This window comes from Camelimonas lactis (genome assembly GCF_004342915.1).
GTDB lineage: Bacteria > Pseudomonadota > Alphaproteobacteria > Rhizobiales > Beijerinckiaceae > Camelimonas > Camelimonas lactis.
This window is the reverse complement of record NZ_SLWL01000006.1, coordinates 1-115,343: the sequence shown is the minus strand read 5'-3', so window position 1 is coordinate 115,343 and position 115,343 is coordinate 1. Positions and strand designations below refer to the sequence as shown.

Here is a 115,343-nt window from a genome sequence, read left to right as displayed (position 1 = left end):
GGGGCATTTCGATCTGGATCAGTTCGAACGCCATCAGGTGCGTCTGCGCGTCGGCGGCCACTTCTGATCCGCCCGCGATGTCCCTGATCAGCGCGGGGGCTGACCCAGGGCTGACGCATGACTGGCCAATCCCCATATAATGGCCTGGCGCATTCCGCAGCCTTGCCTGGCGGGGATTGCGGACAGATTTCTAGGAGGATGACGCCATGTTTTTTGGGCGAAAGAACACCAGCCTGCCGGGCCCGGGCGAGGCCCTGCCCGGTCGCCCCACGCCGCTTGCCACCAGCCAGCGCCATTTCGTCAGCGGCGCGGCGCTGCACGGCCCATGGCCGGGCCTGTCGCAAATCCAGCTTGGTCTTGGCTGTTTCTGGGGCGCCGAGCGGCTGTTCTGGAATTTGCCGGGCGTGGTTGTAACCGCCGTTGGCTATGCGGGCGGCGAGACGCCAAATCCCACTTACGAAGAGGTCTGCTCGGGCATGACAGGCCATACGGAGGTGGTGCTGGTTGTTTATGACGCGGAAAAATTGCCGACGCGCGAACTGCTGGCGACATTTTTCGAGAACCATGATCCAACCCAGGGCATGCGCCAGGGTAATGACATTGGGACCCAGTATCGCTCGGCGATCTACGCGACAACGCCGGAGCAGCTGGCCGCCGCCCGCGAGGTGCGCGACCAGTACCAGAATGCGCTCGCCGCCGCCGGCTTCGGGCCGGTCACCACGGAAATCCGTGAGGCGCCGCCGTTTTACTACGCCGAGGACTACCACCAGCAATATCTGGCGAAAAACCCCGGCGGCTATTGCGGCATTGGCGGCGTCGGCGTTGCCTGCCAGCGCGGCGTCGGCGTCGCCGCTGGCTGACACTGCCGCAACCGGCCAGCCGTCAGGGCGCCTGCAACACCGCCTGGCAGGCCGGCGGCAGGTCGGCCATGGTCAGGGCGCGCGGCGGCTTGCCTGGCGGGCGCGGCTTGGGATGCAGCACTTCCGGCCTGAACCACCAGTCCAGCTCCTTGCCGCAGCCATCGCCGGGCGGCGGCGGCGGCTGGTTGCGGCAGGATTCGCTGCCGGTGCAACTCAGGCGGACATGGAAGTGGTAGTTGTGGCCCCATGTGGGCCGGATCTTGCGCAGCCACGCCCGGTCAGCGCCAGCGTCGCGGCACAGTGCTTTCTTGATCGCCGGGTTGACGAAAACCCGCGCCACCTGCGAGTTGGAGGCGGCGAGTTTCAGCAACTGCACGTGGCTCGCCGTGTAGGTGCGCGGGTCGATGTCCAGCCTGTCCCTGCGCACCAGGTCAGTGGAGGAAATCTCCTCACGCTCGGCCGCGGAATAGACGCGATCGGTCATCGGCCGCAGCCAGATGTCCGCCTCGATGCCCAGCTGGTGTGAGGCGTGCCCCGTCAGCATCGGCCCGCCGCGCGGTTGCGCCATGTCGCCGATGAGGATGCCCTGCCAACCGGTGACGCGCGCGGCGTCGGCGGAGAATTTCTGGAGAAAGCGCACCAGGCGCGGCGTGCCCCAGCTGCGGTTGCGAGAGAGGCGCATCACCTGCCAGGTTTCACCGGTGTTGGTCATCTGCACGCCGCCGGAGTAACAGCCGCGCGAGTAGAAGCCGACGGCGTGACCGGCGCCCGGCGCTGCCGTTGTCACCTGCCCGAACAGCCGCCGCGCGGCGTCAGGCGGCAGGGTTTTCAGGGCCTGGGCGCGCCGTGCGGCTTCCTGGCGCGCGTTTTCCTGGGCCATGGCGGGGCTGGCGATCAGGGCGGCTCCGGCGACGGCGAGGCAAATCAGTTGCGTCCACATGCGGAAAAGGTCTCACGATGATGCGGCGCGGACAACCGCGGCCACGGGACGTTGTCAGGAAAAAGGAAAATCCGATTCGCCTTAAGAAAATGTGCCCCGGCGCCAGATGAAAACCAGATGGACAGGCGGCGCGGGTCCCCGGCCGGAAATCGTCGGCGAGAGCATTGCGCATCTCATGGCCGGTCGGTAACGGAGGTGGGCCGAATTCTGATTGAGGCTTGAGGCCCGCATGAGCCTGCTGTCGCCCGCCGTTCTGCCCATCCTGTTGCTGCTGGCCTCCAACGTCTTCATGACGACGGCGTGGTATGGCCATCTCAAGTTCCCTGGCGCGGCGTTGCCGACGGTGGTGCTGGTTTCCTGGGGCATCGCCCTGCTGGAGTATTGCCTCGCCGTGCCCGCCAACCGCATTGGCCACGCCGTTTACAGCGCCGCCGAGCTCAAGACCATTCAGGAGGTGATCTCCCTGGTGGTCTTCGCCGGCTTTTCGGTCACCGTGCTGGGCGAGCGCCTGACGCTCAATCATGCTGTCGGTTTCGTGCTGATTGCCCTCGGCGCCGTGTTTGTCTTCAAGGGGCCGCTGTAGGCTCAGGAAGGGTCCTGGAGCTGACAGGTCCTACAGCCAGCGCGCCCGCTTGAAGCGCAGGTAGAGCAGGCCGCACAGGCTGAGGATGATGGTGATCACGATGAAATAGCCATACTCGGTCTGCAACTCCGGCATGTTTTTGAAATTCATGCCGTAGATGCCGGCGATCGCCGTTGGCACGGCGAGGATGGCCGCCCAGGCGGCGAGCTGGCGGGTGATCTCGCTCTGGCGCTGCTGTTCCAGCAGGTTGCTCGCCTCGAACACTGACGTCAGGATTTCCCGCAGGCTGGCGACCCGGCTTTCCACCCGCGTCACGTGGTCATGTACGTCGCGAAAGTAGGGCCGCGATTGCGGATCGATCGACGGCAGGTCCAGATGGGCCAGCTTGCCGCACACCTCCGACATCGGTCCCAGGATGCGCTGGAAACGGATCAGCTCGCGGCGCAGGGTGAACAGGCGGCTGACCTCGCTGCGGCCGATGAACGAGTCGAGCATGCGCTGCTCCATTGCCAGCACTTCCTCCTCGATGCTTTCGACGATCGGCAGGTAGCCGTCGACGATAAAGTCGAGGATGGCGTGCAGCACATAATCCACGCCCTGTTGCAACAACGCCGGCGCCGCCTCGAGCTGGTGACGCAGGTCGGTGTGCGCCCGGGCCGAGCCATGGCGCACGCTGATCAGGTGGTCGCGGCTGACGAAAAAATCCGTCTCGCCATAGGAGATGCGGTCGCCATTCAGATGCGCCGTTCGCGCCACGACGAAAAGCTGGTCGCCGAACACCTCGACCTTGGGCAGCTGGTGCGCTTTCAGCGCGTCCTCGATGGCGAGGGGATGCAGATCGTAATTGTCCTGCAACAGGCGCAGTTCATCCTCGGCCGGCTCGTGCAGGCCGATCCAGACGAATTCGGAGCGATCGCTGGCGCACGTCGCCGGCTGGTCCAGCGACACGGGCGTGACCGGTTGGCCATGGCGGTAAAGGTAGGCGGCGACGACTGTCATGTGGCTGCATCCAGGCGGCCCTGGTCCGGCGCGCGCCTGCGCGGGACTTGTCCCGCGGAGCCGTCCTGGCCTTCTGAGGTCGCGCCATCCGTTCTTTCTTCCGCCCGAGTGTCCGGAAGACCGGTTGTCTAACGGTTAACGCGGCTCGGGACCCGCGATGCGCCCCTGGCCTGGACATCGCCCCGGCGTCATACGGTCTCCGGCGTGCGGTTGGCCTGCGCGCCGTTGCGCAACGCCCGGAGAACAGAAAACAGCACCTCGGGCCGGAATGGCTTTTCGACAACCGGCGTATCGGGGAAATCCTGGGGCAGGTGGGCGCGTCCGTAGCCGGAAACGAAACAGAACGGAATATTGCGCCGTGACAATGCGATGGCGACCGGATCGACCGGCTTGCCGCACAGGTTGCCGTCCAGGACCGCGAGGTCGATAGCCTCGAACTTCGCCACGGCGAGCGCATCGCTGACCGTGGCCGCGATGGCGACGATCTCCGCTCCGGCCTCTTCCAGTTCAGTGCTGAGATCAAAGGCGATGAGCGGCTCATCCTCGACGACGAGAATGCGGCAGCCGTCAAATCCGTCATCCTGGGCCTGTTGGGTAGTCGGCGCCCGCGCCGGCGTGGGCGCGGCGTCCACATGGGTGACGCCGTCTGACAGGCGGATGGTCCAGATGACCCCGGCGGGGCGCCAGTCCACCGAGATGGCGTCGGGATCGGCGCCCGCGCCCGAGCGGATCAGCGTGGAGCCGAAGCCAACGCGTCTGGGCGGCGTGACGGGCGGGCCGCCGCGCTCCTCCCACTGGAGCTCCAGCCCGTCGCCAAGACGGCGCCAGCTGATCAGAACCTCACCCGCCGGCGCGGAAAGCGCCCCATATTTGGCCGCGTTGGTGCCCAGCTCATGCAGGCTCAACGCCATGCGCAGGGTATTTTCTGGTGAAAGCTCCACCCGGGGGCCCCGCAAATGCACCCGCTCCGGGTCCAGCGTTCCGGCCTGGAACTGGTCGTGCACCAGCTGGTCAAGCTGGGTGCTGGACCAGGTCGCGTCCGACAGGATGGCGTGCGCGCGGGACAATGCCTGCAGGCGACCGCCAAAACTCTGTTCGAAGGCGGTCAGGCTGTCGCTTTGCCGCAGTGTCTGCCGGGCGATGGCCTGCACGTTGGCGAGGGTGTTCTTGATGCGGTGGTGGAGTTCGCCGATCAGCAGCGTGCGGACCTTCTCGGACCGGTGGCGTTCGCTGACGTCAAGGATCTGCAACGACAGCGACAGCTTGCCGGTGATGGGATCGCGCAGGACCGAGCCGTAGATCTCGCAATGAATGTTGGCGCCGTCCGGTCCCAGGGCGTTGACCTCGGCGGCGTAACGGGGCGGCACGTCAGCCTCTGGCCGCAACCATGCGCGGAGCACATCCAGCCCTTCCGGCGTCATCCAGGCGATGTCGCTGGCGTGGCGGCCGGCGACGGCCTCCGCGCTGCGCCCGAACATCCGCTCGGCGCCAGCCGACCACGCCAGGATGGTCAGGGCGCTGTCGATCTCCACATAGGCCAGGGGGGAATTGTCGGCGTGCGCCTTCAGCCTGGCGATCGCCAGATCCCGGTGGCTGGCGATGGCGCGCAGTTCGTCGCGTTGCCGCTCCAGATCGCGCGCCTGCTGGCCGATGCGGAAAAAAACCTCGGCTTTCGATTTGAGCACCAGCGGATCGATGGGCTTGAAAATGTAATCCACCGCGCCGGCTTCATAGCCGCGGAAGCGGCGGGTGTCGTCGCGCTCGGCCGCCGTGACGAAAATGATGGGAATGCGCCGGGTGCGTTCGGCGCCGCGCATCAGTTCCGCCAGTTCGTAGCCATTGGTCTCCGGCATGTGCACGTCCAGGAAGGCCAGGGCGTAATCGTGGACCAGCATCAGCTCCAGCGCCTCGGGGGCCGACGACGCGTGGTGGATTTCAAGCCCGTCCCGCCGCAGCAGGGCGTCCAGCGCCAGCAGATTTTCGGCGATGTCGTCGACAATCAGGAAGCGGATGGGATCACCGGACATGGGACGCGCCCTCGCTGGCCGTGCGCCGCCAGATGCGCTCCCGTTCGTGGAAGGGCGCCCAGGCGGCGGCGGAGGCTGAGAAACGTAGCGTTTCGTGGGCGCCAAGCCCAAGGAATCCGCCGCGCACAAGGGCGTCCGAAAACAGACCCAGCGCCCGGTCCTGGAGCGCAGCGTTGAAATAGATCAGGACGTTACGGCAGGACACCAGATGCACCTCGGAAAAAACCTGGTCTGTCGCGAGATTATGCTCGGAAAACACCGTCCGGCTTCTCAGGTTCCGGTCGAAAACCGCGTGACCATAGCCCGCTGTATAGTAGTCGGAAAGGGAGGCTTTCCCACCCGCCTGCTGATAGTTGGTGGAGAATCCTGACAACCGGTCGATGTCATAGATCCCGGCCGAGGCCCGGTTCAACGCGCGACGGTTGATCTCGGTTGCGTAAAACAGCGTGCGCCCGAACAGCTCCTCCTCCTGAAACAAGATGGCGAGCGAATAGAGCTCCTCGCCATTGGCGCAGCCGGCCACCCAGACTTTCAGCGACGGGAAGGTCCGCAGGTGCGGGATGACCTCCTCGCGCAGGGCCAGATAGTAGCCGGGGTCGCGGAACAGTTCGCTCACCTGCACGGTCATGGCGTCGAGGACTTCCGGCAGCACCGCCGGCTCATGCAGCACCCGTTTTTGCAGGTCGGAGATGGTGTCGCAGCCCAGCCGCTCCCGCGCCAGCTCCGCCCGCCGCAGCAGCGAGGCGCGTGAGTAGGAGCGGAAGTCATAGTGATAGCGTCGGTAAAGCGCCTCCAGAAACAGCTCCAGCTCCACCGGCTCCACCGGCGGCGCCGTCATCGGCCCCGTGCTCATCGCGACATCCACACGCGGGTGAGCGACAGCAGCTTGTCGACGTCGATGGGTTTGGGAATGTAGTCGTTGGCGCCGGCGGCGAGGCAGATGTTCTGGTCCTCGGTCATCGCCTTGGCCGTCAGCATGATGATCGGCAGGTTGGCCCAGCGCTCCATGGCGCGGATTTCCCGCGTCGCCGTCAGGCCGTCCATTTCCGGCATCATCACGTCCATTAGCACCAGATCGACCCCCGGCGCCGCCCCGTCCGCGACGCGCCCGAGCGCCTCCAGCGCTTCCCGGCCGTTGCGGGCGACCTGCACCTCCACCCCATGCGGCTCGAAGATGCCGGTCAGGGCGTAGACGTTGCGGATGTCGTCCTCGACCACCAGAATCCGCCGCCCTTCCAGGATGGCGTCGCGATTGAGGGCGACCTTCAGCATTTCCCGCTGCCGCTCCGGCAGCCCGGCCACCACCTGGTGGAGGAACAGCGTGACCTCATCGATCAGGCGCTCCGGCGATTTGGCGCCCTTGATGATGATGGAGCGCGAATAGCGCCGCAGCCGCAGCTCCTCCATTTCGCTGAGAATGCGGGCCGTATAGACGATCACCGGCGGGAAGGACGCGGCCTCGTCGGCGTCGAGCTGTTCGAGCACGTCGAAGCCGGATGCGTCCGGCAACGTCATGTCGAGCACGATGCAATCAAACGTGCCGGCGCGGCACGCGCTCATCGCTTCGGCCGCGGTCGCCGCGCCCACGGTCTCCACGTCGTCGCTGGCCAGCAGGGCCTTGAGGCCGGCGAGCTGCGCCGGATCGTCCTCGACGATCAGGACGCGGCGCGTCCGCTGCTCAAGCCGCCCGTCGAGGCGCTGGATGGTTTGCGCCAGCTCTTCCCTGTCGACGGGTTTGAGCAGGTAGCTCATGGCGCCCTGGGCCATCGCCTCGCGCATGTAGTCGCCCGCCGACACCACATGAATGGGAATGTGGCGGGTCTGGATATTGCGCTTCAGCCTGTCCAGAACGGAGAGGCCCGAATGGTCCGGCAGGCCGACGTCCAGAACGATGGCCTGCGGTAGGTAGCGTTGCGCGGCGTTCACCGCGTCCTCGGCGCGATCGACGACGATGCAACGGAACTCAAGCTCGCGCGCCAGGTCGAGCAGGATGCGCGCGAACGCGGGGTCATCCTCGACCACCAGCATGACGCGGTCGCTGTCCCGGATGAGGGCGCGATCGTCCTCCACGCCGGGCATGCCGCCGATCGCGCTGGTTGCGTCTGGCGTGGTTTCGGGGATGGTCGCCGGGGGCGGCGCTGGCGGCGCCGTCTCCGCGGCGATCAGGCGGCGACGCGCCGGGCTGTTCTCCGGAAAACGCAGCGGCAGGACCAGGGTGAAAACGCTGCCGGCCCCAGGCGTGCTTTCCAGGGTAATGCGTCCGCCCAGGAGATCGGCAAGCTCGCGTGAGATCGACAGTCCAAGCCCGGTGCCGCCATAGCGCCGGGATATGGCGCCGTCGGCCTGGCGGAAAGCCTCGAAGACGCCCGGCTGATCCACATCGCGGATGCCGATGCCCGTATCGTGCACGGCGAACGCCACGCCATCGTCTACGGCGGCGACGCGCAGCGACACGCTGCCCGCATGGGTGAACTTGATGGCGTTTGACAGGAAGTTGCGCAGGATTTGCTCCAGCCGGGCCGGATCGGTTTCAATGGCCGCGATGTCGCCGGCCACGTCGGCTTCCAGCACAAGGCCCTTGCTTTTCGCCTGCGCCTCGAAGCCGCGCAGCAATTTGTTGGCGACCGTCCGGGGTGAAACCTGCGTTGGAGAAACGTCGAGTTTCCCCGCCTCGATCTTGGAGAGGTCGAGAATATCATTGATCAGCGCCAGCAGGTCCTGACCGGCGCCCGTGATGGTTTCCGCCCATTTCACCTGTTCGCTGGACAGGTTGCCGGTACGGTTTTCTCCAAGCAGCCGGGCCATGATCAACAGCGCGTTGAGCGGCGTCCGCAATTCGTGCGACATGTTGGCGACAAACTCGGACTTGTAACGGCTTTCCTGGGTCAGCTGGTCCGCCTGGTCCGCCAGCAGGCGGCGGGAGCGCACGAGGGCGTCGCGCTGCTCTTCCAGTTGCTGCGCCTGGGTTTCGAGGCGGGCGTTGCGCTCCTCCAGTTCGGCCTGCTGGTGCTCAAGCTGATCGCGGTTCTGCTCCAGCAACTGGGTCTGCTCTTCGAGCTCCTCGTTGGAGGCGGCCAGCTCCTCCGAATGGCTGCGCAATTCCTCCGATTGCCGGCGGGTTTCCTCAAGCAGTTCCTGCAATTGCTTCCGGTAACGGGCGGAGCTCAGGGCCATGCCGATCCGTTCTGGCGTGTTTTCGAGCAACCGGCGAACGCGCCTGCCCGGTTGCGCGTCAAAGCCCAGTTCAAGGACGCCATTGACCTGCGCGCCATCGTGGGTGGGCGCGATGACGCTCCAGGGCGCGTCGCCGCGCATCAGGCCAGAACTCCACGCCAGCCTGGCGTCGCCATCGCCCTGAACGTCGATGAGCTCATTGCTTTCAATCGCGCGCCACAGATGGCCCACGCCCGGTTGCACCTCGGAAGGAAGCCGTGCGGTTTCGGCGCCCCAACTGGCGACCAGCTGCAATCCGGTCGCCGACCGGACATAGAGCACGCCGGCGCGGGCGCGCGTGTACTGGCAGAGCACGGCCAGAAATTTCTCTCCCGCCCGGGCCGCGGAAAGGTCGCCCTGCAGCGCCCGCGCAGTTTTGACCTGCCCTGTCTGCACCCAGGCCAGTTCCGCGGTGGCGCGCCGGCCACGGATCAGGAAAAAGCCGGTGACGCCCATGGTCACCATCATCAGCGCGCCCATCGTCCGGTTGACGATCGCTGTCTGCGCGTCAATTTCGCCGGCGCTGGAAAGGAAAAACCCGGCGACGATGGCGACAAGGATCAGGGCGGTGACGGCGGGGGCGATATAAGCGCGGGTCGCCAGGAAGGTGATCGCGAGAGGAATCGCATAGAGCGTCCAGACGGACATGCCGAGGGGAACCTCAAGGTCCACCAGAAACGTCGCCGCGACGGCCACAAGCGACGCGATCGTGATTGTCAGGTTTTTCCGGTAGGTCAAGGCGCTGTCTCACACACGATTCACGACGGGCAACCCTGCCTGACGCGGCTGCTGCGGTCACCCCGGGGCGCGCCGCCCATTTGACGCCGGCATGCGAAGCGGCCGTCGCCCGGTTGGCAAGGGCCGTGCACTGCACGTTTCGTCACGGCTTCCCCCCTCGACATGCCAGACCCTCACCCAAAATCATACCGCATGACAACAATCATCACGCACATAAGTTCCGTTCCTGGGGGAACAAATTGGAGAGAGCGGCGTTCATCATGCTGCAACATGACACAGGCGCCGGTCCCGGGACGTAAGAACCTGTATGCGGACACGGCGCCAGGCAGCAAATGGCGGAAGCACACAATGGTTTTGGAGAACAGATGCGCCTATGGGCGGCGCCATGAATAGCTGGTGGTTTGAGGACAGGAACCACGGCGGCGGGGAGAGCGCGACCGCATCCCGGCTGCCGTGCAGCGACCTGGAGGCGGGGGCTGTCGCCGCTGCGGGACAGGCAATTGGCCTGCAACTGCGCGCCGTCTACGGTGACGCGGTGCGCGAACCGGTTCCCGACCGGTTTCTGGAGCTGCTTGAAAAGCTGGACAACGCCTGAGAACGGCCCTGCGGTCCGGGACGCCGCATGGAGCGGCGCCAGCCAATGGCGATGGCCATTGATCGCCGGGACCGCGCGGCAAAAAAACGCTGGCGCGCGGGGATGGTGACCATGCCGGGGGAGTGCGGTTGCGACAGGTTATGACGCAACTGTGAGATGTGGTTGCGCCTTGACCGGCCCCTGGAACAGGCGCAGCCTCATGAAGGTTCTGCTGGTCGTCTTGCCGGCGGGTTTCCCTGACAGGAGCTTTACATGCAACGAATGCCTAAGCGTGTTGGTCAAACTCCCCCGAGCGGCCCGCTGGGGAGGGCGGGGTTTGTGCTTGCGGCCGTCGCCGGCGCCGCCCTGCTGTCCGGGTGTCAGACCACGACGCCGGCGCCGACGGGCAATTTGCTGACCGCCGCCGGGTTCACCATGAAGGTGGCCGACACGCCTGCCCGACAAGCCAAGCTGGCGACCATTCCGTCAGGCAGGCTGATCGCCAGGTCGGTGAAGGGCAAGAACATGTATGTCTTCGCTGATCCAAAGGGTTGCAACTGCGTTTATATTGGCGATGAGGCCGCCTACCAGAATTACCGGCAACTGGGACGTAATCGCTCTGTTCCATCCGACCAGATGCTTGTCGCCGAAATGAACGCCGAGAACAGCTGGAATTTCAATTCGATCGGCCCAGGCCCCAACTGGTAAAAAAACCAGGCTGGTAAACAACCAGCATTGCGGGCGCGCCAGGTTCCGGCGGCATATATTCTGCCCATGCGAACGGGCGCGTGAAACCGGCCCCGGCGGACCCTCGCCGGGCCAATTCTTTCCATCCCTGTTCCAGCTGGCAGGCCGCGCTTTCGGGCGTTGCGCCCGGATCGCGCCACGCATGCGTGAACAGTCGCCAGGGCGCCGGCAAGGCGTCTCCCCTACGATCGCCACGATCAGCCATTGCGGCCTCACGACGATGGGCTGGGTGGAGCGGCAATGCGATTGAGGAATTCAATCGAATACTTCTGCGCAGGTTCTGCATACAGGGCATCTGCGATGGACCGCAGGCAAAACGCGCGCGCCGTGTCCCGTAAATTTGGAAATTTCGTCCCGATATCCTGGCATATGTTCACTCGAAGAGATGTCGCATCTCCCTTGAGCCCGGCGACCGCGCCCGGCCAGCGGCCCTGATCCGCACATCTCGCCAAAGGCCGCGCGTTTCCAGGCCAGCCGGCATCCCAGGCGCTACCTGGATGTCGGGGAGCCGCTGGCGCGTGGCGTTGACGTTTACGCCACGCTGAACATCCAGCACGTGGAAAGCCTGAATGACGTGTTGGCGCAGATCACCTGTATCCGGGTGCGCGAGACCATGCGGAACATTGCACTTTGGTCGGGTTGACGGCGTCCACAACATTGATCCAGTTTTCTGGGGACAATAATTTTGACAGGGGACGGAAATGCGCAAGATGGCGATTGGCGTTGCGGTCGCGACGCTCCTGGCCCTCGGGCCCGCTATGGCCCAGGAAACCGTCAAGCTGGGCTATATTGATCCGCTCTCGGGTGGCGGCGCTTCGGTTGGCGAGGTTGGACTGAAGCACTTCCAGTGGCTGGCGGAACAGGTGAACGCCAGGGGCGGCCTGAACGGCAAGAAACTCGAAGTCCTGGCCTTCGACAGCAAGACCAACCCCCAGGAAGCGGTGATCCAGGCGCAGAAGGCGATTGATGCCGGCGCCCGCATTATCACCCAAGGCAACGCCTCGTCAGTCGCGGCGGCGCTGTCCGACTTCGTCACCAAGTACAATGAACGTAATCCCGGCAAGGAAGTCCTGTACTTCAACTATGCGGCGATTGACGATTCACTGACCAATGACAAGTGCTCTTACTGGCATTTCCGCTGGGATGCGTCGGCCAGCGTCAAGATGGCGGCAATCAGCAATTATCTGAAGAACCGGCCTGAGGTTAAGAAGGTATATCTGATCAACCAGGACTATTCGTTCGGCCAGAGCTTCCGCAAACTGGCGGCGGAGATGCTCAAGGCCAAGCGCCCGGACATCCAGATCGTTGGCGACGAACTGCATCCGCTGCTCAAGGTCACCGATTTCTCGCCCTATATCGCCAAGATCAAGGCGTCTGGCGCGGACACGGTCATCACCGGCAACTGGGGGCAGGATATCGCCCTGTTGCTGAAGGCCGGCGCCGACGCGGGGCTGCAATCGAACTGGTACACCATTTACGCCGGCGGCGTCGGCGGTCCCACGGCGATCAAACAGTCGGGTCTGGCGGACAAGGTCCACGATATTGTGGAGAATGATCCCAATACTGCGCCTGAAGCAGCCCAGGCTGCCGAGAGTGAGTTCCGCAAGAGGTTTGGCGCCTCCCTCTGGTATCCGCGCGCTGTCAATGAGATCCGCTTTCTGGAAAGCGCGGTGAAGGAAACGGGCTCGGTTGATCCCAAGGCGATCGCGCAGAAGCTCGAGGGTATGACCGGCGGCACCTTCACCGGCGGCAAAGGCGCGATGCGCAAGGACGATCACCAGTTCTTCCAGGACATGTACCTGCGTTCGTTCGGCCCGCTGAAACCGGGCCAGAAGTTCGACGAGGAGGGAACCGGCTGGGGCTGGACGTCGAAGGGCAAGATCGCGGCGAACGACACGATCGTCCCCACGACCTGCGAGATGGAGCGCCCCTGAGCCACGCTGGCGTTCCGGCGTGATCCTCGCGGTTTCCCCATAACGCCGTCGTGCGGGCGAGCGGGCAGGGCGCTTCCAGCCAGGCAAGCTCGTTGGTGAGGATGGCGCCGCCGCTGGCGGTGACTGCGGCGTTCCGCCGGCGTGGTCTGGCGCGGGCCAGGTTCACGCCCCACCAACATGCGGGCTCCTCGCGCCCGCCAGCTGTCGCCTGGCGGCGGCAGCCGATGGCGTGATGCGCCTGGAGCAGAATTCTTCGAGCCAGGGCGGGATTTTTCTCCATCCTTTTCGCATTGACCCGGTTTTCATGTGAAGCGACGTCCAGCTTCGCTGGAAACCGGCTGGGGCTCCGGATTGCCGATGCTTGAGCTTGTCACTTTCTCTACCCTCAACGGCGTGCTCTACGGCATGCTGCTGTTCATGATGGCGAGCGGCCTCACCCTCATCTTCTCCATGATGGGGGTCCTGAATTTCGCCCACGCCAGTTTCTACATGATCGGAGCCTATTTCGGTTTCGAGATTTCCCGCCACATTGGCTTCTGGCCAGGCTTCATCATCGCGCCGCTGCTGGTGGGCGTTGTGGGCGCCCTGATTGAACGCTATGGCCTGCGCCGCGTCCACCGCTACGGGCATGTGGCCGAGCTGCTGTTCACCTTTGGCCTCGCCTTCGTCATCGAGGAACTGGTGAGCATGATCTGGGGCAAGGCGCCGGTGGACTATCGGCCGCCGCCATCGCTCGATTTCGTCGCATTCAGCCTCTTTGGCACCACCTATCCCGCGTACCGGATCTTCATGCTGGCGACGGCGGTGGCGATGTTCGTGTTCCTGATCCTCGTGCTGCGCCGCACCCGGGTGGGCCTCATCATCCAGGCGGCCCTCACGCACCCGGACATGGTCGCGATGCTGGGCCACAACGTGCCCCGGGTGTTCATGATGGTGTTTGGCGTCGGCGCTGGGCTCGCCGGGCTCGCCGGCGTCATCGCCGGGCCGGCCCTGGTCACCCAGCCGTCCATGGCGGCGCTGCTCGGGCCGATCCTGTTCGTGGTGATCGTGGTCGGCGGCCTTGGTTCGCTTGGCGGCGCGTTTGTCGCCTCGCTGCTCATTGGCCTGATCCAGACATTCGCGGTCGCCATCAACGTCTCGCTCGCCGATGTCATTGGCCCCACGGCGGCGGGGATATTTGGCGAACTCGGCCGCGCGCCGCTCGCCCAGATCGCGCCTGTCCTGCCCTATCTCCTGCTTGTGCTTGTGCTCATCCTCAGGCCCACCGGACTGTTCGGGACGCGTGAATCATGACCGGCATGCGCTACCTTCTCTGCTTCGCCGCGGTTGCCGTCGCGTTGCTGATCGCGCCGGTGGTGTTTCCGTCGAGCGTGGCGATCACCACCATGAGCCTGATGGGCGTGATGATCATCTTCGCGCTCTCCTACAACATGTTGCTGGGTCAGACCGGGCTGCTGTCATTCGGGCACGCGGTCTATTACGGGCTTGCCGGCTTTTGCGCCGCCCACGCCATGAACATCATCGCCGCCGGCAAGCTGCCGGTTCCGCTGCCGGTTATTCCGCTGGTCGGCGCCGCCGCCGGCCTGTTCTTCGGCGTTATTTTTGGCGCGGTGTCGACCCGGCGCGCCGGCACGGTGTTCGCCATGATCTCGCTGGGTCTGGGTGAACTGGTGGCGGCGTTCGCCCTGGTGCTGCATACCTTCTTCGGCGGCGAGGACGGTATTTCCACCAACCGGACAAAATTGCTGGCGTTCTTCGGCTACAAGTTCGGACCGCAGATTCAGGTGTACTATCTCATCGCCTTCTGGTGCTTCGTCTGCATCGTGCTGATGTACGCCCTGACGCGCACGCCGTTCGGCCGCATGTGCAACGCCGTGCGGGACAATCCGGAGCGCGTCGAATTTATCGGCTACTCCACCCAGCGCGTGCGCTTCCAGGCGTTCGTGCTGTCGGCGATGTTCGCTGGCGTCGCCGGCGCGCTCGCCGCGATCAATTTCGAGCTGATGAACCTGCAATCCATCGGCGCGGCCGCATCCGGGCAGGTGCTGCTGATGAGCTTTGTGGGCGGCGCCGGTCATTTCGCCGGCCCGGTGATTGGCGCGATTTTCGTGACCTTCCTGCAGGTCTCGCTGTCGGACATCACCAAGGCGTGGATGCTGTATTTCGGCCTGATGTTCATTTTCATCGTCATGTACGCGCCTGGGGGAATGGCCGGATGGCTGGCCCTGCACTGGCCGCTGCTCAGGAACGGACGCATCGTCCGGCTCTTGCCGGCCTATGCGCTGGCAGCCGTTCCCATGCTTGGGCTGGCGCTCGGCGGCGTCATGCTGATCGAACTCGCCCATCACATGCTGGTCCAGGCGGCCAGCGATGGGCCGCAGCTGTCGATATTCGGGATCCCCATGAATGGCGCCAGCCCCTGGCCCTGGCTGGCGGCGCTTGTCCTGTTCGCGGGCGGCGCGTTTGGCGTGCGGGCGGCGTGGCCGCGCGTCGCCGACGCATGGGGTCGCGCGCTGGCGGCGCCTGGAACCACGAAGGTGAACTCATGAACCCGGCAATCGCGCTCAGGGACGTGCGCAAGAGTTTTGGCCCCACGGAGATTATCCGGGGCCTCAACCTGACGGTGAACAGGGGCGAGCGGCACGCGGTGATCGGCCCGAACGGCGCCGGCAAGTCCACGATGTTCCATCTCATTAGCGGACGCCTGCAGGCGTCCTCGGGGGTGATTGAATTGAAGGGGGAGGACATCACCGGCCTGCGCCCCTATGAGATCAACCGGCGCGGGCTGTCGCGCAGCTTCCAGATCACCAATATTTTTCCGAAACTCTCGGTTTACGAGAACCTGCGCTGCGCCGTGCTCTGGTCGCTGGGCTATCGCTACGCATTCTGGCGGTTTGTCGACCGTCTGAAAGACGCCAATGAGCGGGCGGAGGAAGTGCTGGAAATGATTGGCCTGACGGCGCGGCGCGATACGCCGGCGGGCGTGCTGGCCTATGCCGATCAGCGGGCGCTCGAAATCGGCGTCACCATCGCGGGCGGCGCCGATGTCATCATGCTCGACGAGCCGACCGCCGGCATGAGCCACGCCGAAACCGAGCAGGCAGTGGCGCTGATCCGCAAGGTTTCGGAGGGCCGCACCCTGATCATGGTCGAACACGACATGGGGGTGGTGTTCGGGCTGGCTGACCGGATCTCCGTTCTGGTCTATGGCCAGATCATCGCCTCTGACACGCCGCAGGCCATCCGCGCCAATCCGGCGGTGCGCGAAGCCTATCTTGGAGAGGAGGCGCCGGCATGAGCGCGCTGCTCGACGTGCAGGACCTCCACGCCTATTACGGCAAGAGCCACATTCTGCATGGCGTCAATTTCCACATCAACGCGGGAGAGATCGTTTCGCTGCTCGGCCGGAATGGCGTCGGACGCTCCACCACCATCAAGGCGATCATGGGCGACGTGCCGCCGGTTGGCGTAGTCCGTTTCGCGGGCCGCGATATTGCCGGAATGAAACCGCACCAGATCGCCCGGCTCGGCCTTGGCTACGTGCCGGAAAATCGCGACGTGTTTCCATCGCTGACCGTTCGCCAGAACCTGTTGCTGGGCCAGAAATCCGCCAGACAGGCCGGCCGCTGGTCGATGCAGGACATGTTCAGGATCTTTCCGCGGCTGGAAGAGCGGGCGGACACGCCGGCGGGCGTGATGTCTGGCGGCGAGCAACAGATGCTCACCATTTGCCGCACGCTGATGGGCGATCCTGATCTGGTGATGATTGACGAGCCCACCGAAGGGCTGGCGCCAATGATGGTCGAACTGGTGGGCAATTTGCTGGCCGAGATCGCCAGTCGCGGCGTCGCCATTCTGCTGGTGGAGCAGAAGCTGACCATCGCGTTGAAGATCAGTCACCGGCTCTATGTCATGGGCCATGGCCGCATCGTCTTTGAAGGCAGCGTCGCCGACTTCAACGCCAACGCCAGCGTCCGCCAGGAGTGGCTTGAGGTGTGACGGATGTCGGCGTCCAGGTTTGCTTTGCGCCGCCACGGAATAATGGCTCGAAAACACCACCGGAACCGCGACGGCCGCCCCGGCGAGGGGGCCACGAAATTCCCTTGGCGGAGGCCCGGCCGTGCGCCCCGCTGGGTCGGCCAGGCGCATCGTTCTCGGACAGGCGATACGCCGCTGCCTGCGAAATCACGCGTCAGGTAACGCCGCCAGACGATCCTGGGATGCCCGCGTCATGGCGCAGCTGCTGGCGAGCGCAGCGCCGCAGGCGCGGCGACGCCGTGGAACCGATGCCTTGTCCCGGGAGGCTTGGCGCCATCGCCAGACCGGTTCTACAGCGGCGATGATGCTGCAATGGCGCTGAACGCCCCGGCGCCCTGGTGTTTCTTCCGAGAATGAACAGGCGTTCTTGCGAAAACAGAGCCCCATAAAAAGCAGGCCCGTTTCCCGCTCATGCCCCGAAAGGGACAGCGCTTCCGCGACAATGGGGCCGACCAGACGGCAAAACGCTGACGCGGCCAGCGCACGGCGGCGAGGGAGGCCGGTCCGCCATTCGCCATCCATTTCGCTCCATGGAGTTCGTTCGATGCGATGGCGCGAAACGCCGCCACACCACTGGCCAGCCGGCGCACGGAACGAAACCTGCGTGGACAGGCTCCGCGCCCTGAGCGTCGCCCCTTGCGCTCGTCGCATCTTGCGGTATACATCGCGCCATAACCGGTCGCCGGCTCCTGCAGGGCAGGACGCGCAGCGCGCCGGTTATTTCCAGCTGGACCTGGTCCTGCTGCGGAGGGGTGGCCGAGTGGTTGAAGGCGCACGCCTGGAAAGTGTGTATACGGGCAACCGTATCGCGGGTTCGAATCCCGCTCCCTCCGCCACCTTGGCCGAAATTGCCATTTTGGAAAACGGTTTGGCGCCGAACGGCGCCTATTTCCCTCTGCATTCCTCCTTGGCCACTTCCGCCCGACCTCGCATGGCATCCGTCATCCGCGAAACCGCAGGGTCTCGACGAACAGGCTGAAAGCGGCGGATGGATGCCGACGGTGGGGATAATAGAGGTGATAGCCCGGCAGGGCGGGCGTGAACTTGTCGAGCACCCGCATTAGCCGGCCGGCCTTCAGATGCGGCCGAACCTGATCGAGCGGTAGATAAGAAAGGCCATGTCCATCGAGTGTCGCATCGAGAATAAGGTCGATGGTGTTGAGGACCAGAGGTCCGTCGATGCGAACGCGCGTTTCCCGGCCGCCGGGTGTGAGGCGCCAGCCGTTCAGCGTGCCGGAGGTCGGCAGACGCAGGTTGATCGCACGATGATCGACGAGTTGCGCCGGCGATGCGGGCGCCGGATGCTTTCGAAAGTAATCGGGTGAACCGACGATCGCCATCGGCGTGTCCGGTCCGATGCGCATCGCGATCATGCCCTTCGCAATGTCGCCGCCGAGCCTGACGCCTGCGTCGAAGCGGTCGGCAACGACATCGGCCAGACCGTAGTCGATGGTGATCTCCACCTTGATGTCAGGATTGTCCGGCAGCAGCCGCTTCATTGCCGGAACGATGATTGTCTTGGCCGCGTGCTCCACGGTGGTGATGCGGATCGTGCCCGACGGGCGATCCCGCAGATCGCCGAGCGACGCAACGGCCAAATCGAGATCGTGCAGCATGGGACCGAGCGTCGCGATCAGCCGCTCGCCCGCTTCGGTAGGCGCCACGCTCCGTGTCGTGCGCGACAGCAGCCGCACACCAAGCCGCTCCTCGATCCGCCGCACGATCTGGCTGAGAGCGGACTGCGCCATGCCGAGACGCGTCGCCGCCCTGGTGAAGCTGCGCTCCTCGGCGACGACGACGAACGCCGCCAGATCGGCGATCTCATCCCGCCTCATTCATCACTCCAGTGATAGGCCCAATATGAATTTCTTGTCTAATCGACATAATCTTTCTGGCGTAAATTACGTCCATCGGCAAGCGGATACCCGGAAAGAATTCCAAACGGCCGCTGGCTCAACAAAGGAGACAGGAAATGGGCAAGATCAGCTTCAACAATTCGAACAACCCGACCATCGTCATGTCGGCTGTGATCAATTTCCCCGACGGTTTCGATGAAGCGAAAACATGGCCGGCTGTCGTCGTTTCGCATCCCGGCGGCGGCGTGAAGGAACAGACCGCTGGGACCTATGCCAAGAAGCTCGCCGAGCAGGGTTTCGTCACTATCGCCTTCGACCGTTCCTATCAGGGCGAGAGCGGCGGCGATCCGCGCCAGCTCGAAAATCCCTATGTCAGCGCCGAGGACGTCAGTGCGGTCATCGACTATCTGACGACGCTGCCTTACGTTGACAACAACCGGATCGGCGCCATGGGCATATGCGCCGGCGCGGGCTACACCGCCAATGCCGCCATTCAGGACCGCCGCATCAAGGCGATCGGCACGGTGAGCGCGGTCAATATCGGTTCGATGTTCCGCAATGGCTGGGAGAACACCGTCAAGTCTGTCGATGCGCTGCCCTATGTCGAGGCGGGATCGAACGCCCGCACGACGGACGCCGCAGGCAAGGGTTACGCCACCATGCCGCTGGCGCCTTTGACCGAGAAGGACGCGCCGAACGAAGAACTGCGGCAGGCCTGGGAATATTACCACACGCCGCGGGCCGAGTGCGCGACCGCGCCGGGCTTCGCAACGCTGCGCAGCCTCAATCAGATCATCACCTACGATGCCTATCACATGGCCGACGTCTATCTGACGCAACCGATCCAGATCGTCGCCGGCAGCGTGGCGGGCAGCAAGTGGATGAGCGACGACCTCTTCGACCGTGCTGCGAGCACGGACAAGGCGTTTCACATCGTCGAGGGGGCCAATCACATGGACCTCTATGACGGACAGCCGTTCGTCGATGAGGCCGTTTCGGTCCTGGCGCCGTTCTTCACCGCGAAGCTCTCCGCCACCGCCACGGCTGCGCAGGCTGCCGAGTGACGAAGCTGGCGTGCATCGGGACGCCGCGTATGCCCGATGCCGCCCTCACCGAAAGGAAACGATCATGGAATCCGTGAAAATCCAGAACCGGGACATGGCATGGCATATTGCCGCCAACATCCAGTTCCCGCCGAACTTCGACGCGGCCATGACCTGGGCGACGATCATCGCCGTTCATCCATTCGGAAGCTGCAAGGAGCAGACTTCGGGCAATGTCTACGGCAAGGCGCTCGCGGAACAGGGCTTTGTCGTCATCGCTTATGACGCGAGCTTTCAGGGCGAATCCGGCGGCGAGCCGCGCTGGATCGAGGACCCGACCCAGCGGGTCGAGGACATCAGCCACGTTATCGACTATGCGGTTACACTCCCTTATGTCGACGCCGACCGGATCGGCGTGATCGGCATCTGCGGCGGTGGCGGCTATGTGCTGAACGCCACGCTGACCGAAAAGCGCATCAAGGCCGTCGTCGCAATCACCCCGGTTAATATCGGCCGCCTGTTCCGCGAGGGCTTCAGCAACTACGATCCGCTCGGCGCGCTTGCGGCCATGGCGGCGCAACGCACCAAAGAAGCGCGCGGCGGCGAATTGCAGGTCAACGAACTTCTGCCTGCCAGTCCTGGTGCTGCCAAGGTCGCCGGTCTGACGGAGCGTGACGTGTTCGAAGCGACCGATTACTACAAGACGCCGCGCGGCCAACAGCCCGGCGGCTGGACGCGGATGCTGTTCAGCCATGCGCAGAACACGCTCGGCTGGGACGCCTTTGCCTTTGCCGAGATCCTGATGACCCAGCCGATGATGGTGGTGATCGGCCAGAAGGTCGGTGCGTTTGGCGCCTATCGCGACGGGATGGAAATCTATGGTCGCTCGACTGCCTCGAAGGATCGCCAACTCGTCTCGCTTGAGGACTGGTCGCACTACGATCTCTACGACAAGCCCGAGCCCGTCGACCTCGCGCTCGAAAAGCTGGCGCCGTTCTTCAAAAAGCACCTGAACGAGGCGACTGGGCAATGACCAAAGTTCTCATTCCCGGGGCGAGCGGCCAGACAGCATCAGCATGACGCTGTTTGTCCGCGATGCCGACAAACTGTCGAGCGTTCCCACGAAAGCCTCTGTCTTTCAGGACGACGTTGACGTGCTTGATCGTTCGGCCTTCGACGAGGCAATAGCCGGGCAGGATGTGGTCTATGCTAATCTGACCGGCGAAAATCTCGACGACCAGGCGAGAAGCGTCGTCGCCTCGATGCACGCGGCGGGCGTCAAACGCCTGATCTTCGTGCTGGATAAACCGTTCAGAGGCACGGTCGTGCCGTCCGTGGCGGATCACATGGACAATGCCGCTGACGACGCGCCGGTCGTCGATCCGCGATGCGCCGTGTGACAACGGGAAAATGGCAAAATGCGAGCCATCTGCCGCTCGCTCAGCAGAAAGACATCACCCATCAATGCCTCCATCACGAAGGCGCTGAATCACCCATCAAATCAAATTAATAGGTCCTGAACCCAGAGGCGATGAGCACCCCGCCGAGCCGCTTCAGGGGTGGCTGGCGGAGTCAACGTCACGTTGGGTCAGCTAGCATCGTTTCATTTCCCCGTCCCCCGGTTCTGACGTTCGCGTGAACTTCTGGAACAAAGCTCCATTTCCGGCTGTTGGCACAAAGTCATTCCGCACCTCATTCCGGGAATGTTCCTTAGTTGAATGCGCCTGCGCAAGCGGCTTCCTGGAATATTTTCAGGAATGACTGCCAAACCATGGAGATCTATCAATGGGTAGGGGGATTTTGCTCTGGCTCCTTGGAGTGCCGATTCCGATTATCCTGCTGCTTTGGCTGATCGGGCGCTGACAACGGCTCTCATGTGATTTGACGTCCTGTGCAGCATGGCGTGGATTGCCCCGCCAGCCTCCAGGAAAAGAACGGTTTGATCGAAATCTGATTTAGCAGGGTTGTCGCGGCCATAGCGGCTCTGTCCGCCTTGCCGCAGCGCGCCCGGGGAGGCGGACATGTCCCGCACCGATGAAATCCTGATAGCAACAGGCGACGGAGCGCCGGAGCGGCCGATGAATTGGGCGGCTGCCTTCGCGGGAGCTGCCGTGGCTATCGCCGTCGCCATAATCCTGATGTTGCTCGCTTCGGGGATTGGCCTTGCGGTCGTCTCACCATGGAGTGGCGAGGGCGTTTCAGCCAAAAGCGCCCTGGTCACCGGTGGCATCGCCCTTATTGTCATCCAATGGATCGCATCTGCGGCTGGCGGTTACGTCGCCGGACGAATGCGCGCCGGCTGGGCGGGGTTACGCAGCGACGAGGCTTTCTTTCGCGATACGGTGCACGGGCTCGTCGCGTGGACGGTGGCGGCGCTGATAATGATGGGGGTAGCCGCATCATCCGCCTTTTCTGTCGCTGGAACCGGCGTCAAGGCCGCAGCTACGGTTGCGGGAGCAGCAGCAACCGCGGCTGGCGGGGTCGCCGATAACGGGCTGGACTATTATGTCGATGGCATGATGCGTCCTGGTCAGGCGCCTGCCGCCCAGCCGTTGCGTCCTGAAACCTTGAAGGAGGTGTCGCGCATTATCGCCCGGGCCGTCGCAACGGGGACTTTGCCGCAGAGCGACAAGACCTATGTGACCGGTGTGATCGCGAACGCCACGGGCGTATCGCAGGCCGACGCAGAACAACGGGTCGACAGCGCCATGCAGGGACTGGAAAATCTGAAGCAGGAGGCGAAACAAAAGGCGGACGATGCGCGAAAGGCGAGCGCCGCCACTGCCCTTGCGGCCGCTCTGGCCCTCTGCATTGGGGCATTTGTCGCCTGTGTCGCAGCAGTTCTGGGCGGGCGCGCCCGGGACGCGTTCGCCTATGAAACCTGACAGGCTGATTAATCCAGACGTGGCGGCGCTTCCAAACGGGTGCGCCACTCTTTCGCCAATGCGCCCTGCGCCATCATGGCCCTGAGTACTTCAGAAACAGGGCGTCCGGTCGTGCCTCCCGGCGCCGCATGATGGCTGACAACAAGACGGATCGGAATTGAGCCCCACCATCGCGCTGTCTTACGGCGCGGCGACCGCTGCTTCGTCGATAGCTGCCGGCTTGCGGCTTCCGGCATTGTGCAGGTGCAGGTAGGTTGGGTCAAAGCCGCTGAACTCCCGCAGTTTCCTGATATCGGGAATGCGCACCCTGCGGGAGCTTGTCTCAACAAGACCAAGCTCCCGCAACTCTTTGATGACACGGTTCACGTGAACCGGTGTTATTCCCATGGTGTCTGCCAGTTCCTGCTGGGTGAGCAGCATGGGAAACGAGTCCGGCCCGGCGCGGCCCACCACCTGAAGTCGCAGCAGCAACTCGCAAAAGATGTGACCCATCTGTGCGCTGGCCGGACGTTGGCCCATGTTCACCAGCCACTCCCTCAAAATCGCTTCATCAACCAGCGTAGCCCACCACAGGGCCCGGTTGAGGCGTGGATTGTCAATCAGTGCGTCGACCTGTTGCGGTTCTATTTCGACAATGAGGGAATCCACCAAGGTCCCTATATTGTGATCCATTTCGCCAAGGATGTGCACGTGCAGGTCGCACATGTCCCCGGGCACGAAAAACGCCACGATCTGGCGCTTGCCGTTTTCCAGAACCTTGTAGCGGCCGGCAAAGCCCTCGATCACGAGGCGCACGTTACGCGGCGGATCGCCTTCGCGAATGAGATCGGTGTACGCGGGGACCCGAATGGGTTGCTTGCAGATGCGGACCAACAGGGCCCGGTCCTCGTCCGTCAGGCGCGCGCCGTGCTCCAGTTTGCGAACGAGGGGATTGTCCATCTGCAACTCCGCTACTGGCTGCGCATCGCATTCGCAGACTCTTATGCATCTGCGCGCCAGCGTCAAAATTAACTTATGTTATATCGCAACAATTAATGAGACGGCAGATATTCCTATCTGTCGCCCGGTTTCCTCCAGGCGGCTCAACCGGATCAGCCCGACGCACAGCCTGTCCTGGCTGGGCGCCCGGAAGGAGCGCCTGACTGTGAAATCCTTCATCGAGCGCGTGGTGCTTTCCAATGCTCCGGGTAAATTGCTTCAAACCGGGTTGGTGGCGCTGCCGCCGCTTGTCGTAGTGGCAGTCGGTCTGCTCAGCCCGGCGCTTGCTCAATATCTGGGGCCGCTGATCTGCTTTCCGGCTGTTGCGTTGGCCGCGGCGCTGTTTGGCTGGCGACATGGGCTGGCTGCGGCGGCGCTGTTCGGGATGGCGGAGGTTCTGTTCCAGTTGCCGCGGGGCCCAGGTCAATTGGCGCCGGGAAACATGGCGGCCTGGGATATGGCGGCCATCCCGATGCGTCTGGCGGCCGCCGCCGCTGTTACCTTCATCGTCGACCGTTTGCGCGGCCTTGTGCTGGATTTTCACCACGCCGCGGAATGCGAGATGATCCGCGCCGCTGAACTGGATCACCGCGCGAAGAACAACCTGGCCATGGTCGAAGCGCTGGCGCGGCAGACGCAACGCTCCGGCAGGAGCGGTGAAGACTTCTTTGAAGCATTTACGCCGCGATTGCAGGCGTTCGCCCGCGCTCAGGATCTGCTGCGCAAGAGCCAGTGGCAGGGCGCGACATTGCCTTCGCTTGCGCGCGAGGCGTTGCGGCCGTTTGCAGACCATCCCGGGTTGCGGATCGATGGCCCGGAATGCCCGCTGCCTGGGCGGGCATGCATGCCGCTGGTGCTGGCGCTGCACGAACTTGCCACCAACGCGAGCAAATATGGCGCGCTGTCATGCCCGGGAGGAATGGTTGACCTGTTCTGGTCCGCGCATCCCACGGGTTCCTGGGTCGAAATCGACTGGCAGGAACGTAATGGCCCGATCGTCACGAAGCCGAAACGGCGTGGTCTTGGTTCGCGTCTCCTGGCGCGGGGCTATCCCGGGCTCGTCGTCGATCACCAGTTCAACCGCGAAGGCGTGCGCTGCATCATGCGGCTCAATTGCACCTCGCCAGGCGCTGTAGCCGCCTCACTTTCGACGGCCGGCGATCACGTTTCGCGGCAATCTCAACGGAGCAATAATTTTTCCTAAACATAAGTTAACATCAACATCCGTCGCGCCTGCTACGGTTCCGGTTCTGATGAGATGAAAAGCCATCTGAAGCTGGAGGCTGGCATGACGTTGCAGTGGGAAAATTTACTGCGCACCACCCGCTCTGGCCGCCCGGTCCGCATTATCTGGGCCGCCGATTTTCCTCACCTCTTTGAGATACACGTACCGTTACAGGGCAATTCCAACCTGTACGTAGACGGCAGGTTCATCGCAGCCGGCAATGACATTATAAGTCTTGCCGATCAGGCGCAGAAACAGTGTGAGGCGTTGAAGCTGGGGCTGGACGTTCCGCACAATTAGCCCATGCGCCGTCCCTGCTCGTGACAGCGCCTCAATCGCTGTCAGGGGGCGTTCACCGCGACATGGCTGTTGCCTTCAGCAAATGCGCCAGAAGGAGCAATTGAAGGACTTGCTGCGCCCACGGCAGGGCCCATCAAGTATTTGTCAACGAGCGCCTTTGATCAAAAAGCAGTTGCCGTGCGGGTTTCGCTCCGGGTCATCTGGCCCGGCGTCCAACCTGGGCATGCTCTGGCGCTCCCAAAGTTCCGCGAGCGCCTTGTATGTCGATCTGGAACCAGGCCGTGGTTCGGGGTGTTCTACCATCATTGGTAAATCATGCAGGGAGTGCGCGTTATGGCAAGTCGTGATGTTGAAGGACGCATGGAAACAGACGAAACGTCAAATCTTATCTCAGCATCCAAGGTTCAGGGAACGACCGTTTACAACGCAGACGGCGACGACATTGGTTCGATATATGATGTTATGCTCGAAAAAGTGGGAGGAAAAGTGTCATACGCGGTCATGTCCATAGGCGGTTTTCTCGGTATGGGGGCGGACTACCATCCGATCCCATGGAACAGGTTGAACTATGATACCAATTTGGGTGGCTATGTCCTCAAGGAGCCTGTCGAGCGTCTGAAAGCTGCCCCGACGATGTCCCGGAATTTTGCCACTGACCCCGACTGGGAACAACAAAACGCCGGGTGGACCCGCCGCGTGGACGAATACTATGGCATGCCAATTTAACCATGGCTGTTCATAAGCTCCGCTTTTGCGGGGCTTTTTTTGGCCCGCTGACGACGTCAAGCTACCCACGGCGGGCGGGCGCATCATTGCGCTTGTCGCCGGCCAGCATATGTTCCGGCGCATGATTGCTAATTATGTCAAAAATAAGCATATATGCGCTGAATAATGGGTTCGGAACGCAATAAAATCGGTGGAACACTGACGGAAGGCGAGGCGTTACCATCAGGAAAGCGGAGGAGCTTACGATGAAACGTTTTGTGTTGGTCAGTGTTATCGCTTTGCTGCCTGCAGTGGCGCTTGCGGAGAATCCGGAGGGGGCAAAAGGAGGAGCCGCCAGTGGGGCCGCTGCTGGCGCGGTGGGCGGCGCCATCGTTGGCGGACCGGTAGGCGCGGTAGTGGGAGGGGTTGGCGGCGCTGTCGTAGGGGGAATTGTTGGAGATAACACCCCGAAATTCAAGCGATACGTCGTGGAGCGGCGCGTGCCGTCGTACGCCTATGATGAAGACCTTGAGGCTGGCGTGGTGCTGCCGGAAGAAGGCATAACCTATTACGACGTCCCTGAAGAATATGGGGTTCAAAAAACGTATCGGTACACCGTTATCAACGGACATCCTGTATTGGTTGAACCCAGAACGAGGAAGGTGATTCAGGTTATCGAATGACACTCGCCGTTGGGACCTGAAGCGTGGCTGGCGCGCTGAATCATCGACCCGCCAATGGTCCCAACCCTGACCTGGCGCGTCATCTTCGCCGACGGCGTCGCCTTCTTTTTCCCCAAGGGGCGATCTTGCGCGAGATGCTTTGCGTCGACCGCAATCGCACGCCGACGCCCATTTCGTCTCTTGCAATGAAATGGGGGGCAGGTTCTTCCAGCGCCTCCTGTGGCGCCAGCAGGCCCGAACATCCGGAGGTGTTTCTCCCTGGATTGAAGCCGCTCGCAACGGATGAAGGTCAACACCCCCATGGTGAGTGGTGAAATGGACGCGTGCGTCCTGGCGACGGCTTGGGAGCGGTGGACAGGTTATATGGGCGCTGGACGCCCTCTGCAGTTCTTCCGATGACACCCGCGCCGCTGTTATGAGGCTCTGTCTGAAGCGCTTCAGGCAACAACTGGAAGCGGCTCCTGTTGAGGAAATACCGGTGCATTGGAGCAGGCAATGGCAAGATTTTTCCGCGACAACGGTCTGACGCTTGCTCTTGGAGCCATGTTTCTGGGTTCGCTGGTCGGGATGGTTCTGACCGGTCAGAGCGCTTACAATCAGGAACTTGTCGCGCACGGACAGGCGGGACTGGACCTTCCGGCATACCTGGTCAGCGGCAATTTTCTGTCGGCGCTGCTGGAGAACTGGGAGAGTGAGTTCCTCCAGATGGCGGTATCCGTTGTCCTGACGGCCATGCTGTTCCAGCGCGGTTCAGCCGAATCCCGCGATCCAGATCAGCCGGATCGGGACAACGACGTGGTCTGGTGGCGGCATCGCTACCCCGTGGCCGCCTGGCTCTACGAGCGCTCACTGGGTATTTCTCTCGCTATTCTCTTTCTTCTCTCGTTTGTCCTGCACTGGTGGTTCAGCCTTTTGGCGACCAACGAAGACGCCATTCGACATGGCCAGCCGGCAGGGCGCCTGATGGGATATTTGCTGGATCCGAAATTATGGTTCGAGTCGTTTCAGAACTGGCAGTCCGAGTTTCTGTCGACTGCATTGCTGGTCGTGCTGTCAATCTTTCTCCGCCATAAGGGTTCGCCGGAGTCCAAGCCGGTTGCAGCGCCGAATTCTCACACGGGAGATTAAAGAAGCGGGCAGCCAGTCATTTGCGCGCGCATTGGCGGAATCCCGCGTCATTTCCGGTCAGCCGCATCGGCGCCCCGGGTTCCGATGGGGAGAGGCGCGCCAGTCGTGGTGTCTACGAGGGTCTGCCGTTCGGACTCCGCGTTCAGTTCAGCGCCAATTGTCACGATGATTGCTGATATCCACATCCACATCATTAGGGCAATGGCGGCCCCCACGGTTCCATAGGTTTTGTCATAGTCCTCGAAATTCGCCATATACCAGGAGAGGCCAACGGAAGCCACGAGCCAGACGACGGCTGCAAAAATCGCTCCGGGACTGACCCATTGCCAGCGGGCATTTTCCCGGCTTGGACCAAACCGGTAAAGAACCGCGAGAACAGCAATCAGCGCCGCCATGAGAGCCGGCCAACGGCCAAATTTGAAGAGAGGTTCGGCGACGTTGCCGAGATAGACGTAATTCAGGACAGCCGGAAGCGCGACCACCAGGAGAATAGCAACGACCGCGAACAGGATTACGCCAACGGTAAAGATCATCGAAACCAGATTGAGACGGAAGAAGCCCCGCTTTTCGTCCTCGCCATAGGCCACGTTCAGGGCGTCGAACAACGCCTTCATACCGGCGTTTGCACTCCACAACGCAAGCGCGAGCCCGATGACCAGGGACAGGCCAAGGTCCTGGCTGCCCGCTGATGCGATGCGCTCCATCTGGTCACGGATAAAGCTGTAGGCCTGAGCCGGAAGAATGCTCCCCAACAGTCCGAGGTGCTCCATGACCGTATCAGGCGCGGCCACAAGCCCATACAGGCTAACGAACGCCGCCATAGCCGGAAACATGGCCAGGAGGCCGTAAAACGTCACGCCTGCCGAGACAGCCATGACCCTGTCGCGGGAAACCTCACGGTACGTTCGCATGACGATTTCGCGCCACCCGGCGGGGCCAATATCAGTGGGCGCCACAGCATTCTTGCCATGGGACGAATTCGGGCCCTTGTCTTGATGCTCCGCCATCTCGCGAGCAGACGCCTTGGGGGCTGGGCCAAGCAAAATCACGGCTGATGTGAAGCCAAGAACGAATGCCCCAGCATCCCGCAGCAAGGGTTTGAAATGAGTCATGCCCCCTCCCGTTTCCAGGACGCCTGCAACCCCGGCTTCACGCCGTAGTAATCGTAGATCCCGCGGCCTTGCTGTTGTGGCCAATCCCATACACATCAGCGCCAACCGCCTTATTGCAGGCGATCAGATCACGTGTTTTGTGAATACCCGGATTGGCCTGCATCACAGCGCCTTTTCGTAACTGCTGTTTGGGGTAAATCGAAAACCTGACCTCAAGTTCCGCAGAAATACGACGGGCGTCATCAGGGGTGAGCCCAAAAGCTGCGGCGACCGCAAGTCTACGAGGTATTCAGTCCCGCTATTTGATGGATTGGGCGGCGGGGCAGGGAGCCGGGGCAACGAGCGCCTTTGTCGGCAGAAGCAACTGCATCACTGACCACCCGGAGCCCGGCAGGGCAAAGCGCGCCATCGAAATCTCCGGTACGGAAGGCCAGTGTATCGGAGCGGGACTCCAGAGAAGCCCTTTGTAAGGGGCATGAGATCTGGGTCAGATTACAAGGGTCGCGCCTTCGCTCAAGGCATGGCGCGGCGCGACAATGCCTTCTCCACTTCCAGAATAACCATGGTGATGACGCCGATCAGGATAATTACCAGGCCGTCAATAAAAGCGATCGGCGCGGTTCCGAACAGATCTTGCATGAAGGGCGCATAGGTGAACAGGAGTTGCGCCGCGATTACAATCGCTATGGCGCTGAGCACCGCAGGCGTTCCCATGGCGCCGATGAGACTGAACGACGTGCGGTGCAAATAACGCACGTTGAACAGATAGAATATCTCCATCACGACCACGGTGTTCACGACCAGCGTGCGCGCGCCTTCGATATCATAGCCGCGAGAACGGCCATACTCGAAAATAATGAATACACCGATGACGAAGAGAAACGAGACGAAAATGATTCTCCAGACGAGAAAACGCGAGAGGATTGGCGCCTCGCGCGGGCGGGGAGGGCGCTGCATCACATCCGGCTCCGACGGCTCGAAAGCCAGGACCAGGCCGAGTGTGACGGTGAGGACCATGTTGATCCACAAAATTTGCACCGGCGTCATCGGCAGGTTGAGGCCGAGCAGGATCGCGATGATCACACAGAGCACTTCGCCGCCATTGCTGGGCAATGTCCAGCCGATAACCTTGCGGATGTTGTCATAGACCGTGCGTCCTTCATGCACGGCGGCGACGATCGAGGCAAAGTTGTCGTCGAGCAGCACCATCTGCGCCGCTTCCTTGGCGGCTTCGGTTCCCTTGCGACCCATGGCGACGCCGACATCCGCCTGCTTGACGGCGGGGGCGTCGTTGACGCCGTCGCCGGTCATGGCGACGATGTGGCCGTTGGCCTGAAGCGCGCGCACGATGCGCAGCTTGTGCTCGGGCGTGGCGCGGGCGAACACGGCGACTCTCTCGACTGTCCGGCGCAATTCGTCGTCGGGCATGCCGTCGAGGGCGCCGCCTTCCAGCACCTGTGGATCGTCGGCAATGGCCAGTTGCCGGGCGATGGCCACCGCCGTTCCGTAATGGTCGCCGGTGATCATCTTGACGGCGATGCCGGCGCGGCGGCATTCGGCGACAGCCGCGATCGCTTCGTCGCGCGGTGGATCGACGAAGCCCGCGACGCCGAGCAGGGTCAGCCCGCTTTCGACGGTCCCGAACTCCAGCCGTTCGACATCGGTCCCGACCGTTTTGGTCGCGAAGGCAAGCACCCGTTCGCCCTGCGCCGCCGCCGTGTCGACGCGTTCGCGCCACCAGTCGTGATCAATCGGGCCGGAGCACATGGACAGCACCCGTTCGGGCGCTCCCTTGACGAAGATACGGCGTTCGCCTCCCGGCTCATCATGCAGCGTCGCCATGAACCGGTGCTGGGCGTCAAAGGGAATTTCATCGCGCCGCGTCCATGCCTGGCGCTCGGCTTCGGGATGGAGTCCTCCCTTCGCTGCGACTGCAACCAGCGCGCCCTCCATCGGATCGCCGAGCACGCTCCACTGCCCCTCATTCTCGACAAGGCGCGCGTCGTTGCACAGGAGGCCGGCGCGGAGCAGCCCGTCGCGATCCACGTCCGCGGCCGAAGTTTCGCCGTCAAAGCGACCCTCTGGAGCATAGCCCGAGCCGGAAACCCCGGTTACGCCGAGCGCCGTCACCAGGCGGCGTACGGTCATTTCGTTGCGCGTCAGCGTGCCGGTCTTGTCCGAGCAGATCACAGACGTCGCGCCGAGCGTCTCGACAGCGGGGAGCCGGCGCACAACGGCGTTGCGCGCCGCCATGCGACGGACGCCGATCGCCAGCGTGATGGTGATGACGGCGGGCAGACCTTCGGGCACGACGCCGACCGCGAGCGCCACCACCACCATCAGCGCGTCCAGCCATTCATAGTTTCTGGCCAGCACGGCGAAGGCGAACAGTAACGCTGCGGCGCCGATGGCGAACCAGGTGAACCGCGTGCCGAAGGCGTTGATCTGGCGCAGGAGCGGCGTCGTCAGGGTTTGCACGTCGCCGATCATGCCGGCGATGCGACCGATCTCCGTGCGGTTGCCGGTCGCCACCGCGACGCCGAGGCCCTGACCGGTCGTGATCACCGTGCCGGAATGGATAATCGGCGCCCGGTCGCCGAGCGCCGCGTTGGCCGCAACGGGTTTTTCGTTCTTTTCGGCGGGTACGGATTCCCCCGTCAGGATGGCCTCGTCGGCTGAAAGACCGCGCGCGCGCAGCAGGCGGATGTCGGCGGGCGCCTTGTCGCCGGCCTCCAGGGCGACGATGTCGCCTGGAACAAGGAGCCGCGCGTCAACCGTGTGACGCTCGCCGTCGCGCACCACGGTTGTGTGCGGCGCGATCATGTCGCGAATTGCCTCGAGGGCGCGCTCCGCCTTGCCTTCCTGGATGAAGCCGACGATGGCGTTTATCAGCACGACGATGATGATGACTGCGCCATCAATGACGTGGCCGAGGGCCATGGCCGCGATGGCGGCGGCAAGCAGAAAATAGATCAGCGTATTGTTGAATTGGGCGAGGAAACGCAGAACAGGATGCGTCCGCCGCGCGGCAGGCAATGCGTTGGGACCAAAATCATCAAGACGTCGCGCGGCCTCGCCGGAATCCAGCCCGTCCATACCGGTTTCAAAAGCAGCGCAGACTTCCTCTGCAGTTCGGGCGTGCCATGCTTCCTGCTCGATCATCTTCATCCAGGTATCCTTCGGTGTCGCACGTCCCTTCAGACCATTGGCTGCCAACGCTGTCCGGCGCAGCCGCGCCGCCATGCCGGACATGGCCACAATGACCCACCCAACCGTACATCGGAATCGAAAATCCGCAGCCGCCCGCCAGAGCACCTCTTGCGGGCTGCGAAAACAGACCTGTCGGGAATGATCCGCCATCGGCGGCGTCGCCTGGTCCGGGGCGGTTGTCGGGACATGACCCCATAAATCTGTGGCCCCACAAATCTGGCGACCTGATTACGCCCTGACGCCAGCTTTCCCTCGCGGGAGGAACTGATGCGCCGACATGAACTGACAGATGATGAGCGGGCGATCATTCCGCTCTTTTTCCAGACAGGCAGTGCGGGGGCGCGGGTGGATGTCAGCCTGCCTTTCCCATGCGTCGCGGGCCCTAATTCTTTGGTAGTGGGGGAGTAGCGCCATTGATCAGGCCCGCAGATCAGACGAAGCGGCATTAACCTTCCGGTCAATTGCCGGGCGCGGCGCTCTCGTAATAAGATGATTGCGTTCGGCAATCTTGTCGCGAGGCTCACGATGACTACCAATCCATGGGCCGTCTTCCTGATCGCCGGGACGATGTTCGCTTTCGCACCTGCTGGTCAAACCTCCGCTCAGGTCACGCAGGAGCCGCTTGGCGGACAGCCTCCGCCCGGGAGCATGCGTTCGAACGTCGACTTCGACTATCAGATCAAATACCAGCGCGCCTTCGAGGCCATGCTGTGGTCGCTGCCGTCGGTGCAGGTCCATGGCGGCCGTGTCGCGACGATCGATGGCCTTGGCCTCAAGGACAATGACATCCTGGCGATGTCGGGCCCGGCAACGCCGAAGTTCGAGACGTGGACTGCGAACAGTTCGACGCCCTACATCATCGCCTATACCGATGTGAAGAAGGAGCCGGTGGTGCTGGAGGTTCCTCCGGCCGGGGCTGACGGCAGCCTCTACGGCCAGGTAGTCGATGCGTGGCAGATGACCATCGCCGATATCGGCCCGTCGGGCGTCGACGGCGGAAAAGGCGGCAAGATCCTGTTCACCGCGCCAGACTTCACGGGAACGGTCCCGCCGGGCTACATCCATGTGAAGTCGCCCAACTACCGGATCATGTTCGGATTGCGCTCGGTGCGCGCGCCGGGCAAGAGCGCGGAAGACGCTTACGCCTATTCCCGCCGCCTGAAAATGTATTATCTGTCGCAGGCGGCAAACCCGCCGAAGCAGAACTTCGTCGATGCCGTCGACAGGCGCTACACAACGCTCCAGCGCCATGACGAGAGATATTACGAATATCTGCACGCCACCTTTACCTATGAGCCGGTAAGGCCGCAGGACCGCCACATCATGGGCCTGCTTGCAACGCTCGGCATCGCGCGGGGCAAACCCTACAATCCCGACGATGTCGCCAAGCGGGCCATGCGGCAAGCCGCGGTGGATGTCTGGCATTACCTCCAGGAACGTTTCGACAACCTGCCGAGGACCATGTATTTCTGGCCTGATCGCCAGTACGTTCCCCTGCTTCTTCCTGATAAAAACCGCGGGTTCTCCTACGAATATCCTGACAGGATCGACGTTGACGGGCGCGCCATGGCGTTTTTCTGGTGCACGATGGCGCCAGGCCAGGTTTCTGACCGGCCAGCGACCTATTACCTGATGGCGATGGCGGACAATCAGGGCCGCCCCCTGGAAGCCGGGCGGACCTACAGGGTCACCGTGCCCACCAACGTCCCCATCAGGCAGTTCTGGGCGCTCACGATGTATGACCGGGCCACCATGGCGTTCATCTACACGCAGTCCATGCGCACGACGCTCGATTCCTATGGCGTTGACAAGATGAAGCAGAACGCCGACGGGAGCGTGACGCTCTATATCGGCCCCGTCGCGCCGGACGGCCTGGAGGCGAACTGGATCCCGACCGGCGGCAAGCGTCCGCTCCCGGCATTCCGCTTCTACGGGCCGGACGAGGCCTTCTACGCCAGGACCTTCAAGATGCCGGACTTCGAGCGCGTCGACTAGCCGAGGCTCCTTTTGCGTATGATGCCGGCCAACCCCGGAGGCGAACGTCATGAGCACCAATGGCGCGCGGAAGTCGGGATCAGACAGGGGGATGCCTGATCGGCGCAGCCTGCTGCTGGGCGGGAGCGCGCTTGCGTGCATGGCGCCCTTTGGGGCCCTGCGCGCTCAACCGGGCGGGACAACGCCGCGCAACCCGTTCGACCTTACGGTTCAGGCGGCGCCGCACCTTGAACCCGTAATTCCCCGCCCCGCGCAGGAGCAGGCCGCGGCGGACAAGCTGGCGGCGCTTCGCGCCCGCACGGGGCGGCCGCCAAATATTCTGATTTTCCTCGTGGACGACATGGGCTGGGGTGATGTCGGCGCGTTTGGCGGTGGACTTCTGATCGGCGCCCCGACGCCCCATATAGACGCGCTCGCCGCGGGCGGACTGAAACTGCTTTCCACCTATTCCCAGCCCACCTGCACGCCGACGCGGGCCGCCCTCATGACTGGCCGTATCCCGGTCCGCAGCGGGCTGAATCGCCCGCTGCTGTCTGGCGAGCGCTACAAGGTGAATCCCTGGGCAGACGAGGTGACGGCCGCCCGCCTGTTGTCCGACGCCGGTTACACGACGGCGCTGTCGGGCAAGTGGCATCTGGGCGAGGGCGAGGGGCTTTACCCGCATCAGGTCGGCTATGACGAATATTACGGCATCCTCACTGTCATCAGCGAGATGTCGCAGCAGGTGGACGGAAGGCTTTATCCTGATCTGGTGCTCAGGCCCGACCGGCTCAACGCGATCAGAAGCATCGCTCCGGCGCATATCACCAGGGGCATCAAGGGCGGCGAGATCGGGATCGACCGGGCAACCCGGACCATTGATGAATTGTCCCGCATCGATCAGCACTTCGCCGATTTCTCGGAGGGCTTCATCCGCAGGCAGGCTGAAGCAAAAAATCCATTTTACCTGATCCATTCCTTCGGCCGTTTGCACAATGATACGTATCCCGCCCCAGGCTATGCCGGAAAGAGCCCCGCCGGCTTTCCGCATCGCGATGCGATCATCGAGGTCGACGATATTGTCGGACGGCTGATGCGCGTGCTGCGCGAGACCGGCCAGGAGGAGAATACGCTCGTATTCTTCACCAGCGACAATGGCGGCAATGAAGACCTTTGGCCCGACAGCTCCTATCAGCCGTTCCGCGGCGGCAAGGGTACGACCTGGGAAGGCGGTGTGCGCGTCCCCGGCATCGCCTCCTGGCCAGGCATGATCAGGGCGGGGCGTATCTCCGACGGGCTGTTCGACCTGTGCGACCTGTTCAATACGGCTGTGGCGCTTGCGGGTCAGGAGGGGAAAATTTCGCCCGACCGCTATATCGACGGCGTCGACCAGTCATCGTTCCTGTTGGCCGATGACGGGGCATCGCGTCGCGACGCCGTATTCATGTATCGCGAGAACCAGGTCACGGCGCTTCGCTGGATGGAATACAAGGTCCATTTCATGGTTTTCCAGAACGAAACGGTTCGCCGCAATCTCGATGCGAGCACATTGACGCCGGTCGGCCAGTCGCCTTGGGTCTTCAATCTTTACATGGACCCGAAGGAGCAGGCCTCGCAGGGACATTCGCGCTTCGAATGGGGCTTGCCGCAGGTATCGGCGCGGCTGAACCGGCATCTCGCCACCTTCGAGCGCTTCCCGGCAAAGGATCTTGGGCTGGCGAAGCGTCCCGGAGGCGGGTGATCGGCAAAGCGCGCCAACGGTGGCCTTGTCGTGTCCGGGCCACCCGGCTGCGTCGTCGTATGAAAGAATTGTTTGCCGCCAGGCGGCCGGCGATGACCGTATTGCCTCCTGACGGCTACGGCCTGAGCCGCTCGCTCGGGGTCGCAGGCGTCAGGCCCTGCTGGAGAGAACGCCATGTGAAAGCGGCGCGATCACCGGCCATTCCCCGTTCACCAGTTCGTGTCGACGCATGGCCCTCGCGGATGGGAGGGCTTGAGCCACGCCCCCGTCATTGACGCAACTTTATGAGGCTCCGTCCTGGCTTGCCGACGCGGGCGGGGATGGGGAAGGCGCGGCGTCTGCCTGGGGAGGGGCTGGTGGCGACGGCGCCGGAGCGGGGGCAGGGGCAGGGGCAGGGGCAGGGATTTCCGCCGCGCCAGCGGATGGCGGGGCCGCCATGATGACCGGTTTGGGCACGGCCACGATGCCGTTGTCGCGGAAGGCCTGCTGCACGAGGGCGTAAACTTTCTTGCGAATGGTGAACTGCTTGCCGGCGCGCGCCTTGAATTTGCCGCGCACCAGCAGGGTGCCGTCCTCCACGCCAAAAATGCCCTGGCTCTTGAATGTTTCCAGCAGGTCGCCCTCAAACTCCGGATCGGCGGCCAGCTCGGCGCCAATCTGCTTGAACAGCTTGCGTACTTTCTCCACGTCGGTGTCGAACGACACGCGGAAGAGCAGTTTGACGATGACCCAGTCGCGGCTGAAGTTCTGGATCTTGCCGATCTGCCCATAGGGTATCGTGGCGACCGCGCCGCGGGGGTGCCGCAGGCTGACGGACCGGATCGAAATGCGCTCCACGGCGCCCTTGGCGCCGGATGTCTCGATGTATTCGCCCATGCGAAAGGCGTCGTCGATGAGAAAGAACAGCCCCGAGACAATGTCCTTGACCAGCGTCTGGGAGCCAAAGCTGATCGCCAGGCCAAAAACGCTCAGGCCGGTAATCACCGGCCACACATTCATGCCGAGCAGGAGCATGATGGTGAGCGATGCGATCAGCACGATCAGCGACCGCGCCGTGCCCGCGATGAGCGGAAACAGCGTTTCCAGGCGGGTGCGGGGCGCATGTGGTTCCTCGTTGGTCGCGGCGTTTTCATGCCCCCTGCGCGTCAGGCGCTCAAAACAGATGCTGATCGCGTTCCAGCCCCAGGCGGCGACCAGGGCGACGATCGCCAGCGAGATTGAGCGCCACTCCGCCTCGCCCGAATGCACCCCGAGCGCCGCCAGCGCCGGAAACGCCCACTGGTAGCCGATGGTGATCAGAACCAGAAGGATGAAGGCGAAGCGGCTGGTGCGGTAGAGGGAGGCGAGGGGAATGCGGTCCGAAGCGGTTTGTTCGCGCGTGCGCGCCCACTCCGCCAGGGTGACGTCGATGTGCGGCGTCAGCAGCAGCAGCAGCAGGGTCAGCAACAGCGGCAGACCAGGCAGCGGATGTTGCACGGTGATGGAGATCTGTAGCGCGGCGAATGTCGCCAGGGTCGCCACGGCGGCGACAATCGGCCAGATCGCCGCGAAGCGCAGCCGGGTGATCGTGCGCGGCGGCGGGCCCGCCACCGCCGACATCACCGGTTGACGATAGTAAATGTAGGCGAAAATGGTAAGAACCATGACCGGCAGGCTGACCAGCGCCGATGAGGTGATGTCCAGAAGGCCGGCATTGGCGCGCAAGCCGCGCAGCGTCGACGTGGTCGCCAGCCCCAGCACGCCCCAGATGAACGCCGCGCTGACCAGTTCGCCGAAACTGCGCAACCGCTGGCGCGCCGCGCGCGGGGCCCAGCCCGCCGCCATGATGCTGATGAAGACATGGCGGCCTGACAGGGCGACAAGTCCCGCGCCGCTCCACAGGATCATCAGGCGGCGCGTCGCCGGCTCATTCGACAGCAGGCGGCTGGCGACAAGGATCGCCGCCACGGCGAGAAGGAATGCGCAGATCGTCCGCAGCAGCCGGCCAAAGCGCGCGCCGCGCCGCGCCACGATCTCGCGCGCGGCCCACAGCGCCACAACGCCGCCCGCCAGCGAGAGCGCGGCGATCAACATCACCATGCCCGCGCTGCGCCCGTCGGCGTGCATGGCGCCGAGCAACGCGGCCCAATCGTCCTGAAACTGGAATACGTTATTGACGCGCCGGATGACGCCCTCATGAATGACCGTGGCTATCCGGTTCGCGCCCTCGGCGATCAGGTTGGCTTCATCGCCCAGGTTTTCCGCTGGATTGTTCTGCGCCACGCCTGCTGCTCCCCAATGGCCCTTGTGCGTTTGTTTTGAAGGGTGAGGCGATGTTTATCAAGCGGTCGCAGCTGGCCGGAGCGAAGCCGCCGCCAGCGGCAGGCGCGGGCTTTGTCGCCCAGGCCCTGCGAGCCGGCATGCGGGCCGGGCAGCGGCCAGCGTACGTCTGATCATGGCACGGTTGGGCAAGGTCGGCAAATCGTATCAATGCAAACAGCGTGCTCTGGCTGGAGCATTGGCGTGATCCGGGCGCGTCGCCATGGCCGTGTTCGCAATATAATGTACGTGCGCCGCGCGCTTGCTCCGGCGGGTGATTTGCCGTTATCTCGGGGTCGTCGAAAACAGACGGACTGGCGTGTTGAATTTTCTGAACATCAGAACCGATTGGCCGTGGCTGGATACGGTTATATTTTTCATCCTTCTCATATTGCTGGCGGTGATCTCCCGCTTCGTCGTCAAGGGGCTGCTGCTGCGCGGCTATGACCGACTGGTGGCCCGCACGGCCTGGGGGCGTGATCCGGAGTTGCGGCGGCATCGGGTGATGGAAAGCCTGACGCTGGCCGCGCCCGCGCTGGTCGTCTCGGCGGGCGTTGGCCTCGCCCCGCATGCGCCGGAGGCGTTCATCGCCATCACGCGCAATGTCGCCAATGCGGTGGTGGTGCTGGCCCTGGCCCTGGCGGCCGCGGCGGCGCTTGACCTGGCGAATGTGCTGTATCACCGGCGCCCCGGGGCGCAGAAACGGCCGGTGAAAGGCTACTTCCAGATCCTGAAAATCGCGCTTTACGTGCTTGCGGCGCTGCTGATGATCGCCACGATCATCGACCGTTCGCCGGTCATCCTGCTGTCGGGCCTTGGCGCCATGGCTGCGGTGCTGATTCTGGTGTTTCAGGACACCCCTGCTGTCGCTGGTGGCGGGCATCCAGATATCGTCCACCGACATGGTGCGGGTCGGCGACTGGATCGAGGTTCCGGGGGAGGGCGCGGATGGCGATGTGATCGAAATCGCCCTGCACACGGTCAAGGTGCAGAACTGGGACAAGACCATCACCACGGTGCCGATCCGCAAGCTGGTGACCGGAGCATTCAAAAACTGGCGCGGCATGCGCGAGGCGGGCGGGCGTCGCATCAAGCGCGCCCTGAGCCTCGACCAGACCAGCATCCGTTTTCTCGATGCGGCTGACGTGGAGCGTCTCGGCGCCCTGCGCCTGCTGCGCGATCACCTGGCCCGCAAGCAGGAGGACATCCTGCAATGGAACGGACAGCTCGGCCCCGGGGAGGCGATTCCGGCCAACTGCCGGCGCCTCACCAATATCGGCGCGTTCCGCGCCTATGTGGAGGCCTATCTGCGCACCCATCCGCGATTGCGCCAGGATCTGACGATCATGGCGCGGCAGCTGCCGCCCGGGCCGGAGGGGTTGCCCATGGAGGTGTACTGCTTCACCGATACGGTGGTGTGGACGGAATACGAAGGCATCCAGGCGGACATCTTCGATCACCTTTTCGCCATTCTGCCGGAGTTCGGCCTGCGGGTCTTCCAGGGACCGGCGGGCGCTGATCTGCGCGCCATGGCCGCGTTCGCAGGGGGCGGGCGTCCAGGCGCGGCTGAACGCAGGCGCGACATGACCACCGGCGTGGCCGTCGCCGGCCCGGGCGCGCGGTAAGCCGCGCACATCCGCGGCGCATCGGGCCGGAGGCGCTTAAAACCGGGACGCTCCGTCCTGGTCGCGGCTGCGGAACAGGAACATCACAATGAAGCCGCCGGCCAGGCCAGTAATGGAGGCTGGCGCCGTGAGGGCTGTCGCCACTGCCGCGCCCGCCGGCGCCCCGGCGATTCCCGAGATGCTGGCGGCGAGACGCGCGCCGCCGTCGGTCACGATGGCGTCGAGCGCGCCCCGTAGCGTCGCCGGGGCCCACGCGTTATTGGCCAGATAGCGCGTCACGTCGATCACCAGCGCGACAAAGCCGCCGACAACCGCGAGAAAGCCCAGGAATCTCAGGATCGCGCGCATGTTCCTCTCTACGGTTGCCGACCGGCATGCTCCCCGCGAAACGCCGGCGCCGGCAAGACTGTCGACGCCGCGGGGCGTGAAAAACCGCCGGTCGATCCACCGGCATTTTCAGACAGGCGCCCGCATCGACATACGCCGGATCAGGGAGGCGGGGCAAATGTCCGGCTACAGGCGCGGCTTCCTCACGGCCTTCCTTTTTACTGCTTTCCTTTTCATCACTTTCCTGGCGACAGCGTCGCCGCGACAAGGATGGCCTTATCGCGCCCGGAGCGCTACATCCTCTGGCGCACAGGGTAAACGGGCGGGCGGAAGCCGCGTCAAGCAGGGGTTAGGGTAAGGATGGCCTGGTCGCCGCAGCAGGAAGACGCGCTCAACGCCGTGGCGCGCTGGCTGAAAAAGGGCTCGCCGCAGGTGTTCCGGCTGTTCGGCTACGCCGGCACGGGCAAAACGACGCTTGCCCGCCATATCGCGGAAGGCGTTGACGGCGAGGTGGCGTTTGGCGCGTTCACCGGCAAGGCGGCCCTGGTCATGCGCTCGAAGGGCTGCACGGACGCCGCCACCATCCACTCCATGATCTACCGTTCGCGCGGGGTGGAGGAGGAGGCGCCCACCTTCGTCATCAATCACAGCGGCAACGCTTCCAAGGCCAGCCTCATCATCATCGACGAATGCTCGATGGTTGATGAGGAGCTGGGCCGCGATCTCGAATCGTTCAACACGCCGATCCTGGTGCTGGGCGATCCGGCCCAGTTGCCGCCGGTGAAGGGCGGCGGCTATTTCACCGCCGACGCGCCCGACGTGATGCTCACCGAGGTGCACCGCCAGGCCAAGGACGACCCGATCGTCCGCCTGTCGATGATCGCCCGCGAAGGCGGCGACATCGCGCTGGGAGACTATGGCGAAACCCGCGTCATTTCCCGGCGCGACATCGACGCGGAGGCCATTCTGGCGGCCGACCAGGTGCTGGTGGGCATGAACCGCACCCGCCGGCTTTACAACGGCCGCATCCGCGAACTGCTGGGCTATCGCGATCCGATGCCCGGCGTCGGCGAAAAGCTGGTCTGCCTGCGGAACGACCGGGCGAAGGGCCTGCTCAATGGCGGCGTTTTCCGGGTGCGCAGCAATCGCGGCGAATCGAAGGGCCTGGTGCAGCTCACCGTGCAGCCGGATGAGGACATTGGCGGCCGCTCGGCCAAGGTGAAGGTGTTGCGCGCGTTTTTCGAGGGGAGTGAGGAAACGCTGCCCTGGGAAATCCGCCGCCGTTCGGATGAGTTCGACTACGGCTATGCCCTCACGGTGCATAAATCCCAGGGCTCGCAATGGGATAATGTGGTGCTGTTTGATGAAAGCTACGCCTTCCGCGAACACCGCCACCGCTGGCTCTACACCGCCATCACCCGCGCCGCCCGCAAGCTGACGATGGTGGTGTAATATACTGGCGTAGCGTTCCCCGCAACGAACCCCCTTCAGCCGCAGCAAAAGCTTGCGGGCCCGGCGCCCCAGAATGCGCCGCCTGTCCGCCTTGTCGCATCCCCTAATTGCACCAGGGACGGAGGTGTGGCGTTGCCCGTTCATTGCGTGCAGGTCTTGCCGGCAATGCCGGTTGCGCTCCTGTTTCGCGGCTCCGCGGCGGGTTTGGAAACCGCCGGTCGTCAGGATGTGACATAGCTGTGGAGCCGGAAGTCGATCTCGTAAACGTCCGAACGGTTCTGTGATATGAAATTCACCGCCGTGACATTGTTGCAGGTGTTCGCCAGGGTGTTCTTGATTGTCAGCAGTCCGATGTGGGGTGACGGTTTGGTGATATCTTGGCCACCAGCGTACCACGGGTATCTCGTGGATGTTGCCCCTTGGGCTACATAGATGGTGCTCACCCCGGCCGCAATGCCCGGTATGGACATTTTCACTGTGAGGCCAGTGTAAAAATCAATCCAGGTGTCGTCATTTGCACCGTCATAGGGTGCAAAGACATGCTCTGAGCCGCCACAGGCGGTAACAAACGCTTGTCCAAGGGTACGATTGTGTTGCTGCTTCACATCAACAGTGAGCGTCCACCGCCACGACTGTGACTCCGGGTGAGAGTACGGGGCGCCCAGCCATGGTGTTCCGTTGTTCGTCGGATATAAGCCTTCATTCATGATGGTTGGCGTCAAGTATTGAGATAGATCCATATACAGTTCTTGAGTTGACATGTATTGTATCCACTTCAAAAAATACGTACTCTGAACTAATTTATCAATTATACTTTTGAGTTGAGCTGTATTATGGAACGATTGTTGCCATGGATTGTTTCAGCGGTTGAAAATACGGCGCCCTGGCGGGTGCGGGCGACTGTCTGAGGTTTTATGCCGACATCTTGGCTCCATGGAACACGTTATACTTAAGAATGGCATGCAAATTTGAGTGTTTTATTTAACTATACCTTGAACGTGTGAGATAAATTTCTTGTCGATGAATGAGAGTGGTTGCCGGAGCGTCATGCATCTTCTCCTGTTTCTGTGGGGGGCATTATGCGCGAATACAGGAAATATTTTAGTTTTTCCGTGGGGCGGCTGACTTATGCAGGATACGCTGGTCGTGCCGCTGCCTCCGGGCGCCATCCGGCAATCGTCTGGGAGTCTGCAGGCAGCGGGCTGCCGGGGGCGGCTCGTTGCGCCTTTTCGAGAAGGCGTGGGCGACGGCTTTTGTTGAGAATGCCCTGACGCCTGGGCTGCGAGGCCGCACACGGGCGATGACGCCGCGCAAATCGGTTGCCGGCGACTTGGCGTCCCGTCTGGCTTACTCTGCACCAGGGCGCCGGTCGCCAGCCTCGTTGCCGCCGCCGATAGTTTGTCCGGTAGCGCGGAGCACGTTTCCGCTCGTGGTAGGGGGGGCGGCGAGCCGGCCGTATGACGTCGTATTGGCGTCCCGGTGCGTTGGTGGTTTAGGAGGTGATGTATTTATTGATGTAAAAGTCGATTTCCCCGACGTTTCCGCCGGTTGTGCACTCTATGGTTTTGGCGTTTGTGCAGAAAAAGTTGCCGGAGAACGTAAAAGTTGCGCTTTTGTGGTCGTCAGATACGGTAAAGCCGCCGTTGCCCGCCCACCACGGATTTTGACTTCCGGACTTGCCTCGTCCGATATATATGTTGGTGTTGGTCGCGCCGCCATCTGCCGACCAAAAGTATAACCAAATAGCAAAGAAAAAATACATTCCATCTGGCTTGTCTCCCTTATAGGGAGAAAAAATATGGTCCCAACCTATGCCATAGCGAAAGAAGTTGTTTTGTACTTCGCTGCTTGCTTCTCCGTCGAAGTCTAGCTCTAGAGTCCATTTATAATAATTTCCAGAATCCACAGGATCTGATACTTTTGCAAACACCATGCCTTTTAGTGGCGGCGCCATAAAGTCGCCGGGTGTAAATGGAACTGGTTGTAGTCTTTTGTCTGTGTACATAATAAGTTGTTGGGTAGACATGTATGATTCTCCATTAATTGAAAGATATTATGCACGCCATGGGTAAAAATTAAGATTTTCTATGGGTCGGTTGGCTTGCGTAGGCCCACGCTGATCGCGCGGCTGCCTCGGGGCGTCATAGCAGATTGCCATGAGTCGTCCCGATGCGCCTTTTTGAGAGAGGGATCTGGTTTTCGTTGAGAATGCCCCGGCGCCAGGCTGCCGGCGCCACGTCGGCGGTAATGACGCCGCCAATCGAAAACGGGCGCCCTGCCTGGCTCATCCCAGCTCCGAACCGCCCGCCAGGGCCAGCGCCTGGGCGCGCGCCACTGTCAGCAGCTCATCGGACAGGGTCGGGTTGACGGCCGCGACGCTGCGCGCCAGCGACAGGCCGCCGGCCAGCGTGGCCAGCAGCACGATGGCGCGGGAGCGGGCTCCCGGGTCCGCCGCCGGTTGCCCGTCGCCCTCTGCTTCACCGGCGGCGCGGCTGGCGAAGGCCAGGGCAAGATCGGAGAGGTAGCGCTCCAGCCCCTCCGCATAGGCGCGCCGCACCTCGGCGCCCTCGCGCGAGACGTCGGCGCCAAAGGCCACCATGGGACAGGAGGCGCCGCTGGCGTCGCGCGCCTTTGGGGACAGGTAGTGCGTGATGTAGTCGGCCAGCGCCGCGCGTCGCCTCTCCGCGTCAGCGCCTTCGCCGATGTGCGCCAGCCGCGCGACCGCCAGGTCAAAATTATGGGTAAGGGCGGAAGCCTGGAGCTCCGTCTTGGAAGCAAAATGATTGTAAAAGCCGCCATGGGTCATGCCGGCGGCGCGCATCAGCTCCGCGACGCTGGGGCCATCGAGGCCCCGCTCGCGGAACAGTCGCGAAGCCTGGGCCACCACTTCCGCCCTGTTCGCCTCCGCTTTCTTCCTGCTGATCCGCATGATGAAAGCCTGCCTCCACAATATGCCGGCGGCGCGCCGGAATGGCCGCCGCGGACGGATCAGATCCAACCATCGCCATACGCCATGCACGATATATCGCGCACGGCTTGCCAAGGGGCGCCAGTACTTCTCAGACGCCGCCAGCGCTTTTGACGCGCCCGCATGGCCACATTCTGTCAAGCCCGCAGCCGCCCGTCCGGGCGCGCGCCGGTCAGGGCGACATGGGCAGGACTGCGCCAGCGGCGTCCCCGCTGGCGATGGAAAAACCGCGACGAGCCCCCTTGACGTTTGATGATGTCTGTCATCATTAATTGATGACGATCATCATCATAATGTCTGCTGTTCCGCGTGTCGAGCGGACCGCAGCTCCGGCCCCGGGCCGCAGGCGGGAGTGAACATCATGCTGGCGCAGACCATGGCCGACGCTCTGGCGCGGCGCGGGCTTCACTACGGCTGGATCGTGGTGGCGGTCACCTTCCTTACCAGTCTCAGCATCGCCGGCACGGTTGGTCTTGGCGGCGTGTTCATTACGCCGGTGGCGCAGGAGTTCGGCTGGAACGCCGCCGACATGTCCAGCGTCTTCGCCATACGCCTGCTGCTGTTTGGTCTGATGGCCCCGTTCGCCGCCGCCTTCATGGAGCGCTATGGCGTGCGCAATGTGATTGTGCTGGCGCTGGTTCTAGTGACCGGCGGCATGGCGGCCGGCGTCATGGCGGCCAGCCTGTGGCAGTTCGTGCTGCTATGGGGTGTGGTCGTTGGCCTCGGCACGGGGCTTACCGCGATGGTGCTGGGCGCCACGGTGGCGAGCCGCTGGTTCGATGAGCGCCGGGGTCTGGTGCTCGGCCTGCTGACGGCGGCGGTGGCCACCGGCCAGCTCGCCTTCCTGCCCCTGGCCGCATGGCTGACGGAGCACTTTGGCTGGCGCGTGGCGCTGGTCCCCACCATGGCGTCCCTCGGGCTGGCCGCTGTCCTCGTGCTGCTGTTCATGCAGGACAGGCCCGCCGATGTGGGCCAGCGCGCTTTTGGCGCCGCGCCGCCCCGTCCGGGCGAAGCGCCGGCCCCACCACCGGCCCGCGCCGGCAATGTCGGCGCCGCTGTGCTGCGGGCGTTCGGCATTCTGGCTGAGAGCGCCCGCAGCCTGCCGTTCTGGGTCTTGTTCGGCACCTTTTTCATTTGCGGTCTCAGCACTGCCGGCCTGGTGCAGACCCATTTCATTTCGCTGTGCGGCGATTTCGGCATGCCCCAGGTGGACGCCGCCGCCACCCTGGCGATGATGGGGGCCTTCGATTTCGTCGGCACTATTCTCTCCGGCTGGCTGTCCGACCGTTACAACAACCGCAACCTGCTGTTCTGGTATTACGGCCTGCGCGGCCTGTCGCTGCTGTGGCTGCCGCAGAGCGCCTTCACCTTCTATGGCCTGTCGCTGTTCGCCATGTTCTATGGCCTCGACTGGGTGGCGACGGTTCCGCCGACCGTCAAGCTGGCCGGCCGCTATTTCGGCGCTGAAAAGGCCCCGCTGGTGTTCGGCTGGATCTTCGCCGGCCACCAGATAGGCTCGGCCGTGGCCGCCTGGGGCGGCGGCCTGTCGCGCGCGCTGCTCGCCAGCTATCTGCCGGCCTTCTATATCGCCGGCGCCCTGTGCCTGGTGGCCGCCGCTTCGGTGTTCCTGCTCCGGGACAGGCGGGCGCCGGCAAGGGAGCCCGCGCCGGCCTGAGGATCACGGCCCGCCCGCTCCGGTGGCCGGTCGGGGCGGGCCCGTGATGCCTGTCCGGCGCCGTTCAGCGCCCTGCGGGATCAGGCGCCGTCCGCGTCCGGTCCCATGGCCAGGCCGGCGCGCAGTCGCTCCATGTCAAGCGCGCCTTCCCATTTCGCCACGACAAGGTTGGCGACGGCATTGCCGGCGAAGCTGGTGAGCGCGCGGCATTCGCTCATGAAGCGGTCGATGCCGACGATAATGGCCAACGCCGAGACGGGAATGTCCGGTATGACGGAGAGGGTCGCGGCAAGGGTGACAAAGCCTGAGCCGGTCACGCCTGTCGCCCCCTTTGACGTCAGCATCGCCACGCCAATGATCATCAGCTGTTGGCCGAGGCCAAGGTGGATATTGGTCGCCTGGGAGAGAAAAATGACGGCGAGGGTAATGTAGATGCAGGTGCCATCCATGTTGAAGCTGTAGCCCGTCGGCGTCACCAGGGCGACGACGCGCTGTTCTGCTCCAAGCTTCTGCATCTTGCGCATCAGATGTGGCAGCACCGGCTCAACCGAGGAGGCGCCGAGCACAATCAGAAACTCGGTGCGCAGATAGGCGACGAGACGGAAAATGGAAAAGCCGCACAGCCGGCAAACCACGCCGAGGATCACGAACACAAACACGGCTGCGGTCAGGTAAAATGCGCCGATCAGCCAGGCCAGACTTCCAAGCGCGCCGATGCCGTATTTGCCGATGGTGAAGGCCATGCCGCCGAAGGCGCCCAGCGGCGCAAGGCAGGTGATCATGCCGACAAGCCTGAAGAACAGCGCGCTGGCGACCTCGGCCGCCTTCTGGATGCGAACGCCGGTTTCGCCAAGCGACAGGCACGCCACGCCCGCGAGTGAGGCGATCAACAGGGTCTGTAACGGATCGCCGCCGCTGAGCGCGCCCACGAAGCTGTGGGGGATGGCGCGAAGGATAAAGGCGATGAAGCCGCTGTCGCCCTTTGTCGCAGGCAGCGTTTGCACCAGCGCCGGATCAAGCGCGGCTATATCGATATTCAGCCCGGCGCCGGGTTGCAGCAAATGGCCAGCCAGCAGGCCGACCAGCAGGGCGCCGGTGGTGGCGACTTCAAACCACACCAGCGCCTTGCCGCCGACACGGCCAACCTGGCCAAGGCTGCCGGCGGACGCGATTCCGTTGATCACGCTGCAGAAAATCACCGGCGCGATCAGCATCTTCAGCAGGTGTACGAAAATGTCCGATACTGGCTTCAGCGTGGCGCCGGTCGCCGGGAAGAAGTGACCCACGGCGATGCCTGCGGCCATGCCAATGAGCACCTGCACATAAAGCGGTGGCCACCAGCGCCAGTGGCGACGGTGTGTGGGAGGCCCCCGCCGCGCTTCCGCGCTGTCGCTGGCGAGCGCCGGGATTGCGCCGGAATTGACCATGTGCGCGCTCCTGCCGGTTGGCCCGGCGCGCAAGCCAGGCCCGCATTGAAGCAGCAAGGTTAGGCGCAGCGGTGGTCAGGCAATGCCCCCGGATGGGGATGCGGCGCTCAAACTTTGGTTGAATATGCGCGCCTTCCGCGCGGCGCGTCCGGACCTGCGGGCGGGCGTTTTTACAGTATGGCCAGATCGAGCCAGTCGCATGATGCGAACGTGTAGGAGCCGGAGGCGGGGCTGTCACCGACCCGGCGCTTCTTGAGGGGGCCGCGGATGTGAATCTCATCCATCGGCATATGGACTTCGTGTATTCGTTTTCTCAGTCTCGCCTGATTTCCCGGGTTGCCATTGAACGTTCCAAGAATTTTCTTGTTCTCAGCTTCGGCTTCCGCCATTTCCGCTTTTGTTCTCGGGAACTTTTGCCGACCGCCGCGATATATATAATATTCAGCATGTATGCCAAATTGTTCATTCAAGTCCAGATATGAAAGAGAATTGTGGGTGTCTGTTTTTATTTTATACAGATAGCCTATTGCAGGTTTTTCGGCATTAATTGCATAAATTGACTCGTTTTCCGCCGAGGTTTGGTATTTATTAAAATAATTTTTAAAATCCGTGCGGGAATAGTGGCTGAAGATGCTGGTGTTTCCGGCGATGTAGTGTTGCACGCCGGCCGGGCTGGCGGAGGCGAACACGGTCTCTTCGTCTGGAAACAACCTGAAGTTGGTGGTGGACCCGGACGCGGCAAGACGTCCGCTGATATTCCTCCCGATCTGGGTGGCCGTGACCGGCGAGGCTGTGTCAAATCGCCAGGCAGTGAGGGGCCATGCTTCGGCCTCGAAGTTTCGCCATCGGCGCGACGGGGGGATCGAGTCGGTGAGGGGGGTGGGAATATCTGACACAGGTTTCTCTCCCCTGGCCGTCCGCCCCGTTGGCGACCGATGCGCCTGCCCGATGGACGTTTGGTCGGCTCTGGCCAGATTGCAAAAATGGCGCCCCATCAATGATCGGCAAAAGTTCAGGCGCAGCCCGATTTCGCAACAGGCAGGCTGGGCAGCGCCGGCATTCATGAAACGTGGTTTGAGGGAGGAGCGCCAGCGACTGCGTAAGGCGCCGGGCCTGGCGTTGCCGGGCGCCCCGTCGTTCGCGGGCCAGTCCATGAACATGCCTGCGAAAGTACGGGTCATCAGCAATGTTCAGGAAAAGCAAAACGGCCCGGGCATGTGCGCCGGGCCGCTTTCATTCAGTTCTGACGCCAGGCGGCCGGATCAGCCGCCGACGTTCAGCGCCGCCAGCGCCGCCATGTTGACGATCTCGCTGTCACGGGCGCCGAGCGGGGCGATCTGCACCGCGCGATCAAGGCCGACGATCAGCGGGCCAATGACCGTGGCGCCGCCGAGCTGTTCCAGCAGCTTGGTGGAGATGGCGGCCGAATGGATCGCCGGCATCACCAGCACATTGGCCGGACCCTTCAGGCGCGAGAACGGGAACTGCTTCATCAGGTCCGGATCGAGCGCCACGTCGGCGGCCATCTCGCCTTCATACTCGAAGTCGACATGACGCTGGTCGAGAATGCGCACGGCTTCGCGCATCTGGGCCGAACGCTCGCCCTCGGGCTGGCCGAAGGTGGAGAACGACAGCATGGCGACGCGCGGCTCGTGGCCGAGGCGGCGGGCGGCGTTGGCCGCCTGCACGGCGATGTCCGCCAGCTCCGTCGACGTGGGCATCTCGGCGATGGCGGTGTCGGCCACCAGCGTCATGTGTCCGCGCGAGAGCACCATGGAAAGACCCATCACCCGGTGGCCGGGCCTGGTGTCGATCACCTTGCGCACGTCGCTGAGCGCCTGGGCGTAGTTGCGGGTGACGCCGGTGACGATGGCGTCGGCGTCGCCCATGGCGACCATGGTGGCGCCGAAGTAGTTGCGGTCGTTGTTGATCAGCCGCTGGCAGTCGCGCAGCAGATAACCCTTGCGCTGCAACTTGTTGTAGAGGAACTGCGCGTAGGCGGGATTACGCTCCGACAGGCGCGAGTTGTGGATTTCGATGCCCTCGCGGCCATCCAGCTCGATGCCGGCGTTGGCGGCGGCGGCGCGCACCAGCTCCTCGCGGCCCACCAGCACCGCCGTGCCCAGGCCCTGGTTGACGAAGGAGACGGCGGCGCGGATCACCTGCTCCTCCTCGCCCTCGGCGAAGACGACCCGCTTCGGCTGGCGCCGCACGCGCTCGAACACACCCTGCAGCACGCCGGCGACCGGATCGCGGCGGGCAGAGAGCTCGTTGCGGTAGCGCTGCATGTCGACGATGGGACGGCGCGCCACGCCGGTGTCCATGGCGGCCTTGGCCACCGCCGGCGGCACCGTGTGGATCAGGCGCGGGTCGAACGGCACGGGGATGATGTATTCCCGGCCAAAGCGCGGGCGCGTGCCCTGGTAGGCGGCGGCCACCGCGTCCGGCACGTCCTCGCGGGCGAGGGCGGCCAGCGCCTCCACGGCGGCGATCTTCATCTCCATGTTGATGCGGGTGGCGCGCGCGTCGAGCGCCCCGCGGAAGATGTAGGGGAAGCCGAGCACGTTGTTCACCTGGTTCGGATAGTCCGAACGGCCGGTGGCGACGATGGCGTCGTCACGGATGGCGTGCACCTCTTCCGGCGTCACTTCCGGGTCGGGGTTGGCCATGGCGAAAATGATCGGGTTGGGCGCCATCGACCGGATCATCTCGGCCGTGAACGCGCCCTTCACCGACAGGCCCATCACCGCGTCGGCGCCCACGAAGGCTTCTTCCAGCGTGCGCGCGTCGGTCTTCGCCGCATGCGCCGACTTCCACTGGTTCATGCCTTCCTGGCGGCCCTGGTAGATCACCCCCTTGGTGTCGCAGAGGATGACGTTCTCGGGAGCAAAGCCCATGGCCTTGATCAGCTCGACGCAGGCGATGCCCGCCGCGCCGGCGCCGTTCACCACCAGTTTCGTGGTCTTCGGATCGCGGCCGGTCAGATGCATGGCGTTGAGCATGCCGGCTGCGGCGATGATCGCCGTGCCGTGCTGGTCGTCATGGAACACCGGAATGTCCATGAGTTCGCTGAGGCGCTCCTCGATGACGAAGCACTCAGGCGCCTTGATGTCTTCCAGATTGATGCCGCCGAACGAGGGGCCGAGATAACGCACCGCGTTGATGAAGGCGTCCGGGTCCTTGGTGTCGACTTCCAGGTCGATGGAGTCCACGTCGGCGAAGCGCTTGAACAGCACCGACTTGCCTTCCATCACCGGCTTGGAGGCCAGCGCGCCGAGATCGCCAAGCCCGAGGATCGCCGTGCCGTTCGAAATCACCGCCACGATGTTGCCGCGCGCGGTGTAGTCGAAGGCGCGCGACGGATCGTCCGCGATCGCCAGCACCGGCACAGCCACGCCTGGCGAATAGGCCAGCGACAGGTCGCGCTGGGTCGCCATCGGCTTGGTCGGCACAATTTCCAGCTTGCCGGGGCGGCCGTTGGAGTGGAAATCGAGCGCTTCCTGTTCGGTGAAGGTCGGGCGCGCCTGGCGGCGCGTGGGCTGGTCGGTCATGGCGGAATTCTGTGCTCTTTATTCTGATCGGCGCGGGTGAGGTGGTGAAACCTTGCCCGGCTCCGCGCCCCGCTCAGGGTGGGGCGCCGGAGAGTACGCAGGCGGTGACGTTTCCTCAAGCGCGTGGGACGACAATTTCGCGCGTTCTGGATGTCTATTGGCCCATAAGACTGAAAAGGGCAAAAATTCTTTTGTCCAATGCCGGTCAAACTTCGCGGCGGTCCCGTCAGGAGCGAGTTACGGATGGCGCGCCCCGGTTTCGGGGCGATCCGCGCCATGGCCGGGCGCTTGTGCACAGTCCACGGCGTCGCGGCGGCGCCATTCTCTCCTGAAGTGCAGTAGCTTGCCGCGGTCAAAGTGGATTCTTTTCCGGGAACCGCCGCCATCGCGCGGCGCGGAGCCCGGCCCGAGCAGGAAGGCAGGCCGCAGACCCATGGCTGACGCCCAGACATCCGCCCGCCAGGAACCCGATGCGCCCGCGACCCGCGTGACGCCGATGATGGCCCAGTATCTGGAGATCAAGGCCGCGCATCCCGAAGCGCTGCTGTTCTACCGCATGGGCGATTTCTACGAACTGTTCTTTTCCGACGCCGAGGAAGCCTCACGCACCCTCGGCATCGTGCTGACCAAACGCGGCAAGCACCAGGGCGAGGACATCCCCATGTGCGGCGTGCCGGTGGAGCGCTCCGACGAATATCTGGAGCGCCTGATCGCCGCCGGCCACCGCGTCGCCGTCTGCGAACAGACCGAAGACCCGGCGGAAGCCCGCAAGCGCGGCGGAAAATCTGTGGTGAAGCGCGATGTGGTGCGCCTCGTCACCCCCGGCACCGTCACCGAGGAGCGGCTGCTCGACCCGGCCCGCTCCAGCCTGTTCGCCGCCGTGGCCCGCCAGCGCGCCGACGACGGCTGGATCTACGCCGTCGCCGCCACCGACATCACCACCGGCCGCTTCACCGTGGCCGAAACCGAGGCCGGCGGTCTCGCCGCTGAACTCGCCCGGCTCGATCCGCGCGAGATCGTCGTGCCGGACGCCATTTATGACGACCCGGACCTGGCGCCGTTCTGGCGTGAAAGCCGCGTGCTGGTGACGCCGATCCCGCGCGATGGCCTCGACCCGGCCTCGGCGACGCGCCGGTTGCAGGAGTACTATGGAGTCGCCTCGCTGGACGCCTTTGGCAGTTTCTCCCGCGCCGAAACCGCCGCCGCAGCGGCCGCGCTCGCCTACGTGGAGCGCACGCAATATGGCGCGCGCCCGGCGTTGTCGCCGCCGTCGCGCGGCGCCTCGGGCGGCGTCCTCTCTGTCGACGCCGCCACCCGCGCCAACCTGGAGCTGGTCCGCACCCTTGGCGGCGAGCGCGCCGGCAGCCTGCTGGCCACCATCGACATGACCCTGACGCCTGGCGGCGGCCGCCTGCTGGCCGAGCGCCTGGCCGGGCCATTGACCGATCTCGCCCGCATCCGCGCCCGTCACGACGCGGTGGAGGCGCTGGCCGGCGACAGCCTGCTGCGCGGCGCCATTCGCGAGCGCCTGAAGGCGGCGCCGGACATGGCCCGCGCCCTGTCGCGTCTCACCCTGGATCGCGGCGGCCCGCGCGATCTGGCGGCCATGTGCGCTGGCCTCCAGGCCGCCCACGGGCTCGGGTTGCTGCTCAGCCAGAACGACGGGGCGCCAGAGGAGATCGCCAGCGCCGGCGCAGCCCTGCGGGCGCTGGACGTGGGCGTCGCCGAAGCCCTGTCCGCCGCCCTGGCCGACGAACTGCCGCTGCTGAAACGCGACGGCGGCTTCGTGCGCGAAGGTTATGACGCGGCGCTCGATGAGGCGCGGCTGTTGCAGGCCGACAGCCGTCGCTACATCGCCGCCCTCCAGTCCCGCTACGCCGCGGAGACCGGCGTGCGGACGCTGAAGATCAAGCACAACAACATGATCGGCTATTACGTCGAGACGCCCCAGGCGGCGGGCGAGACGTTTTTGCAGCCGCCGCTGAACAGCCTGTTCGTCCATCGCCAGACCATGGCCGGCGCCATGCGCTTCTCCACCGTGGAGCTGGGTGAACTGGAGGCGAAGATCGCCTCCGCCGCCGACCGGGCGCGCGGCGTCGAACTGGCGGTGTTCGACCGCCTGCGCGCCCTGCTCATCGATCACGCCGGGCCGATCGTCGCCGCAGCCGCCGCTCTCGACGCGCTCGACGTCACCGCCGCCCTGGCGGAGCTGGCCGTCGAGCGCCGCTGGGTGCGCCCGGTGGTGGACGGCAGCCTCGCGTTCTGCCTGGAGGACGCGCGCCATCCGGTGGTGGAGGCGGCGCTGAAGCGCCAGGGCCAGCCCTTTGTCGGCAATGACAGCGATCTGGGCGCGCCTGGCGGCGAGAGCGGGCGCATCATGATCGTCACCGGTCCCAACATGGCCGGTAAATCGACTTACCTGCGCCAGAACGCCCTTGCGGTGGTGCTGGCGCAGATGGGGGCCTTCGTGCCGGCCCGCAGCGCCCATATCGGCGTCGTCGACCGCCTGTTCAGCCGCGTCGGCGCCGCCGACGACCTGGCGCGCGGCCGCTCCACCTTCATGGTCGAGATGATCGAGACGGCGGCCATCCTCAACCAGGCCGGCCCGCGCGCGTTGGTGATTCTCGATGAGATTGGCCGCGGCACCGCCACTTTCGACGGCCTGTCCATCGCCTGGGCGGCGATCGAGCATCTGCATGCGGTCAACCGCTGCCGCTCGCTGTTCGCCACCCATTATCATGAGTTGACGGCGCTGTCGGAGCGGCTCGACCGCGTCGCCAACGCCACCATGCGCGTCACCGAATTTCAGGGCGAGGTGGTGTTCCTGCACGAAGTGACGTCCGGCGCCGCCGACCGCAGCTATGGCATCCAGGTGGCGCGCCTCGCCGGCCTGCCGACGTCGGTGGTGGAGCGGGCGAAGCAGATCCTCGCCGAACTGGAAAAAGGCGACCGGGAAAAGCCGGTGTCGGCGTTGATCGACGACCTGCCGCTGTTCGCCGCCGCCCCGCGCATCGCGGCGCGTCCAGCCGTCGCCGTGGAGCCGGCGGGGCCCGATCCCCTGCGCGAGGCCCTGGCGGCCATCGACATCGACGACCTGTCGCCCCGCGCCGCGCTGGATGCGCTCTACAACCTCAAGGCCATGCTGCGCGACTGAGGCGGTTTCCGCAGGCCGGACGCTCAGGTCGCGCGGTTTTGCCGCGCAGCGAGGGCGCTGGTGGTCAGCTCCACCGCCAGCGCCAGCACGATAATGCCCGCGCCAATGCCAAACAGCAGCGGATAGTCATGGGTGCGGGCGAACACCCACGAGAAAATGTAGCCGGCGGCGGCCTGGCCGACGGCAAAGCCAACCGTGGCGATGCGCCAGCCGTCAGGGATCCGGTCCGCTGGCGCGACCTCGCGCAGCCGGCCCATGGTCAGCACCGCGACCCCGGGCACAAAGGCGCCGATCAGGATGCTGGAGCCCGCCAGCAGGATCGGGTTCGCCGAGACGGCGAGCACGCCGACGCCCAGCATTTGCAGCACCAGGCCAACGCGCAGCGTGGCGCGGAAGCCGAAACGATCGCCGCACGCGCCGGTGATCACCGGGCCGAGCATGGCGCCCACGCCAAACAGTCCCCAGTACATGGCGCCGCTGGTCAGGCCCCAGTTGAGTCCGCGCGCCACATAGTCCGCGAGGAAAATCATGTGCGGCACCAGGCCAAAGGCCGAGAGCGCGTAAACGGCGTAGACGCCAGCCAGCAGCATCGCCACGGCGGCGGCGGAGCGCCCATGGGGGACCGGAGCCGGGTTCGCCGCGGCCCCGGCGGGCTGTCTGGCCGGCGCCGGCGGCCAGCCGCTCCAGCCAAGGGCCGTGACGATCACACAGACAACCCCAAGCGCGATCCAGGTGAAGGTGAGTCCCTGGGTCACCAGCCACGGCACAAGCACCGCCCCAAGCGTCACGCCGAGCGCCGGCCCGACGAAGATCATGCCGGAGGCGAAGCCGCGCCGTTTCTCCGGCACGAACGGCAGCACGAACGGCGCCGCCGTGACCAGCGCCACCGCCCCCGCGAAGCCGGAGAGAAACCGCCAGAACGAGAACCAGAGAAAGGAGGACGGCCAGGCGCAGGCGAAGAAACTGACGGCGCAGGCGACCATCGAAACCTGCAACGCCAGACGGGGATGGCCGGAGGCGAGCTTGCGCGACAGCAGGGCGCCGATGAAATAGCCGGCGAGATTGGCCGCGCCGATATACGCGGCCTGCGACTGGTCGAACCAGTTCTGCCCGACCAGCGCCGGCATCAGCGGCGTGTAGGCGAAGCGCGCCAGGCCGATGCCGATGAACATGGCGCACATGGCCGAGGCTGTCAGCCGCCAGGGCGGCGGAACAGCGGGTGCGGCGAGGGGAAGGACATGTTCAGTCTGGGGCGGTGTCGGGCGCATGCCGCAACCATACACGGCCCGGCCCCGGTGGCGAGCGGGCCGCCTGGCCTGGGAGGCGTTCCTCCCAGGCGAAAAATGCATGCCGGCGGCCACGCGGTTCACGGCCCGCGCCGGCGCGCGGTCCTCAGTCTCTGGCGCTGTCCTGGAAATACGGTTCAACCGCGCCTTTCAGCTTCACGGCCATCGGCCGGCCCCGGCGGTCGACCGTGTTGCCGACGCTGAGCCGCACCCAGCCCTCGCTGACGCAATATTCTTCCACATTGGTCTTCTCGACCCCCTTGAAGCGCACGCCGACGCCGCGCGCCAGCACGGCTTCGTCGTGGAACGGGCTGTCGGGATCGACGCTGAGGCGGTCGGGCGGCGTGGCGGTCTGTTCGGTCATCTTCTCTTCCAGGGGGTTGTTTTCCAGGGGCGGTTGCGCAACGTCGATCCCCGACGCAGTGGACGCAGCTTGCGCCGGGACATCCGTGAAACCGCAGGGCAGGGCAGTTCCGGTCAGGATGAACCGGCCTTGCCCCATGTCATGCGGGGCCGGCTCATACCCCGATCCGGGCGGCCGGCGCAATGCGCGTCAGTTCAGGAACGGGTTGAACTGCCGCTCCTGGCCAAAGGTGCTCATCGGGCCGTGGCCGCAGATGAAGGCGATGTCATCGCCCAGCGGCAGCAGTTTTTCCTTGATGGAGCGGATCAGCGCGTTGTGGTCGCCGCCGGGCAGGTCGGTGCGGCCGACGGAGCCCTGGAACACCACGTCGCCCACCAGGGCGATGCGCTGGTCGCCGTTCACCAGCGCCACCGAGCCGGGCGAGTGGCCAGGGCAGTGGTAGACGTCGAACGTCGCGCCGCCGATCGTCACCTGGTCGCCTTCCTCCAGCCAGCGGTCGCTGGTGAGGTTGCGCACGCCGCCGATGCCCCACTTCTGCGCCTGCACTTCGACATTCTGCATCATCTCGGCGTCGGCCTTGTGCGGGCCCTCGATCTGGACGCCCAGTTCCTCGGCCAGTTCGGCGGCGGCGCCCACGTGGTCGATGTGGCCGTGGGTGATGATGATCTTCTCCACCTTGACGCCGGTCTGCCCCAGCGCCTTGCGGATCAGGTGCGGGTCGCCGCCGGGGTCGACCACGGCGCCGGCCATGGTGTCCTCATTCCAGATGATGGTGCAGTTCTGCTGGAACGGCGTCACCGGCACGATGGCGGCGCGCAGGGGAAATTCCGGCCGGTTGTTCTCGTCGCTCATGAGCGCTTCCTGAAATACGGCGGGGTCAGCCCGCCCGGTGATCCTTGCTGACGTTATGGGTAGCGGCATTCGGCGCCCCTGACCAGCGCGGCCGGTTTCCGCAGGAAATCGCGGCCCATCGGCGCGGCGGCGGGTTTCGCCGTGCAGACCGTTTCCATCCGGCGGGAACTTGTTCTATGGATGCGCAAAATCCGGCAAATCCGGAAATGGTTCGGGGGGTTGCGGTGCGCCGCGCGCCCCTTTTTGCTTTGGCGCATTTTCCCCGGGTGGGCATCGTCGCCAGGCCAGAAAATGTGCGGTGGAGTGGTCATGGGCTTCAAATGCGGAATCGTTGGTTTGCCGAATGTCGGCAAGTCGACCCTGTTCAATGCGCTGACGCAGACGGCGGCGGCCCAGGCGGCCAATTATCCGTTCTGCACCATCGAGCCGAATGTCGGCGACGTGGCCGTGCCCGATCCACGTCTTGACGCCCTGTCGGCCATCGCCGGCTCGCAGCAGATCATCCCGACCCGCCTGACCTTCGTCGACATCGCCGGCCTGGTGCGCGGCGCCTCGAAGGGCGAGGGCCTCGGCAACCAGTTTCTCGGCAATATTCGCGAATGCGACGCCATTGCCCACGTGGTGCGTTGCTTCGAGGACGGCGACGTCACCCACGTCGACGGAAAGGTCGATCCGCTGGCCGATATCGAAACCATCGAGACCGAACTGATGCTCGCCGATCTGGAGAGTCTGGAGAAGCGCATTCCGGGTCTGGAGAAGCGCGCTCGCGGCGGCGACAAGGAAGCGAAGGAGCAGATCGAGCTGGTCACCCGCGCCCTGGCCCTGCTCCGCGACGGCAAGCCCGCCCGCCTGCTGGAGTTGAAGCCGGAAGAGGAATTCGCCTTCCGCCAGCTCGGCCTGCTCACCTCCAAGCCCGTGCTGTACGTCTGCAACGTCGATGAGGCTTCGGCCGAAAACGGCAACGACCATTCCGCGAAGGTGTTCGCCCGGGCGCAGGAAGAGGGCGCCCGCGCCGTTGTCGTCTCCGCCGCCATCGAGAGCGAGATCGCCGTGTTGCCGGAGGAGGAGCAGAAGGACTACCTTGAGGCGATCGGCCTGACCGAACCGGGCCTCAACCGCGTCATCCGCACCGGTTACGATCTGCTCGGCCTCATCACCTATTTCACCGTCGGCCCCAAGGAAGCCCGCGCCTGGACGATCACCGTCGGCGCCAAGGCGCCGAAGGCCGCCGGCGTCATTCACAGTGATTTCGAGAAGGGCTTCATCCGCGCCGAAACCATCGCCTACAACGATTATGTCACGCTGAAGGGCGAAGCCGGAGCCCGCGACGCCGGCAAGCTGCGGCTTGAAGGCAAGGAATACGTCGTCGCCGACGGCGACGTGCTGCACTTCCGCTTCAACAACTGACGCGCCGGACTGCGGCGCGGGCTGCAATTTGCCCGTCGCCGCCGTTTCTCCATGCGCGATCATTCACATGCGCCGTCTCCCCATGCGTGAGGTCTGCTGACGCCTGGCGAAAGACCGGCGCCGGAAGGCGCCTGCCTGGCTACAGCAGGCCAGCCCGTCATTGCCGGGCATGTCCCGGCCATCCCACGCAGCGCGCATGCACAGCGAAACAGCGCCTGTCCATCCGGCTTCCGTGTTGCCCGCAGCAGGTGCGGCATGACGCGGAAGCAATGCCAACATGTTGCCCGCCAGGCGGCTGGCCGTAAAATCCGCGCGTCCGCCAGCAATCCGCCGCCCACCGGCCGCCACTGCCCGCTATCGTCGCAGTATCTGGAAAAGCCCGGCGCCCTGGCGCATATGTGCATCATGCACATTCCCCACCTTCACGACTGGACGGTCACCCCGCGCGAGGCCATCGCCCTGCAAAAGCAGCTGGCCGGACAGCTGGTGCTGGACAGGCCGCTGGACCTGTCCGCCATTCGCCACGTCGCCGGCGTCGACGTCAGTGTGCGCGAGGGACTGTCGCGCGCCGCCGTCGTCGTGCTGTCATTCCCTGATCTGCAGGTGGTGGAAACCGTGCTGGCCGATGCGCCGACGCCGTTTCCCTATGTGCCTGGCCTGCTGACGTTTCGTGAAGGGCCGGTGCTGGAGGAAGCCTTCGCCCGACTGGAAACCGAACCGGACGCCTTCATTTTCGACGGCGCCGGCTGCGCCCATCCGCGCGGCATTGGCATCGCCAGCCATATGGGGCTGTGGCTGGGGCGGCCCAGCGTCGGTTGCGCCAAGACCCGGCTCACCGGCTGGAGCGCCGGTCCGGGACCGTCGCAGGGGGAGGTGGCGGCGTTGCTGGCGCGACCGCCAACGTCAGCGGAGCCGGCGCCGCCGTGCATCGGCGCCGTGCTGCGCACCCGCGCCAATGTGGCGCCGGTCTATGTCTCGCCGGGCCATCTGATCGATCAGGCCAGCGCCGTGGCGCTGGTCAGCGCCTGCCTCAGCCGTTTCCGTTTGCCCGAGCCGGTGCGCGCAGCCCACCGCGCCGCCGCCCTGACAGCGGCGAGCCAGCCGGCGTTTCCTGGATTATAGGCGTCAGACGGCCCCGGTCGCCCGGCGCCGCCAGCGTACGTTGCGCCCGCAAAGGGGCGCGACGACCGCCATGCAGGGCGCAGCCGGCCGCTGGTTGCGCTTACTCTGCCCGCGGCAGGCGACGCATGGTGAACTGCACCAGATTGTCGCCGACGATACGCCAGTTCTCGATTTCCGAGCGCCAGCGCGCCCGTGGATAGCGGGCGAGCCAGTCCCGCGCCGCCGCGCGCGCTTCCGCCGGCGGCAACGTGAAGCATTCGCGCCGCCACGCGCTCAGGTTGAGCACGGGCGCTGTCTCAGGGGCAACGGGTGGGGAGGTCGCCGACACGGCCGCCTGGTCGCCAGCGGTTCGCTGGCTGGCCTGGTCGCGGCGCGCCGCGATTCGCCGTGCAATGCTTGCGGGGTTGAAACTGCTGTCCGCCATGGCTGCCTCCTGCAAGAGACCAAGAAACCAAGAGACATGAGTCCGCTGTTCACGACATGGCAGACTAGCGTGACTGGCCGATGAAAGCGACAGCCCCGACGCCGCGGCTGCGCATTCAGGCGGCGCCATCCGGCGCTTTTGCAGGCTGGAAGGCTGCCTGCCAGGCGGGCGCGGCCAGCGGCCCCGGAATGGCCGGTCGCGGGCCGCGCTGCTTCCGCCGTCATGGCCGGGTTGTGTCCCCGTCATCAACGACAGCAACGCCCTCTGGTGGTCCCGCACCCCCATGGCGGACGAAGGCCCGGGCGCCCGCAACCAGATGTGGGCATGACGGCTGATGGTGGTGACGAGGGGCGACGATGCCTTCAGGCGCTGTCGTCAGGCGGCCGGCAGACAGGATCGGCGCTTTGCCAACGCGCGGGATCGCCATTTTATATATTTTACTGCATTCACCAGTACGGGCAAAAACTGTCGCCTGGCTTGGCAATCTATAATTCTTGACGGCGCATCCAGCTCGCCGGAGTTGTGTCTTTGCCAGTTATGTGGCTGATCCGCATGGCATATATTCAAACTCACCATCCTGACATTTTCCACGCCGGCAAGCCTTCGCCAGACCCTCTTGCGCTCCTCCGGCGCATCGGGACACTAAAGCCAGCAGATCGTCATTTTAATAGATAAAAGGAGACGCGGATGGCGCGCCTGGACCAGACCCCAGCCAATCAGGCCGAAGGCCTTGCAACGCCGCCGTCCGCCGCCGCGCCCGTGGCCTTGCCGGTCGCCGGTTTCATCAACGCCGGCGTGCGCCATGACTGGACCCGGGAGGAGGCGCAGGCGATCTACGACGCGCCGTTCAACGACCTCCTGTTCGCCGCCCAGAGCGTCCACCGCCGTCACTTCGATCCCAACCAGGTTGAGCTGGCCCGCCTGCTCAGCATCAAGACCGGCGGCTGCCCGGAGGATTGCGGCTATTGCAGCCAGTCCGCCCACCATGAGTCAGGCCTGAAGGCCTCGAAGCTGATGGAGGTGGAGCGGGTGCTGGCCGAGGCGCGCAAGGCCCGCGACGCCGGCGCCACCCGCTATTGCATGGGCGCCGCCTGGCGCAATCCCAAGACCCGCGACATGGACGCGGTGGTCGCCATGGTCCAGGGCGTGCGCGCCATGGGGATGGAAACCTGCATGACCCTGGGCATGCTGACGCCGGACGACGCCGCGCGTCTCGCCGACGCCGGGCTGGACTATTACAACCACAACATCGACACCTCGCCAGCCTATTACAGCAAGGTCATCACCACCCGCGCCTTTTCCGATCGCCTGCAGACGCTGGAGAACGTGCGTAACGCCGGCATCAAGGTGTGCTGCGGCGGCATCGTCGGCATGGGCGAGGAGGCGGAAGACCGCGTCGGCATGCTGCTGACCCTGGCCAATCTGCCGGCCCACCCCGAAAGCGTGCCGGTGAACATGCTGATCCCGATTCCCGGAACCCCGCTGGAAAACGCCCCGCCGCTCGATCCCATCGCCTTCGTCCGCACCGTCGCCACCGCTCGCATCATGATGCCGGAATCGGTGGTGCGCCTGTCAGCGGGGCGCACCGCCATGAGCGACGAAATGCAGGCGCTGTGCTTCTTCGCCGGCGCCAATTCCATCTTCGCCGGCGACACCCTGCTCACCGCCGACAACCCGGAGCAGGATTCGGACATGGCCCTGTTCCGCCGCCTCGGCGTTCGCGCCGCCCGGTTGACGCTGGAAGAGTCGGCCCAGGACTGCGACCATCATCACGCTCCAGCGCGGCGCGACGTGCTGGACCTCGGCTCGGCGCCGTTGCCTGCGGAAAGCGGCGGTTGCGGCTGCGGAAGTTGCGGCTGCGGCGCGGCCGCCTGAAGCGGGAAGCGTTTCAGCCCGCCGCCATGTCCGTGGCGCGCGCCAGCAGGCCGGCGCGCGCCGCTTTGCCCTCGGGGCAGCCGGCCTCCAGCCAGTGCGTCCTGAGCGCCGCCATCATGGCCCCGACGGCAGGTCCGGGTTTCACGCCCAGCGCCAGCAGATCGGCCCCGCGCAGGGGAAACGCCGGCGCCGGCGCCGCGCCGGCGGCCAGCGCCGCCACATAGGCCATGGCGTCCGCATCGGCCCCGAGCCAGGGTTCGTCCGCGACAAGCGCGCTGGCGTCGGCCAGCGCCGCCCCGCCCAGCTCCGCCGCCATGGCGCGCGCTGAAACCAGCGTCAGCCGCCGGATGTCATGCAGCCGCTCCTGCGCCCGGGCCAGATTGCCGAGGCGCATGGCTTCGGCGCCAGAAAGCCGCAGCCGCTCCTGCAAGCTCCGCGCGTCTTCCACCACCCGCACCGCGCACGCCGCCAGCCGCAGCAGCGCATCCGCCGCCGCGCCGCGCTGGTTCTCGCGGGCGATCAGTCGCGCCAGCCGCCCAGGCTCCGCGACGATGCCGGAGACGCGATGCAGCAATCCGGCGCCGGACATCAGCGTGATCGCCCCGGCGGCGCCCGGCGCCGCCAGCAGCTTCAGCAGTTCGGCCCGCACCCGCTCGCGTGACAGCTGGTCGAGCCCGTCGCGGCAGGCAATGGCGGCGGCGAAGCCATCCGCATCCGGCGTCCCCTGTCCGAAGCGGGCGTGAAAGCGGAAAAATCGCAGGGTCCGCAGATAATCCTCGCGAATGCGCATCGCCGCGTCGCCAATAAACCGCACCCTGGGGCCGCGCCCGCCGTCTTCCAGGTCCGCCAGGCCCCCGGCCGCATCGTGCAGCCGCCCATGGCCGTCCAGCGACATGGCGTTAATGGTGAAGTCGCGGCGCAGGGCGTCGGCGTTGAAATCCCGGCCAAAGCGCACCTGGGCCCGGCGGCCATCGGTAGCCACGTCCTCGCGCAGGCTGGTGATCTCGAACGGCTCGTGATCGACAATGACGGTGACGGTGCCGTGCGCGACGCCGGTGGGTACGCATTTCAGCCCCGCGCGCCGCGCCCGCGCCATCGTCTCGTCCGGCGTGGAGGTGGCGGCCAGATCGATTTCCGTCACCGGCAGGCCGAGCAGGGCGTCGCGCACGGCGCCGCCGACCATGCGCAGTTCCTCGCCGTTTCCGTTCAGCGCCGCGAACAGCCGCGCGATCCGGGGGCGTTGCAACAGGGCGTGCAAGGCGTCGTGCTGTTGCGTCGTCAGCGTGACTGGGGTCACTGGAAACCGCCTGGTTTGAGCTGTCCGTTTTCGATGCGCGGCGGCATGTAGCCGCCGGGCGCGCGTTTCTGGGTCAGGCCCGTGAACACCATCACCGCGACGACGAGGCCAAGGCCGGCGACGGCGAGCCACAATGTCCTGCCATCCCATGGCGCCCGCGTCAGCGGATTGCGCTGGCGCAACAGCAGGTAAATGGCGAATATCGCGAAAGGGGTGAGGAACAGCGCCAGCTGTTCGAAAACGACGCGGCTCACCCGTAAAACTTCCGGTACATATTGTGGATGATGCCGGCGGTGGCGCCCCAGATGAAGCGTTCGCCATAGGGCATGGCGTAGTAACGGCGCAGCTGGCCCTGCCATTCGGCCGAGCGCAGTTCGTGATTGGCCGGGTTCATCAGGAAGGCGAGGGGCACCTCGAACGCCGCCTCCACCTCGTCCGGGTTGAGCGTCAGGCGGAAGCCAGGCTCGACCACGCTGACCACCGGAATGATCCGGAAGCCAGAGCCGGTGAGATAGGGATCGAGATAGCCCAGCGGCGTCACGAAGCGCCGGCCAAGGCCCACCTCCTCCTCCGCCTCGCGCAGGGCCGCGTTGAGCGGCGTGCCGTCCTCCGGGTCGACCTTGCCGCCGGGAAACGCCACCTGGCCTGCGTGGCTGCGCATAGCTGAGGGGCGCTGGGTCAGCAGCACTGTCGGATCGGGCCGGCGCACCACCGGAATCAGCACGGCGGCGGGCCGGGCGGCTTTCTCGTCGAACGGCGGGACGAAATCGCTGTTGAGCGCATGGTCGCCGCCGGGGTTGGACAGCGGCCCGCCGATAACCGGGGGGGAGGCGTAAAGGTGGGCGCGGCTGCGCGCCACAAAGCTTTCCAGACTGTAGGGCGCCGCGCTGTCCCGCTCCCTGTCGCCCGCCGCCTTCTGCTCCGCCAGCATCCCGATCACCATTGTTGTTATCGTTGCGTTGTTGTTGTCACGTCCCGTCGCCGTCAGACGGCCAGCTCGCTGATCCGCGCCATGGGGAAAAAGTCGCCGTCGCTCAGCACGCCAAACTGCGCCTCGCCGCCATCCGCCGCTGGCTGCTCCACGCCAAGCCCGGCCAGATCGTACATCAGCGCCCGCTTCACCAGCGCCCACAGGTCGCCGCGCACCCGCACATAAGGTTTCAGCCCGCCGTCCGCATCGCGCTCGAAGCGCAACGGATGGTCCGGCCCCACGCGCACCACATCGTCCACATTGGTGCGGAAGCTGATGCTCTGGCGCCCGCCCGCCCCCTGCACCGCCATTTCCACGGCGATGAACGGCGCGTCCTCCACCTTGATGCCGACGCGCTCCACCGGCGTCACCAGCACGTAACGCTCCGGGTCCTTGCGCAGGATCGAGGCGAACAGCTTGACCAGCGCGTGGCGGCCAATGGGCGTGCCCATGTAGAACCAGGTTCCGTCGGCGGCGATGCGCATGTCGATGTCGCCGCAAAAGTCCGGGTTCCACCTGTCGACCGGTCGCGGCGGGGCCGGTCCGTCCGCATCGCCCACCGGGCCGAGCGCCGCGAACAGGCTGTCGAGCCCCACTTGCGGGCTGCCTTGCCGGCTGCCTTGCAGGCCGTCTGGCCGGCCTGGCTGTGGCGCGCCCGCCGCGCGCCCGGCTGAAGGATGGCTGGCGTTTCCCGGTTTTCCGGCGGCTTGGGTCACATGCTTCTCCCGGCCCGCTTGTTCAGATGATCGGCGGCTATCATAGACCACGACGCGCCGTATGGAAAAACCGGCTTGCCCTATTGCTGGCTCTTTGGCGTGAATTGATGTGTTCTGCGGCTGGTGGGCGAAATTCGCCGCCCGGGTTTCGCAAAAGCCGGCGGCAGGGCAGGATGCGCGCGCCGGCAAAGCATCGTATGCAGGTGGGGGCGGACCCGCGAGGCGCCGGCCCGCGGCGAACGACTTAAGTCAGGTTCAGGCAGGGTTTCCAGGAGAGCAGCGCGCATGACGATCCAGCCCACCGGGCGCACGGGATATGGCGCCGGCGACACGCAGACGTTCGCCGGGACGCGGGTGGTCGCGGCGCCGACGGCGCCTGGCGAAGCCGTGGCCGAGGCGGCGGTTGACCAGACGCTGGCGGCGCTGGCGCGGGCGCGCCAGGCCATCGGCGGCGTCATTTTCGGCCAGCAGGCGGTGATCGACCAGGCGCTGGTGACGATCCTTGCCGGCGGCCACGGCCTGTTCGTCGGCCTGCCGGGCCTGGCGAAAACCCGCCTTGTCGATGCGCTGGGCGTGGTGCTCGGCCTTGAGACGCGGCGCGTGCAGTTCACGCCTGATCTGATGCCTTCCGACATTCTCGGCAGCGAGATCCTCGACGAGGATGAGCACGGCCGTCGCTCGTTCCGCTTCGTGCGCGGCCCGGTGTTCGCCCAGTTGCTGATGGCCGACGAAATCAACCGCGCCAGCCCCCGCACCCAGTCGGCCCTGCTCCAGGCCATGCAGGAGCGCCACGTCACCGTGGCCGGCGAGCGCCACGACCTGCCGGCGCCGTTCCACGTGCTGGCGACCCAGAACCCCATCGAGCAGGAAGGCGCCTATCCGCTGCCGGAAGCCCAGCTTGACCGTTTTCTGCTCCAGATCGACGTGCCCTATCCGGACCGCGAGGCGGAGCGCCGCATCCTGCTGGAAACCACCGGCAATGATGAGGCGCGCCCGCAACAGGCGCTGACCGCCGCCGAGCTGATGCAGGCGCAACGCCTGGTGCGGCAATTGCCCGTGGGCGAGCGGGTGGTGGAAGCGATTCTCGACATGGTGCGCGCCGCCCGTCCCGAGGGCGGCGACGCCGGGATCGCCAGTCATCTGTCCTGGGGCCCCGGTCCCCGCGCCAGCCAGGCGCTGATGCTGGCCGCCCGCGCCCGCGCGCTGCTCGACGGTCGCCTCGCGCCCTCCCTGGATGATCTGGCCGCCCTCGCCGGGCCGGTGCTGCGCCACCGCATGGCGCTGACCTTCTCCGCGCGGGCCGATGGCGTTTCTGTCGCCAGCCTGATCGACCGCCTCGTGGCGCGGCTGGGCTGAGCCGATGGCGCGCGTTCGGGCGCAGGCCGTTTCTGTCGCCGGCGTGCTGGCGCCAGGGGCCCGGGGCGACGTCGCCGCGCCAGGCGCGGTGGAGCGAGCGCGCGACCTGGCCGGGCGCCTGCCGCGCATCGTTCTGGAAGCCAGGCGCGTCGCCGCTTCGGTTGCCGGCGTCCACGGCCGTCGCCGCGCCGGCGTTGGCGAGAATTTCTGGCAGTTCCGGCCCTATGTGCCGGGCGAATCCGCAGCGCGGATCGACTGGCGCCGTTCCGGCCGCGACGGCCGGCTGCACGTGCGCCAGCGTGAATGGGAAGCAGCCCAGACCGTGTGGCTGTGGGTCAACCTGTCGTCCTCCATGGGCTTTCGCTCCAGCCTCGCCATGGACAGCAAGGCCGGCCGCGCCCTGACGCTGGGCCTTGGCCTGGCGGGCGCCCTGGCGGAAGCCGGCGAGCGCGTCGGGCTGCTGGGCGCCGGCCAGACATCCGGCGGCTCCACGGCGCTGGAGCGGCTGGCCGGGGCCTGCGCCCTGCAATTGCGTGAAACCGGGGCCGATCAGCCGGACCTTCCGCCGGAGGTCGCTGTCGCCCGCGCCGCCGCCATCGTGCTGGTCAGCGACTTTCTCAATCCGCCGCAAATGCTCGCCGCGCGCATCCGCGCCCTGGCGCATCAGGGCGCGCGCGGTCACCTGGCGCTGATCGCCGATCCCGTTGAGGAAACCTTTCCCTTCTCCGGCCAGGTCATGCTCGAAACCATGGACGGCGCCGCGCGGTTGCGCATTGGCGACGCCAGCGGCTGGGGCGAGGGCTACCGCGCCGCTTTGGCCCGCCACCGGGCGGAGCTGGCGGAAATCGCCGCGCGCTGGGGCTGGTCGCTGACCCTGCACCGCACCGACAGGCCAGCCAGCGAGGCGGCCCTGCGTTTGCTGTCGCTGATGGGCGCGCCAGTTACAAGTCGCGCGGACGATTTGCGCGCGCGCGGGAGCGGCGCATGATCGGGTGGTTCGCCGGCCTGTCCTTCGCCGCGCCGCTGACGTTGCTGGCGCTGGCCGCGCTGCCGGCCATCTGGCTGCTGTTGCGCGTCACGCCGCCGGCGCCGCGCCATCTGGTGTTTCCGCCGCTCAAGCTGTTCGCCCATCTCCAGCCGCGGCGCGAAACGCCGGCCCGCACGCCGTGGTGGCTGACGGCGCTGCGCCTGCTGCTCGCCGCCTGCGTGATTCTGGCGGTGGCCGGCCCCGTCTGGAACCCGCGCGCCGGCGATGACGCCGCCGGCCAGGCCAGCGCGCCGCTGGCGCTGGTGATCGACAGCGGCGCCGCCAGCGCCCACGACTGGGCCCGGCGGATTGACCTCGCCAGCCGGCTCGCGCAGGCCGCAGGCCGCGCCGGCGCCCCCATCGCCCTGTTCGCTACCGCTGAAGCGCCGACCCCGCAGGCGCCGGAGACCGCCGCGGCGATCTCACGCCGCCTCGGCGCGCTCGCCCCCCAGGCCTTCGCGCCCGACCGTCTGGCCTGGCGCGACCACATCCGCGCATGGTTGCAGGCCCATCCAGGCGCCCGCGTTGCCTGGATCAGCGATGGCGTTGAGCTGGCCGGCAAGCCGGCATCGCGCCAGTTCGCCAGCGATCTCACCGATGCGTCCGGCGGCCGGCTCATCATCTATGGCGACGCGCCCGCCGCCGCCTTGGCGCTCGCTGGCGTGGTCAACGGCGCCGATGGCCTGGAGGCGCGAATTATCCGCCCCGCCGGCGCGGCGTTGGGGCCGGCGCAAGGCGTGGCGCGGGCCCTGGACATGCGCGGTCTGCCGCTGGGCGAGGGCGCTTTTTCCCTGGCTTCCGGCGAGGTTGAAACCCAGGCGCGCATCAACCTGCCCATCGAAATGCGCAATCGCGCCGCCCGCATCGATATCGTTGGCCAGCAGACAGCCCAGGCCGTGACCCTGCTTGACCGGCGCAACCAGCGTCGCCGCGTCGGTCTCGTCACCGGCGTCACCGCCGATCTGGCGCAGCCCCTGCTGTCGCCCACCTGGTACGTGGACCGGGCGCTGGCCCCCACGGCGGAAATCCGCGAGCCCCGCATGGGCGCCTCGGCCGCCATCGGCGCGCTGATCGACGAGCAGGCCTCGGTCATCATCCTGGCCGACGTGGGGGGGCTGGAGCCGGCCATGCGCCAGCGGCTGGAGGCGTGGGTGCGCGCCGGCGGCGTGCTGGTGCGCTTCGCCGGCCCCCGGCTTGCCGCCGCCGCTGGCCCGGATGGCGGTTCGGCTGCCGGCGACGGCGCCCATGACCCCCGCGACCGCCTGTTGCCGGTGCGTCTGCGCGGCGATGGCCGTAGTCTCGGCGGCGCCCTGTCGTGGGAAACGCCGAAAACCCTGGCGCCGTTCAACCGCGAAGGGCCGTTCGCCGGCATTGACGCGCCGGCGGAAATCACCGTGCGCCGCCAGTTGCTGGCCGAGCCGGACGGCGATCTGCCTGGCCGCACCTGGGCCTCACTGGCCGATGGCACCCCGGTGGTGACCGCCCGCCGCGACGGGGAGGGGTTGCTGGTGCTGTTCCACGTCACCGCCGACCCGTCCTGGTCCAGCCTGCCCATGTCCGGCGCCTTCGTGCAGATGCTGCAACGCATCGTCGCCATGGCCCCCGACACCACCACCCTGGAGCGGCCTGCTGGCGAGAATGCTGGCCAGAACGCCGGCCAGAACGCTGAAGAAGCCGGGGAGGACGCTCCGGCGCTGGCCCGGCCGGCGGCGCTGCCGCCCCGCCGTATTCTCGACGGTTTTGGCCTGTGGCGCGATCCGCCGGCGACGGCGCGCGGGGTGGCGGCGGATTTCGCCGGCCGCGCCAGCCTCGCCCATCCGGCCGGTTTCTATGGCCCGGTCGCCGCCGGGCGCGCCGTCAATGTGCTGGAGACCGGCGATGCGCTGGCGGCCATTGATTTCAGCGGTTTCGAGGCCCGCTCCCTGTCCGCGCGCACCGCCCGGGAGCTGCGCGACCCGCTGCTGCTGCTGGCGCTGGGGCTTTTTCTGGCCGACTGCCTCGCCACCCTGCTGCTCGGCGGCGGCCTGTGGCGCCGGCGCCTGGGCAAAACCGCCGCGCTGACCGCGCTGGCCCTCGCCGCCGGGCTCTGGACAGCCGCCAGCCCCGGGCCGGCGCGCGCCCAGGGCATGCTCAACACGCCGCAATACCAGTTACCCGACAGCTGGCGGCCGCCCGGACAGCCGCCGGCCCCGACGCCCCGCGCCCGGCCGCCCGCGCCTAAACCGCCGTCGCCGCCGCGCACGGCCGTCAACGGCTTCACCGCGCGCGATCTCGACGCCGCCATGGAAACCCGGCTGGCCTACGTCATCACCGGCGACGCGCAGGTTGACGCCGTCAGCCGCGCCGGGCTCATCGGCCTTGGCGAGGCGCTGGCGCAGCGCACCTCGTTCGAGCCGGCCGAACCGGCTGGCGTCAATCCATCCACCGACGAGCTGGCCTTCTACCCGGTGCTGTACTGGCCGGTGGTGGCCGGCAGGCCAGCGCCGGACGCCGCCGCCCTGCGCAAGCTCGATTCATACATGAAGGGCGGCGGCCTCGTCATTTTCGACACCCGCGACGCCATGACCGCCCGGCCGGGCGTCACCACGCCGGAAGGCGCGCAGCTGCAACGCATGCTCCGCACCCTCGACCTGCCGGCGCTGGAGCCGGCGCCGCAGGATCACGTGCTTGGCAAGGCGTTTTATCTTCTTGATAATTTTCCAGGACGCTACAGCCGTGGACAGACGTGGGTGGAGGCGTTGCCCAGACGGGCGAATGGCGAACGGGTTCCGGCGCGCGGCGGCGACGGCGTCACGCCGGTGATCATCACCTCCAACGACTGGGCCGCGGCCTGGGCGGTGGACGCCAGCGGCCTGCCCATGCTGCCCCTGACCACTGACGGCCACGACAGCGAGGAGCGCCAGCGCGAACTGGCCCTGCGCGTGGGCGTCAATGTGGTCATCCACGCGCTCACCGGCAATTACAAGGCGGACCAGGTGCACCTTCCCGCGCTGTTACGGAGGCTGGGCCAGTGAATATGGTCGCCGCCTCCGGCATCGATTTTTCACCGTTTCTGCCCTGGCAGGCGCTTGTTGTGTCCGGCGTCCTTGGCCTGGCGTTGTGCCTCGCCGGCTGGCGCGCGCGCGGCCCCGTCGTGCTGCTGCGCGTCCTTACCCTTGGCCTGCTGCTGCTCGGCCTCGCCAATCCGTCGCTGGTGACCGAGAACCGGGAGAAGCTGAAGGACATTGTCGCCGTCGTGGTGGATCGCTCCAGTTCGCAGGCCCTGGCCGACCGCAGGGCGCAGACCGACGCGGCCAGCGCCGCCGTGATGCGGCGGCTGGAAGCGCTGCCCAACGTCGAAACCCGTGTCGTTGAGGTGAAGGACGGCGCCGGCGACGACGGCACCCGACTTGTGGGCGCCCTGGGCGGCCTGCTCGCCGATGCGCCTGCCGGCCGCGTCGCCGGCGTCATCGCCATTACCGACGGCGTCGCCCACGACGCGCCGGCCAACGCCGCCGCAGCCAGTGAGATCGCCGCCAGTTTCGCTGGCGCGCCGTTTCATGCGCTGGTGATGGGCCGCAGCCAGGAAACCGATCGCCGCGTCGCCCTGACCCAGGCGCCGCGTTTCGGCATCGTTGGCAAGGACATGATGATCCGCGCCGAGATCGTCGAGCGTGGCGGCCCGGGCGCCGCGCGCGTCACGTTGCGTCGTGACGGCCTCGCCCTTGGCGCCGCCACGCTGGCCACCAACCGCCCCGTCGATATTCCCGTGCGGGTCGATCACGCCGGCCCGAATGTGATCGAGATTGAGGTTGAGCCGCTGCCGGGCGAGCTGACCCTCGCCAATAACCGCGCCGTGCTGACGGTGGAGGGCGTGCGCGAGAAGCTGCGCGTGCTGCTGGTTTCCGGCGAGCCGCACCCGGGCGAGCGCACCTGGCGCAATCTGCTGAAATCCGACGCCAGCGTCGATCTGGTGCACTTCACCATCCTGCGCCCGCCGGAGAAGCAGGACGGCGCGCCGATCAACGAGCTGTCGCTGATCCCGTTCCCGACCCGCGAACTGTTCCAGCAGAAAATCCGCGATTTCGACCTGATCATCTTCGACCGTTACGCCAACCAGAGCGTGCTGCCGTCGGCCTATTACCAGAACATCGTCAACTATGTCCGCAACGGCGGCGCGCTGCTGGTGTCGGCGGGCCCCGAGTACGCCGGGTCAACCAGCCTTGCCCGCACGCCGCTGGCCGAGGTGTTGCCGGCCATGCCCGATGGAAGGGTGAGCGAGACGCCCTACCGGCCGGCGCTCAGCGGGCCAGGCAAGCGTCACCCGGTCACGCGCGACCTGCCCGGGGCTGACGCAGCGACGCCGGACTGGGGCTCCTGGGCCCGTCTGGTGGGCGCCGAGGTCGATCGCGGCTCCGTCGTGCTGGACGGCCCCGGGAAAAAGCCGCTGCTGGTGCTGCAACGTGAGCAGCGCGGCCGGGTGGCGCTGCTGCTGTCCGACCACGCCTGGCTGTGGGCGCGCAATTTCCAGGGCGGCGGTCCCTATCTCGATCTGCTGCGCCGCGTCAGCCACTGGCTGATGCGCGAGCCGCAGCTGGAAGAAGAAGCGCTGCGGGCGGAGGCGCGCGGCGGAGAAATCCGCATCACCCGCCAGACCATGGGCGATGCGCCGGGCCCGGTGCTGGTGACGTCGCCAGACGGCGTTGAAAGCCGCGTCACCCTGACGTTGCGCAAGCCTGGCGAATATGCCGGCGTCATGCCGGTGCGCGGCCAGGGCCTCTACCGGCTCCGTTCCGGCGATCTCATGGCCTTCGTCGCCACCGGACCGCAGAACCCGCGTGAGCTCTCCGACGTGTTCAGTGATGAAACCCGGCTCCGTCCGCTGGCGCAGGCCAGTGGCGGCGACGTGCGGCGCCTCCAGCCCGGCGACCAGCCCCTGGTTACCCCGCGAATCCTCATGGTCCAGAGCGGCCCACTGTCTGGCCCTGACTGGATCGGCCTGCGCCCACGCGACGGCTATGTGGTGCGCGGCGTGTCCAGCACCCCGCTCGGCATTGGTTTCGCCGCCCTCGGCCTCGCCCTTGGCGCGCTGTTACTGGTGTGGGTCGGCGAAGGCCGCCGCAGCCGCGCCCGCGCCTGAGCGTTGGCCGACAGGACCGTCTGGCAGCTTTGTTCGCGCCCGCGTCCCGCGTCGCCGGTCGGCCGCCGGCGGATGCGGGCGAGCAACATTTTCGCGGCGATATTCCCACGGGCCGGCGCTTGGGCATCGCAAAAGCCCCGCCGGTCTGGCGCGTTGCGCTGGCGGGGCTGGACCAGGCCGGCCGCCAAAGCTGTTCCCACACCTTCCGAAAGTCGCGCCGCCGGTTCAGGGCCCAGCCGGCGTGCGAACGGCGGACGGCCGTTTGCCCAGGCGCCGTCGCGGCACATGGAGGTAATCGCGCTGCCGGACGACATAGACGTCAGCATTTCCGTTAGTTGTTGTTTAAATATGAGAATTAATGTTCATTAAATAATATTGAATAGTTTTGACATTTAAGTGATGGCATGTGATGCGTATTGATTTATTGTGATGTAATTAAAGTAAATTTTATTTAAAAAATACCCAAATTTATTCAAAAATATCTTGAATTTCAGCGTCGTGTCCGCAATGAATTCAGCAGGGTGAAGCTGCGTGACGGTGGCGTGATGGGGGGAGGCGTTTGGCGATATGGCGTGGCGGCGCTGACGGTCCCGGCGTTGCTGGCGGCCGGATCGCCGGCCTGGGCCGGCGCGCCAACGCTGTTGCCCGGCGCGGCGCAGATCATTGCCACCGGTACGTTTACGAAAGGCAGGCGCAAGGGTGGACAGGGCAGCGGGGCGTTTCGCAAGGACGAGATCGAGGGGCTGGCGGAATACGGTCTGCTGGACGGGCTGACCATCCTGTTTTCGCCCCGTCTCACCGCCCAGTCCGTCAACCGGTTCATGACTGTGACAGCCGGCGATGACGTCACCCTCGCGGCGATGGGGCGGCGGGTTGACGCCGGCGTCTCGGCCCGCCTGGGCGCGCGCGCCCGCCTGCTGAAGGGACCGCGGGACGTGGTCTCACTGGAAATCTCGGGGCGCGGCGGCGCCCTGGTCAATGACGTGGCCAGCCCGGTCATGCGGCGGGCGGCGGAGATTGAAGCGCGCCTGCTGTGGCAGCGGCAGTTTCGTATGCTGGGCAAGCCATGGTTTGTCGATATCCAGGCTGGCTACCGTCACTTCTTCCAGGCCGGGACGCGGTGGGAGGCGGCGCGCAGCCAGGGCGAGGCGGTGCTCGACGCAACCCTTGGCGTTCACCTGAATCCGCGTTTCATGCTGCTGCTACAGAATTTCAGCACCTTTCCCGTCGGCGATCAGGGGCCGCCGGGCAATCGCGCCGGATCGACGCACAAGGCCCAGGCGTCGCTCGCCTGGAAGCTGTCGCCAGCCTGGACCCTGCAGGCCGGCGTGGTGGGGACCTGGGCCGGCGGCGCCCCGTGGCGGGAGCGGGGAATCATTGTCGGCGTCTGGCGGCGTTTCGGCGGCTGAGCGTCCGGCGTGAACGTGGTCGCAGGTCTTTTCTGACCGGGAGGCGCGCCGCCGTTGACGGGGCGGCAGGTGGGTTTACGCCCATGGGCCGCAGACGCCGGCCCATGGGCGATGATCCCCGGGCGTGGTGAACGGGGCGGCGCCGTTCAGGATCAGCCGGGCGAGGCCATGGCGGTTTCGCGGTTCGCCCCGGCGGGGGCACGGCGGCGCGGGCGAGAGCGCCGCCGGAAACGGCCGTTGCTTTGCGGCTTTCCTGATGCAAGCTCCGGCCCGTCCCCCAGCCTGAGGGATGCGTCCGCGCTCCAAACGCAAAAAAGGCGCGACCGCAAGTCGCGCCTTTCCGCAAATCCGGAGTGTCTGCGTCCCTCCTGCCGGAAAGACGGAGCCAGATATTGTCAGCCGAGCTGGATCGAGCCAGCCTCGGGACCCTTCGGGCCTTCGACGAGCTTGACGATGACCTGCTGGCCTTCCTGCAGCTCATCGATGCCAGAGCGGGAGAGGGCGGACTGGTGGACGAACACGTCCTTGCCGCCGCGCTCCAGGGCGATGAAGCCGAAGCCGCGCTCCGGGTTGAACCACTTGACGATGCCAGCTTCCTCCGGCACGCCGTCCAGCACGGACGGGTCGAAGAAGCGACCGCCCGGACGACGCGGGCCGCGATCGCCGAAGCCGCCGCGGTCACCGCCGAAGCCGCCGCTGCGCGGACCGCGGTCGCCATAACCGCCGCCGCCGCCGAAGCCGCCGCTGCGCGGACGGGGCGCTTCAGCCGTGCTGGTGTCCACGTCCAGAACCTGCGTGACCTGGGCGCCCTTCTGGCCCTGGCCGACGCGCACGGTCAGCGTGGTGCCCGGCTCCAGGGTGGAGTGGCCAGCGGCTTCCACCGGGCGGATGTGGAGGAACGCCTCGCCCGAGCCGTCAGTCAGCTGGACAAAGCCAAAGCCCTTCTGGGCGTTGAACCATTTCACCGTGGCGCCAACCTCGGGGCCGCCAAAATCATTCTGGCGGGAGTAGGATGGCCGGGAAGGCATGGAAGGCGCCATCTCGTGCGCCCACGGATCGGGGGCATGGTCACGGGAACGGCGGCGGTCGCGGAAATCGTTGTCTCGGCTCATCCGGATACTCAGCTTGTAAAAGTTCAAAGGCGCGGTCGGTACTTGAGCGGCCAACGTATTAGTAACCCTACTCAAGGCCGGTTGAAAGGGGGCAAATGCCCTCAGGCGCATAAACTTTTGGCTCTTGCCGGAAAGTGATCGCGTCGCCGCCGGTGAAGCAGAATGCTTTGGCGCCGTGGCAGTGGTGCGTATAATTGCGTTAATCAGGCTCACGGGCGCAGAAAAGGCGTGCGTTTGTCTGTCTGGCCAGCGGTTGCGGCGAGGCTTTCGGGCCGTTCACAGGGGTTTGATCGCAACTGGCTGTTCTTGCCGCGCATGAACGTCCTGCGCCCCCCTCTACCTGCGCCGCACGGCGGCTGCGTCTTGCCTGCTGACAGTTTCATTCTGTCAGCCTGCGTCATCTCGACTTCTGCGACGCCGTTGCCTAAAGCGGTTGTGTCCGCTCTGATCGCGCGCATCCAACCAACGGGCTCCGGCCTCCGCGACATCTGTTCGCGGCAAACCGAACCGGGGCCGCAAGGGAGACAATGGCGATGGCAGCCATCAACAAAGTTACCGATCTGACCCTGGATGGCGACGTCGCCGTCATTACCCTGAATTCCCCGCCGGTGAACGCCCTGTCCGCCCCGGTGCGCAACGGCCTGTTCGACGCCTTCACCGCCGCCGTCAACGATCCGGCGGCCAGGGCCATCGTGCTGATCTGCGACGGCCGCACCTTCATCGCCGGCGCCGACATCAGCGAATTCGGCAAGGGTCCGAGCGGCAAGCCGCTGCAGGACGTCCAGGCGCTGATGGAAAATTCGCCCAAGCCGGTTGTCGCCGCCATCCATGGCACCGCCCTGGGCGGCGGTTTCGAGGTTGCGCTCACCGCGCACTACCGCGTCGCCGTTCCTTCCGCCAAGGTGGGCCTGCCGGAGGTCAAGCTGGGCCTGCTGCCCGGCGCCGGCGGCACCCAGCGCCTGCCGCGCCTCGTCGGCCCGGAAGTGGCGCTGCAGTATCTGACCAGCGGCGATTTCATCAGTTCGGACGTGGCCCTGAAAAGCGGCCTGGTCGATGAGCTGGTCGAGGAAGGCAAGCTGCGCGACGGCGCCGTCGCTTTCGCCCGCAAGCTGGTTGCCCAGAACCGCCCGCTGAAGAAGGTGCGCGATCTGCAGGACAAGGTGGAGGCCGCGCGCGGCAAGCCGGAGATCTTCGCCGATTTCCGCAAGGCCAATGCCCGCCGCTTCCGTGGCTTCGATGCGCCAGAAGCCAATATCAAGTGCGTTGAGGCGGCCGTGAACCTGCCGTTCGACGAGGGCATGAGGGAAGAGCGTCGCCTGTTCGAGGGCCTGATGAGCGGCTCCCAGTCCGCCGCCCAGCGCTACATCTTCTTCGCCGAGCGCCAGGCCGCGAAGATCCCCGACGTGCCGGAAGACACCCCGGTGCTGCCAATCCGCAAGGTTGGCGTCATTGGCGCCGGCACCATGGGCGGCGGCATTTCGATGAACTTCCTCAGCGCCGGCATCCCGGTGACCATCGTCGAGATGCAGAAGGAAGCGCTTGATCGCGGCGTCGGCATCATGCGCAAGAACTACGAGAACACCGCGAAAAAGGGTCGCCTGACCCAGGCGGACGTGGAAAAGCGCATGGGGTTGCTCACCCCCAGCCTCGATCTCAATGACCTCGCCGATTGCGACATGGTCATCGAGGCTGTCTACGAGAACATGGACATCAAGAAAGAGGTGTTCGCGAAGCTCGACGCCATCGTCAGGCAGGGCGCCATCCTCGCCTCCAACACCTCCTATCTCGACGTCAACGAGATCGCGTCGGCGACGAAGCGTCCGGAATGGGTCATCGGCACCCACTTCTTCTCGCCGGCCAACGTCATGAAGCTGCTGGAGATCGTCCGCGGCGACAGGACGGCCAAGGACGTCATCGCCACCGTGATGAAGCTGTCCAAGAAGATCGGCAAGGCGCCGGTGCTGGTGGGCGTCTGCCATGGCTTCGTCGGCAACCGCATGCTGGCCCAGCGCCAGCGCGAAGCCAACAAGCTGGTGCTGGAAGGCGCCATGCCGTGGGACATCGACCGCGTGCTGTACGATTTCGGCTTCCCCATGGGCCCCTTCGCCATGTCTGACCTTGCCGGTCTCGACATCGGCTGGTCGAAGGACACGTCGTCCTCGTCCACCCTGCGCGAGGTGCTGTGCGAGATGGACCGTCGCGGCCAGAAGAACGGCCGGGGCTTCTACGACTACGACGAGAAGCGTAACGCGACGCCGTCGGCCGAGGTTGAGAAGGTCATTCTCGACTTCGCGAAGAAGCAGGGCATCGAGCGCCGCAAGATCTCCGACGAGGAGATTCTGGAGCGCTGCATCTACCCGATGATCAACGAAGGCGCGAAGATTCTCGAGGAAGGCAAGGCCATCCGTGGTTCGGACGTCGATATCGTCTGGATCAACGGTTACGGCTGGCCGGTCTACCGCGGCGGCCCGATGTTCTACGGCGATCTGATCGGCGCCGACAAGGTGCTGGCCAAGATGAAGGAATTCCAGCAGAAGCACGGCGATGACTTCAAGCCCTCCGCCCTGCTGGAGAAGGTCGCGGCCGAAGGCAAGAAGCTGCACCAGCTCTGAGCCATCCTGCTTGAGCCCGTCCCTGCGTTGAAAAGGGGCGGGCGTTCGCCTGGCGCAAATATTGAAAGAGGTTCGGTGGGCTTCGCGGCGCGGCGCCCACCCGATCCCGGTCCGGCGTCGTCCGGGCCTTTTTTGTTGGCGTTTGTGACGCAGGACCGGGCGCCCTCTTGACCGCGGCGGCGGACCTGGCCTGAATTGAACGCCGGAGCTGGTTTTTCGAGAGGGGCGCCGCCGGCGCCGCCATGCGATCCGTCGTATGGCGGCCTGTGACGGCGCGGTTGGCGGTGAGGCTTGCGTGCGTGTCCTGATTGTTGAGGACGAGGCGCTGCTGGCGCTGGAATATGAGCTGCTCCTGGAGGAGCTGGACTGTGATCCGGTCGGCGTGGCGGGGGATTCCGTTGCGGCGCTCGCCATGGCGCGCGCCCTGGCGCCCGATCTGGCCATCGTCGACGTGAACCTGCAGGACGGCATGACCGGCGCCGATCTTGGCGTCGCCATCGGCAGGGACCCTGGCGTTCCCGTGCTGTTCGTGACCAGCGAAGCCAGTCATGTGGATCTGGAGGCGGCTGGCGTTCTGGGCGCCCTGCCCAAGCCGTTCACCAGTTCCGGCTTCGCCGCCGCGATCGGCTGGGCCCGGGCCCATGTGACGGGCGGCGCGACGGGTCCGAAGCCGGTCGGCGTTCTGTCGCATCTGGTGGGGTAGCGTCAGTTTCCGGCGATGGCCGGGGTTGGCCCGCAAGGGACAGCGCCCGGTGGCCCGGCTGAGGATTTTGTCCCGGTATGGTTTATGACGCCGCCGCACCGCGGCCGGAACGCCTTCCATGTCAGGCAAATCCGCAACGTCAGTGTGGATTTATCAACGGATTTGCCGAACGAGCGCTTGTTCAAGGGTTGCCATTGCCCTCCGCCGTGTAGAAGATCGGCGGCAAGAGCGGAACGTTTGTCGCGCCTGAAGGTTGCAAACGTCTGCGGTTATGGTGAGAATAGCCGGCCGAAATAATAAGACTATGCTCGGCTCAGGGAGGGGATTGTGCGTCAGATAACGCAAATGGCGGCCGCGCTGCGCCGTTTTTCATCAGGCCCGGAATGTTCCGGCCATCATTTCCACATTTCATAGCGCCGGGTAGTCCAGCATGTCAGGACCCATACTGTCCGTGCGTGATGTCGCCGTCCGTTTTGGCGGCATCGTCGCGCTGAGCGGCGTCTCGTTCGATCTTCCGTCCCAGCAGATCAATGCGCTGATCGGGCCGAACGGCGCCGGCAAGACCACGCTCTTCAACTGTCTCAGCAGGTTGTACACGCCCACCAGCGGCGACATCCTGTTCGAGGGGCAATCCATTCTCTCGCGTCCGGCGCACCGCATCGCCGAGATCGGCATTGGCCGCACCTTCCAGAATCTGGCGCTGTTCCAGAACCTGTCGGTGCTGGATAACGTCCGCATCGGCAGCCACTGCAGGACGCGCGGCGACTACATCAGCGATTCGCTGGCGCTGCCGTGGAGCCGGTCCACCGAGAAAGAGATCGATCACAAGGCCCGGCAGATCATCCGCTATCTGGACCTGCAGTCGGTCATGCACCGGCGCGTCGGCGATCTGCCGTTCGGCACCCAGAAGCGCGTCGAAATGGCCCGCGCCCTCGCCGCTGATCCGAAGCTGCTCCTGCTCGATGAGCCGGCCGCCGGCCTGAACCACGGCGAAGTGGACGAGCTGGGCGATCTCATCAAGCACGTGCGCGATGATCGCAAGCTGACGGTGTTGCTCGTTGAGCACCACATGAGCCTGGTCATGTCGATCTCCGACACGGTGGTGGCGCTCAACTTCGGTCGCAAGATCGCCGAGGGCACGCCGGCGGAAGTGCAGAACAACCCTGACGTCATCGCTGCTTATCTCGGGACGGACCAATGACGAAACTGCTTGAAGTCAAGGGTCTGCACGCCGGTTATGGGCAGACCAAGGTGCTGCACGGCATCGATTTCTCCATCGAGCAGGGCAGCGTCACCACGCTGCTGGGCGCGAACGGCGCCGGCAAGACGACGACCCTGCGCGCCCTGTGCGGCATGATCCGGCGCTCCGGCGACGTTCTGCTCAACGGTGAGCAGATCAATCGCAAGCAGACCGAGGACATCGTCCGCGTCGGCGTCGCCCATGTGCCCGATGGCCGCGGCACCTTCACCCGCCAGACGGTTGAAGAGAACCTGCAGCTGGGCGCCATGACGCGCGGCGACAAGGCCGCCATCGCCCAGGACATGGAGCTGGTGTTCAGCTACTTCCCGATCCTGAAGGAGCGTCGCACCCAGCAGGCGGGCCTGCTGTCGGGCGGCGAACAGCAGATGCTGGCCGTTGGCCGGGCGCTGATGCTGCGCCCGAAGCTGATGCTGCTGGATGAGCCGTCCTTTGGCCTTGCGCCGATGATCACGCGTGAAATCTTCGAGATTTTCCGCGAACTGAACCGCAAGGAAAAGGTCAGCATGCTCGTGGTCGAGCAGAACGCCCAGATCGCTCTGGATCTCGCCGACCAGGCCTATCTGCTTGAAACCGGCCGCATCGTGTTCTCGGGCCGCGCGGATGACATCCGCGACGACGAGAATCTGCGCAAAGCCTATCTGGGCTACTGAGGAGCCGACTGATGGAACTCTTTGTTCAGCAAGTCATTGCGGGCATATCGACCGGCTCTATCTACGCCTGCGTCGCGCTCGCTGTCGTCATGATCTACGTCGCCATTGGCCACCTGAACTTCGCCCAGGGCGAAATGGCGATGTTCTCCACCTTCATCGCCTGGCAGCTCATCACCTGGGGCGTGCCCTACTGGGTGGCGTTCTTCCTCACCATCGCGATTTCCTTCGTTGGCGGCGTCATCATTGAACGGGTGATCTTCAAACCGCTCGACAACGCGCCGATCCTCAGCCACGTGGTGATGTTCATCGCGCTGCTGACCATCATCACCAGCGCCGCCGGCTTCATCTGGGACTTCTCGATCAAGACGTTCCCGTCGCCGTTCGGTTCGGCCCCGCTGTTTGGCTCCAGCCTCATCAGCGCCCACCAGGCCGGCATGATGGCGGTCACGCTGCTCCTGCTGCTGGCCCTGTTCTTCTTCTTCCGCTACACGCGCGTCGGCCTGGCGCTGCGCGCTTCGGCTGACAACCCGGTGTCGGCGCGACTGGTCGGCATCCGCGTGTCGTGGATGATCGCCCTTGGCTGGGGCCTCGCCACCGCCATCGGCGCCGTCGCCGGCATGCTGGTGGCTCCGGTGGTGTTCCTTGAGCCGAACATGATGCTTGGCATTCTGGTCTATGGCTTCGCCGGCGCCGTTCTCGGCGGTCTCAGCAGCCCGGGCGGCGCTGTTCTTGGCGGCTTCCTGGTGGGCGTCATCGAGAACCTGGCCGGCACCTTCATCCCCGTCATTGGCGGCGAGCTGAAGCTGACCATCGCCCTGTGCATCATCGTTCTGGTGCTTGTCCTGAAGCCTGGTGGTCTGTTTGGCCGCGCAACCATCCAGCGGGTGTAATCATGTCTGTCAATCTTGAGGAAGCGGCCGAGCATCCCGCCGTCGCCGCCGATATCGAAACCCGCCCGCTGGGCCGGGACCGGATGTTGAAGATCGTCTTTGGCCTTCTCATCCTTGTTGCGGCTCTGGTCCTGCCGTTCGTCACCAAGAGCTTCTTCGTCTTCCAGGTGACGATGGTGATGATCTACGCCATCGCCATTCTCGGGCTGAACCTGCTCACGGGCTTTAACGGCCAGTTCTCGCTTGGCCACGCCGCCTTCTACGCCATCGGCGCCTACACGGCGGCGATCCTGATGGACAAGGCGGAGGTGTCCTACGTCTGGACGCTGCCCGTCGCCGGCATTGTCTGCTTCGTGTTCGGTTTCCTGTTCGGCCTGCCGGCGCTGCGTCTCGAAGGCATTTACCTTGCCCTCGCCACGTTCGCCCTGTCGGTCGCGACGCCCCAGATCCTCAAGCTGTCGCCGCTTGAGCACTGGACCGGCGGCGTGCAGGGCATCGTCATCATGAAGCCGGACGCGCCGTTTGGCCTGCCGCTCAACCAGGACCAGTGGCTGTACTTCTTCACGCTGATCGTGACGGCCCTCATGTTCTGGATGGCGCATAACCTGCTCCGCAGCCGCACCGGCCGCGCCATGATGGCCATTCGCGACAACCCGATCGCCTCGCGGTCCATGGGCGTCAACAACTCGCTCTACAAGGCGACCACCTTCGGCATCAGCGCCACCTACACCGGCATCGCCGGCGCTCTCGGCGCCATCGTGGTGCAGTTCGTGGCGCCGGACAGCTTCACGGTCGTCCTGTCGATCGCGCTGCTGGTCGGTCTGGTGGTTGGCGGCGTGGGCTGGATTCCTGGCGCCTTCTTCGGCGGCCTGTTCGTCCTGTTCGTGCCGAACATCGCCGAGAGCATCTCCAAGGGTCTGTCTGGCGCCTTCTACGGCCTGATCCTGATGTTCCTCGTGTTCATCATGCCAACGGGCGTCGCCGGGTTCATCGCCCTGATCCGCCACAAAATTTTGCGGCGCGGAGCCTGAGGCCATGACAGTGCTCCTGACGCCGGATGGTCAGTCAGGAGCCTGCGGCTCGCGCTCCGGCGCATGGAAACAAACGCGGCGGTCCCCATGGGGCCGCCGCGTTTTTGTTTGTGACCCAGGGAGGAAGCGCCGGCGGCGGGAGCCCCGCCAGAAGAACGCCACCAGGAGACGCCCGGGCCATGATTTCCCGGGCCGGACGGCGGTGTGATGCTTCCGCGTTGCCTCTCTGAACCCGGGCGCAGGTCCGGGCAGCGATCGGCCCTGGGGGCGGGTCAGGATAACGGCGCCCTCGTCACGGGGCGCCCGAAAAAGGGGAAGGAACACCATGCAGGCTTTGGCAAGACACCTTGCGCGCGCAACGCGAACGGCAGCCGGATACGCCGTGGCGGCGACAGCCGCCGCCGCCATGCTCGCCCTGTCCGCATCAGGGGCCGCCGCTGACAAGAAATATGGCCCCGGCGCCTCCGACACGGAAATCCTGTTCGGGCAGACGATGCCCTACAGTGGACCTGCCTCGGCCTACGGGGTGATCGGCAAGGCGCAGGAGGCCTATTTCCGCATGCTGAACGAGCACGGCGGCGTCAATGGCCGCAAGCTGCGCATGCTCAGCTACGATGACGGCTACAGCCCGCCCAAGACGGTGGAGCAGATCCGCAAGCTGGTGGAGCAGGACAATGTGCTGTTCACTTTCCAGACCCTCGGCACGCCGTCCAACGCCGCGATCCAGAAATACATGAACCAGAAGAAGGTTCCGCAACTGTTCGTCTCCACCGGCGCCAGCCGTTTCTCGGAGCCGAAGGAGTTCCCGTGGACCATGGGTTTCAATCCGACCTACCTGACGGAAGGCCGGATCTACGGGCGTTACATCCGCGCCCACAAGCCCGACGGCAAGATTGCGATTCTCTACCAGAACGACGACTTCGGGCGTGAGGTGATCACCGGCCTGCGCCAGGGCCTCGGCGCCGGGGCGGACAAGATGATCATCGCCGAGGTTTCCTACGAGGTGACGGACCCCACGGTCGATTCCCAGATGGTCCGGCTCAAAAACTCCGGCGCTGACGTCTTCGTCAATCTGACCACACCCAAGTTCGCGGCCCAGGCGATTCGCAAGGCGGCGGAGCTGCAATGGAAACCGATGCACCTGCTGACCGTCAATTCGGTCTCCATCACCCAGGTGCTCAAGCCGGCTGGCGTCGATAACGCAAAGGGTATCCTGAGCATCGGCTACCTGAAGGACTGGACCGATCCGGCCTGGAAGGATGACGCCGGCATGAAGAAATGGTCCGCCTTCATGGACAAATACATGCCCGGCTCCGACAAGGATAACGCTGTCTATCTCTACGCCTACACGGCAGCCCAACTGCTGGAGCAAGTGCTGAAGGCCGCTGGCGATGACCTGACGCGGGAGAACATCATGAAGCAGGCGGCGTCCATGAAGGATGTCACCCTCGACCTGTTCCTGCCTGGCATGTCAGTCAACACCAGCCCAACCGATTACCTGGTGGTCGAACAGATGCGCATGGCGCGCTTCGATGGCGAACGTTGGGTTCCGTTCGGCGAGCTGATCGACGCATCGGACAGTCACTGATTTGTCGCCTGACGGCCTGGTCATTCGCACCAGGCCGTCAGGCGCTGGCATATCTCCGGCGAGGCCGGCAGCCTGATCAGCCTCCCGGAAACGTCGGCGACCAGATCGGCCCGGCCACGGTTTTCGGGCGCAGGGGCGCGATGGGCGGCATAAGCGTTGCGCCCGGATGTTGCGCCCCCAAGCTTTTATGAAGTGTTTATCTATTGTTCTTGGGGTGCGCATATCGATAGCCGCAACCACGCGGGCTCGCACAACAGCGTTTCCGCGCGCGCGCATCATTGAAATGACATTTAATTATCTGAAATATATCATAAAATTTCAATATCCGAATCCCGCTTGGCAAGGTCCGGCCCGCGTTCTACCAAGAAGGGGCGCATATGCCCGTTTGGTAGATAATTTGGGGTTCGGAATGACATGGACACGGCGTGGTCTGCTGGCCGCTGCTGGCGTGGGCGCGGCGGGCGGCGTCCTGGGCTCCCGGCGGGCCTTCGCGGGCAAGGGACGTTATGACGTTGGCGCTTCTGACACGGAAATCCGCATCGGCTCCATCTTCCCCTATAGCGGCCCCGCCTCAGCCTATGGGGTGATTGGCAAGGTCGAGGCGGCCTGGTTCCGCAAGCTCAATGACGCCGGCGGCGTCAACGGGCGTAAGGTCACCCTGATCTCCTACGACGACGCCTACAACCCGGCCAAGGCGGTTGAGCAGGTGCGGCGCCTGGTCGAGAGCGACGGCGTGCTGGCCATCTTCAATCCGCTTGGCAATCCGTCCAACACCGCTATCCAGAAATATCTCAACGACCGGCGCATTCCGCAGCTCTTTGTCGCCACCGGGACGACCAAATGGGGCGACTACCGGCATTTCCCGTGGACCATCAGCGGTCAGCCGCCATACCAGGCCGAAGCCATGGTTTACGCCCGCATGATTCTGGAGCGGACGCCGGGGGCGCGGATCGGCGTGCTTTTCCAGAACGATGACTTCGGCAAGGACTATCTGGCCGGCCTGCGCGCCGGTCTTGGCGCCCGCGCCGACGCCATGATCGTCGCCACGGCGCCCTACGAGCTGTCCGACACGACCGTTGACGCCCAGCTGGTGAAACTGCGCGGCGCCGGCGTCACGGTTTTCGTCAATGTCGCCACCTCGAAGTTCGCCGCCCAGGCCATCCGTCGCATCGCTGAAATGGGCTGGAAGCCGGAGCAGTATCTGGTCAGCGTCTCGCAGACCGTGGCCGGGACCATGCGCCCCGCCGGGCTGGAAAACGGCAGGGGCGTCATCAGCAGCTACTACCTGAAGGACCCGGCCGATCCCGCCTGGAGCGACGACGCGGGGATGAAGGCGATGAACGCCTTTCTGGACCAGTATCTGCCGGACGTGGACCGCAACAACATCCTCAACGTCTACGGCTATGTGCTGGCCCGGTTGCTGACCCATGTGCTTGAGCGCTGCGGCGATGAGCTGACGCGCGACAACCTGCTGCGTCAGGCCACCAGCATCAGCGATCTGCGGCTGGACATGCTGTTGCCGGGCGTCGCCATCAATACGGCGCCGGACAATTACTTCCCCTTCCGGCAATTGCAGCCGCTGCAATTCGACGGCGCCCGCTGGCGGCCGCTCGGTCCGGTCATCACCGGCGAGGTGCGCCTCTGACGCTTCTCACCGGGGCCGCCGCGGCGGGAAATTCAACGAAAGTCTTATCGCCATTGTGATAACGGCTGCGCCCTGGGCGGTATATTGCAATTAGTCACATCTGCAACAGAATGAAGTCAGGCGCGCCGGAGCCAATGAGAGCGCGCATCTTTCATTCCGGATGTGGAGCATGTGATGATCAGAGCGACCTTGAGGGGCGCTGGCGTAGCCGTCGTTGCGGCTGTGGCGGCGCTGTCGGGATTGGCCGTGCAGGCGTCGCCGGCCACGGCGCAGAAAAAATACGGCCCCGGCGTGACCGATACTGAAATCAGGATCGGTAACATCATGCCCTATAGCGGCCCGGCGTCGGCTTACGGCAGCATTGGAACCACCGAGGCGGCGTATTTCCGCAAGATCAACGACGAGGGCGGCATTAACGGCCGCAAGATCACCTTCATCTCGTATGACGACGCCTACAGCCCGCCGAAGGCGGTGGAGCAGGTGCGCAAGCTGGTGGAGCAGGACAATGTGCTGCTGGTGTTCAACCCGCTCGGCACCCCGTCCAATACGGCGATCCAGAAATACCTGAACCAGAAGGGCGTGCCGCACCTGTTTCTCGCCACCGGCGCCACCAAATGGGGCGACTATCAGAACAATCCCTGGACCATGGGCTGGCAGCCCACCTACCAGGGGGAGGGCCGCATTTACGCCCGCTACATCCTCGACAACTATCCCAACGCCAAGATCGGCATTCTGTACCAGCACGATGACTTTGGCCGCGATTATCTCCAGGGCCTGAAGGACGGTCTTGGCGACAAGGCGAAGTCGATGATCGTTTCGGAGGTGTCCTACGAACTGGCGTCGCCCACGGTGGATGCGGAGATCCTGAAGCTGCGCTCCAGCGGCGCTGACCTGTTCGTCAACATCACCACGCCGAAATTCGCCGCCCAGGCGATCCGCAAGGTCGCTGAAATCGGCTGGAAGCCGAAGCATCTGCTGGTGAACGTTTCCAGCTCTGTTGGCGCCGTCATCAAGCCCGCCGGTTTCCAGAACGCCCAGGGCATCATGAGCGTGAACTACGTCAAGGACCCGACGGATCCTGGCCTGAAAGACGATCCCGGCGTGAAGGAATGGAACGTCTTCATCGACAAATATCTGCCGGGTGTCGACAAGACCCAGTCGAACTATGTCTATGGCTACAATGTCGCCCGCACCATGGTTCAGGTGCTGAAACAGGCTGGCGACGACCTGACGCGTGAGAACATCATGAAGCAGGCGGCCAATCTGAAGAATTTCGACCCCGGCATGCTGCAGGAGGGCATCACCATCAACACCAGCCCGACGGACTTCTACCCCATCGAGCAGGAGCGGATGATGAAATTTTCCGGCGACCGCTGGGAAAACTTTGGCCCGGTGCTGAGCGGCGCCATGAAGTAGACGGCGCCGCGCGCCGGACAGGAGGCGCAGGCCAGGAGGCGCGCTGAAAAAGGCGCGCCGGCAGGGGGCCTGTCAGGCGGACGTCTGGCAGGCCAAGTGCACCTTGCTGGCGAATGTCGCGTCCTCACCACTGGTCAGCAGGGGCGCGGCGTCGGCCACGGCGTCGCACAGTTGCGCCACCCATTCGTGCTCGGATTTGGCGAAATCGTTGAGCACGAAGGCGTGCACCGCGTCCTTGTGGCCCGGGTGGCCAATGCCGAGGCGCACCCGGCGATAGTCGTTGCCAACCAGCGCGGTGATCGAGCGCAGGCCGTTGTGCCCGGCGTTGCCGCCGCCCGTTTTCACCCGCAACTTGCCGGGGGCCAGATCCAGCTCATCGTGAAACACCACGATATCGCCAATGGCGATCTTGTAGAACCGCGCCGCCTCGGCCACCGCGCGACCGGATTCGTTCATGTAGGTCTGCGGCTTCAGCAGCACGACCCGCTCACCGCCGATGGTTGCCTCGGACGCCTGGGCCTGGAACTTGCTGCGCCACGGCGCGGCGCGATGCCGGCGGGCGATCGTCTCCACGGCCATGAAGCCGATGTTGTGGCGGTTGCCGGCGTATTTGGGGCCGGGGTTGCCAAGACCGACGAACAGCAGCATGCGCGGCGCCTTTCAGTGTCCGGACAGGCCCGGAGCCGGCGCGGCGGCCGCCTTGCGGTCGGGCGCGACGGGCTCCGGTCATGAAAAAGGCGGGGGCGTCGCCGCTCCCGCCAGATTTTCCGTGGCGCCCGCCGTTGCGGGCGCGTCGCCTTTATCAGGCTTCCGGCGCAGCTTCTTCGGCCGCCGGCTCCTGGCTCACGGTCGGCGCCACGATGCTGGCGATGGTGAAGTCGCGGTCATGGATGCTCGGCTCGGCGCCGGCCGGCAGCTTGACGGCCGAGATGTGGATCGTGTCGCCGACATTCAGGCCAGCGACGTCGATCTCGATCGCGTCCGGAATGGCGTCAGCGCGCACGGTCAGGCTGACGTGGTGCCGCACGATGTTCAGCGTGCCGCCGGCCTTCAGGCCAGGCGAAGCTTCCTGGTTGATGAAGTGGACCGGAACGTCCACGTCGATGGTGGCGTCGCGGGTCACGCGCAGGAAGTCGACGTGCAGCGGGGTGTCGCGCACCGGGTCGAGCTGGTAGTCACGCGGAATCACGCGCTCCTTCTTCGAGCCAACGGTGATCTCGAAGATGGTGGTCATGAAGCCGCCGGCGAAAATCGCCATGCGCAGCGGCGCGTATTCGATGGAGATCGGCAGCGGGTCCTGGCCAGCGCCATAGATGACGGCGGGCGAACGGCCCTGACGACGCAGTTCACGAGCGGCCCCCTTGCCGACCCGGGTCCGCGCCTCGGCATTGATCTGCTTGACGGCGGTCATTGAGGTATCCTTACAGTAATGCAAATAGCCGCCTCGCGGCGGCTTGCGCTTGCCCGCGCCTCCAAGGGTGTCTGACGGGCAGGGGCCTTATAACGGCGGACCAGCGTTCTGGCAAGAATTGGCGCTGCATGCGCCGCCGTGGCGGGCACGCGGCGGGGTCCCCCGGGGCCGGGCCAGCGCTTGCCTCCATCGCGCCGGAAAGGTCCCGCCGCTCTCTGGCCCTGCCCGCGCCGGGCTCGGTCGCTGGCCCCCCTGTTCTCAGGATGACTCGCCGGGCGCCTTTGCATCCGCCCGCGCGCGATAGTCGCCGAAAGCGCTGTCGCGCTCGCTCAGCAGCCGTGACACGCTGGCGCCGTCGCGGTGGAAGCGGCTGAAATAAGCGCGACTGGCTTCCGTGGTCATGGCCAGCGCCTGCAACTCCGTGCCGCCGCGAATGCCGGCGCGCAGGCCCATATGCTCCATGGCGCGATGCACGGCCCTTTTGTTGATCTGCTGCAGTTCCGGCGGCGTCAGGGCGACCCGCTGCGCCATCTCCAGCACGCGCGCCTCCAGTTCCGCGGCTGGCCAGGCCCGGTTGGCGAAGCCCTCGCGCGCCGCCTCGGCCCCGGAGATGGAATCGCCGGTCAGATACATTTCCATGGCGCGGCGCATGCCGACCAGCCAGGGGTGGAACTGGTTGTCGGGCGGGCTCATCAGCCGCGTCGGCGGGTAGCCGATCTGGGCGTCCTCCGCCACGTAGACCAGGTCGCAGCAGGCCGCGAGTTCGCTGCCGCCGGCCAGGCAATAGCCGTGAACCTGCGCGATCACCGGCTTTTGCAGGTCCCAGATGCGCGTCCAGCCGTCAACCACATGGCGCGGCCACTGGCCGGCGCCGCCGGCGGTGTGAAACGGCTGGCCGTGCGTGTTGTCCGCCGACAGATCGTAACCGGAGCTGAAGCAGGAGCCGGCGCCGCGCAGAATGGTGACGTGCACCTCCGGGTCACGGTCGGCGGCTTCGAGGGCTTCAAGGATGGCGGCGCGCAGCGGATTGCTGAGGGCGTTGCGTTTGTGCGGGCGGTTCAGGGTGAGGCGCCGCACCTTTGGCGCTGGCGTGTCGACGAGCAAAATGACGTCCGGGCGCGCGGCGTCGGTCATGGGCTTCCTCCTGCGTGTTGTCTGTTTGCGACCAGTATCAGCCCCATTTCAGGACGCGGCAAGAAAGCAGGAGCAGGAAGGAAGCAGGCGACGACGACAGGGAGCCCGGTGGCGCTGGCGGGGCTCCCGCAACGCAATCCAGGCATCAGGGCGGCGCGATCAGGCGCCGCCATGTTTCGCGCCGGCCGGCGCGTCCTGTCAGTGGTGACCGCCCTTGCCGCCGGCTCCCGCCCGCACCACCGGGGCGCAGGCGAGCCTGTCGCCGGCGTCGCCGGCCGGCTGGCTGACATAATCGTCCGGTTTGGCGTGGATCATCAGGGTGCGGCCGCTTACGTCGGAAGAGGCCCGCCCAGCGCCGCCCAGCGAGAGCATGGGCGCGAACACCTCCGCCCGCAGCACGCCGTCGGAGCCGACGCGCTGGTTCGGCATGTCGCCGGCGTGGGGACCGCCCTCGGCGAAATAGCCATGTTTGGCGCCGGTTGGGTTGAAGTGTCCGCCGGCGGCCTTGTGGCCATCGCCCGGGCTGCAGGCGCCGTGCTCATGGGCGTGGAACGCCACCCATTTGCCAGCCGGCAGGCCCTTCACCTCCACATGGATCAGCACGCCAGACGGCGTTTCGAACAGTTGCGCCTCGCCGGTTTTGGCGCCCTTGCCATTGACGAAAATGGCCGTTGCTTCCGGTTGGCGGTCGGTCGTGCCCGCCGCCAGCGCCACGGTCGGCAAGGCGGCGGCTGCAAGGGTCGCGCCGATGGCGGCGGCAAATGATGTCAGGCCGTGCATGCGTCATCTCCCATGATTGGTCGGGCCCGGCGCGAAAGCGCGCCGGTCAGCGGAATGAATTCCAGCATGATCCGGCCGCGGCCCTGCGTCCATGGCGCCGTCAGTGAAAACCGGAGCCACGCGCCTGGCTGGCGGCGCGGTCTGGTCCGCTCCATGGGAAACAACGTCGGTGGCGGCGATAAGGCCCGGCCGCGCGCGTCCATCGCGGGTCACAACATCGGGAGCGGGGGAGGGCGGCCGACGTCAGGCGTCGCGGGCGCTCATGAACCGGCGCCAGCCATCGGCCCGCAACTGGCAGGCGGGACATTCGCCGCAGCCGTAACCCCAAGGGTGACGCTGGCTGCGGTCGCCCACATAGCATGTGTGACTGTGCTCGACGATCAGGTCGAGCAGCGGCGCCCCGCCCAGATCTTCCGCCAGGGCGAACGTGGCGGCCTTGTCGCGCCACATCAGTGGCGTGTGCAGGACGAAGCGCGTCTCCATGCCAATGTTCAGCGCCACCTGCATCGCCTTGATGGCGTCGTCGCGGCAGTCGGGATAGCCGGAATAATCGGTTTCGCAGACGCCCAGCACAATGTGCCGGCAGCCGCGCCGGTAGGCGAGGGCGGCGGCGAAGGTGACGAACAGCAGGTTGCGCCCGGGCACGAAGGTGTTGGGCAGGCCGTTCTCGCTGGCGACGATGGCGATGTCGCGGGTCATCGCGGTGTCTGAAATCGCGCCCAGCGCCTCCAGCTTCAGCATGTGGTCATCGCCGAGGCGGCCTGTCAGCGCGCCCGAAGGCGTCGCCATGCCGGCGCGGATGGCGTCGCGGCAGGTGAGCTCCACCGCATGGCGCTGGCCATAGTCGAAACCGATGGTCTCCACCTCGGCGAAACGCGCCAGCGCCCAGGCGAGGCATGTGGACGAATCCTGTCCGCCGGACAGCAGCACCAGCGCGCGGTCATTGTTCAGCATGCTGTTTCTCCCGGGAAGCCAGATCGCGAACCATGGAACGGAAGCCGCTCCAGTTTCTTTGCCCTGAGCGAATTCAGATCGACCAGACGATTCCGGCCGGAAAGCGCTCTGTAACGCCAAAGGCCTGGAGCTGGCGCGCCAGTTCCAGGCCTTTGACCATGCAACACGGATGTTCAGTCGAACAGGCTGGAGACGCTCGACTCGGAGGCGGTGCGGCCGATGGCTTCGCCGATCAGCGGCGCGATCGACAGCACGCGGAAGTTCTGCGCCACGCGCACGGCTTCCGTCGGCTGGATGGAATCGGTGATGACCATTTCCTTCAGGCGCGACGAGGCGATGCGGGCCACGGCGCCGCCGGAGAGCACGCCGTGGGTGCAATAGGCGGTGACTTCCTTGGCGCCCTGCTTCAGCAGCGCCTCGGCGGCGTTGCACAGGGTGCCGCCGGAATCGACGATATCGTCGATGAGGATGCAGCAGCGGCCCTTGACGTCGCCGATGATGTTCATCACCTCGCTCTCGCCGGGGCGCTCACGGCGCTTGTCGACGATGGCGAGCTGGGCGTCGATGCGCTTGGCCAGGGCGCGGGCGCGCACCACGCCGCCCACGTCCGGCGACACCACCATCACTTCCTCGCCGGCGAACCGCTCCTTGATGTCGCGCACCATCACCGGGGCGGCGTAGAGGTTGTCGGTGGGAATGTCGAAGAAGCCCTGGATCTGGCCGGCGTGCAGGTCCAGCGTCAGCACGCGGTCGGCGCCGGCGCGGGTGATCAGGTTGGCCACCAGCTTGGAGGAGATCGGCGTGCGCGGACCTGGCTTGCGGTCCTGGCGGGCGTAACCGAAATAGGGCAGCACCGCCGTGACGCGGCGCGCCGAGGAGCGGCGCAGGGCGTCGATGATGATCAGCAGCTCCATCAGGTGGTCGTTGGCCGGGTAGGAGGTGGACTGGATGACGAACACGTCCTCGCCGCGCACGTTCTCCTGAATTTCCACGAACACTTCCATGTCGGCGAAGCGCTTGACCTGGCAGACCGCCAGCGGCGTCTCCAGATAGTCAGCGATGGCTTCGGCGAGTTGCCGGTTGGAGTTGCCGGCGACGAGCTTGATGGAGGGTTTCATCCTGACGGCCATTCTCTTTGTGTGTCCGGGCCTGCGCTGGCGACGGCGGTGTCCGGAAGGCCCATGGCAGGCCGGATATGAACGGCGCCGGTCCCGCGCGGCAGGGCGCGGATGCGACGGAACGGACGCTGCTCTTGATGGCGCGGCTATTAGCAGCGCGGCCGCGCGGGAACAACAGGAGTCTTTGCAAGGTCCGCGCCGGATGAGCCATGCCTTTGCAAGGCGATGCGCCCGTTGACCCTGGGCGGCGCCGGCGCGGCCGTGACGCGATTGCCTCCAGGGCGCGGGATTCCGGGCGTTTGAACTGGCGTGCTGGCGGGAACTGCCGGCCAGGCGCCCGGGCTGGCGGCGGGGCCGCTATCGCTGTCGCGTTTAGATCACGCTCATCGACTTTTTGAAGCGCCGACCGGTGGGGGCGGCCGGGGAGCCCGCGGCCAGGGTTTCTGGCCCGCCGCCGCCCCGCCTCAGCCGCCAACGCCCGTGAACGTGTCGAAAAGCAGCTTGACGTTCAGCAGCAGGATGACCGCCGTCACTGACCAGGACAGGATGGCCATGGGCCGGCTGATGACGAAATCGCCCATTCTTTTTCTGCTGGAGACGAAATGCACCAGCGGAATGGCGGCGAACGGCAACTGGATCGACAGCACGACCTGGCTGAACACCAGCAGCCGGTTCATGCCGGCGCTGCCGTAAACCGTGATCACCGCCACCACCGGCGCGATGGCGAGGCAGCGGGTGATCAGCCGGCGCGCCCAGGGCGGCAGGCGCAGCCGCAAAAACCCCTCCATCACGATCTGGCCGGCGAGCGTGGCGGTCACCGTTGAATTCACGCCCGAGGCCAGCAGCGCGACAGCGAACAATGTTGAAGCCACGCCAAGGCCCAGTAATGGCGACAGCAGTCGGAACGCTTGGTCGATTTCCGCTACGTCCTGGTGACCGCTGTTGTGGAAGGCGGCCGCCGCCACGATCAGGATGGCGGCGTTCACGAACAGCGCCAGCATCAGCGCGATGGTCGAATCGGTGACCGCCCAGCGGATGGCGTCGCGCTTGCCTTCGCGGGTCTTTGCGAAGTTCCGGGTCTGGACGATGGAGGAGTGGAGATAGAGATTGTGCGGCATCACCGTCGCGCCAATGATGCCGATGGCGATGTACAGCGCCGCGGGATTGGTGATGATCTCTGGCGATGGCGTGATCATACTGCGCAGGACGGCGTGGACAGGCGGCTGCGCGGCGATGATCTGGATCGTGAAGCAGGTGGCGATGACCAGCAGCAGGGCGATGACGAACGCCTCCAGATAGCGGAAGCCCCGGTTCATCAGGTAGAGCAGCAGAATGGCGTCAAGGGCGGTGAGCAGGGAGCCGTAGACCAGCGGCACGCCGAACAGCAGCTGCAGCGCGATGGCCGTGCCGATCACCTCCGCAAGGTCGCAGGCAATGATGCCCAGTTCGCAGGTCGCCCACAGAAGGATGTTCAGCGGTTTTGGATAAAAGGCGCGGCAGGCCTGGGCCAGATCACGGCCGGTGACGACGCCCAGCCGCGCCGCCAGCGCCTGCAGCAGGATGGCCATCAGGTTCGACAGCATGATCACCGACAGCAGCGTGTAGCCAAACGCCGCCCCGCCCTGCAGGTCCGTCGCCCAGTTGCCAGGGTCCATGTAGCCGACCGAGACCATGTAGCCCGGCCCCATGAAGGCGAGCAGACGCCGGAACCACGCCGCTTCCACCGGTTTGACCGCCACTGTGGCGTGAACCTCGGGAAGGCTGGGCGTCTGGTCGTCGTCCAGCCAGGCGAACCGCGACGCCGGACCGGCAGGTCGAAGGGGGCGGACCTGGGGCATGGTTCATCCATTCCTTGCGGCGGTCATGCGTTGCCGTTGCAAATATCGGCGCGCCGCCAGAGAAAAATCTTCGCGCCGCCGGGTGGCGACATGGGGAATATCCAGATTTTCTCATCCGTATCAGATGCAAATGCTTATGATAAGCAAATTGTATATGCGTTATACAATGATATACTTCAGCAACGTCAGGTATTCATGCGCGTTGGGCGCGCCCCTGCGCGCCGGTCGCTTCGCGCGCCGACATACGGCGGTGTTTGCATTATGCGCTCACGCGCTTAAATCCATGGCATGAACGCACCCTCAGCACCTTCCGGGAATGACAGGTCCGAGCCGGCCGACGCCGCCGCGCCGGGGCCGGGCGCTGCTGGCGCGGGTCCCGATGACGCCCGGACGCCTCCGGCGGAGGGCTACCCTGCTCCACCCGGGCAGGCCGGTTCCGGTCAGGAGGGGGCGGGGGCCGCTGGCTTCGCCGAGGGTGGCTCTGGCATGGAGCTGGATTTTGGCTCCGCCGCCGGCGCGTCCGGGAGCGGAGCGAGCGGCGATCTGGCGGCCGGCGCCGAGGTTATCCGCAAATTCTGGCGCACCCTGCCAGGCTCCCCTGGCGTCTACCGGATGATCGACGCCAACGGCGAGGTGCTCTACGTCGGCAAGGCGCGCAACCTGAAGAACCGGGTGGCCAATTACACGCGCGGCGTCGGCCACGGCGGCGCCCGCACGGCGCGGATGATCGCCGCCACCGCCACCATGGAGTTCGTCACCACCCGCACCGAAACCGAGGCGCTGCTGCTGGAGGCCAACCTCATCAAGCAGTTGCGGCCGCGCTACAATGTGCTGCTGCGCGACGACAAATCCTTCCCCTACATCCTGCTGACCCGTGACCACCGCGCCCCGCAGATCGTCAAGCATCGCGGCGCCCGCACCCGTCCTGGCGACTATTACGGGCCGTTCGCCAACGCCGGCGCCGTCACCCGCACCCTTGACGCGCTGGAGCGCGCCTTCCTGCTGCGCTCATGTTCGGACAGCTATTTCGAGAACCGCACGCGACCCTGCCTGCTGTTCCAGATCAAGCGCTGCTCCGGCCCCTGCACCAACGAGATTCCGCAGCAGGAGTATGACGCCCTGGTGGAGGAGGCGCGGGCCTTCCTCTCCGGCCGCAGCACCATGGTGCGCGAGCGCATGGCGCGGGACATGCAGGCGGCGTCGGACAATCTGGAGTTCGAGAAGGCGGCGCGTTACCGTGACCGCCTCGCCGCCCTGTCGGCCATCCAGTCGTCCCAGGAGGTCAATCCCCGCTCGGTGGAGGAGGCGGATGTGTTCGGCCTCGCCGAGCAGGCCGGGCAGTTCTGCATCCAGGCGTTCTTTTTTCGTAACGGCCAGAACTGGGGCAACGTCGCCTATTTCCCGCGCGCCGACCGCTCCACCAGCCCCGGCGAAGTGCTGGAAGCCTTCATCGCCCAGTTTTACGACGACCGGCCGTGCCCCCGGCTGATCCTGACCTCCATCGAGCCCGATGAACGCGCCCTGCTGGCCGAGGCGCTCAGCGCCAAAACCGGCCGGGCGGTGGAGCTGGCGACGCCCCGTCGCGGCGAGAAGCGCGACCTGGCCGATCACGCCGCCCGCAACGCCCATGAGGCGCTGTCGCGGCGCCTGGCCGAAACCGCTTCGCAGCAGCAGCTGATGGAGGCGCTGGCCGCCGCCTTCGGCCTGCCGCGCCCGCCGCGCCGCATCGAGGTCTATGACAATTCCCACATCATGGGGACCAACGCCGTCGGCGGCATGATCGTCGCTGGCGTCGGCGGCTTCGCCAAAACCCATTACCGCACCTTCAACATGCGCTCGGAAGATCTGAAGCCCGGCGATGACTACGGCATGATGAAGGAGATGCTGCGCCGTCGCTTCGCCCGGCTGATGAAGGAGGAGCCGCGCCAGCAGATCGCCAACCGGCCCGAAGCGGCGGAGACGCCGCTTCCTGATGATGCGTTCCCGCACGCTGGCGCGCCGGTTGACCCTGACGATGATGTGGAGGCGCAAGGAGACGCCGCCATGCCCGCCTGGCCTGATCTGGTGCTCGTCGACGGTGGACGCGGCCAGTACGAAGCCGCGAAGCAGGTGTTTGCCGAACTGGGCGTGGCCGGCGTGGCCCTCGTCGCCATCGCCAAGGGCATGGACCGCGAGGCCGGCCGTGAGACGTTTTTTATGGAGGGCCGGCCGCCATTCCGCCTGCCGCCGCGCGATCCGGCGCTCTATTTCGTCCAGCGCCTGCGCGACGAGGCGCACCGCTTCGCCATTGGCGCGCACCGGACGCGGCGCAAGAAGGACCTGGTGCGCAGCCCCCTCGATGAAATTCCCGGCGTCGGGCCGGCCCGCAAGCGCGCCCTGCTGCTGCATTTTGGCACGGCGAAAGCGGTCGCCGCCGCCTCGCTGGACGATCTGGCCCGCACGCCTGGCGTCAACGCCGCGACGGCGCGGACGGTTTACGCTTTTTTTCATGATGGCGCCGGTTGATGGGGGTATTGTCGGGCCGCGTCGGGCCTGGCGGCGCGCGGGTGGTTGACCGGGCCGGCGGCGCGCCAGCATATGGTCCTGTCTGGCGATCCGTCGGGTCCAGATGTGACGCTTCCGTGATTCGGGTCGGAATCCGGCTGCTTCAGGTAAACAGGCGTCGCCGCCAGCGCCGGCGGCGCCGTCGACAGGCCGGACCGGCTTTCTGGTCCATGAAATGTCAGAGTATGAGCCAGATATCCGTGACCAGACGCTCCACCGCCCTGAGCCTGCCGAACATCCTCACCTATGCGCGGTTGCTGGCGGTTCCCGCCGTCGCCGCCTGCCTGTTCTGGCCGCATGAATTCGCCATGCGCTGGCTGGCGCTGGGCATCTACGCCCTGGCTGCGGTGACCGATTACCTCGACGGCTATCTGGCCCGCGCCTGGTCGCAGCAGTCGGCCATCGGCCGCATGCTGGACCCGATCGCCGACAAGGTGCTGGTGTCGGCGACGCTGCTGATGCTGGCCGCCAGCGGCGACATCCGCAGCTGGTCCCTGTGGGCGGCGATCATCATCCTGTCGCGCGAGATTCTGGTTTCGGGCCTGCGGGAGTTCCTGGCCGGCCTGCGCGTCAGCGTGCCGGTCTCCACCGTGGCCAAATGGAAAACCGCCGCGCAACTGCTGGCCCTGGGCTTTCTGATCGTCGGTCCGGCCGGCGACGCCGTGCTGCCCTGGGCCAGCCGCATCGGCATCGTGCTGCTGTGGGCGGCGGCGCTGCTTACCCTCTACACCGGTTGGGATTACATGCGCGCCGGCGTGCGGCATCTGATCGAGGCGGACAGGAAAAACGGTTAGGGCGCGTTCCGGCCAGTCGGGGCTGCCTGGTCGGTCAGGCGTCGCCCAATACAGGCAAAGCTGGAGCAATTTCCGATCGACGCCGATGTGCAAGGTGCTCCCGATCGCCGTGACCTGGGCGTGGGATGAGCCTTCCCTTCGTCTGGCCGCCGCTGTCAAGCTCCAAGCATCTCGGCCATTTCCTCAGCGTCCGGGGCGGCGCCTCTTGCAGGCGACCCGCCGATCCGTCCGCCCGCGGCGCTTCCGGCCGCCCTGGGCATGGAGCCTGCGACATCCGCCGGACGATTAGGGCGTTTGCCGGCGCGAACATGGTAAGGCTGCATGCTTCTCGTTTCGGCTTCGTGAAGCCGTTTTGCCCCCTTGAAGCGTGAGATACTAACTCTCCCGCGACGGGAGACACTTGGTACGGCCAATCCTGGAAGCTCTGCAATCTTGTTCAAAGCGGTTGCATCGCCCGTGATCGCATCGGGCAGTTCTTTGAGCGCCTCCTGAATTTCGTCCATGGGATGAGCGGAAGTCGATGAGTAGGAGATGACCCCATACGAGTCACCAAGCGCTTCAGCGAGTTGTCCGGCATATGATTGGCCTGCCAGTGTATTTTGTCCTCCATATTTAAGTATGAGCTCTATATTATCAAGTTTTATGTCGGAGGATTTTATCGAATTTGCCAATTGATCAGCAGGAATTCCGTCGCCGTTGAACGACGGCCAAGCCTGATATCTGTGACCCGGCAATCTTGCGCCAATCGGGTTCCAGACGCCTGTGGTGTGGATCGTGAGGTTCGTCTGGTCTTCCCAGCGCCATTGAAATACATAGAAGTCGTTGGCGGGCGTCTTGGCGAACTCCTGGATTATGGGAACTTTGGGCATCAGCACATTCCATACCGCGTGAGGGGGCTCCAAACGGGCGGCGTCATCGGTTCCCTGTCACGCGGTTTCAGGATGCCCGCCTGGTAAGCGCCCGATGATTGGCCTGGCCAGGCGCGGCTCGCAACGATGCTGTCAGGTCGGACGTCTGACATGCCGCTCCGTGTTCACAGGGCTTCTGCCCGTGGGTGGGTCGGGCGTGGGCGCGCAACAAAAAACCCGCCATTTCCCGGCGGGTTTTTCATATTCAGGCAGTCGTTGCTGCGGCTGGCTGCTGGCCTGCCGCACCGTCAGGCCGCGGCGGCCTTCGGCTGCACCTCGGCGGTGTAGTCATCCATCAGCGCCCTGGTGATGGCGCCCGGCGTGAAGCGCCAGTCGGCGATCTCGGCCACCGGGGTCACCTCGGCGGCGGTGCCGGTGATGAAGCATTCCTCGAAGCTTCCCAGCTCCTCCGGCATGATGATCCGTTCCTGCACCTCGATGCCGCGGCGTTTGGCCAGTTCGATCACCGTTTGCCGGGTAATGCCGTTCAGGAAGGCGTCGGCGAGCGGCGTGTGCAGCACGCCGTCCTTCGTGAAGAAGATGTTGGCGCCGGTGCATTCGGCGACGCGGCCGCGCCAGTCCAGCATCAGGGCGTCGGCGTAGCCGGCGCGCTCGGCCTTGTGCTTGGAGATGGTGCAGATCATGTACAGGCCGGAGGCCTTGGCGCGCGAGGGAATCGTCTGCGGGTCAGGCCGGCGGAAGTCGGCCATGGTGATGCGGATGCCCTTCAGCCGCTCTTCCGGCGCGAAATAGCTTGGCCACTCCCAGGCGGCGATCGCCACGTGAATCCTGTTGGCGAGGCCAGAGACGCCCAGCGCTTCCGAGCCGCGCCAGGCGAAGGCGCGCACGTAGGAATCCGGCAGGTTGTTCTTCTCGATCACCAGCTTCTTGGCGGCGCAGATATCCTCGACCGAATAGGGAATGGTGAAGTCGAGCAGTTCGCCAGACTGTTTCAGCCGCTCGGAATGCTGCTTTGACTTGAAGATCTGCCCGCCATAGGCGCGCTCGCCCTCGAACACGCAGGAGGCGTAGTGCAGGCCGTGGGTCAGCACGTGAATTCTGGCGTCGGCCCATGGGACCAGCTGCCCGTCAAACCAGATGACGCCTTCGCGGCTGTCCATGGGTATCGCGGACATGACAACTTCCTCCAGTCTCGATCGGGCGGCCGTCGCCCCACTTGAATGCAATGTCGTTCACCAGGCGCGATGCTGGCAACCCCTCGCCTGGAACGGCGGGCCCCGGACGGAGGGATGACTGTGAAAGGCCGATAGTCCCGTTCCGGGCGGCTGGCAACTGGCGACGGGCAAAACCCGCGCGACCGGCGCCGCAGGCCGGCCGGTCCCGGATGGATCGCCCCCTTGCGCTTGACGGTGCGCCGCCAAATTGGGATATGTCAATAGAACTGACGTAATGGAGGTTCATGTGTCCGACTGCCGCGCTGACGATCATCGGACCAGGGTGGTTGATGACGCCCCGGGCCAGCAGCCGGCGCTGGACCTGATCGAACTGCTGTTCTTCGCCTATCGTGATTTTGTTGGCGACGCCGACCGTCGCCTGGCCGCCGATGGTTTCGGCCGCGCCCACCACCGGGTGCTGCATTTCGTCAGCCGCAACCCGGGCATGACCGTCGCCGGCCTGCTTGATCTGCTGCGCATCACCAAGCAATCCCTCAACCGTGTCCTGAAAGAGCTGCTGGAAAAGGATTACGTCGCCCAGCGCGAGGGAGAGGCTGACCGCCGCCAGCGTCTGCTGTACGTTACCGAGGCGGGAGCGGCGCTGGTTCACGAACTGGCGGTGCTGCAAAGCGCGCGCATCAATCGCGCCCTTGCCGAATGCGCCCCGGGCGCCCGCATCCATGTGGTGGATTTTCTCGGGGCGATGGTCGACTGGCCGGCGCCGGAAGGGCGACGCGCCGTGACGCGGGAGAAGGGCTGATGGCTGCGGCAAGACCGCGCGCGCCGTTGGGCGACGACGCCCCCCATGTGCTGGTGGTCGATGACGACCGCCGTCTGCGCGATCTGCTGGCGCGGTTTCTCGGCGACAACGGCTACCGCGTCACCGCCGCGGCCGACGCGGCCGAGGCCAGCTCCAGGCTGACGCAGATCCAGTTCGACGTCATGGTGCTGGATGTGATGATGCCGGGCGAGAATGGCTTCGATTTCGCCGCCCGCCTGCGCCGCACCCTCAATACGCCCATTCTGATGCTGACGGCGCGCGGCGACCCGCAGGACCGGATTCGCGGCCTGGAAATCGGCGTTGACGATTATCTCGGCAAACCATTCGAGCCGCGCGAACTGTTGCTGCGCATTGGCGCCATCCTGCGCCGCACCGCCAGCAACGGTCACGCCGGGGCGCCGGAGCAGGTGAGCTTCGGCCCGTTCACCTACCGGCTTGATCGCGGCGAACTGCGGCGCGGCGAGGAGCTGGTGCGGCTTACCGATCGCGAGCGCGAAATCCTGACGATTCTCGCCAGCCATAACGGCGACAATGTTCCGCGCGAAATCATCTCCGGCCAGGGGCCCGGGGGCGTCGCCAATGAGCGGACGGTGGACGTGCAGATCAATCGGCTGCGGCGCAAGATAGAGAACGATCCGGCCAATCCGGCCTGGCTGCAGACCGTGCGCGGCGTTGGCTACCGGCTGCTCGTGGATGGCTGACATGGATGCGCGTTTGCGCCAGGCCGGCGTCAGGCTGGGGCAGGCGGGCGCAGGTCTGGGGCAACTTGCCCTGGCGACCGCGCGCATGGCGGGACGGGGCGTCGCAGCGCTGGCGCGGGCGGCCGCCGCCGGCGTTGGCAAGGCGACCCTGGCGGCCCCACCTGGCGTCAGGAGCGCCCTGACCGCGATTGGCGCGGCTCTGGCGATTCCCGCGCGCATCTGGCGGCGCGTGGCGCGCTGGCTGGGTTCGGTGATGCCGAAGGGCCTTTACGCCCGTTCGCTCATCATCATCATCGCCCCCATGCTGCTGCTGCAGTCGGTGATCGCTTACGTCTTTCTGGAGCGGCACTACCAGACCGTGACCCGGCGCATGTCCGCCGCCGTTTCCGCCGACATCGCGGCGCTGATCGACGTTTACGAGAGCTATCCGCAGGACGCTGACGCCACCACCCTGTCGCGCATCGCCGCCGACCGCCTTGGCATGGATATCGACTTCCTGCCCGATGAACGCCTGCCGCCGCCCCAGCCCAAGCCGTTTTTCTCGATCCTCGACGGCGTGCTGTCCGAGGAGATTCGCAAACAGGTGGCGCGTCCGTTCTGGATCGACACCGTCGGCAAGTCGAGCCTGATCGAAATCCGCGTCCAGCTTGACCGCGCCGTCATGCGCATCCTGGCGCGGCGTAGCCTGGCCTATGCCTCCAACTCGCACATTTTCCTGATGTGGATGTTCGGCACGGCGCTGGTGCTCATGGCCGTCGCCATCCTGTTCCTGCGCAACCAGATCCGGCCGGTCCTGCGCCTCGCCGACGCCGCCGAGGATTTCGGCAAGGGGCGCGAACCCAATTTCCGGCCGCGTGGGGCGGCGGAAGTGCGCCGCGCCGGCGTGGCCTTCCTGGAGATGAAGCGCCGCATCGAACGCGCCATGGAGCAGCGCACCACCATGCTCAATGGCGTCAGCCACGATCTGCGCACCATCCTCACCCGCTTCAAGCTGTCGCTGGCGATGATGCCGGAGGACGACCCGGAAGTGGCCGACCTGCATCGCGATGTCGACGAGATGTCGCGCATGCTGGAGGCCTATCTGGCGTTCGCGCGCGGCGACGCCGAGGAAACGGCCGACGAAACCGATATCGGCGATCTGCTGGAGGACGTGCAGCTCGATCTGGAGCGCGTCGGCCATAACGTCACGCTGACCGCCTCCGGCGACCTGCGCGTCAAGGTGCGGGAAGACGCCTTCCGCCGTCTGGTGGTCAATCTCGCCTCCAACGCCGCCCGCCACGGCGACAATGTCGCCCTGGGGGCGACGCGCGACGCCCGCTGGCTGGTGGTGACGGTGGACGACGATGGCCCCGGCGTGCCGCCGGAGCAGCGCGAGGAGGTGTTCAAACCCTTCGTGCGCCTCGACGAGGCCCGCAACCAGGACGAGGGCGGCTCCGGCCTCGGCCTCGCCATCGCCCGCGACATCGCCCGCTCGCATGGCGGCGACGTGGTGTTGCAGGACAGTCCCCTCGGCGGCCTGCGCGCCCTGGTGCGGGTGCCGGTGTAGGGCGGCGTCTTCGTCCGGCGACGCCTGGCGGAAAGCCCCCGTTGCTTTTCCAGATGCGTCATGGCTTCGCGATGTCGCCTTGCCGTATGGTTCCTTTCCGCCGGTCACCGGCGTCAGGGGCATGGCTGGTCATTGCCGGAGCGGGCGGCCATCCGGACAGGATGCGGGAGAGTGGTCATGTCGCTGGCGCGCAGGATTGTGGAAGCATATCGCTGGTAGCGCCGGCTGGGCCATGCGCTGGTTGCGGGAACGGGGTGTCGCCTGGTGGTCAATCCGGCGTTTCCCGAGCTGTGGGATGCAAATCACGTCGACGAGGTGACGGCGGCGACGGAAGCGGGCGCAGACGCAGTGTTCGCGGCGATGGACCGTCAGTTTGGCCATACCCGCTGGCGCGTCGTTCACACCGACTTCGCGACGCCGGACGCCTTCCTTGCACGCCTCGCGCTTGAAGACTTTGAAGAGCAACCTGTCACGATCCAGATGGCCTTGCAGGGCGATCTCACCGATCGCGGCGCCAGGCTCGCGCTGCGCCCGGTTGTTGACGATGCGGATTGGGACGCCTTGCAGCGCCTCGTCCTTGTCAATCTCGCCGGAGGCATGTCGGCGGGTTCTGGCGCAACGCCGCAGATTGGCGAGGCGATGGTGGCCGCCTGGCGGACCAGGGCCGGCGCGCAGCGCTTCCATCTCGTTGTGCAAAATGGCGCCCCGGTCGCGTATGGCTCCTGCGCGGTTGCCCCTGGCGGCGTCGGGATGATCGAGGATCTGTTCACCCTGCCGTCAGCGCGCCGCCAGGGTCTTGCCACCGGTCTGGTTGCGGCTTTCACGGACCAGTTGATCGCCGCTGGCTGCGACGTGGTTTTTCTGGGGGCGTTGGCCGACGCCGCGCCCAAACGCCTCTATGCCCGCCTGGGGTTCCGCCCGGTCTCGCTGACGCGAGTCTGGACGCGCCAGGCCGCCGCTGGCGATTGATGCGCCAGGCCTGCGGCAGGCGGCGGGGCCACGGCTGGAAGCGCTTTTGCGACCGGCGCCGACGTCTCAGTACAGCGCCCCACCGTCGGGAACGGCGCGGTCGGGGCTGATCAGCATCACCTCACCGTTGGCGTCGGGCACGCCGAGGGTCAGCACTTCGCTCATCATCGGACCAATCTGGCGCGGCGGGAAATTGACCACCGCCAGCACCTGGCGGCCGACCAGCTCTTCCGGCTGGTAATTGGCGGTGATCTGCGCCGATGATTTCTTGCGGCCGATGGCGCCGCCGAAATCGATCAGGAGCCGGATCGCCGGCTTGCGCGCCTCGGGAAACGGCGCCGCCTCGATGATCGTGCCGACGCGCACGTCGACCTTCAGAAAATCATTGATTGAAATCAGTTCGCCCGCCGGGCCCGCTTTTTCGTGGCTCATCTCACGTCTCAGTCCGCTGCAAAAGCCGCGGACTATAGAGCATTTAGCCATCATGTGGACCACCTGCACCGCTGGATTGGCCCGGCGCGCGCCGCCGGGCCACCCTGTCTTCTGGATATGCGCGGCGGCTCAGCTGCCCGAATGGGCGCGACGGCCATGGCCACGCCGTACGTGGGGCTTCGCCCGGGAAGGAATCGGCGTCATGTTGGCGATGACCGGATTGGGCGTATGCTCCAGCGTGGCGCCGCTGGCCGCGTCCGCCGCCATGCCCACCACGCCGCCAACCAGGATGTTGCCGGCGAAACCGGCCGCGCCATTGCCGGCGATCTGCGTCTGCACGGCGACCTGCGCATCCTGATAACCCGGTTTGCGGAAGACGGCGGTGAACTCCGACTTGCGCGGCACTGTCAGGGTGCAGGGCGTCACGCAGGAAAGCCCCGATGACGTCTGCATGTCAGCCCCGGACGGCTCGGACTGGAACGTCACCTGGTTGCTCGTTCCACGCGTGATGGTGGCGCAGCCGGACAGCGCAAGCGCAAGGACGCCCGCTGCCAGTATTGGCAAGAATTTCGTAGACAATGATAACCCCCCTCAAAAAGTGGGGGGATCAAACACGGCAAAGGCCGGTCACGACAGATCGGCGTTCGCCACAAACTGTGGATAATGGCGAAATAGCGACTAGAATATGACATCGATGTGACGCGCGCGCCGTGTTCGCCTTCATCGGGGCTGCCGGTTCAGGCGCTGGCCCCGTGTCAGCCGGCCGCTTCCCGGGCCTCCGGCGCCGCGTCGCCCGCGTCCCCGGCTGGCGCGGCCGGTCCGGGCTTCCGCGCCTTGCCGCCCCGGTCCAGCACCGCGCAGGCCAGGCGGCGCAGGGGCGAGGTCAGCCGCCAGGCGTCGTTGGCGAGGGCCAGCGCCCGGCCGCCGCGATCCAGCTCCCGGTCAAGGCGCGCCAGGGTTTTGGCCTGGCCCGGATCATCATCGTACAGCCAGGTTTCCACCGTGCGGGCGAACAGCAGGGCGGCGCCCTGCACCCTGAGCGCGCCCATCGGGCCCTCGGTATCGATGCCGGCGGCGGTGAGCATGAAGCGCCAGGAATTCTGCGCCGCCTTGTTGAGGGCGGCGATGGTCAGGGGCTCGCGCCGCACGCCGGCGTAGATCACCCGCAGGCCGGCCCGATACGGCGCCATGTGATCGAGCCGCATCATGACGATGTCGAACAGCCGCTCGCGCGCCGGCTCGCCGCCCATGTCGTCATCGCGAACGGCGTGGCTGGCCAGCACCTTCATGTCGATCATGCGGGCAAAACCGCCAAGCACCGCGCCTTTCGACGGAAACGCTGACAGGAATTCCGCCAGACTGACGCCGGCCCGCTCCGCGATATCGGCGATGCCAATGCTGGCCCAGACATGGGCGCCTTCCGCTTCCCGCTCGGCCGCCAGGGCCAGCAGGGCTTCGACGATGCGTTCACGCGCCGGCCGCTCCGGGCGACCGCCATTGGCTTCGGCGTTGGCGTCGGTGGCTGACATGACGCGGACTCCTTTCAGGGCGCAGGTGGGCTCCGGCGCGGGGCAAGTCTGCAAGCCTGCCTGCAAGGCAAGTAGACGCCCTGTGGCCGGCGCCGGCAAGTCGCCAGTCAACCGCACGCTGGCGCCGGCAATGTGGCCGATAGCAAGTCTGCCTCAGCCGGAGAGCTCGCGAGAGCGCCGGGCGGCGGCGGCGATGGCCTCCGTCAGCAACGCCGGCATGCCGTCGCCGTCGCGCATCAGCACCTGCAGGGCGGCGAAGGTGGTGCCGCCGGGCGAGGTGACGGCTTCACGCAGGGCGGCGGCCGACGCGTCCGAGGCGCGCATCAGGTCGCTGGAGCCGATCACGGTCTTGCGCGCCAGGTTTTCAGCCAGCGCGCGCGGCAGGCCAGCGGCGACGCCGGCTTCGGCCATGGCCTCGACCAGATGGAATACATAGGCCGGGCCGGAGCCGGAAACCGCCGTGACCGCGTCGATCAGGTTCTCATCGGTGACCCATTCCACATCGCCGGCAGCGCGCAGCAGCGCATCCGCCTCGGCCCGCCGCGGCCCATCGACGCCGGGGCTGGCGACGGCGACGCTGACGCCGCGCCGGATGGAGGCGGGCAGGTTGGGCATCACCCGCACCACGCCCCCGGCCCGCGGGAACGTCGCCGCCAGATTGGCGAGGGTTTTGCCGGCGAGGATCGACAGGACGAAGCCGTCCGGCCCCGTCAGCGGCGCCAGGGCTGGCGCCGCCTCGGCCAGCATCTGCGGTTTGACGCCCAGCACCAGGGCCCGCGCCGGTCGCAGGCTGGCGGCGGGCGGATTGAGCTGAAAACCGGTCCGCCGCGCCAGGGCGGTCAGCGCCTCCGACGGATGCGGCTCGATCACCTGGATGCTGGCCGGCGCAAGCCCGCCCTCAAGCCAGCCCTCGAGCATGGCGCCGCCCATGCGGCCGGCGCCGGCGAGAATGAGGGATGCGGGAAACTGCTCCATGGTGCGCCTCGCTGCTGCCTGGGGGTTCCAGGCCAAAACTGGACGATCTCCGTCTAGAGCAAAAGCGTCGCCGGCTGAATGGTGAATCTGATGGCCTGGCCGCTCCGGTGGCGGCTGTCCGGCGATATGGCTGGAAGCAGGCCGCCGTCGTCAGCCCCTGATGGCGGCGTCGCGCGCTCTTCGCTGCACCCCGCCCTTGCGGCGGCAGGCGCGCGGATGGCCGGAGCAGGTCCGGCCCGGCGGGAAAGCGGCCAAGAGAACTGACCAGAAAACTGGCCGGGAAACCGGACAAGAAACCGAACTGGAAAAGGCAAGGCGGAGAGGGGAGAAGAAGCGCGGGCGCCGGCGAAAGACGCCCCCACGCCTGCGCCTGTCCAGTCTCCAGCCCCCGCGCCGACCGCCTCAGGCTTCGCCCTGGGTTTCGAACAGCACGGCGTCGAGCGCCTCGCGCGCCGGCTTGCCGGCCCAGAGCACGAACTGGAAGGCCTGGTAGTAGCGTTCGCAGGCTTCCAACGCTGTGGTCATCAGCACTTCGCACTGGCCCTGGGTTGGCTCGGCGCCGCCGGCGAGCAGCAGCCCGTGCCGGTACATCACCACGCTTTCCGACGCCCAGAGATCGAAATGTCCCAGCCAGAGCTGCTCGTTAATCAGCGACACCAGGGTCATGATCTCGTTGCGCCGCCGCTCGGGCACCTTCAGGTCGAAACCGCAGGCGATGTGCAGCGCCTCGACCTCCGGCACCCAGGTGAAGGCCACATGGTATTCGGCCCAGCTTCCGCCCACGGTGACGGAGAGTTCGTCATCGTCGTCGCGGTCAAACGCCCAGTCCTGACTGGCGGCGAGGCGCTCCAGCACGTCGAGCGGATGCTCGGTGCGGCTGATAACGTCGAAATCGGTGTAGGTCATGCCGGGGGCCCTCGGCCTGGAGGTCAGGGAGTGTCCCGCGCAGGCGATCGCCCACGCAAACACAGCGACGCGTAAACCCCTCCGGCAACCGGTGAAACGCCGGGTGCGCCGGAGTATTCGCCAGGACAGGCGCCGTCCGGCCACGGGCCGCCAGACGAATCACCTGTGTTTTGCACTATATCGCGCGAGGAACCACCCGCGAATATACTGCAAACAGTCAGGGATTCCCGTCCGCCTCACAACCTGCGGGCCAGGGCTGTCCACAAAGGAGAGCGGGTTTCCGGCTGCGCCGCCGGCCAGCCAGCGAGTTGTCCACACCAATGGCGACCAGCAAGCGATCGCCAAGGCCAGGCGCCGCCCGCTGCTGCGCGCTCCAGCGGGGCGAACGTGGCCCGTTTTCCGAAAAATCACCCTGAAAATCAGAAGTATCTGCCCGCGGCGAGGCGTCGGGCGCCCGTGCGTCAGGCGCGGAACTGGCGCATCGCGGCTTTCGGCGCCCCGATCGGCCGCCTTAGTCTGTCGGAGCGTCAGCCCCGCCGGCGGCGGACACGGGCCGCGCCTCGCCCAACCGGGCCTCCAGCGCGGCGATGCGGGCGGCGAGCCGGTCATTCTCCTCGCGGGCGGCGATGGCCATGTCGCGGACCGCCTCGAATTCCTCACGCGATACGAGGTCAAGCGTCTGGGTCAGGCGATCGATCTGGCCGCGCGCCACGGCGCCGGCCTCGCGACGCACGCCTTCCGCCGCGCCAATGGCGTCGGTCGCCAGGCGGGACAGTTCATCAAACAGCCGGTTAGAACCAATCGACATGGATGTGCACTCCGGCGCGGACGCCGCGCATGGCTGTTAAATAGGGCGCGGCGGCGATCACATCAACCTCGGCTGCTCGCGTCCACGGGCGCGGACGCTTGACCTGACGGCGCGCGCGGGCACAGTTGCGTCGCGCCGGGGAACGTCGCGCGCCCGTTGATCGCGCCTCCCGCGATGACGTAACGCCTGTTTTCCCGTCCCGTTTTCCTGATCCGTGAGTGCTGGTCCGCCCATGCCTGTCCTGGCCATCCCGTTTCCGGTCATCGATCCGGTGATCTTCTCCATTGGCCCGCTGTCGGTGCGCTGGTATGCGCTCGCCTATATCGTCGGCCTGGTCGGCGGCTGGCTTTACGCCCGCCGGCTGATCGCCGCGCCGGGCTTGTGGGGCGAGGTGCGCCGGCCAACCCGCGCCGATCTCGACGACATGCTGGTCTACGTGGCCCTGGGCGTGGTGCTGGGCGGTCGTCTTGGCTACGTGCTGTTCTACAATTTCCAGGAATATCTCGCCGATCCGCTGTCGATCTTCGCGGTGTGGAAGGGCGGCATGTCGTTCCATGGCGGCCTCGCCGGCGCCCTGCTGGGCGTGTGCCTGCTGGCGCGCCAGCGCAAGCTTTCGGCGCTCGCCATGTGCGACGTGGCCGGCGCCGTTGCGCCCATCGGTCTGTTCCTGGGCCGCATCGCCAATTTCATCAACGGCGAATTGTGGGGGCGGCCGGCGCCAGATGTGCCGTGGGCCATGGTTTTTCCCTATGGCGGTCCGTTGCCGCGCCATCCCAGCCAGCTTTATGAGGCGATTGGCGAGGGCCTGCTGCTGTTCATCGCCGTTTCCATCGCCGTGCGCGTCGCCGGCTTTCGCCGTCCTGGCGTCGTTAGCGGCGTGTTCGCCATTGGTTACGCCATTGCCCGCACCGTCTGCGAATTCTTCCGCGAGCCCGATCCGCAACTCGGTTTCCTGCTCGGTCGCAACGTCGGTTTCCTGGAGGGCGGCCTGACCATGGGCATGCTGCTGTGCGTTCCGGTGCTCCTTGCCGGCGCCCTGCTGCTGTGGCTGGCGCTCTCCGGCCGCACCCGCCCCAGCGGCGCGGCCAAAGCGGATGGCGCGGGGCCGGGCGCCGGCGCCGGAGGGGCGACGACCGGGGGGACGAAGGCGTGACGGTCCGGCCCAACGGCCCGCCCGGCACGGCGCTGGGCCGCGAGATTGTCCGCGCCATCGTCGCTGGCGGGCCGATGCCCGTCGAGCGTTACATGGAGCTGTGCCTGGGACATCCCACGCTTGGCTATTACATCAGCCGCAACCCGTTCGGCGCGGATGGCGACTTCATCACCGCCCCGGATATCTCGCAGATTTTCGGCGAGCTCATCGGCCTGTGGGCGGCTGAGGTCTGGCGCATGATGGGCAGCCCGCGCGAGATCAACCTTGTCGAGCTGGGGCCGGGGCGCGGCGCGCTGATGGCCGACGCCCTGCGCGCCGCCCGCGTGGCGCCGTCGTTCCGTAACGCGGTGCGCCTGAACCTGATCGAGACCAGCCCGGTGCTGCGCCAGTTGCAGCGTCAGGCGCTGTCGGCCGAGGGCGAGCTGTCGTCGATCCCTGTCGCCTGGCGTGATCGCGTCGAGGATGTGCCCGAGGGGCCGATGATCCTCATCGCCAACGAGTTTTTCGACGCCCTGCCGGTGCGCCAGTACGTACGCGCGCCAGACGGTTGGCGCGAGCGCATGGTGGGGCTGGCGCCCGACGGCGGCCTGACGTTCGGGCTTGACGCCGAAACCGAGCCGGCGCTGGAGACCCTGGCGGGCGAGGAGGGGGCGGTGATGGAGATCGCCGTCGCCGGTCTCAATCTGCTGACCGGCCTCGCCGACCGGCTGCGGCGGTTTGGCGGCGCCGCCCTCATCATCGATTACGGCCATGCGGCCAGCGCCGTTGGCGACACGCTCCAGGCGGTGCGCCGTCACCAGTACGTGCATCCGCTGGCCACGCCGGGCGAGGCGGATATCACCGCCCACGTGGATTTTGGCGCGCTGGCGCGCGCGGCGCTGTCGCGCGGCGTGGTGGTGGACGGACCGGTGGAGCAGGGCGCGTTCCTGCGGGCCTTGGGCGCCAATTCCCGCGCCGAACACCTCAAGCGCAACGCCCGGGAGCCGCAGCGCCGCGCCATAGACGACGGCCTGCGTCGCCTCACCTCCAGCGAGACCGGCGGCATGGGGGCGCTGTTCAAGGTGATGGCGGTGGCGGCCTCGCAACTCGGCCCGCTGCCAGGGCTGGCGCCGCGCCGGGAGGCGCCCCACATCCCCCAGACATCCCTGGTGCGAACCCTGAGGCGGCCATGAATATCACAACGCGGGAACGCGCGGGCAAGGATACAACGCGGGAACGCGCGGAGAAGATCACGGCGGGGGAACTCTCGGCCGCCGCTGGCGTCCGCCACGCTTTCTTCACCCGGCAGGGCGGGCTGTCCCAGGGGCTTTACGCCTCCCTCAACGGCGGCCTCGGCTCTGCCGACAGCCCGGGCGCCGTCGCGGAGAATCGCGGTCGCATGGCCGGGGATCTGGGCGTCGCGCCGCAAAACCTGCTTGCCCTGTACCAGATTCATTCCGCCGATGTGGTGACGGCGACGGCGCCGTGGCCGGCCGCGGCGGACCAGCGCCCGCGCGCTGACGCCATGGTCACCGCGACGCCGGGCCTGGGACTGGCCATCGCCACCGCCGATTGCGGCCCGGTGCTGTTCGCCGATACCCACAACCGGGTCGTCGGCGCCGCCCACGCCGGGTGGAAAGGCGCCTTTTCCGGCGTGCTTGAAGCGACGCTTGAGGCCATGGAGGCGCTTGGGGCCGAGCGCGCCCGCGTCACCGCCGTGCTGGGGCCGACCATCAGCCAGGCGGCTTATGAGGTGGGGCCGGAGTTCGTCGGCAATTTCACCGCGCGCGACGCGGGCAACGCCCGTTTCTTCGCGCCATCGGCCCGTGACGGCCACGCCATGTTTGACCTGCCGGCCTATATTGGGGCGCGCCTGGCGCGGGCCGGCGTTGGCGCTTTTCACGATCTGGGCCTGTGCACCTATGGCGACGAGGCGCGCTTTTTCAGCTACCGCCGCGCCACTCACCGGAGCGAACCCGACTATGGGCGCCTGATTTCGGCGATCGCCCTGGTGTGAGCGGGTTTGCCGCGCGTCTTATTCGCTCACCAGCGCGTCGGGGGTGCGCCAGGCCAGATGCTGGCCGCCGTCCACGGCGATCATCTGCCCGGTGACGCTTCTGGCCTGCGCCAGCCACAGCACGGCGTCGGCGATTTCATCCGGGCTGATCTGGCGGGCCAGCGGCAGGGCGGCGATCTGGCTGGCGAAATCGTCCGCCGATTGCCGTTCACTTGCCAGGATCGGGCCAGGCCCCACGGCGTTGACGCGGATTGCCGGCGCGAGGGCCTGGGCCATGGTGCGCGTCGCCGTGTAAAGCGCTGATTTGGTCAGGGTGTAGGAGAAGTTGCGCGGCGTCGGCTTCCAGACGCGCTGGTCAAGAATGTTGATGATCGCGCCCTGGCCGCCGGCGGGCAGGGCCTGGGCGAAGGCGCTGGCCAAAATCGCCGGCGCCCGCAGATTGACGGCGAACTGCCGCTCCCACAGGGCGATGTCGAGCTGGTGGATGTCGTCCGCCTCGAACAGGGAGGCGCTGTTGACCAACAGCGTCAGCGGCCCGATGGTCGCCACCGTTTCATTGACCAGCCGCCCGGTGTCCACCGCGTTTTCCAGGTCCGCCCGCACCACCACGGCCCTGCCGCCGCCCGCGCGGATATGGGCGGCCAGGTCCTCCGCCTCCTGCCCGGACCGGTTGCAATGGATGGCGACCGCATAGCCCTCGCGCGCCAGCGTCATGGAAATTGCGGCTCCAATGCGCTTGGCGCCGCCGGTCACAAGCGCGGTTTTCGCGAGTTGCACCGTCAAAGCCTGCCCTCCCTGCGCGCCTTGTCCGCCAGGCGCCGCTCCACATGCTTCGCTACCCGCAGATAGCGGTAGAATGCAAAATTCATCGCGGTCATGAAGCCATAGACGCCGCGCAGGGCGTGGCGCCGGCCAATGTAGGCCTTGATGAAATTGGCTGGAAACTCCGCCAGCAACCGCCACGTCGACACATGGGCGCCGCGCGCGTCCAGATCAGCCGCCTGCATGTCGGTGTAGCGGTTGAGCTTGGCGACCTGGTCGCCGATCGAACGCACCGAGTAATGGTGGATGACGCCGCGCAGTTTTCCGGTGGCGGTCCCTGCCGGCAACGCCACCCGGTCATGCACCGGGGAGGGCGAATAACGCCCGACGCTGCGCCGGTACAGCCGCACGGGCGCCAGGGAGAAGCCCAGCGGGTGCGGCGCCTTCTCGCCAGGAAACATCTCGGCGATGGGGATGCGGTAAGCGTCGAAGGGCGGCTTGCCGCCGGCGAACAGACCCTTGATCTCGCCGATGAGCGCATCCGGCATGACCTCGTCCGCATCCAGGTTCAACACCCAGTCATGCCGGCACTGGTCCTCGCCGAACCGCTTCTGCCGCCCATAGCCTGGCCAGTCGTGGTGAATCACCCGCGCGCCGTGGGCGCGGGCCACGTCCTGGGTGCCGTCGGTCGAGCCCGAATCGATGACGATCAGGTCGTCCGTGACCTTGCGGGCTGCGTCCAGCGTGGCCCCGATGCGGTCTGCCTCATTCAGGGCGATCACAAACACGGAAAAGTGATTTTGATCCAGCGTCATCATTATCCTGCCAGGCGGTCCCGCAGCTAGTGCCACGGGCCCGGCGACCCCTGCAAGCGCCGGCTCGCCCTGTCCCGGTGGTCCGCGTCTCCCCGGCGGGCGCCGGGTGTGGTGGAGGAGTGTTGCAGAAAAGTCGCCCACGCCTGGCGCCCGGCCAAATGTGGCGGCCGCAGCGGCGGACATGACCGCCTCCCGGGCGTCGAAAAGTTCCTTAACCCGTTGGAATATATGTATAATATGGTCAATTAATACCTCTTTAGCCAATACGTCACGTTTCGCTCCACTTCAGCCGCAATTTGAGTATGACTGTTGCCACAGGCGGCGGATTACGGCGCGTTTGTTCAGGTTGAAGCCAGCGACGTCCTCATATCTCCATGGTGATGGCGATATGAGGGCGTCGGCAACCAGACGCAAAAGCACGTATCCTCGGGCATATGGGCGCAAGCGCTTTCCGTGGTGAAGACGTAGCGTTCACAATCTTGCCTCAATACCGGTTGGTGCTGTTGCGGGAGTGCTACAGACAGCGGGGCGCCGATCGGTGTAGGAGCCTATAACTCGCGGTGAGCGGCGTGAGCCTCTCCATCGCAAGCAAAGAACGGAGTGAGTGATGAAAAAGATTCTTCTTGCGGGCGTTGCCGCCGCTACCATGCTGGCCGCTGGTTCCGCTTTCGCTGCTGACCTGCCTTCGCGTAAGTACGCTCCGGTTGCTCCGGTGGTCGTTGCTCCCGTGTTCACCTGGACCGGCTTCTACGTCGGCGTGAACGCTGGTTACGCCTGGAACGTCAACGACAACAAGAACTACTACGGCTACACCCCGTATGACTACGCCTACTACGGCTATGGTTCTTCGTCGAACGACGGCGGCTTCACCGGTGGTGGCCAGATCGGCTACAACTACCAGATCGGTCAGTTCGTGATCGGCGCTGAAGCCGACATCCAGTACGCCGACCTGAAGCAGAAGGGCTACTGGGGCTACAGCAGCAGCGGCATTGACTGGTTCGGCACCGTCCGCGCCCGCGCTGGCGTCGCCATCGACCGCGCCCTGATCTACGTGACCGGCGGTTTCGCTTACGGCGGCGGCGGCAGCGACCGTGGCTACTACGGCTACAACGACTGGTACTATCGCGGCAACAACAGCGACACGAAGGTCGGCTGGGTGCTCGGCGGTGGTCTCGAGTACGCGTTCACCGACAACCTGACCGCCAAGGTCGAAGGTCTGTACGTTTCGCTCGAGAAGAACAAGAACAACTACTGGCTGGACGACGCCTACGGCTACGTCGGCGGCAGCAACAAGCGCAACGAGTTCGGCGTTGTGCGCGTCGGCCTGAACTACAAGTTCTGATAATTCGGGGATTTCCCCGCTTTATCTGGAGCCCGGCAGCTTTGCTGCCGGGCTTTTTCGTGTTTCGCGCCCGGCGTGGCCCGCCATATGCACGCGGGCAGACGGCGAAACCCGGTCCGGTGGCGTTACGGGAAGATCGCGCCCGGGAAGATCGCCCGGCCACGCAAGCCTGTCAGCCGCGCATGGCCCCGCCGCTGCCTGACGCGGAGCGGCGGCGACAGGCGATGGCGCGGGATTGGTGGTCAGGTCGCCGGACGCGTCGCTTCAAAAGCCGGAACGGCCTTGTCAAAGGCGGCGAGCCAGCTGACCAGTCGCGGGTGAGATTGGCGCCAGGCGCCATCAAAGCGCAGGTCGAGATACCCGAGCGCGCATGCGAGGGCGATCTGCCCCACATCGGGCCGGCCGTGGCAGGACGCGCCAGGGCAGGGCGGCGGCGTTTCCTCAAACGCCGCCAGACCGGCCGCTACCTTGGCCGCCTGGGCGTCGACCCAGGGCTGATGGCGACGCTCCTCCGGCCGGTAGCGCGCCTCATATACCTGAAGCACGGCGGCCTCGATCATGCCGATGGCCAGCGCCTGCACGCGCAGCGCCTCATAACGCGCCGCCCCTGCCGGTATGATCAGGCCGCCGCCGGCGGCATGATCGAGGTAATCGATGATGACCCGTGAATCGTACAGCGTGCGACCATCATCCAGCACCAGCACCGGAATTTTGCCGAGCGGGTTCTGCCGCGCCAGCTCCGGGTCGGGAGGCATGACCGTGGCGGGTTGCGCGCCGACGCGATCGGTCAGACCGAGCACGTCTATGGCGATCAACGCCATTCTGACAAAGGGTGAAAACGGCGATGTGCGCAGCAGCATGGTGACCTGTCCTGGGCTGGCGGCGATCCGGCGATCGCGGCAAGGGCTCAGGGTCAGCCTACGTCAGGGCGCGACGCGATGGGAAGATGGTCCCACCCGGCGCGATTCTGCTGGCGAAGGTGGTCAACCAGGCGGCAAGCTTTCGCCCACAGGGAGGAGGTTCAGTCGTTTTCGCCGGCGATCCACGTGCAAACGGCGCCGCCCCGCCCATCCGGCGCGAGCCGCTCCGCCAGCGCCGGCAACAGGGTCCGGGCTTCGTCGTGGAGCAGCCAAGGCGGATTGGCGATAATCAGCCCGCTGCCATTCAGCCGGTCGGGCGGCCCGTGCCTGTCGATATACAGTTCGAGCCGCAACAGCTTGCGCAATCCGCTTGCCCGCAGGCGCGCGGCGGCGTCGTCCACGGCCCGGGGATCCTTGACCGGATACCATAGCGCCATGATCCCCGTGGACCATTTGCGCAGCGCGCGCGCCAGCTGGTCGACCGCGAACAGCAGTTCGCCAGGCTTCTCGTAAGGTGGGTCGATCAGAACCAGGCCGCGCCGCTCTTTCGGCGGGATATTGGCGTTGAGGGCGGTCCAGCCGTCGAGGTGCAGGGCGCGGACGCCGGGAACCGGCTCCAGCGCCGCCTTCAGCAACGCATAATCCGCCGGATGCAGCTCGATCGCCAGCGCCCGGTCGCCGGGACGCAGCATTTCGCCGACAATCAGCGGCGAGCCGGGCAGGGCGTCTGGCCCGTGCCGGCGCCTTGTCTGCGCCAGCGCCGCGCGCCATGGCGCCAGCAGGGCTTCGACCGCGTCGTTGAAAGGCGCCTCCATCAGCCCGACGCCACGCAGCGATTCTCCGGTGCGCGTCGCCTCGTCGGCGCCCAGATCATAGAGGCCTATGCCGCCATGGGTGTCCAGCACGAAGTAGGGCTGCGTGTTCCACGGGATGGTGGGCACTGATTCCACCGGATGATGGGCGCGCGTTCCACGCGATCATGGGCAGCATTTCCACGGCATCGTGGGCAA

The 115,343-nt window shown here is 65.7% G+C and carries 96 protein-coding genes, 1 tRNA gene and 2 pseudogenes (1 of these 99 running past the window's edge); 54 read left to right on the top strand and 45 right to left on the bottom strand.

The genetic code is table 11. The annotated features are described in order from the left end of the window. Both EV666_RS08890 and msrA read left to right on the top strand, forming a co-directional pair. Positions 1-67, top strand: partial view of a DUF6662 family protein gene (locus EV666_RS08890; protein WP_132006268.1) — the final stretch only. 839 nt of this gene lie to the left of the window's left edge; 67 of the gene's 906 nt are visible here — the last part of the coding sequence; its start codon lies off the left edge, out of view; it ends in the stop codon at positions 65-67. Between the two features lie 139 nt (positions 68-206). Continuing rightward, on the top strand, positions 207-860 hold the full coding sequence (gene msrA / locus EV666_RS08885) for a peptide-methionine (S)-S-oxide reductase MsrA (RefSeq protein ID WP_132006261.1): 654 nt from the start codon (positions 207-209) through the stop codon (positions 858-860). Between the two features lie 22 nt (positions 861-882). On the opposite strand, the gene mepA is transcribed toward msrA, so the two are convergent. Beyond that, a complete protein-coding gene (gene mepA, locus EV666_RS08880) occupies positions 883-1,800 on the bottom strand; it encodes a penicillin-insensitive murein endopeptidase (protein ID WP_132006258.1) in 918 nt (305 codons plus the stop codon). A 229-nt stretch (positions 1,801-2,029) separates the two neighbouring features. Here mepA and EV666_RS08875 point away from each other — a divergent pair, with 229 nt between their 5' ends. Continuing rightward, positions 2,030-2,383 carry a DMT family protein gene (locus tag EV666_RS08875; protein WP_207906374.1) on the top strand — a complete coding sequence of 118 codons (354 nt, stop codon included), beginning with the start codon at positions 2,030-2,032 and terminating at the stop codon, positions 2,381-2,383. A 30-nt stretch (positions 2,384-2,413) separates the two neighbouring features. Here the strand turns inward: EV666_RS08875 and EV666_RS08870 are convergent, their stop codons facing one another. The 4 genes from EV666_RS08870 to EV666_RS08855 all read right to left on the bottom strand — a co-directional run bounded on the left by EV666_RS08870 (position 2,414) and on the right by EV666_RS08855 (position 9,360). Further along, positions 2,414-3,382: a magnesium and cobalt transport protein CorA gene (locus EV666_RS08870; protein ID WP_132006255.1), complete on the bottom strand. Its 969-nt coding sequence runs from the start codon at positions 3,380-3,382 to the stop codon at positions 2,414-2,416. Positions 3,383-3,570: 188 nt separating this feature from the next. Then, positions 3,571-5,409: a response regulator gene (locus EV666_RS08865; protein WP_132006252.1), complete on the bottom strand. Its 1,839-nt coding sequence runs from the start codon at positions 5,407-5,409 to the stop codon at positions 3,571-3,573. Beyond that, a complete protein-coding gene (locus EV666_RS08860) occupies positions 5,399-6,262 on the bottom strand; it encodes a CheR family methyltransferase (RefSeq protein WP_132006249.1) in 864 nt (287 codons plus the stop codon). Before EV666_RS08860 ends, EV666_RS08865 begins: the two co-directional genes overlap by 11 nt. Then, complete coding sequence (locus EV666_RS08855) at positions 6,259-9,360, bottom strand: response regulator (RefSeq protein ID WP_207906373.1); 3,102 nt, start codon at positions 9,358-9,360, stop codon at positions 6,259-6,261. The genes EV666_RS08860 and EV666_RS08855 overlap by 4 nt, the downstream gene beginning before the upstream one ends. Before the next feature lie 385 nt (positions 9,361-9,745). Here EV666_RS08855 and EV666_RS08850 point away from each other — a divergent pair, with 385 nt between their 5' ends. The 9 genes and pseudogenes from EV666_RS08850 to EV666_RS08810 all read left to right on the top strand — a co-directional run bounded on the left by EV666_RS08850 (position 9,746) and on the right by EV666_RS08810 (position 17,489). Next, the gene (locus EV666_RS08850; protein WP_132006246.1) at positions 9,746-9,955 is read left to right on the top strand and encodes a NepR family anti-sigma factor; all 210 of its coding nucleotides are present in this window, start codon (positions 9,746-9,748) and stop codon (positions 9,953-9,955) included. Positions 9,956-10,273: 318 nt separating this feature from the next. Beyond that, complete coding sequence (locus tag EV666_RS08845; RefSeq protein WP_132006243.1) at positions 10,274-10,642, top strand: hypothetical protein; 369 nt, start codon at positions 10,274-10,276, stop codon at positions 10,640-10,642. Between the two features lie 511 nt (positions 10,643-11,153). Beyond that, positions 11,154-11,297, top strand: a pseudogene (locus EV666_RS08840) (sensor histidine kinase KdpD); the annotation flags it as partial. 85 nt (positions 11,298-11,382) lie between these two features. Next, a complete protein-coding gene (locus tag EV666_RS08835; RefSeq protein WP_132006240.1) occupies positions 11,383-12,615 on the top strand; it encodes a branched-chain amino acid ABC transporter substrate-binding protein in 1,233 nt (410 codons plus the stop codon). Between the two features lie 357 nt (positions 12,616-12,972). After that, a complete protein-coding gene (locus EV666_RS08830) occupies positions 12,973-13,908 on the top strand; it encodes a branched-chain amino acid ABC transporter permease (protein WP_132006237.1) in 936 nt (311 codons plus the stop codon). Continuing rightward, positions 13,905-15,164, top strand: a complete 1,260-nt coding sequence (locus EV666_RS08825) for a branched-chain amino acid ABC transporter permease (protein ID WP_132006234.1) — start codon at positions 13,905-13,907, stop codon at positions 15,162-15,164. The genes EV666_RS08830 and EV666_RS08825 overlap by 4 nt, the downstream gene beginning before the upstream one ends. After that, positions 15,161-15,913, top strand: coding sequence for an ABC transporter ATP-binding protein (locus EV666_RS08820; protein ID WP_132006231.1), 753 nt, complete (start codon positions 15,161-15,163; stop codon positions 15,911-15,913). Before EV666_RS08825 ends, EV666_RS08820 begins: the two co-directional genes overlap by 4 nt. Before the next feature lie 5 nt (positions 15,914-15,918). Further along, positions 15,919-16,614: an ABC transporter ATP-binding protein gene (locus EV666_RS08815; RefSeq protein ID WP_132006494.1), complete on the top strand. Its 696-nt coding sequence runs from the start codon at positions 15,919-15,921 to the stop codon at positions 16,612-16,614. A 785-nt stretch (positions 16,615-17,399) separates the two neighbouring features. Then, positions 17,400-17,489 (top strand) — tRNA-Ser (locus EV666_RS08810). Positions 17,490-17,594: 105 nt separating this feature from the next. On the opposite strand, the gene EV666_RS08805 is transcribed toward EV666_RS08810, so the two are convergent. Next, positions 17,595-18,488, bottom strand: coding sequence for a LysR family transcriptional regulator (locus EV666_RS08805; RefSeq protein WP_132006228.1), 894 nt, complete (start codon positions 18,486-18,488; stop codon positions 17,595-17,597). Positions 18,489-18,625: 137 nt separating this feature from the next. Between EV666_RS08805 and EV666_RS08800 the strand changes: the two genes are divergently transcribed. The 4 genes from EV666_RS08800 to EV666_RS08785 all read left to right on the top strand — a co-directional run bounded on the left by EV666_RS08800 (position 18,626) and on the right by EV666_RS08785 (position 22,437). After that, positions 18,626-19,573: an alpha/beta hydrolase gene (locus EV666_RS08800; protein ID WP_132006225.1), complete on the top strand. Its 948-nt coding sequence runs from the start codon at positions 18,626-18,628 to the stop codon at positions 19,571-19,573. Positions 19,574-19,637: 64 nt separating this feature from the next. Further along, positions 19,638-20,585 carry an alpha/beta hydrolase gene (locus EV666_RS08795; protein ID WP_132006222.1) on the top strand — a complete coding sequence of 316 codons (948 nt, stop codon included), beginning with the start codon at positions 19,638-19,640 and terminating at the stop codon, positions 20,583-20,585. Between the two features lie 43 nt (positions 20,586-20,628). Then, positions 20,629-20,952, top strand: coding sequence for an NAD(P)H-binding protein (locus tag EV666_RS08790; RefSeq protein ID WP_245514314.1), 324 nt, complete (start codon positions 20,629-20,631; stop codon positions 20,950-20,952). 621 nt (positions 20,953-21,573) lie between these two features. Continuing rightward, positions 21,574-22,437, top strand: coding sequence for a hypothetical protein (locus EV666_RS08785; RefSeq protein WP_132006219.1), 864 nt, complete (start codon positions 21,574-21,576; stop codon positions 22,435-22,437). Positions 22,438-22,617: 180 nt separating this feature from the next. Here EV666_RS08785 and EV666_RS08780 read toward each other — a convergent pair whose 3' ends face one another. Further along, the gene (locus EV666_RS08780) at positions 22,618-23,376 is read right to left on the bottom strand and encodes a Crp/Fnr family transcriptional regulator (RefSeq protein WP_132006216.1); all 759 of its coding nucleotides are present in this window, start codon (positions 23,374-23,376) and stop codon (positions 22,618-22,620) included. A 43-nt stretch (positions 23,377-23,419) separates the two neighbouring features. Between EV666_RS08780 and EV666_RS18780 the strand changes: the two genes are divergently transcribed. From EV666_RS18780 to EV666_RS08755, 5 genes are all read left to right on the top strand, one after another. Continuing rightward, positions 23,420-24,619: a sensor histidine kinase gene (locus EV666_RS18780; protein WP_132006213.1), complete on the top strand. Its 1,200-nt coding sequence runs from the start codon at positions 23,420-23,422 to the stop codon at positions 24,617-24,619. 84 nt (positions 24,620-24,703) lie between these two features. Then, on the top strand, positions 24,704-24,940 hold the full coding sequence (locus EV666_RS08770; RefSeq protein WP_132006209.1) for a hypothetical protein: 237 nt from the start codon (positions 24,704-24,706) through the stop codon (positions 24,938-24,940). Between the two features lie 333 nt (positions 24,941-25,273). Further along, on the top strand, positions 25,274-25,666 hold the full coding sequence (locus EV666_RS08765; RefSeq protein ID WP_132006206.1) for a PRC-barrel domain-containing protein: 393 nt from the start codon (positions 25,274-25,276) through the stop codon (positions 25,664-25,666). Positions 25,667-25,911: 245 nt separating this feature from the next. After that, on the top strand, positions 25,912-26,328 hold the full coding sequence (locus EV666_RS08760) for a DUF1236 domain-containing protein (RefSeq protein WP_132006202.1): 417 nt from the start codon (positions 25,912-25,914) through the stop codon (positions 26,326-26,328). A gap of 495 nt (positions 26,329-26,823) precedes the next feature. Continuing rightward, positions 26,824-27,456 (top strand): DUF6766 family protein, encoded by a 633-nt coding sequence (locus EV666_RS08755; protein ID WP_132006199.1) that lies wholly within the window; start codon positions 26,824-26,826, stop codon positions 27,454-27,456. A gap of 47 nt (positions 27,457-27,503) precedes the next feature. Here EV666_RS08755 and EV666_RS08750 read toward each other — a convergent pair whose 3' ends face one another. After that, positions 27,504-28,568 (bottom strand): YihY/virulence factor BrkB family protein, encoded by a 1,065-nt coding sequence (locus EV666_RS08750; protein ID WP_245514313.1) that lies wholly within the window; start codon positions 28,566-28,568, stop codon positions 27,504-27,506. 513 nt (positions 28,569-29,081) lie between these two features. Then, on the bottom strand, positions 29,082-31,736 hold the full coding sequence (locus tag EV666_RS08745) for a cation-transporting P-type ATPase (protein WP_132006196.1): 2,655 nt from the start codon (positions 31,734-31,736) through the stop codon (positions 29,082-29,084). 690 nt (positions 31,737-32,426) lie between these two features. On the opposite strand from EV666_RS08745, the gene EV666_RS08740 reads away from it, so the two are divergent. Further along, on the top strand, positions 32,427-33,773 hold the full coding sequence (locus EV666_RS08740) for a DUF1254 domain-containing protein (RefSeq protein WP_245514312.1): 1,347 nt from the start codon (positions 32,427-32,429) through the stop codon (positions 33,771-33,773). 238 nt (positions 33,774-34,011) lie between these two features. Then, complete coding sequence (locus tag EV666_RS08735; protein WP_342635657.1) at positions 34,012-35,493, top strand: arylsulfatase; 1,482 nt, start codon at positions 34,012-34,014, stop codon at positions 35,491-35,493. A gap of 282 nt (positions 35,494-35,775) precedes the next feature. On the opposite strand, the gene EV666_RS08730 is transcribed toward EV666_RS08735, so the two are convergent. After that, positions 35,776-37,755, bottom strand: a complete 1,980-nt coding sequence (locus tag EV666_RS08730; protein WP_132006190.1) for a mechanosensitive ion channel family protein — start codon at positions 37,753-37,755, stop codon at positions 35,776-35,778. Positions 37,756-38,110: 355 nt separating this feature from the next. Here EV666_RS08730 and EV666_RS08725 point away from each other — a divergent pair. After that, positions 38,111-39,416 (top strand): annotated as a pseudogene (locus EV666_RS08725) (mechanosensitive ion channel family protein). A 36-nt stretch (positions 39,417-39,452) separates the two neighbouring features. On the opposite strand, the gene EV666_RS08720 reads toward EV666_RS08725, so the two are convergent. Then, positions 39,453-39,764 (bottom strand): hypothetical protein, encoded by a 312-nt coding sequence (locus EV666_RS08720; RefSeq protein ID WP_132006187.1) that lies wholly within the window; start codon positions 39,762-39,764, stop codon positions 39,453-39,455. A gap of 339 nt (positions 39,765-40,103) precedes the next feature. Here EV666_RS08720 and EV666_RS08715 point away from each other — a divergent pair, with 339 nt between their 5' ends. Further along, the gene (locus EV666_RS08715; protein ID WP_132006184.1) at positions 40,104-41,195 is read left to right on the top strand and encodes an ATP-dependent DNA helicase; all 1,092 of its coding nucleotides are present in this window, start codon (positions 40,104-40,106) and stop codon (positions 41,193-41,195) included. 221 nt (positions 41,196-41,416) lie between these two features. On the opposite strand, the gene EV666_RS08710 is transcribed toward EV666_RS08715, so the two are convergent. From EV666_RS08710 to EV666_RS08700, 3 genes are all read right to left on the bottom strand, one after another. Further along, the gene (locus tag EV666_RS08710) at positions 41,417-41,956 is read right to left on the bottom strand and encodes a hypothetical protein (protein ID WP_132006181.1); all 540 of its coding nucleotides are present in this window, start codon (positions 41,954-41,956) and stop codon (positions 41,417-41,419) included. A 731-nt stretch (positions 41,957-42,687) separates the two neighbouring features. After that, positions 42,688-43,221, bottom strand: coding sequence for a hypothetical protein (locus EV666_RS08705; RefSeq protein ID WP_132006178.1), 534 nt, complete (start codon positions 43,219-43,221; stop codon positions 42,688-42,690). Positions 43,222-43,479: 258 nt separating this feature from the next. Then, the gene (locus tag EV666_RS08700; protein ID WP_132006175.1) at positions 43,480-44,124 is read right to left on the bottom strand and encodes a TetR/AcrR family transcriptional regulator; all 645 of its coding nucleotides are present in this window, start codon (positions 44,122-44,124) and stop codon (positions 43,480-43,482) included. Between the two features lie 400 nt (positions 44,125-44,524). Here EV666_RS08700 and EV666_RS08695 point away from each other — a divergent pair, with 400 nt between their 5' ends. Continuing rightward, the gene (locus EV666_RS08695) at positions 44,525-45,838 is read left to right on the top strand and encodes an MFS transporter (protein WP_132006172.1); all 1,314 of its coding nucleotides are present in this window, start codon (positions 44,525-44,527) and stop codon (positions 45,836-45,838) included. 80 nt (positions 45,839-45,918) lie between these two features. Here the strand turns inward: EV666_RS08695 and dctA are convergent, their stop codons facing one another. The 3 genes from dctA to EV666_RS08680 all read right to left on the bottom strand — a co-directional run bounded on the left by dctA (position 45,919) and on the right by EV666_RS08680 (position 50,816). Then, complete coding sequence (gene dctA, locus EV666_RS08690) at positions 45,919-47,265, bottom strand: C4-dicarboxylate transporter DctA (RefSeq protein ID WP_132006169.1); 1,347 nt, start codon at positions 47,263-47,265, stop codon at positions 45,919-45,921. Between the two features lie 170 nt (positions 47,266-47,435). Beyond that, positions 47,436-48,446: a protein-tyrosine phosphatase family protein gene (locus tag EV666_RS08685; RefSeq protein ID WP_132006166.1), complete on the bottom strand. Its 1,011-nt coding sequence runs from the start codon at positions 48,444-48,446 to the stop codon at positions 47,436-47,438. 81 nt (positions 48,447-48,527) lie between these two features. After that, on the bottom strand, positions 48,528-50,816 hold the full coding sequence (locus EV666_RS08680) for an NADP-dependent malic enzyme (protein ID WP_132006162.1): 2,289 nt from the start codon (positions 50,814-50,816) through the stop codon (positions 48,528-48,530). A gap of 433 nt (positions 50,817-51,249) precedes the next feature. Here EV666_RS08680 and mutS point away from each other — a divergent pair, with 433 nt between their 5' ends. Next, complete coding sequence (mutS, locus tag EV666_RS08675; RefSeq protein ID WP_132006159.1) at positions 51,250-53,970, top strand: DNA mismatch repair protein MutS; 2,721 nt, start codon at positions 51,250-51,252, stop codon at positions 53,968-53,970. Positions 53,971-53,993: 23 nt separating this feature from the next. Here mutS and EV666_RS08670 read toward each other — a convergent pair whose 3' ends face one another. The 3 genes from EV666_RS08670 to EV666_RS08660 form a co-directional block, all read right to left on the bottom strand. After that, on the bottom strand, positions 53,994-55,151 hold the full coding sequence (locus EV666_RS08670; protein ID WP_207906369.1) for a YbfB/YjiJ family MFS transporter: 1,158 nt from the start codon (positions 55,149-55,151) through the stop codon (positions 53,994-53,996). Between the two features lie 211 nt (positions 55,152-55,362). Continuing rightward, the gene (locus EV666_RS08665) at positions 55,363-55,620 is read right to left on the bottom strand and encodes a DUF3297 family protein (RefSeq protein ID WP_132006153.1); all 258 of its coding nucleotides are present in this window, start codon (positions 55,618-55,620) and stop codon (positions 55,363-55,365) included. A 189-nt stretch (positions 55,621-55,809) separates the two neighbouring features. After that, positions 55,810-56,472 carry an MBL fold metallo-hydrolase gene (locus EV666_RS08660; protein WP_132006150.1) on the bottom strand — a complete coding sequence of 221 codons (663 nt, stop codon included), beginning with the start codon at positions 56,470-56,472 and terminating at the stop codon, positions 55,810-55,812. Positions 56,473-56,781: 309 nt separating this feature from the next. On the opposite strand from EV666_RS08660, the gene ychF reads away from it, so the two are divergent. Both ychF and EV666_RS08650 read left to right on the top strand, forming a co-directional pair. Beyond that, positions 56,782-57,879, top strand: a complete 1,098-nt coding sequence (gene ychF, locus EV666_RS08655; RefSeq protein WP_132006147.1) for a redox-regulated ATPase YchF — start codon at positions 56,782-56,784, stop codon at positions 57,877-57,879. Between the two features lie 405 nt (positions 57,880-58,284). Further along, positions 58,285-59,001: an endonuclease V gene (locus EV666_RS08650; RefSeq protein ID WP_132006485.1), complete on the top strand. Its 717-nt coding sequence runs from the start codon at positions 58,285-58,287 to the stop codon at positions 58,999-59,001. A gap of 100 nt (positions 59,002-59,101) precedes the next feature. Here the strand turns inward: EV666_RS08650 and EV666_RS08645 are convergent, their stop codons facing one another. After that, a complete protein-coding gene (locus tag EV666_RS08645; protein WP_132006144.1) occupies positions 59,102-59,425 on the bottom strand; it encodes a hypothetical protein in 324 nt (107 codons plus the stop codon). Positions 59,426-60,112: 687 nt separating this feature from the next. On the opposite strand from EV666_RS08645, the gene bioB reads away from it, so the two are divergent. Continuing rightward, positions 60,113-61,300 (top strand): biotin synthase BioB, encoded by a 1,188-nt coding sequence (gene bioB, locus EV666_RS08640; RefSeq protein ID WP_132006141.1) that lies wholly within the window; start codon positions 60,113-60,115, stop codon positions 61,298-61,300. 13 nt (positions 61,301-61,313) lie between these two features. Here bioB and EV666_RS08635 read toward each other — a convergent pair whose 3' ends face one another. From EV666_RS08635 to EV666_RS08620, 4 genes are read right to left on the bottom strand one after another with little or no spacing between them, the layout of a single operon-like run. Further along, the gene (locus EV666_RS08635) at positions 61,314-62,597 is read right to left on the bottom strand and encodes a CCA tRNA nucleotidyltransferase (RefSeq protein WP_245514310.1); all 1,284 of its coding nucleotides are present in this window, start codon (positions 62,595-62,597) and stop codon (positions 61,314-61,316) included. Continuing rightward, complete coding sequence (locus EV666_RS08630; RefSeq protein ID WP_132006138.1) at positions 62,594-62,851, bottom strand: DUF6111 family protein; 258 nt, start codon at positions 62,849-62,851, stop codon at positions 62,594-62,596. The genes EV666_RS08635 and EV666_RS08630 overlap by 4 nt, the downstream gene beginning before the upstream one ends. Next, the gene (locus EV666_RS08625) at positions 62,848-63,540 is read right to left on the bottom strand and encodes a CoA pyrophosphatase (RefSeq protein WP_245514309.1); all 693 of its coding nucleotides are present in this window, start codon (positions 63,538-63,540) and stop codon (positions 62,848-62,850) included. The genes EV666_RS08630 and EV666_RS08625 overlap by 4 nt, the downstream gene beginning before the upstream one ends. Before the next feature lie 41 nt (positions 63,541-63,581). Continuing rightward, entirely contained in the window at positions 63,582-64,193 is a 612-nt protein-coding gene (locus EV666_RS08620) for a DUF1285 domain-containing protein (protein WP_376886256.1), read from the bottom strand. Between the two features lie 375 nt (positions 64,194-64,568). On the opposite strand from EV666_RS08620, the gene EV666_RS08615 reads away from it, so the two are divergent. From EV666_RS08615 to EV666_RS08595, 5 genes are all read left to right on the top strand, one after another. Then, positions 64,569-65,639: an AAA family ATPase gene (locus tag EV666_RS08615; protein ID WP_132006135.1), complete on the top strand. Its 1,071-nt coding sequence runs from the start codon at positions 64,569-64,571 to the stop codon at positions 65,637-65,639. A 4-nt stretch (positions 65,640-65,643) separates the two neighbouring features. Next, positions 65,644-66,627, top strand: a complete 984-nt coding sequence (locus tag EV666_RS08610; RefSeq protein ID WP_132006132.1) for a DUF58 domain-containing protein — start codon at positions 65,644-65,646, stop codon at positions 66,625-66,627. Further along, positions 66,624-69,680, top strand: a complete 3,057-nt coding sequence (locus tag EV666_RS08605) for a DUF4159 domain-containing protein (RefSeq protein ID WP_132006130.1) — start codon at positions 66,624-66,626, stop codon at positions 69,678-69,680. Before EV666_RS08610 ends, EV666_RS08605 begins: the two co-directional genes overlap by 4 nt. 2 nt (positions 69,681-69,682) lie before the next feature. Then, positions 69,683-71,785, top strand: a complete 2,103-nt coding sequence (locus tag EV666_RS08600) for a hypothetical protein (protein WP_132006473.1) — start codon at positions 69,683-69,685, stop codon at positions 71,783-71,785. Between the two features lie 545 nt (positions 71,786-72,330). Then, positions 72,331-73,194 (top strand): hypothetical protein, encoded by an 864-nt coding sequence (locus EV666_RS08595; protein ID WP_165909943.1) that lies wholly within the window; start codon positions 72,331-72,333, stop codon positions 73,192-73,194. A gap of 395 nt (positions 73,195-73,589) precedes the next feature. On the opposite strand, the gene EV666_RS18775 is transcribed toward EV666_RS08595, so the two are convergent. After that, on the bottom strand, positions 73,590-74,306 hold the full coding sequence (locus EV666_RS18775) for a cold-shock protein (RefSeq protein ID WP_132006124.1): 717 nt from the start codon (positions 74,304-74,306) through the stop codon (positions 73,590-73,592). A 542-nt stretch (positions 74,307-74,848) separates the two neighbouring features. On the opposite strand from EV666_RS18775, the gene EV666_RS08585 reads away from it, so the two are divergent. The 9 genes from EV666_RS08585 to EV666_RS08545 all read left to right on the top strand — a co-directional run bounded on the left by EV666_RS08585 (position 74,849) and on the right by EV666_RS08545 (position 86,102). After that, entirely contained in the window at positions 74,849-76,918 is a 2,070-nt protein-coding gene (locus EV666_RS08585; protein WP_376886260.1) for a 3-hydroxyacyl-CoA dehydrogenase NAD-binding domain-containing protein, read from the top strand. Between the two features lie 295 nt (positions 76,919-77,213). Further along, positions 77,214-77,621: a response regulator gene (locus EV666_RS08580; RefSeq protein ID WP_165909942.1), complete on the top strand. Its 408-nt coding sequence runs from the start codon at positions 77,214-77,216 to the stop codon at positions 77,619-77,621. Positions 77,622-78,051: 430 nt separating this feature from the next. Beyond that, positions 78,052-78,822, top strand: coding sequence for an ABC transporter ATP-binding protein (locus EV666_RS08575; protein WP_132006115.1), 771 nt, complete (start codon positions 78,052-78,054; stop codon positions 78,820-78,822). Beyond that, positions 78,819-79,532 (top strand): ABC transporter ATP-binding protein, encoded by a 714-nt coding sequence (locus EV666_RS08570; protein ID WP_132006112.1) that lies wholly within the window; start codon positions 78,819-78,821, stop codon positions 79,530-79,532. Before EV666_RS08575 ends, EV666_RS08570 begins: the two co-directional genes overlap by 4 nt. 11 nt (positions 79,533-79,543) lie before the next feature. Beyond that, positions 79,544-80,422 (top strand): branched-chain amino acid ABC transporter permease, encoded by an 879-nt coding sequence (locus tag EV666_RS08565; RefSeq protein ID WP_132006109.1) that lies wholly within the window; start codon positions 79,544-79,546, stop codon positions 80,420-80,422. A gap of 2 nt (positions 80,423-80,424) precedes the next feature. Then, a complete protein-coding gene (locus EV666_RS08560) occupies positions 80,425-81,453 on the top strand; it encodes a branched-chain amino acid ABC transporter permease (protein ID WP_132006106.1) in 1,029 nt (342 codons plus the stop codon). A gap of 406 nt (positions 81,454-81,859) precedes the next feature. Beyond that, on the top strand, positions 81,860-83,041 hold the full coding sequence (locus EV666_RS08555; RefSeq protein ID WP_245514321.1) for an ABC transporter substrate-binding protein: 1,182 nt from the start codon (positions 81,860-81,862) through the stop codon (positions 83,039-83,041). A 409-nt stretch (positions 83,042-83,450) separates the two neighbouring features. Then, positions 83,451-84,686 carry an ABC transporter substrate-binding protein gene (locus EV666_RS08550; protein WP_132006100.1) on the top strand — a complete coding sequence of 412 codons (1,236 nt, stop codon included), beginning with the start codon at positions 83,451-83,453 and terminating at the stop codon, positions 84,684-84,686. A gap of 174 nt (positions 84,687-84,860) precedes the next feature. Beyond that, positions 84,861-86,102 (top strand): ABC transporter substrate-binding protein, encoded by a 1,242-nt coding sequence (locus tag EV666_RS08545; protein WP_132006097.1) that lies wholly within the window; start codon positions 84,861-84,863, stop codon positions 86,100-86,102. Positions 86,103-86,174: 72 nt separating this feature from the next. On the opposite strand, the gene pth is transcribed toward EV666_RS08545, so the two are convergent. The 7 genes from pth to EV666_RS08510 form a co-directional block, all read right to left on the bottom strand. After that, positions 86,175-86,750, bottom strand: coding sequence for an aminoacyl-tRNA hydrolase (gene pth, locus EV666_RS08540; RefSeq protein ID WP_132006094.1), 576 nt, complete (start codon positions 86,748-86,750; stop codon positions 86,175-86,177). Between the two features lie 154 nt (positions 86,751-86,904). Next, complete coding sequence (locus EV666_RS08535; RefSeq protein ID WP_132006091.1) at positions 86,905-87,513, bottom strand: 50S ribosomal protein L25/general stress protein Ctc; 609 nt, start codon at positions 87,511-87,513, stop codon at positions 86,905-86,907. Between the two features lie 258 nt (positions 87,514-87,771). After that, on the bottom strand, positions 87,772-88,647 hold the full coding sequence (locus EV666_RS08530; protein WP_132006088.1) for an enoyl-CoA hydratase-related protein: 876 nt from the start codon (positions 88,645-88,647) through the stop codon (positions 87,772-87,774). A gap of 198 nt (positions 88,648-88,845) precedes the next feature. Then, the gene (locus EV666_RS08525) at positions 88,846-89,427 is read right to left on the bottom strand and encodes a superoxide dismutase family protein (RefSeq protein ID WP_132006085.1); all 582 of its coding nucleotides are present in this window, start codon (positions 89,425-89,427) and stop codon (positions 88,846-88,848) included. Between the two features lie 243 nt (positions 89,428-89,670). Continuing rightward, positions 89,671-90,381, bottom strand: a complete 711-nt coding sequence (gene queC, locus EV666_RS08520) for a 7-cyano-7-deazaguanine synthase QueC (RefSeq protein ID WP_132006082.1) — start codon at positions 90,379-90,381, stop codon at positions 89,671-89,673. 173 nt (positions 90,382-90,554) lie between these two features. Further along, on the bottom strand, positions 90,555-91,499 hold the full coding sequence (locus EV666_RS08515; protein ID WP_132006470.1) for a ribose-phosphate pyrophosphokinase: 945 nt from the start codon (positions 91,497-91,499) through the stop codon (positions 90,555-90,557). A 464-nt stretch (positions 91,500-91,963) separates the two neighbouring features. After that, on the bottom strand, positions 91,964-93,337 hold the full coding sequence (locus EV666_RS08510; RefSeq protein WP_132006079.1) for an Nramp family divalent metal transporter: 1,374 nt from the start codon (positions 93,335-93,337) through the stop codon (positions 91,964-91,966). 486 nt (positions 93,338-93,823) lie between these two features. Between EV666_RS08510 and uvrC the strand changes: the two genes are divergently transcribed. Together uvrC and pgsA are read left to right on the top strand one after the other, a co-directional pair. Further along, positions 93,824-95,842 (top strand): excinuclease ABC subunit UvrC, encoded by a 2,019-nt coding sequence (gene uvrC / locus EV666_RS08505; protein ID WP_132006467.1) that lies wholly within the window; start codon positions 93,824-93,826, stop codon positions 95,840-95,842. 224 nt (positions 95,843-96,066) lie between these two features. Then, positions 96,067-96,675, top strand: a complete 609-nt coding sequence (gene pgsA / locus EV666_RS08500) for a CDP-diacylglycerol--glycerol-3-phosphate 3-phosphatidyltransferase (protein WP_165909940.1) — start codon at positions 96,067-96,069, stop codon at positions 96,673-96,675. Between the two features lie 155 nt (positions 96,676-96,830). Here the strand turns inward: pgsA and EV666_RS08495 are convergent, their stop codons facing one another. Next, positions 96,831-97,544 (bottom strand): hypothetical protein, encoded by a 714-nt coding sequence (locus tag EV666_RS08495; protein ID WP_132006076.1) that lies wholly within the window; start codon positions 97,542-97,544, stop codon positions 96,831-96,833. A 287-nt stretch (positions 97,545-97,831) separates the two neighbouring features. Next, on the bottom strand, positions 97,832-98,719 hold the full coding sequence (locus tag EV666_RS08490; RefSeq protein ID WP_132006073.1) for a branched-chain amino acid aminotransferase: 888 nt from the start codon (positions 98,717-98,719) through the stop codon (positions 97,832-97,834). A gap of 274 nt (positions 98,720-98,993) precedes the next feature. On the opposite strand from EV666_RS08490, the gene EV666_RS08485 reads away from it, so the two are divergent. The 4 genes from EV666_RS08485 to EV666_RS08470 all read left to right on the top strand — a co-directional run bounded on the left by EV666_RS08485 (position 98,994) and on the right by EV666_RS08470 (position 102,755). After that, positions 98,994-99,518: a MarR family transcriptional regulator gene (locus EV666_RS08485; RefSeq protein WP_132006070.1), complete on the top strand. Its 525-nt coding sequence runs from the start codon at positions 98,994-98,996 to the stop codon at positions 99,516-99,518. Then, a complete protein-coding gene (locus tag EV666_RS08480) occupies positions 99,518-100,240 on the top strand; it encodes a response regulator (protein WP_132006067.1) in 723 nt (240 codons plus the stop codon). The genes EV666_RS08485 and EV666_RS08480 overlap by 1 nt, the downstream gene beginning before the upstream one ends. Positions 100,241-100,388: 148 nt before the next feature. After that, positions 100,389-101,786, top strand: coding sequence for an ATP-binding protein (locus EV666_RS08475; RefSeq protein ID WP_376886265.1), 1,398 nt, complete (start codon positions 100,389-100,391; stop codon positions 101,784-101,786). 264 nt (positions 101,787-102,050) lie between these two features. Then, positions 102,051-102,755: a GNAT family N-acetyltransferase gene (locus EV666_RS08470; protein ID WP_132006064.1), complete on the top strand. Its 705-nt coding sequence runs from the start codon at positions 102,051-102,053 to the stop codon at positions 102,753-102,755. Positions 102,756-102,821: 66 nt separating this feature from the next. On the opposite strand, the gene EV666_RS08465 is transcribed toward EV666_RS08470, so the two are convergent. The 6 genes from EV666_RS08465 to EV666_RS08440 form a co-directional block, all read right to left on the bottom strand. Further along, entirely contained in the window at positions 102,822-103,187 is a 366-nt protein-coding gene (locus EV666_RS08465; protein WP_132006061.1) for a tRNA-binding protein, read from the bottom strand. Between the two features lie 129 nt (positions 103,188-103,316). Then, positions 103,317-103,766 carry a translation initiation factor 2 gene (locus EV666_RS08460; RefSeq protein ID WP_132006058.1) on the bottom strand — a complete coding sequence of 150 codons (450 nt, stop codon included), beginning with the start codon at positions 103,764-103,766 and terminating at the stop codon, positions 103,317-103,319. A gap of 176 nt (positions 103,767-103,942) precedes the next feature. Beyond that, positions 103,943-104,716: a TetR/AcrR family transcriptional regulator gene (locus EV666_RS08455; RefSeq protein ID WP_207906368.1), complete on the bottom strand. Its 774-nt coding sequence runs from the start codon at positions 104,714-104,716 to the stop codon at positions 103,943-103,945. A gap of 153 nt (positions 104,717-104,869) precedes the next feature. After that, positions 104,870-105,691: a pyrroline-5-carboxylate reductase gene (proC, locus tag EV666_RS08450; protein ID WP_132006055.1), complete on the bottom strand. Its 822-nt coding sequence runs from the start codon at positions 105,689-105,691 to the stop codon at positions 104,870-104,872. Positions 105,692-106,093: 402 nt separating this feature from the next. Then, positions 106,094-106,597 carry a type III secretion system chaperone family protein gene (locus tag EV666_RS08445; RefSeq protein WP_132006052.1) on the bottom strand — a complete coding sequence of 168 codons (504 nt, stop codon included), beginning with the start codon at positions 106,595-106,597 and terminating at the stop codon, positions 106,094-106,096. A gap of 511 nt (positions 106,598-107,108) precedes the next feature. Beyond that, on the bottom strand, positions 107,109-107,405 hold the full coding sequence (locus EV666_RS08440; RefSeq protein ID WP_132006049.1) for an accessory factor UbiK family protein: 297 nt from the start codon (positions 107,403-107,405) through the stop codon (positions 107,109-107,111). A 232-nt stretch (positions 107,406-107,637) separates the two neighbouring features. On the opposite strand from EV666_RS08440, the gene lgt reads away from it, so the two are divergent. The 3 genes from lgt to pgeF are packed head-to-tail and all read left to right on the top strand — an operon-like array spanning position 107,638 to position 110,554. Continuing rightward, the gene (lgt, locus tag EV666_RS08435) at positions 107,638-108,558 is read left to right on the top strand and encodes a prolipoprotein diacylglyceryl transferase (protein ID WP_132006046.1); all 921 of its coding nucleotides are present in this window, start codon (positions 107,638-107,640) and stop codon (positions 108,556-108,558) included. After that, positions 108,555-109,730 (top strand): class I SAM-dependent methyltransferase, encoded by a 1,176-nt coding sequence (locus EV666_RS08430; RefSeq protein ID WP_245514307.1) that lies wholly within the window; start codon positions 108,555-108,557, stop codon positions 109,728-109,730. Before lgt ends, EV666_RS08430 begins: the two co-directional genes overlap by 4 nt. Next, positions 109,727-110,554, top strand: a complete 828-nt coding sequence (gene pgeF, locus EV666_RS08425; RefSeq protein WP_132006043.1) for a peptidoglycan editing factor PgeF — start codon at positions 109,727-109,729, stop codon at positions 110,552-110,554. Before EV666_RS08430 ends, pgeF begins: the two co-directional genes overlap by 4 nt. Before the next feature lie 18 nt (positions 110,555-110,572). Here pgeF and EV666_RS08420 read toward each other — a convergent pair whose 3' ends face one another. Both EV666_RS08420 and EV666_RS08415 read right to left on the bottom strand, forming a co-directional pair. Next, positions 110,573-111,331, bottom strand: a complete 759-nt coding sequence (locus EV666_RS08420; RefSeq protein WP_132006455.1) for an SDR family oxidoreductase — start codon at positions 111,329-111,331, stop codon at positions 110,573-110,575. A 2-nt stretch (positions 111,332-111,333) separates the two neighbouring features. After that, entirely contained in the window at positions 111,334-112,131 is a 798-nt protein-coding gene (locus tag EV666_RS08415) for a glycosyltransferase family 2 protein (RefSeq protein WP_132006452.1), read from the bottom strand. Between the two features lie 712 nt (positions 112,132-112,843). Here EV666_RS08415 and EV666_RS08410 point away from each other — a divergent pair. Continuing rightward, the gene (locus tag EV666_RS08410) at positions 112,844-113,473 is read left to right on the top strand and encodes an outer membrane protein (RefSeq protein ID WP_425359563.1); all 630 of its coding nucleotides are present in this window, start codon (positions 112,844-112,846) and stop codon (positions 113,471-113,473) included. Positions 113,474-113,715: 242 nt separating this feature from the next. Here the strand turns inward: EV666_RS08410 and EV666_RS08405 are convergent, their stop codons facing one another. Together EV666_RS08405 and EV666_RS08400 are read right to left on the bottom strand one after the other, a co-directional pair. Next, a complete protein-coding gene (locus EV666_RS08405; RefSeq protein WP_132006037.1) occupies positions 113,716-114,333 on the bottom strand; it encodes a glutathione S-transferase family protein in 618 nt (205 codons plus the stop codon). A gap of 161 nt (positions 114,334-114,494) precedes the next feature. Further along, positions 114,495-115,274, bottom strand: coding sequence for a 23S rRNA (adenine(2030)-N(6))-methyltransferase RlmJ (locus tag EV666_RS08400; RefSeq protein ID WP_245514306.1), 780 nt, complete (start codon positions 115,272-115,274; stop codon positions 114,495-114,497). Positions 115,275-115,343: the final 69 nt, after the last annotated feature.

Excerpts from the sequence above, each read along its gene's own strand:
- msrA (WP_132006261.1), top strand. The coding sequence starts at position 207 with ATGTTTTTTGGGCGAAAGAACACCAGCCTGCCGGGCCCGGGCGAGGCC.
- mepA (WP_132006258.1), bottom strand. The coding sequence starts at position 1,800 with ATGTGGACGCAACTGATTTGCCTCGCCGTCGCCGGAGCCGCCCTGATC.
- EV666_RS08875 (WP_207906374.1), top strand. The coding sequence starts at position 2,030 with ATGAGCCTGCTGTCGCCCGCCGTTCTGCCCATCCTGTTGCTGCTGGCC.
- EV666_RS08870 (WP_132006255.1), bottom strand. The coding sequence starts at position 3,382 with ATGACAGTCGTCGCCGCCTACCTTTACCGCCATGGCCAACCGGTCACG.
- EV666_RS08865 (WP_132006252.1), bottom strand. The coding sequence starts at position 5,409 with ATGTCCGGTGATCCCATCCGCTTCCTGATTGTCGACGACATCGCCGAA.
- EV666_RS08860 (WP_132006249.1), bottom strand. The coding sequence starts at position 6,262 with ATGAGCACGGGGCCGATGACGGCGCCGCCGGTGGAGCCGGTGGAGCTG.
- EV666_RS08850 (WP_132006246.1), top strand. The coding sequence starts at position 9,746 with ATGAATAGCTGGTGGTTTGAGGACAGGAACCACGGCGGCGGGGAGAGC.
- EV666_RS08835 (WP_132006240.1), top strand. The coding sequence starts at position 11,383 with ATGCGCAAGATGGCGATTGGCGTTGCGGTCGCGACGCTCCTGGCCCTC.
- EV666_RS08830 (WP_132006237.1), top strand. The coding sequence starts at position 12,973 with ATGCTTGAGCTTGTCACTTTCTCTACCCTCAACGGCGTGCTCTACGGC.
- EV666_RS08825 (WP_132006234.1), top strand. The coding sequence starts at position 13,905 with ATGACCGGCATGCGCTACCTTCTCTGCTTCGCCGCGGTTGCCGTCGCG.
- EV666_RS08820 (WP_132006231.1), top strand. The coding sequence starts at position 15,161 with ATGAACCCGGCAATCGCGCTCAGGGACGTGCGCAAGAGTTTTGGCCCC.
- EV666_RS08805 (WP_132006228.1), bottom strand. The coding sequence starts at position 18,488 with ATGAGGCGGGATGAGATCGCCGATCTGGCGGCGTTCGTCGTCGTCGCC.
- EV666_RS08800 (WP_132006225.1), top strand. The coding sequence starts at position 18,626 with ATGGGCAAGATCAGCTTCAACAATTCGAACAACCCGACCATCGTCATG.
- EV666_RS08795 (WP_132006222.1), top strand. The coding sequence starts at position 19,638 with ATGGAATCCGTGAAAATCCAGAACCGGGACATGGCATGGCATATTGCC.
- EV666_RS08790 (WP_245514314.1), top strand. The coding sequence starts at position 20,629 with ATGACGCTGTTTGTCCGCGATGCCGACAAACTGTCGAGCGTTCCCACG.
- EV666_RS08785 (WP_132006219.1), top strand. The coding sequence starts at position 21,574 with ATGTCCCGCACCGATGAAATCCTGATAGCAACAGGCGACGGAGCGCCG.
- EV666_RS08780 (WP_132006216.1), bottom strand. The coding sequence starts at position 23,376 with ATGGACAATCCCCTCGTTCGCAAACTGGAGCACGGCGCGCGCCTGACG.
- EV666_RS18780 (WP_132006213.1), top strand. The coding sequence starts at position 23,420 with ATGCATCTGCGCGCCAGCGTCAAAATTAACTTATGTTATATCGCAACA.
- EV666_RS08770 (WP_132006209.1), top strand. The coding sequence starts at position 24,704 with ATGACGTTGCAGTGGGAAAATTTACTGCGCACCACCCGCTCTGGCCGC.
- EV666_RS08765 (WP_132006206.1), top strand. The coding sequence starts at position 25,274 with ATGGCAAGTCGTGATGTTGAAGGACGCATGGAAACAGACGAAACGTCA.
- EV666_RS08760 (WP_132006202.1), top strand. The coding sequence starts at position 25,912 with ATGAAACGTTTTGTGTTGGTCAGTGTTATCGCTTTGCTGCCTGCAGTG.
- EV666_RS08755 (WP_132006199.1), top strand. The coding sequence starts at position 26,824 with ATGGCAAGATTTTTCCGCGACAACGGTCTGACGCTTGCTCTTGGAGCC.
- EV666_RS08750 (WP_245514313.1), bottom strand. The coding sequence starts at position 28,568 with ATGACTCATTTCAAACCCTTGCTGCGGGATGCTGGGGCATTCGTTCTT.
- EV666_RS08745 (WP_132006196.1), bottom strand. The coding sequence starts at position 31,736 with ATGAAGATGATCGAGCAGGAAGCATGGCACGCCCGAACTGCAGAGGAA.
- EV666_RS08740 (WP_245514312.1), top strand. The coding sequence starts at position 32,427 with ATGCGTTCGAACGTCGACTTCGACTATCAGATCAAATACCAGCGCGCC.
- EV666_RS08720 (WP_132006187.1), bottom strand. The coding sequence starts at position 39,764 with ATGCGCGCGATCCTGAGATTCCTGGGCTTTCTCGCGGTTGTCGGCGGC.
- EV666_RS08715 (WP_132006184.1), top strand. The coding sequence starts at position 40,104 with ATGGCCTGGTCGCCGCAGCAGGAAGACGCGCTCAACGCCGTGGCGCGC.
- EV666_RS08710 (WP_132006181.1), bottom strand. The coding sequence starts at position 41,956 with ATGTCAACTCAAGAACTGTATATGGATCTATCTCAATACTTGACGCCA.
- EV666_RS08705 (WP_132006178.1), bottom strand. The coding sequence starts at position 43,221 with ATGTCTACCCAACAACTTATTATGTACACAGACAAAAGACTACAACCA.
- EV666_RS08700 (WP_132006175.1), bottom strand. The coding sequence starts at position 44,124 with ATGCGGATCAGCAGGAAGAAAGCGGAGGCGAACAGGGCGGAAGTGGTG.
- EV666_RS08695 (WP_132006172.1), top strand. The coding sequence starts at position 44,525 with ATGCTGGCGCAGACCATGGCCGACGCTCTGGCGCGGCGCGGGCTTCAC.
- dctA (WP_132006169.1), bottom strand. The coding sequence starts at position 47,265 with ATGGTCAATTCCGGCGCAATCCCGGCGCTCGCCAGCGACAGCGCGGAA.
- EV666_RS08685 (WP_132006166.1), bottom strand. The coding sequence starts at position 48,446 with ATGACCCGTACTTTCGCAGGCATGTTCATGGACTGGCCCGCGAACGAC.
- EV666_RS08680 (WP_132006162.1), bottom strand. The coding sequence starts at position 50,816 with ATGACCGACCAGCCCACGCGCCGCCAGGCGCGCCCGACCTTCACCGAA.
- mutS (WP_132006159.1), top strand. The coding sequence starts at position 51,250 with ATGGCTGACGCCCAGACATCCGCCCGCCAGGAACCCGATGCGCCCGCG.
- EV666_RS08670 (WP_207906369.1), bottom strand. The coding sequence starts at position 55,151 with ATGTGCGCCATGTTCATCGGCATCGGCCTGGCGCGCTTCGCCTACACG.
- EV666_RS08665 (WP_132006153.1), bottom strand. The coding sequence starts at position 55,620 with ATGACCGAACAGACCGCCACGCCGCCCGACCGCCTCAGCGTCGATCCC.
- EV666_RS08660 (WP_132006150.1), bottom strand. The coding sequence starts at position 56,472 with ATGAGCGACGAGAACAACCGGCCGGAATTTCCCCTGCGCGCCGCCATC.
- ychF (WP_132006147.1), top strand. The coding sequence starts at position 56,782 with ATGGGCTTCAAATGCGGAATCGTTGGTTTGCCGAATGTCGGCAAGTCG.
- EV666_RS08650 (WP_132006485.1), top strand. The coding sequence starts at position 58,285 with ATGCACATTCCCCACCTTCACGACTGGACGGTCACCCCGCGCGAGGCC.
- EV666_RS08645 (WP_132006144.1), bottom strand. The coding sequence starts at position 59,425 with ATGGCGGACAGCAGTTTCAACCCCGCAAGCATTGCACGGCGAATCGCG.
- bioB (WP_132006141.1), top strand. The coding sequence starts at position 60,113 with ATGGCGCGCCTGGACCAGACCCCAGCCAATCAGGCCGAAGGCCTTGCA.
- EV666_RS08625 (WP_245514309.1), bottom strand. The coding sequence starts at position 63,540 with ATGGTGATCGGGATGCTGGCGGAGCAGAAGGCGGCGGGCGACAGGGAG.
- EV666_RS08615 (WP_132006135.1), top strand. The coding sequence starts at position 64,569 with ATGACGATCCAGCCCACCGGGCGCACGGGATATGGCGCCGGCGACACG.
- EV666_RS08610 (WP_132006132.1), top strand. The coding sequence starts at position 65,644 with ATGGCGCGCGTTCGGGCGCAGGCCGTTTCTGTCGCCGGCGTGCTGGCG.
- EV666_RS08605 (WP_132006130.1), top strand. The coding sequence starts at position 66,624 with ATGATCGGGTGGTTCGCCGGCCTGTCCTTCGCCGCGCCGCTGACGTTG.
- EV666_RS08600 (WP_132006473.1), top strand. The coding sequence starts at position 69,683 with ATGGTCGCCGCCTCCGGCATCGATTTTTCACCGTTTCTGCCCTGGCAG.
- EV666_RS08595 (WP_165909943.1), top strand. The coding sequence starts at position 72,331 with ATGGGGGGAGGCGTTTGGCGATATGGCGTGGCGGCGCTGACGGTCCCG.
- EV666_RS18775 (WP_132006124.1), bottom strand. The coding sequence starts at position 74,306 with ATGAGCCGAGACAACGATTTCCGCGACCGCCGCCGTTCCCGTGACCAT.
- EV666_RS08575 (WP_132006115.1), top strand. The coding sequence starts at position 78,052 with ATGTCAGGACCCATACTGTCCGTGCGTGATGTCGCCGTCCGTTTTGGC.
- EV666_RS08570 (WP_132006112.1), top strand. The coding sequence starts at position 78,819 with ATGACGAAACTGCTTGAAGTCAAGGGTCTGCACGCCGGTTATGGGCAG.
- EV666_RS08565 (WP_132006109.1), top strand. The coding sequence starts at position 79,544 with ATGGAACTCTTTGTTCAGCAAGTCATTGCGGGCATATCGACCGGCTCT.
- EV666_RS08560 (WP_132006106.1), top strand. The coding sequence starts at position 80,425 with ATGTCTGTCAATCTTGAGGAAGCGGCCGAGCATCCCGCCGTCGCCGCC.
- EV666_RS08555 (WP_245514321.1), top strand. The coding sequence starts at position 81,860 with ATGCTCGCCCTGTCCGCATCAGGGGCCGCCGCTGACAAGAAATATGGC.
- EV666_RS08550 (WP_132006100.1), top strand. The coding sequence starts at position 83,451 with ATGACATGGACACGGCGTGGTCTGCTGGCCGCTGCTGGCGTGGGCGCG.
- EV666_RS08545 (WP_132006097.1), top strand. The coding sequence starts at position 84,861 with ATGATCAGAGCGACCTTGAGGGGCGCTGGCGTAGCCGTCGTTGCGGCT.
- pth (WP_132006094.1), bottom strand. The coding sequence starts at position 86,750 with ATGCTGCTGTTCGTCGGTCTTGGCAACCCCGGCCCCAAATACGCCGGC.
- EV666_RS08535 (WP_132006091.1), bottom strand. The coding sequence starts at position 87,513 with ATGACCGCCGTCAAGCAGATCAATGCCGAGGCGCGGACCCGGGTCGGC.
- EV666_RS08530 (WP_132006088.1), bottom strand. The coding sequence starts at position 88,647 with ATGACCGACGCCGCGCGCCCGGACGTCATTTTGCTCGTCGACACGCCA.
- EV666_RS08525 (WP_132006085.1), bottom strand. The coding sequence starts at position 89,427 with ATGCACGGCCTGACATCATTTGCCGCCGCCATCGGCGCGACCCTTGCA.
- queC (WP_132006082.1), bottom strand. The coding sequence starts at position 90,381 with ATGCTGAACAATGACCGCGCGCTGGTGCTGCTGTCCGGCGGACAGGAT.
- EV666_RS08515 (WP_132006470.1), bottom strand. The coding sequence starts at position 91,499 with ATGAAACCCTCCATCAAGCTCGTCGCCGGCAACTCCAACCGGCAACTC.
- EV666_RS08510 (WP_132006079.1), bottom strand. The coding sequence starts at position 93,337 with ATGCCCCAGGTCCGCCCCCTTCGACCTGCCGGTCCGGCGTCGCGGTTC.
- uvrC (WP_132006467.1), top strand. The coding sequence starts at position 93,824 with ATGGAGCTGGATTTTGGCTCCGCCGCCGGCGCGTCCGGGAGCGGAGCG.
- pgsA (WP_165909940.1), top strand. The coding sequence starts at position 96,067 with ATGAGCCAGATATCCGTGACCAGACGCTCCACCGCCCTGAGCCTGCCG.
- EV666_RS08495 (WP_132006076.1), bottom strand. The coding sequence starts at position 97,544 with ATGCCCAAAGTTCCCATAATCCAGGAGTTCGCCAAGACGCCCGCCAAC.
- EV666_RS08490 (WP_132006073.1), bottom strand. The coding sequence starts at position 98,719 with ATGTCCGCGATACCCATGGACAGCCGCGAAGGCGTCATCTGGTTTGAC.
- EV666_RS08485 (WP_132006070.1), top strand. The coding sequence starts at position 98,994 with ATGGAGGTTCATGTGTCCGACTGCCGCGCTGACGATCATCGGACCAGG.
- EV666_RS08480 (WP_132006067.1), top strand. The coding sequence starts at position 99,518 with ATGGCTGCGGCAAGACCGCGCGCGCCGTTGGGCGACGACGCCCCCCAT.
- EV666_RS08465 (WP_132006061.1), bottom strand. The coding sequence starts at position 103,187 with ATGAGCCACGAAAAAGCGGGCCCGGCGGGCGAACTGATTTCAATCAAT.
- EV666_RS08455 (WP_207906368.1), bottom strand. The coding sequence starts at position 104,716 with ATGTCAGCCACCGACGCCAACGCCGAAGCCAATGGCGGTCGCCCGGAG.
- proC (WP_132006055.1), bottom strand. The coding sequence starts at position 105,691 with ATGGAGCAGTTTCCCGCATCCCTCATTCTCGCCGGCGCCGGCCGCATG.
- EV666_RS08445 (WP_132006052.1), bottom strand. The coding sequence starts at position 106,597 with ATGACCTACACCGATTTCGACGTTATCAGCCGCACCGAGCATCCGCTC.
- EV666_RS08440 (WP_132006049.1), bottom strand. The coding sequence starts at position 107,405 with ATGTCGATTGGTTCTAACCGGCTGTTTGATGAACTGTCCCGCCTGGCG.
- lgt (WP_132006046.1), top strand. The coding sequence starts at position 107,638 with ATGCCTGTCCTGGCCATCCCGTTTCCGGTCATCGATCCGGTGATCTTC.
- pgeF (WP_132006043.1), top strand. The coding sequence starts at position 109,727 with ATGAATATCACAACGCGGGAACGCGCGGGCAAGGATACAACGCGGGAA.
- EV666_RS08415 (WP_132006452.1), bottom strand. The coding sequence starts at position 112,131 with ATGACGCTGGATCAAAATCACTTTTCCGTGTTTGTGATCGCCCTGAAT.
- EV666_RS08405 (WP_132006037.1), bottom strand. The coding sequence starts at position 114,333 with ATGCTGCTGCGCACATCGCCGTTTTCACCCTTTGTCAGAATGGCGTTG.